The 115,343-nt window shown below is 45.8% G+C and carries 97 protein-coding genes and 2 pseudogenes (2 of these 99 cut by a window edge); 77 read left to right on the top strand and 22 right to left on the bottom strand.

Annotated features, from left to right (window positions below; all coding sequences use genetic code 11):
- The 4 genes from MKX68_RS06245 to MKX68_RS06230 all read left to right on the top strand — a co-directional run.
- On the top strand, positions 1-1,025 hold the final stretch of the coding sequence (locus MKX68_RS06245; RefSeq protein WP_340910066.1) for a beta-L-arabinofuranosidase domain-containing protein. Its footprint begins 1,297 nt before the window's first position; 1,025 of the gene's 2,322 nt are visible here — the last part of the coding sequence; its start codon lies off the left edge, out of view; its stop codon occupies positions 1,023-1,025.
- A gap of 652 nt (positions 1,026-1,677) precedes the next feature.
- Positions 1,678-2,409 carry a hypothetical protein gene (locus MKX68_RS06240; RefSeq protein WP_339790795.1) on the top strand — a complete coding sequence of 244 codons (732 nt, stop codon included), beginning with the start codon at positions 1,678-1,680 and terminating at the stop codon, positions 2,407-2,409.
- A 12-nt stretch (positions 2,410-2,421) separates the two neighbouring features.
- Entirely contained in the window at positions 2,422-4,110 is a 1,689-nt protein-coding gene (locus MKX68_RS06235; protein WP_340910063.1) for a vWA domain-containing protein, read from the top strand.
- A gap of 19 nt (positions 4,111-4,129) precedes the next feature.
- A complete protein-coding gene (locus tag MKX68_RS06230; RefSeq protein WP_017690481.1) occupies positions 4,130-5,269 on the top strand; it encodes a toxic anion resistance protein in 1,140 nt (379 codons plus the stop codon).
- 129 nt (positions 5,270-5,398) lie between these two features.
- Here MKX68_RS06230 and MKX68_RS06225 read toward each other — a convergent pair whose 3' ends face one another.
- Positions 5,399-6,007: a hypothetical protein gene (locus MKX68_RS06225; protein WP_340910061.1), complete on the bottom strand. Its 609-nt coding sequence runs from the start codon at positions 6,005-6,007 to the stop codon at positions 5,399-5,401.
- A gap of 158 nt (positions 6,008-6,165) precedes the next feature.
- A complete protein-coding gene (locus MKX68_RS06220) occupies positions 6,166-6,759 on the bottom strand; it encodes a TetR/AcrR family transcriptional regulator (RefSeq protein WP_340910058.1) in 594 nt (197 codons plus the stop codon).
- 421 nt (positions 6,760-7,180) lie between these two features.
- Here MKX68_RS06220 and MKX68_RS06215 point away from each other — a divergent pair, with 421 nt between their 5' ends.
- Entirely contained in the window at positions 7,181-7,939 is a 759-nt protein-coding gene (locus tag MKX68_RS06215) for an SDR family oxidoreductase (protein WP_340910055.1), read from the top strand.
- Between the two features lie 172 nt (positions 7,940-8,111).
- On the opposite strand, the gene MKX68_RS06210 is transcribed toward MKX68_RS06215, so the two are convergent.
- Complete coding sequence (locus MKX68_RS06210) at positions 8,112-9,146, bottom strand: LacI family DNA-binding transcriptional regulator (protein ID WP_340910052.1); 1,035 nt, start codon at positions 9,144-9,146, stop codon at positions 8,112-8,114.
- Between the two features lie 446 nt (positions 9,147-9,592).
- Between MKX68_RS06210 and MKX68_RS06205 the strand changes: the two genes are divergently transcribed.
- The 4 genes from MKX68_RS06205 (at position 9,593) to MKX68_RS06190 (ending at position 14,814) form a co-directional block, all read left to right on the top strand.
- A complete protein-coding gene (locus tag MKX68_RS06205) occupies positions 9,593-10,879 on the top strand; it encodes a sugar ABC transporter substrate-binding protein (RefSeq protein ID WP_340910049.1) in 1,287 nt (428 codons plus the stop codon).
- Between the two features lie 260 nt (positions 10,880-11,139).
- Positions 11,140-12,495, top strand: coding sequence for a sugar ABC transporter permease (locus tag MKX68_RS06200; RefSeq protein ID WP_340910046.1), 1,356 nt, complete (start codon positions 11,140-11,142; stop codon positions 12,493-12,495).
- On the top strand, positions 12,492-13,328 hold the full coding sequence (locus tag MKX68_RS06195) for a sugar ABC transporter permease (protein WP_017690474.1): 837 nt from the start codon (positions 12,492-12,494) through the stop codon (positions 13,326-13,328). Before MKX68_RS06200 ends, MKX68_RS06195 begins: the two co-directional genes overlap by 4 nt.
- Positions 13,329-13,527: 199 nt before the next feature.
- Positions 13,528-14,814 carry an MFS transporter gene (locus MKX68_RS06190; protein ID WP_340910044.1) on the top strand — a complete coding sequence of 429 codons (1,287 nt, stop codon included), beginning with the start codon at positions 13,528-13,530 and terminating at the stop codon, positions 14,812-14,814.
- Positions 14,815-14,970: 156 nt separating this feature from the next.
- On the opposite strand, the gene MKX68_RS06185 is transcribed toward MKX68_RS06190, so the two are convergent.
- On the bottom strand, positions 14,971-17,127 hold the full coding sequence (locus MKX68_RS06185; protein ID WP_340910041.1) for an alpha-amylase family glycosyl hydrolase: 2,157 nt from the start codon (positions 17,125-17,127) through the stop codon (positions 14,971-14,973).
- 447 nt (positions 17,128-17,574) lie between these two features.
- Between MKX68_RS06185 and MKX68_RS06180 the strand changes: the two genes are divergently transcribed.
- The 3 genes from MKX68_RS06180 to MKX68_RS06170 are packed head-to-tail and all read left to right on the top strand — an operon-like array spanning position 17,575 to position 21,742.
- Positions 17,575-18,954: an alpha/beta hydrolase gene (locus MKX68_RS06180; RefSeq protein ID WP_340910038.1), complete on the top strand. Its 1,380-nt coding sequence runs from the start codon at positions 17,575-17,577 to the stop codon at positions 18,952-18,954.
- On the top strand, positions 18,951-20,369 hold the full coding sequence (locus MKX68_RS06175) for a hypothetical protein (protein ID WP_340910036.1): 1,419 nt from the start codon (positions 18,951-18,953) through the stop codon (positions 20,367-20,369). Before MKX68_RS06180 ends, MKX68_RS06175 begins: the two co-directional genes overlap by 4 nt.
- Positions 20,363-21,742, top strand: coding sequence for an ANL family adenylate-forming protein (locus MKX68_RS06170; protein WP_340910034.1), 1,380 nt, complete (start codon positions 20,363-20,365; stop codon positions 21,740-21,742). The genes MKX68_RS06175 and MKX68_RS06170 overlap by 7 nt, the downstream gene beginning before the upstream one ends.
- 436 nt (positions 21,743-22,178) lie before the next feature.
- On the opposite strand, the gene MKX68_RS06165 is transcribed toward MKX68_RS06170, so the two are convergent.
- Together MKX68_RS06165 and MKX68_RS06160 are read right to left on the bottom strand one after the other, a co-directional pair.
- Complete coding sequence (locus tag MKX68_RS06165) at positions 22,179-23,951, bottom strand: alpha-glycosidase (RefSeq protein WP_340910031.1); 1,773 nt, start codon at positions 23,949-23,951, stop codon at positions 22,179-22,181.
- A 221-nt stretch (positions 23,952-24,172) separates the two neighbouring features.
- Positions 24,173-24,754: a hypothetical protein gene (locus MKX68_RS06160; RefSeq protein ID WP_340910028.1), complete on the bottom strand. Its 582-nt coding sequence runs from the start codon at positions 24,752-24,754 to the stop codon at positions 24,173-24,175.
- Between the two features lie 425 nt (positions 24,755-25,179).
- Here MKX68_RS06160 and MKX68_RS06155 point away from each other — a divergent pair, with 425 nt between their 5' ends.
- The 14 genes from MKX68_RS06155 (at position 25,180) to MKX68_RS06090 (ending at position 46,389) form a co-directional block, all read left to right on the top strand.
- Positions 25,180-26,193 carry an ABC transporter substrate-binding protein gene (locus MKX68_RS06155; protein WP_340910025.1) on the top strand — a complete coding sequence of 338 codons (1,014 nt, stop codon included), beginning with the start codon at positions 25,180-25,182 and terminating at the stop codon, positions 26,191-26,193.
- A gap of 97 nt (positions 26,194-26,290) precedes the next feature.
- The gene (locus MKX68_RS06150; protein WP_340910023.1) at positions 26,291-27,304 is read left to right on the top strand and encodes a FecCD family ABC transporter permease; all 1,014 of its coding nucleotides are present in this window, start codon (positions 26,291-26,293) and stop codon (positions 27,302-27,304) included.
- Positions 27,301-28,344 carry a FecCD family ABC transporter permease gene (locus MKX68_RS06145; RefSeq protein ID WP_340910020.1) on the top strand — a complete coding sequence of 348 codons (1,044 nt, stop codon included), beginning with the start codon at positions 27,301-27,303 and terminating at the stop codon, positions 28,342-28,344. The genes MKX68_RS06150 and MKX68_RS06145 overlap by 4 nt, the downstream gene beginning before the upstream one ends.
- 13 nt (positions 28,345-28,357) lie before the next feature.
- Positions 28,358-29,179: an ABC transporter ATP-binding protein gene (locus tag MKX68_RS06140; protein WP_340019347.1), complete on the top strand. Its 822-nt coding sequence runs from the start codon at positions 28,358-28,360 to the stop codon at positions 29,177-29,179.
- Positions 29,180-29,716: 537 nt separating this feature from the next.
- The gene (locus tag MKX68_RS06135; protein ID WP_340910017.1) at positions 29,717-30,742 is read left to right on the top strand and encodes a hypothetical protein; all 1,026 of its coding nucleotides are present in this window, start codon (positions 29,717-29,719) and stop codon (positions 30,740-30,742) included.
- Positions 30,743-30,900: 158 nt separating this feature from the next.
- Positions 30,901-32,256 (top strand): diaminobutyrate--2-oxoglutarate transaminase, encoded by a 1,356-nt coding sequence (locus MKX68_RS06130; RefSeq protein WP_340910013.1) that lies wholly within the window; start codon positions 30,901-30,903, stop codon positions 32,254-32,256.
- Positions 32,250-33,683: an MFS transporter gene (locus MKX68_RS06125; RefSeq protein ID WP_340910010.1), complete on the top strand. Its 1,434-nt coding sequence runs from the start codon at positions 32,250-32,252 to the stop codon at positions 33,681-33,683. The genes MKX68_RS06130 and MKX68_RS06125 overlap by 7 nt, the downstream gene beginning before the upstream one ends.
- On the top strand, positions 33,661-35,448 hold the full coding sequence (locus tag MKX68_RS06120; RefSeq protein WP_340910008.1) for an IucA/IucC family protein: 1,788 nt from the start codon (positions 33,661-33,663) through the stop codon (positions 35,446-35,448). Before MKX68_RS06125 ends, MKX68_RS06120 begins: the two co-directional genes overlap by 23 nt.
- Positions 35,423-37,435 carry an IucA/IucC family protein gene (locus tag MKX68_RS06115; RefSeq protein WP_340910005.1) on the top strand — a complete coding sequence of 671 codons (2,013 nt, stop codon included), beginning with the start codon at positions 35,423-35,425 and terminating at the stop codon, positions 37,433-37,435. Before MKX68_RS06120 ends, MKX68_RS06115 begins: the two co-directional genes overlap by 26 nt.
- Positions 37,432-38,208, top strand: a complete 777-nt coding sequence (locus tag MKX68_RS06110; protein WP_340910003.1) for an HpcH/HpaI aldolase family protein — start codon at positions 37,432-37,434, stop codon at positions 38,206-38,208. The genes MKX68_RS06115 and MKX68_RS06110 overlap by 4 nt, the downstream gene beginning before the upstream one ends.
- Positions 38,205-39,626, top strand: coding sequence for a type III PLP-dependent enzyme (locus MKX68_RS06105; RefSeq protein ID WP_340910001.1), 1,422 nt, complete (start codon positions 38,205-38,207; stop codon positions 39,624-39,626). The genes MKX68_RS06110 and MKX68_RS06105 overlap by 4 nt, the downstream gene beginning before the upstream one ends.
- On the top strand, positions 39,586-41,433 hold the full coding sequence (locus MKX68_RS06100; RefSeq protein ID WP_340909999.1) for an IucA/IucC family protein: 1,848 nt from the start codon (positions 39,586-39,588) through the stop codon (positions 41,431-41,433). Before MKX68_RS06105 ends, MKX68_RS06100 begins: the two co-directional genes overlap by 41 nt.
- A gap of 208 nt (positions 41,434-41,641) precedes the next feature.
- Positions 41,642-42,649 (top strand): restriction endonuclease, encoded by a 1,008-nt coding sequence (locus MKX68_RS06095; protein ID WP_340909997.1) that lies wholly within the window; start codon positions 41,642-41,644, stop codon positions 42,647-42,649.
- Positions 42,650-42,906: 257 nt separating this feature from the next.
- Positions 42,907-46,389 (top strand): glycoside hydrolase family 2 TIM barrel-domain containing protein, encoded by a 3,483-nt coding sequence (locus tag MKX68_RS06090; RefSeq protein WP_340909995.1) that lies wholly within the window; start codon positions 42,907-42,909, stop codon positions 46,387-46,389.
- 108 nt (positions 46,390-46,497) lie between these two features.
- Here the strand turns inward: MKX68_RS06090 and MKX68_RS06085 are convergent, their stop codons facing one another.
- On the bottom strand, positions 46,498-46,947 hold the full coding sequence (locus MKX68_RS06085; protein ID WP_340909994.1) for a hypothetical protein: 450 nt from the start codon (positions 46,945-46,947) through the stop codon (positions 46,498-46,500).
- Positions 46,948-47,116: 169 nt separating this feature from the next.
- Between MKX68_RS06085 and MKX68_RS06080 the strand changes: the two genes are divergently transcribed.
- From MKX68_RS06080 to MKX68_RS06005, 16 genes are all read left to right on the top strand, one after another.
- Positions 47,117-47,590: a DUF4362 domain-containing protein gene (locus tag MKX68_RS06080; protein ID WP_340909992.1), complete on the top strand. Its 474-nt coding sequence runs from the start codon at positions 47,117-47,119 to the stop codon at positions 47,588-47,590.
- Positions 47,591-47,695: 105 nt separating this feature from the next.
- Positions 47,696-47,893 (top strand): cation:dicarboxylate symporter family transporter, encoded by a 198-nt coding sequence (locus tag MKX68_RS06075; protein WP_397387064.1) that lies wholly within the window; start codon positions 47,696-47,698, stop codon positions 47,891-47,893.
- Positions 47,894-47,939: 46 nt separating this feature from the next.
- Positions 47,940-48,266 (top strand): PadR family transcriptional regulator, encoded by a 327-nt coding sequence (locus MKX68_RS06070; protein ID WP_340909989.1) that lies wholly within the window; start codon positions 47,940-47,942, stop codon positions 48,264-48,266.
- The gene (locus MKX68_RS06065) at positions 48,253-49,143 is read left to right on the top strand and encodes a permease prefix domain 1-containing protein (RefSeq protein ID WP_340909987.1); all 891 of its coding nucleotides are present in this window, start codon (positions 48,253-48,255) and stop codon (positions 49,141-49,143) included. Before MKX68_RS06070 ends, MKX68_RS06065 begins: the two co-directional genes overlap by 14 nt.
- A gap of 333 nt (positions 49,144-49,476) precedes the next feature.
- Positions 49,477-50,361 (top strand): DUF4183 domain-containing protein, encoded by an 885-nt coding sequence (locus MKX68_RS06060; RefSeq protein ID WP_340909985.1) that lies wholly within the window; start codon positions 49,477-49,479, stop codon positions 50,359-50,361.
- 82 nt (positions 50,362-50,443) lie between these two features.
- A complete protein-coding gene (locus MKX68_RS06055) occupies positions 50,444-50,728 on the top strand; it encodes a DUF4183 domain-containing protein (protein WP_091034485.1) in 285 nt (94 codons plus the stop codon).
- A gap of 254 nt (positions 50,729-50,982) precedes the next feature.
- Positions 50,983-52,152 (top strand): WXG100 family type VII secretion target, encoded by a 1,170-nt coding sequence (locus tag MKX68_RS06050; protein WP_340909981.1) that lies wholly within the window; start codon positions 50,983-50,985, stop codon positions 52,150-52,152.
- A 15-nt stretch (positions 52,153-52,167) separates the two neighbouring features.
- A complete protein-coding gene (locus MKX68_RS06045; RefSeq protein ID WP_340019361.1) occupies positions 52,168-52,647 on the top strand; it encodes a hypothetical protein in 480 nt (159 codons plus the stop codon).
- A gap of 262 nt (positions 52,648-52,909) precedes the next feature.
- On the top strand, positions 52,910-56,047 hold the full coding sequence (locus MKX68_RS06040) for a DUF3427 domain-containing protein (protein ID WP_340909978.1): 3,138 nt from the start codon (positions 52,910-52,912) through the stop codon (positions 56,045-56,047).
- Positions 56,048-56,771: 724 nt separating this feature from the next.
- Positions 56,772-57,686 (top strand): DNA-methyltransferase, encoded by a 915-nt coding sequence (locus MKX68_RS06035; RefSeq protein WP_340909975.1) that lies wholly within the window; start codon positions 56,772-56,774, stop codon positions 57,684-57,686.
- Positions 57,679-58,524, top strand: a complete 846-nt coding sequence (locus MKX68_RS06030) for a DNA-methyltransferase (protein ID WP_340909973.1) — start codon at positions 57,679-57,681, stop codon at positions 58,522-58,524. The genes MKX68_RS06035 and MKX68_RS06030 overlap by 8 nt, the downstream gene beginning before the upstream one ends.
- Before the next feature lie 2 nt (positions 58,525-58,526).
- Positions 58,527-59,075: a hypothetical protein gene (locus MKX68_RS06025; protein WP_340909971.1), complete on the top strand. Its 549-nt coding sequence runs from the start codon at positions 58,527-58,529 to the stop codon at positions 59,073-59,075.
- On the top strand, positions 59,065-61,182 hold the full coding sequence (locus tag MKX68_RS06020) for a DEAD/DEAH box helicase family protein (protein ID WP_340909968.1): 2,118 nt from the start codon (positions 59,065-59,067) through the stop codon (positions 61,180-61,182). Before MKX68_RS06025 ends, MKX68_RS06020 begins: the two co-directional genes overlap by 11 nt.
- Positions 61,169-61,375: a DNA modification system-associated small protein gene (locus MKX68_RS06015; RefSeq protein WP_340909965.1), complete on the top strand. Its 207-nt coding sequence runs from the start codon at positions 61,169-61,171 to the stop codon at positions 61,373-61,375. Before MKX68_RS06020 ends, MKX68_RS06015 begins: the two co-directional genes overlap by 14 nt.
- A gap of 12 nt (positions 61,376-61,387) precedes the next feature.
- Positions 61,388-63,379 carry an AAA family ATPase gene (locus MKX68_RS06010; RefSeq protein ID WP_340909963.1) on the top strand — a complete coding sequence of 664 codons (1,992 nt, stop codon included), beginning with the start codon at positions 61,388-61,390 and terminating at the stop codon, positions 63,377-63,379.
- Positions 63,380-63,395: 16 nt separating this feature from the next.
- Positions 63,396-63,758 carry a hypothetical protein gene (locus tag MKX68_RS06005; protein WP_340909960.1) on the top strand — a complete coding sequence of 121 codons (363 nt, stop codon included), beginning with the start codon at positions 63,396-63,398 and terminating at the stop codon, positions 63,756-63,758.
- A gap of 386 nt (positions 63,759-64,144) precedes the next feature.
- Here MKX68_RS06005 and MKX68_RS06000 read toward each other — a convergent pair.
- Together MKX68_RS06000 and MKX68_RS05995 are read right to left on the bottom strand one after the other, a co-directional pair.
- A pseudogene (locus MKX68_RS06000) lies at positions 64,145-65,293 on the bottom strand (IS3 family transposase).
- A 123-nt stretch (positions 65,294-65,416) separates the two neighbouring features.
- On the bottom strand, positions 65,417-65,728 hold the full coding sequence (locus MKX68_RS05995) for a helix-turn-helix domain-containing protein (RefSeq protein ID WP_445671107.1): 312 nt from the start codon (positions 65,726-65,728) through the stop codon (positions 65,417-65,419).
- A gap of 171 nt (positions 65,729-65,899) precedes the next feature.
- Here MKX68_RS05995 and MKX68_RS05990 point away from each other — a divergent pair, with 171 nt between their 5' ends.
- The 4 genes from MKX68_RS05990 (at position 65,900) to MKX68_RS05975 (ending at position 69,077) form a co-directional block, all read left to right on the top strand.
- Positions 65,900-66,421 carry a hypothetical protein gene (locus MKX68_RS05990; RefSeq protein WP_340909955.1) on the top strand — a complete coding sequence of 174 codons (522 nt, stop codon included), beginning with the start codon at positions 65,900-65,902 and terminating at the stop codon, positions 66,419-66,421.
- A 174-nt stretch (positions 66,422-66,595) separates the two neighbouring features.
- A complete protein-coding gene (locus MKX68_RS05985; protein ID WP_340909952.1) occupies positions 66,596-67,630 on the top strand; it encodes a WXG100 family type VII secretion target in 1,035 nt (344 codons plus the stop codon).
- Positions 67,631-67,638: 8 nt separating this feature from the next.
- Positions 67,639-68,142: a hypothetical protein gene (locus tag MKX68_RS05980; protein WP_340915308.1), complete on the top strand. Its 504-nt coding sequence runs from the start codon at positions 67,639-67,641 to the stop codon at positions 68,140-68,142.
- Between the two features lie 575 nt (positions 68,143-68,717).
- Positions 68,718-69,077 carry a hypothetical protein gene (locus MKX68_RS05975; RefSeq protein WP_017690437.1) on the top strand — a complete coding sequence of 120 codons (360 nt, stop codon included), beginning with the start codon at positions 68,718-68,720 and terminating at the stop codon, positions 69,075-69,077.
- A 24-nt stretch (positions 69,078-69,101) separates the two neighbouring features.
- Here MKX68_RS05975 and MKX68_RS05970 read toward each other — a convergent pair whose 3' ends face one another.
- A complete protein-coding gene (locus MKX68_RS05970) occupies positions 69,102-70,157 on the bottom strand; it encodes a matrixin family metalloprotease (RefSeq protein ID WP_340909950.1) in 1,056 nt (351 codons plus the stop codon).
- 781 nt (positions 70,158-70,938) lie between these two features.
- On the opposite strand from MKX68_RS05970, the gene MKX68_RS05965 reads away from it, so the two are divergent.
- The 3 genes from MKX68_RS05965 to MKX68_RS05955 all read left to right on the top strand — a co-directional run bounded on the left by MKX68_RS05965 (position 70,939) and on the right by MKX68_RS05955 (position 74,673).
- Positions 70,939-71,265, top strand: a complete 327-nt coding sequence (locus MKX68_RS05965; RefSeq protein ID WP_175383506.1) for a nucleoside triphosphate pyrophosphohydrolase — start codon at positions 70,939-70,941, stop codon at positions 71,263-71,265.
- Positions 71,249-73,693 carry a DEAD/DEAH box helicase family protein gene (locus tag MKX68_RS05960; protein ID WP_340909945.1) on the top strand — a complete coding sequence of 815 codons (2,445 nt, stop codon included), beginning with the start codon at positions 71,249-71,251 and terminating at the stop codon, positions 73,691-73,693. The genes MKX68_RS05965 and MKX68_RS05960 overlap by 17 nt, the downstream gene beginning before the upstream one ends.
- 380 nt (positions 73,694-74,073) lie before the next feature.
- The gene (locus MKX68_RS05955; RefSeq protein WP_307539568.1) at positions 74,074-74,673 is read left to right on the top strand and encodes a hypothetical protein; all 600 of its coding nucleotides are present in this window, start codon (positions 74,074-74,076) and stop codon (positions 74,671-74,673) included.
- A gap of 126 nt (positions 74,674-74,799) precedes the next feature.
- Here the strand turns inward: MKX68_RS05955 and MKX68_RS05950 are convergent, their stop codons facing one another.
- From MKX68_RS05950 to MKX68_RS05940, 3 genes and pseudogenes are all read right to left on the bottom strand, one after another.
- A complete protein-coding gene (locus tag MKX68_RS05950; RefSeq protein ID WP_340909941.1) occupies positions 74,800-75,588 on the bottom strand; it encodes a MerR family transcriptional regulator in 789 nt (262 codons plus the stop codon).
- Positions 75,563-76,489 (bottom strand): annotated as a pseudogene (locus MKX68_RS05945) (DUF2268 domain-containing protein). The gene MKX68_RS05950 and the pseudogene MKX68_RS05945 overlap by 26 nt, the downstream one beginning before the upstream one ends.
- 59 nt (positions 76,490-76,548) lie before the next feature.
- Positions 76,549-77,805: an MFS transporter gene (locus MKX68_RS05940; protein ID WP_340909938.1), complete on the bottom strand. Its 1,257-nt coding sequence runs from the start codon at positions 77,803-77,805 to the stop codon at positions 76,549-76,551.
- Between the two features lie 276 nt (positions 77,806-78,081).
- On the opposite strand from MKX68_RS05940, the gene MKX68_RS05935 reads away from it, so the two are divergent.
- The 3 genes from MKX68_RS05935 to MKX68_RS05925 all read left to right on the top strand — a co-directional run bounded on the left by MKX68_RS05935 (position 78,082) and on the right by MKX68_RS05925 (position 80,210).
- Entirely contained in the window at positions 78,082-79,380 is a 1,299-nt protein-coding gene (locus MKX68_RS05935; protein WP_340909936.1) for a galactokinase, read from the top strand.
- A 233-nt stretch (positions 79,381-79,613) separates the two neighbouring features.
- Positions 79,614-79,895, top strand: a complete 282-nt coding sequence (locus tag MKX68_RS05930; protein ID WP_340909933.1) for a hypothetical protein — start codon at positions 79,614-79,616, stop codon at positions 79,893-79,895.
- A 36-nt stretch (positions 79,896-79,931) separates the two neighbouring features.
- Entirely contained in the window at positions 79,932-80,210 is a 279-nt protein-coding gene (locus MKX68_RS05925) for a hypothetical protein (protein WP_340909930.1), read from the top strand.
- Between the two features lie 151 nt (positions 80,211-80,361).
- Here MKX68_RS05925 and MKX68_RS05920 read toward each other — a convergent pair whose 3' ends face one another.
- On the bottom strand, positions 80,362-80,895 hold the full coding sequence (locus MKX68_RS05920; RefSeq protein WP_340909928.1) for a hypothetical protein: 534 nt from the start codon (positions 80,893-80,895) through the stop codon (positions 80,362-80,364).
- A gap of 682 nt (positions 80,896-81,577) precedes the next feature.
- On the opposite strand from MKX68_RS05920, the gene MKX68_RS05915 reads away from it, so the two are divergent.
- Together MKX68_RS05915 and MKX68_RS05910 are read left to right on the top strand one after the other, a co-directional pair.
- A complete protein-coding gene (locus MKX68_RS05915; protein ID WP_152683003.1) occupies positions 81,578-81,883 on the top strand; it encodes a hypothetical protein in 306 nt (101 codons plus the stop codon).
- Positions 81,884-82,096: 213 nt separating this feature from the next.
- Positions 82,097-82,501, top strand: a complete 405-nt coding sequence (locus MKX68_RS05910; protein ID WP_340909923.1) for a hypothetical protein — start codon at positions 82,097-82,099, stop codon at positions 82,499-82,501.
- A 134-nt stretch (positions 82,502-82,635) separates the two neighbouring features.
- On the opposite strand, the gene MKX68_RS05905 is transcribed toward MKX68_RS05910, so the two are convergent.
- From MKX68_RS05905 to MKX68_RS05895, 3 genes are read right to left on the bottom strand one after another with little or no spacing between them, the layout of a single operon-like run.
- On the bottom strand, positions 82,636-83,799 hold the full coding sequence (locus MKX68_RS05905) for a Ger(x)C family spore germination protein (RefSeq protein ID WP_340909921.1): 1,164 nt from the start codon (positions 83,797-83,799) through the stop codon (positions 82,636-82,638).
- On the bottom strand, positions 83,796-85,298 hold the full coding sequence (locus MKX68_RS05900; RefSeq protein ID WP_340909918.1) for a spore germination protein: 1,503 nt from the start codon (positions 85,296-85,298) through the stop codon (positions 83,796-83,798). The genes MKX68_RS05905 and MKX68_RS05900 overlap by 4 nt, the downstream gene beginning before the upstream one ends.
- On the bottom strand, positions 85,270-86,391 hold the full coding sequence (locus MKX68_RS05895) for a GerAB/ArcD/ProY family transporter (protein WP_340909915.1): 1,122 nt from the start codon (positions 86,389-86,391) through the stop codon (positions 85,270-85,272). Before MKX68_RS05895 ends, MKX68_RS05900 begins: the two co-directional genes overlap by 29 nt.
- Before the next feature lie 204 nt (positions 86,392-86,595).
- On the opposite strand from MKX68_RS05895, the gene MKX68_RS05890 reads away from it, so the two are divergent.
- From MKX68_RS05890 to MKX68_RS05815, 16 genes are all read left to right on the top strand, one after another.
- Positions 86,596-87,489: an NAD(P)-dependent oxidoreductase gene (locus tag MKX68_RS05890; protein WP_340909913.1), complete on the top strand. Its 894-nt coding sequence runs from the start codon at positions 86,596-86,598 to the stop codon at positions 87,487-87,489.
- Between the two features lie 276 nt (positions 87,490-87,765).
- On the top strand, positions 87,766-88,497 hold the full coding sequence (locus tag MKX68_RS05885) for a nuclease-related domain-containing protein (protein ID WP_253430802.1): 732 nt from the start codon (positions 87,766-87,768) through the stop codon (positions 88,495-88,497).
- Positions 88,498-88,762: 265 nt separating this feature from the next.
- Complete coding sequence (locus tag MKX68_RS05880) at positions 88,763-89,656, top strand: hypothetical protein (RefSeq protein WP_340909910.1); 894 nt, start codon at positions 88,763-88,765, stop codon at positions 89,654-89,656.
- Positions 89,657-90,004: 348 nt separating this feature from the next.
- Positions 90,005-90,451 (top strand): tellurite resistance TerB family protein, encoded by a 447-nt coding sequence (locus MKX68_RS05875; RefSeq protein ID WP_036606259.1) that lies wholly within the window; start codon positions 90,005-90,007, stop codon positions 90,449-90,451.
- A gap of 35 nt (positions 90,452-90,486) precedes the next feature.
- Positions 90,487-91,080: a TerD family protein gene (locus MKX68_RS05870; protein ID WP_062837433.1), complete on the top strand. Its 594-nt coding sequence runs from the start codon at positions 90,487-90,489 to the stop codon at positions 91,078-91,080.
- A gap of 90 nt (positions 91,081-91,170) precedes the next feature.
- Positions 91,171-91,746, top strand: a complete 576-nt coding sequence (locus MKX68_RS05865; RefSeq protein WP_062837432.1) for a TerD family protein — start codon at positions 91,171-91,173, stop codon at positions 91,744-91,746.
- A 93-nt stretch (positions 91,747-91,839) separates the two neighbouring features.
- Positions 91,840-92,421, top strand: a complete 582-nt coding sequence (locus tag MKX68_RS05860; protein WP_036606267.1) for a TerD family protein — start codon at positions 91,840-91,842, stop codon at positions 92,419-92,421.
- 25 nt (positions 92,422-92,446) lie between these two features.
- Positions 92,447-93,703 (top strand): TerD family protein, encoded by a 1,257-nt coding sequence (locus MKX68_RS05855; RefSeq protein ID WP_340909905.1) that lies wholly within the window; start codon positions 92,447-92,449, stop codon positions 93,701-93,703.
- Positions 93,704-93,912: 209 nt separating this feature from the next.
- Positions 93,913-95,115, top strand: a complete 1,203-nt coding sequence (locus tag MKX68_RS05850) for an HpcH/HpaI aldolase/citrate lyase family protein (RefSeq protein WP_051449850.1) — start codon at positions 93,913-93,915, stop codon at positions 95,113-95,115.
- Entirely contained in the window at positions 95,045-96,478 is a 1,434-nt protein-coding gene (locus MKX68_RS05845) for a phosphoribosyltransferase family protein (protein ID WP_340909903.1), read from the top strand. The genes MKX68_RS05850 and MKX68_RS05845 overlap by 71 nt, the downstream gene beginning before the upstream one ends.
- Positions 96,475-97,626, top strand: a complete 1,152-nt coding sequence (locus MKX68_RS05840) for a cysteine protease StiP family protein (RefSeq protein ID WP_340019394.1) — start codon at positions 96,475-96,477, stop codon at positions 97,624-97,626. Before MKX68_RS05845 ends, MKX68_RS05840 begins: the two co-directional genes overlap by 4 nt.
- Positions 97,626-98,474, top strand: a complete 849-nt coding sequence (locus MKX68_RS05835) for a hydrolase (protein ID WP_340020446.1) — start codon at positions 97,626-97,628, stop codon at positions 98,472-98,474. Before MKX68_RS05840 ends, MKX68_RS05835 begins: the two co-directional genes overlap by 1 nt.
- Complete coding sequence (locus tag MKX68_RS05830) at positions 98,475-99,524, top strand: ATP-grasp domain-containing protein (RefSeq protein ID WP_124117250.1); 1,050 nt, start codon at positions 98,475-98,477, stop codon at positions 99,522-99,524.
- A gap of 147 nt (positions 99,525-99,671) precedes the next feature.
- Positions 99,672-100,424 carry a hypothetical protein gene (locus MKX68_RS05825; protein ID WP_340019395.1) on the top strand — a complete coding sequence of 251 codons (753 nt, stop codon included), beginning with the start codon at positions 99,672-99,674 and terminating at the stop codon, positions 100,422-100,424.
- Between the two features lie 11 nt (positions 100,425-100,435).
- Positions 100,436-101,539, top strand: a complete 1,104-nt coding sequence (locus MKX68_RS05820) for a toxic anion resistance protein (RefSeq protein ID WP_036606281.1) — start codon at positions 100,436-100,438, stop codon at positions 101,537-101,539.
- A 146-nt stretch (positions 101,540-101,685) separates the two neighbouring features.
- Positions 101,686-102,252, top strand: a complete 567-nt coding sequence (locus MKX68_RS05815; protein ID WP_340909898.1) for a hypothetical protein — start codon at positions 101,686-101,688, stop codon at positions 102,250-102,252.
- A gap of 64 nt (positions 102,253-102,316) precedes the next feature.
- Here the strand turns inward: MKX68_RS05815 and MKX68_RS05810 are convergent, their stop codons facing one another.
- From MKX68_RS05810 to MKX68_RS05795, 4 genes are read right to left on the bottom strand one after another with little or no spacing between them, the layout of a single operon-like run.
- A complete protein-coding gene (locus MKX68_RS05810) occupies positions 102,317-102,979 on the bottom strand; it encodes a DUF2642 domain-containing protein (RefSeq protein ID WP_338591410.1) in 663 nt (220 codons plus the stop codon).
- A gap of 13 nt (positions 102,980-102,992) precedes the next feature.
- Entirely contained in the window at positions 102,993-104,339 is a 1,347-nt protein-coding gene (locus tag MKX68_RS05805; RefSeq protein WP_253505941.1) for an arsenic transporter, read from the bottom strand.
- Positions 104,340-104,477 (bottom strand): hypothetical protein, encoded by a 138-nt coding sequence (locus tag MKX68_RS05800; RefSeq protein WP_161799422.1) that lies wholly within the window; start codon positions 104,475-104,477, stop codon positions 104,340-104,342.
- 52 nt (positions 104,478-104,529) lie between these two features.
- Complete coding sequence (locus MKX68_RS05795) at positions 104,530-105,219, bottom strand: hypothetical protein (RefSeq protein ID WP_340909895.1); 690 nt, start codon at positions 105,217-105,219, stop codon at positions 104,530-104,532.
- A gap of 366 nt (positions 105,220-105,585) precedes the next feature.
- Here MKX68_RS05795 and MKX68_RS05790 point away from each other — a divergent pair, with 366 nt between their 5' ends.
- The 4 genes from MKX68_RS05790 to MKX68_RS05775 all read left to right on the top strand — a co-directional run bounded on the left by MKX68_RS05790 (position 105,586) and on the right by MKX68_RS05775 (position 111,125).
- On the top strand, positions 105,586-106,638 hold the full coding sequence (locus MKX68_RS05790) for a CotH kinase family protein (protein WP_340909893.1): 1,053 nt from the start codon (positions 105,586-105,588) through the stop codon (positions 106,636-106,638).
- A gap of 245 nt (positions 106,639-106,883) precedes the next feature.
- Entirely contained in the window at positions 106,884-108,692 is a 1,809-nt protein-coding gene (locus tag MKX68_RS05785; RefSeq protein WP_340909891.1) for an ABC transporter ATP-binding protein, read from the top strand.
- The gene (locus MKX68_RS05780; RefSeq protein WP_315938018.1) at positions 108,673-110,511 is read left to right on the top strand and encodes an ABC transporter ATP-binding protein; all 1,839 of its coding nucleotides are present in this window, start codon (positions 108,673-108,675) and stop codon (positions 110,509-110,511) included. The genes MKX68_RS05785 and MKX68_RS05780 overlap by 20 nt, the downstream gene beginning before the upstream one ends.
- Positions 110,512-110,789: 278 nt before the next feature.
- Positions 110,790-111,125, top strand: coding sequence for a hypothetical protein (locus MKX68_RS05775; RefSeq protein ID WP_340909889.1), 336 nt, complete (start codon positions 110,790-110,792; stop codon positions 111,123-111,125).
- Between the two features lie 207 nt (positions 111,126-111,332).
- Here MKX68_RS05775 and MKX68_RS05770 read toward each other — a convergent pair whose 3' ends face one another.
- On the bottom strand, positions 111,333-112,937 hold the full coding sequence (locus MKX68_RS05770) for a bifunctional metallophosphatase/5'-nucleotidase (protein WP_340909887.1): 1,605 nt from the start codon (positions 112,935-112,937) through the stop codon (positions 111,333-111,335).
- A 258-nt stretch (positions 112,938-113,195) separates the two neighbouring features.
- On the opposite strand from MKX68_RS05770, the gene MKX68_RS05765 reads away from it, so the two are divergent.
- From MKX68_RS05765 to phnE, 3 genes are all read left to right on the top strand, one after another.
- Positions 113,196-114,194, top strand: a complete 999-nt coding sequence (locus MKX68_RS05765; RefSeq protein ID WP_445669427.1) for a phosphate/phosphite/phosphonate ABC transporter substrate-binding protein — start codon at positions 113,196-113,198, stop codon at positions 114,192-114,194.
- A gap of 177 nt (positions 114,195-114,371) precedes the next feature.
- Positions 114,372-115,169 (top strand): phosphonate ABC transporter ATP-binding protein, encoded by a 798-nt coding sequence (gene phnC / locus MKX68_RS05760; protein ID WP_062837418.1) that lies wholly within the window; start codon positions 114,372-114,374, stop codon positions 115,167-115,169.
- Positions 115,166-115,343, top strand: the beginning of a protein-coding gene (gene phnE, locus MKX68_RS05755; RefSeq protein ID WP_340909880.1) for a phosphonate ABC transporter, permease protein PhnE. The gene runs 674 nt beyond the window's last position; only the first 178 of its 852 coding nucleotides appear in the window; it begins with the start codon at positions 115,166-115,168; its stop codon lies beyond the right edge, outside the window. The genes phnC and phnE overlap by 4 nt, the downstream gene beginning before the upstream one ends.

The following is a 115,343-nucleotide window of genomic DNA, read 5'->3' as shown; positions in this document are numbered from 1 at the left end:
CGATCACCGGAGGCAACGCCTCGGCCCATCTAAGATTACGCGTGCCCTCGTGGCTGCAACAGCCAATGACGGCAACGGTTAATGGGGATACGGAACATCCGTATACACGGATGGAACCCGGCTATCTTTCCATCGACCGCACATGGACAACGGGCGATGTCATCACAATCACACTGCCGATGTCACTCCGCCAGTACACTTCCCGGGATGATGCCCACAAAGTAGCCTTCTTGTACGGCCCAATTGTACTCGCTGGTGCACTAGGAAACGAGGGTCTTCCCGAGGATACGATTGTGGACGAAACAGCGCTGAATCCCAAGACTGCACCTGTACCTGTAATCTGGACGGAGCAGGAGGATGTACGAGAGTGGATCAAGGTTGTGGATGCAGATACGTTAACATTTGAACTTAGCAAAGATGTTACTTCCACAGGCGAAGCCGTGAAACTCATTCCGTTCTATGATGTGCATCACGAATTTTATACCGTGTACTGGCCGTTTAACGATGAAGGGGATGCGCTGGAGAAAGAGTTGAACGATATCACGATCGACAGGGTTCAGGCTGACGGTCAGCAGGATGAGATTGGACATCAACTGGATAGCAACTGCCGTGGGGAGCACCACAACGGTTCAACCACAGATGGCCGTAAGAAGTTGCATATGTGGCGAGAGGCTTTTGGCGTCAGTGGGGCTTACTTCAGTTACCAATTGGCGGTAGATCGCGAGACAACCAATTATCTATGTGTGGCCTATTGGGGCGGAGATCATTCCCCGTTTGAACGGGAAGGTACGTTATATGACAGACAATTCATCATCTCTGTGGATGGTACCGTCATCGGAGAGCAGCGAATTCATATGAACAAAATCGGCGACGTGTTCTATGTGACCTATGATATTCCTGAGGCGGTTACATTAGGCAAAGACAGCGTTACGGTAATGTTCCAGGCGAAGGGCGACAATGGTTGTGCCGGAAAAGTTGTAGAGGTACGCACCACGCGAAGCAAACCGGAATCCATCTTTTCGTAATAAGAGGCATGGTCTGAAAAGGCGCAAAACACATCTAACGAACCACACACACCTTATATCGGGAATTGATGTGGTGGAAAATGTAACGAATCTCAGCGATGCTATTTCATTCGAAATAGGCGATAAACAACGTTTTTACACCTAATACGCGAATATAACGTGTCTCAGGTTCGTTACATTTTCAGATGAGCTGAAATGCACCGAATAGCGTCACTTCAGTTCGTTAGCTTTAGAATACGGCATCAAAATTTCAATAAGAACACCAAAAATGAAGAACCAATGCATAAGGGACGAAAGCGGATGATCTCCGATTTGTCCTTTTTGCATTGCTCCTTTTTCAGACAAGTCTTATATAAAAAATGACACGCATAGCTATTTTCCACGTATTACCTGATAACATTTCTTCTCCACAATCTGCTGTCTAGTAAAACTCACTTTTTATGGATTGACCACAAAATTTCCTGCCAAGTTCCACGTTGTCCCTGAAAATATGAAATGGGATAAGCCCAAACCACGTATATTATGAGTATCCAAATATCCAATCATATCCACCTGAGAGCGTTAACATCATGTACAATAAGAATAAGTTGAACAGGAAAATTACGACATGAAGCACCAATATATAACATGAAAGGAGGTCGGATGATTGAACATGATCAAGTACATAAAATTGTTGGGATTAATCCTCGGTATTGTGGCTGTGAATGTTCTCGCATTCTCACCCGGCTTTATCGGACTTAATTTCGGGGAGGGTGCATTCACAACTGCGCTATCCGTTACCCTTCTGTTCGGTAGTGCAATGGCGCTCCTATATGGGAGTTATACCCTGCTGTTCAGGCAACCGGTAGTCCTGCCCGTGAAGCATATTGAAACGCATGAAGATTATGTGGAGGCACTATCTTTTTATAGACGCATTAAAGTTCTCGAAGAAGATATTACGCTGGGGCTGTCCCAACTTAGCCGAATGAAAAAGAAGAAAGAAACACTCCTGAATGTGCTCCATCAACGATTTGATCCCGGGGAACTGAGCTACAAGAAATTTGCTTCGGTCACAATGGAAGTGGAGAAGCTGTTGTACCTGAACATCCGCAGTGTGCTGAACCGGTTGAATGTATTTGATGAAGCTGACTATGCCAACATGATGAAATCCAAATCCGAAAGCATTCCCCAGAAGCTTTTTCAGGAAAAAACCAAGGTATACAACGATTATCTGTCTTATGTGAAAAATGCATTACACACCAATGAGGAAGTTTTGCTCAAGCTCGATCAGTTGTTACTGGAGATCTCACGTCTCGACAGCTTTGAAGCCGGAGATATTGAACAGATGCCTTGTATGCAGGAGATTGATCAGTTAATCAAGCACACCAAATTATACAGACAGTGAGGGGTTGCTCGTATGGCGAAGAAAGGTAAGTTTTTTTTCATATCGATTGTAATGCTGGTGCTCGTATTTGGTCTGGTCTATGCAGGGATTACACTGACGTCGAATTTTGGCAAGTCAACCACACAGGTGAGCACAGAGAATGCAGGTAAGGAACTGGGGAAACTGTACGCGGACATTGCGCCAGCGACGGCGGAACCGGTCAAAGGACAGATTGATCTCGACCCGGTCGATGTGGCAGAATCACTGCCGGATATCTCCAAATTTGCGATTGCTGTAGAGAATACAACAAATGATTACGTCGAAATCTTCTCTTCCACAGAGAAGTCAGGCAGCGGGGTAGACGGCTGGTTAACTGAGGTGGGCGAGGAGTTCAACAAAGCAAACATTACCGTTGGAGGCCAACATGTATCGGTCAAAATCCGCAACATTGCCTCCGGTACGGCTACCGATTATATCAAGTCTGGTAAGTATATGCCGGATGCATTCACACCTTCCAATGAACTGTGGGGCGAGATGGTTGAGGCCAGTGGGGTGAAGACAGAGATGGTGTCCGAGCGACTGGTTGGGAATGTTCCGGGTATTGTCATCTCCAAAGCCAAATATGATGCACTGGTTGATACGTATGGCTCCGTTAATGTAAAAACCGTGACCGAAGCCATTGCCAACAATGAACTCGCGATGGGATATACCGATCCATTTGCCAGCTCCACAGGACTCAATTTCCTGGTGACCGCCCTGAATACGTATGACAGCGCCAATCCGCTTGGCGAGAAGGCTATTGAGGGATTCGAGAAATTCCAGACGAATGTGCCGTTTACCGCTTCAACAACGATTCAGATGCGGGAAGCTGCCAAGTCTGGCAGACTGGATGCCTTTGTACTCGAATATCAGACGTATGTGAATACCGCTGATCTGAAGAGCGGGTACGTCTTTACACCATTTGGCGTGAGACATGACAGTCCGTTGTATGCATTGGGACAATTGCCGCAGAACAAACAGGAAATCATCCAGAAGTTTGCGGAATTCGTAACCCAGGCGAAGTACCAACAATCGGCGGAGGAGTTTGGTTTCAACGGGTTGCAGGATTACAAATCCGAACTGGCTACCGTGGATGGCGGCACGTTGTTGTCTGCACAGAAAGTATGGAAAGAGAAGAAGAACGGCAGTAAACCAATTGCCGCCGTGTTCGTGACGGACGTGTCCGGAAGCATGGATGGCGAACCGCTCAACCGACTGAAGGAGTCCTTGCGCAAAGGGCAGAAGTACCTGGGTACAGAGAACAGTATTGGCTTGGTCTCTTACTCCAGCGGCGTAACCGTGAATCTGCCGATTGCCAAGTATGATACGAACCAGCAGTCCATGTTTGTTGGAACAGTAGATAGTCTGCAAGCTGGCGGTGGTACGGCGACCTTTGACGGGATCGTGGTGGCGATGAAGATGCTGGAAGATTATATGGTTGCTAATCCGAATGTGAAGCCGTTGATCTTTGTCCTGAGTGATGGCGAGACCAATGAAGGTCATACCCTGAAGGATATCCGTGATCTGGTCGAAACGTACAAAGTACCAATCTATACGATTGGGTACAACGCGGACATCAAGGCTTTGGAGAGCATCTCCAGCATTAACGAAGCCGCAAGCATCAATGCCGATACCGACGATGTCGTGTACAAGATCGGAAACCTGTTTAACGTACAGATGTAATCTAAAGGGGGAACTGTAGATGTCATTTTCAATGGAAATACCGAGCCAGAAGGAAATTCAGAAGGTGATTGAAGAAGAGGTAAAACCCGTGCCCGCCGAGGTTGCGGAGCTTCAACAAGTGGCAAATGCCAACGTAGAAATGATCATGACACTGGACCTCGAATCCCTGGAGAAGCGCAAAGAGATTTTGCAATCCATAGACGGTTTTGGCATGAACACGATGAGATCCTCTTCTGAGAAAAACGCCTTGCTTCAGGTCTCCGTTGGACATCTGTCCAAGACGGGAGACGAGGGCGGTCAGGTCGCCAAAGGCTTGACCGAGCTGCATATGCAATTGAAGGATCTCGACCCAAGCGTGGTCGACTTTGCGAAGACCGGTTTCCTCGGGAAATTGTTCAATCCGCTTCGCGCCTATTTCCTGAAATATCAGAAGGCTGACGCGGTCATTGCTGACATCGTAACCTCTTTGGATAAAGGCAGATCCACCCTGCGTAACGATAATACAACGCTGGAGATTGAACAGCAGAACTTGCGGGAACTCACCAAACGATTACAAAAGGAAATCCAGCTTGGCGTACTCATGGATGAGTCCATCGATGCGCAGATTGAAGCGGCCAAGGTTCGCAATGAGGACCCCGAGAAAGTCCGCTTTATTACGGAAGAAGTGTTGTTCCCACTCCGTCAACGGGTGATGGATCTGCAGCAGATGTTGGTCGTGAACCAGCAGGGTATCATGGCGATTGAAGTAGTCATCCGCAATAATAAGGAACTGATCCGAGGCGTAGACCGGGCGAAGAATGTAACGATCTCGGCATTGAAAATTGCCGTTACTGTCGCAAGTGCTTTGTATAACCAGAAAATTGTATTGCAGAAGATTGAATTGTTGAACCAGACAACCAATGATCTGATTGCTGGAACATCCAAGATGCTCAAGGATCAGGGGATTGCCATCCAGAAGCAGGCATATGAAGCCAGCATCTCCGTGGATACCATGAAACAGGCGTTCACCGATGTGTTGTCAGCGCTCGATTCAATTAGTCTTTATAAGCAGGAAGCCCTGCCAAGAATGCGCGAGACGATTAACCAGTTCCGTGAACTTGCGGATACCGGGGAGCAGCAAATTCAACGATTGGAGAAAGGGCAGAAGCTGGGGTTGTAATCAGAAGAGAGAGAGAGAAATAAAATTTTTACGTAATAGATTGTTATCTTATTTTATAATTAGAAAAGCGACCATTCCTCATTAAGTATGGGGAATGGTCGCTTTTTGGGCTTTTTATGAAGATAGATACTAAAAATCGTAACCCAAACTGTTTGCATAAGCGCGTAGCTGCTGCTCGGATTGCTCCATGAGATCGATAGCGGTTTTTATTTTGGTATTAGCCTGTTTCAGTATCCTTTGATTCACTTTGGTCTTGGATACTGCCTGCTTGTACAACAAGAGCCCTTCGAGCTGATTGTAGTTTCCTTTGACAAATGTGGCATGAATTTGCTTGAGTTTCGGATTGGCAGGCTTAATCTGTTTCAGTTTGGATACCAATTTCGTATAATTGGGGATTATCGTATTTGTAAGTTTAAGATATATGGACTTACGATTCGGTGAATTTGCTTGGGAGCCGATGCTTTCCATAGCGGTAGAAGCTTTGGCTAAATAAGTTTTCAGAGCTAGTATCTGATTAACATAATCGACAAGCTCCTGCTGGTCTGCGGTAAGTTCTGCCTCATCTAATTCTAACTCGTCCATAAGTTCTTCGTGCAAATAATCATCTTCACTATAACTCTGATCTGAATATGTAGAGGTTGCTACTTTGGCTGCATCAGCAGAAATGGCTGGAGAGAGAAGCACCCCGCCAAGCAAAACAAAACTGGTAATTAATGATATAATCCACGACTTCTTCAAATGTAATGTCATCCTCCTTTTGTTTGTATTCCATTGGATAACCTAACATATAAATACCAGAAATTACAGGAATACATTTACATAATTTTGGTGGTAAAGCTTTCTTGAAATTCCTCTCAATCTCACCCTACTAGATGCTAGTATGGCGATCTGGATTTTCAGTCTTTTAATACGACATTGTCAGGCTTGTAATGGATGATCTTGAACAATTCCTCGGCCATGTAGGCGGGGCTGTGCTTGAAATCTTGTCTGATCCACTCCATGATCATGCCAAATATCGCATGAGATTGGTAGCTTGCCAATATTTCATGGTTGATGTGCGGAGGGAAGATGTGGTTCAGATCCTGTAAGGCCAGATCCCGAAGAACATCACAGATCATGCGCTGAAAGTTGGAGGAAGCCTCGGATTTCACAACCAGTGTATAGAATTGTGCATGATGATGCACATGCTCAAATATAGTGATCGCCGAAGAGGGCATTAGATTGACTTCGAACTTTTCCTCATCCTGATAAGGTTTACGAAAAGAAGTTACCAGATCCTGAATCACATCATCGATAATCTCGTTGAACAGATCTTCTTTGTACTGATAATGCCTGTAGAAAGTTCCCCGATTCAGGTCGGCTCGCTGCACAATATCCGTAATCGATATTTCTTTAAAGGGATGTTTCTGCATCAGATGGATGAGTGCATCCTTCAGTGCAGCTTTTGATTTTTTAATTCTTCGGTCCATCGAATTCAGAGTTTCAGACATCTATTTTCCTCCTCGCTATATAAGTTGAACTAAAGAATATTTACACTGACCACTTCGATGACAGAACAACCTTCCAATCGCTGTTATCCCCAGATTTTTTTGATTCCTTTTATAAAATGATAAATCCGGGGATAGCATATGCTTCCGATGTAGCTTTCTTCCAGAAAGCTTTTAGGCGAACGCTCCCGCTTCGTCAGGTTATTTCTGTCCTCTCCGTTTTGTGTAAATGTTTAGTTCAATTTATATAGTTCACTTTATCAATTAAAGTACATTCGGGCTTATTAGTGTTGTTTAACGTACAACTGGACAAGCTTTTACTGATTGAAGAGAAACGCTATGACTTATTATACTAAGGATAAGAGTTAATGAACATTTGTTTGTTAACTTATTGTAAACGAATACACAAAGGAGGATACATGGAATGAAACTTCAAGATAAAGTTGCAGTTGTTACAGGTGCTGGTTCAGGTATGGGGAAAGCAATTGCCACGTTGTATGCTCAAGAAGGCGCGAAAGTCGTCGTATCGGATATTAACGAAGAATCCGCACAAGCGGTAGTGAATGATATTAAGGCCCAGGGCGGAGAAGCGATTGTCGTTCTGGCCAATGTAGCCAAAGAAGAAGATGTGCAAAATCTGATCGATACGACGGTGAGCACATACGGTACAGTAGATATTCTGGTTAACAATGCGGGAATTATGGATGGCATGGAGCCGGCAGCAGATGTAACGGATGAGAAGTGGGAGAGATTGTTTGCTGTGAACACAACCAGTGTGATGCGGACAACGCGTAAAGTATTGCCAATCTTCCTGGAAAAACAAAAAGGTGTTATCGTGAACATTGCTTCAGCGGGTGGATTGCATGGTGGACGTGCAGGCGCAGCCTATACAGCTTCCAAACATGCGGTCGTAGGATTCACCAAAAATACAGGATACATGTATGCTGAGCAAGGCATTCGCTGTAATGCGATCGCTCCAGGAGCCGTAGCAACCAACATCAGCGCATCTATGGCTGGTATTAGCCCATACGGTGCAGGTCGGCAACAGCTGGGCATGGCAATCAACCCACGCATCGGGACGAGCGAAGAGATCGCCAAAGTGGCCCTGTTCCTCGGATCTGACGAGTCCAGCTTCGTGAACGGAACTGTCGTTACAGCAGATGCTGGCTGGAGCTCTTACTAATCCACTCATGTGCAGTCGAGCATGGCGTACGGAAATATTGTGTGAATTAAGGAAGCCGCATAAGTATATGCGGCTTCTTTTTTTGCACCTATGCACCTACGTACGGTGGATAGCAGCATCATATTCCGTTTAGGACAAACGTTTGCATCACTACACGGATGCTCGAATTGAATCAATCTGAGGGTGGTTTTGGCTTGGAAAAGAGTGAGGATTCACGCACGATCAGACGATGGGGAATAATGACCGGATTATGAGGCTGTGCTTCCCCGCTTAGAATTTTTAACAATACCTGAACGGCTGTATAGCCCAGCTGATAGGTGCCAATGTCTATAGAGCTTAATGGTGGTGAAGCCAGTTCGGATAACGCAATATTGTTAAAACTGACCACGCTGATATCTTCTGGCACCCGATAATGAAGCTCGGCAAGAGCTCTCAGTACCCCGAAGGCCACATTGTCATCAATAACAACGATTGCGGTCGGTCTATCCGGTAAGGACATGAACAACGACATCGCCCTGAATCCACTTTCCTGAAGAAATTCACCTTCCACAATCCAGTCACTATTGGCATCCAGCCCGGCTTGGGCAAGCGCTTTTTGATATCCTAACATGCGATCATGCGATAACGTAATGTCTGGTGGTCCGCTGACAAATCCAATTCGCGTATGCCCTTGGGCGATCAAATGGTGCGTTGCATCATAAGCCGTCTGCACATTGTCGTTATCCACCATGGGTGCATTTGGATGAGCTTCACTGCGACCGATTAACACAAAAGGAAACTTTTCCGCTTCCAAAAATGAAATGATGGGATCATCCCGTTTGGACCCAAGCAACAGAATACCATCGACTCTGCGGCCATGAACAAGGCGGGATATCGCTTGCAGTTCATTGTCTGATGATGTTTCGGTTGTTAGCAGCAATTCATAATTCATTCGGGTGGCATGTGTAATAATACCTCGGAGCAGTTCCCCGAAAAAGTAATTTTGAAACAACTCTTCTGCAGGACGCGGGAGCATAATGCCAAGGGTGTGTGTTGTTTTGGAAACCAGGCTCTTCGCGATGATGTTGGGATGGTAGTTCAATTCTTTCATAATTTGTTTCACTTTGAGAGATGTCTTGGTGCTGATTCTGGGATGGTTGGAAATCACCCGTGACACTGTAGAAGGGGAAACACCCGCCAATTTGGCAATATCCTTGATCGTAATCATGTAAAAAATCCCTTCTGAACAATCGTATAAATATTCTCCTATGGTAATCCAAAGGATACGAGAAATCAATTGCTAACTGCCGATTAAGGGATGCACGTGAAGTAAAATTAAGGAAGAAAGAGTCAGAACAAGGAAACAGGAAATTACTGTAGGTAGAAGAAAGAAAATGGTTAAAATTGAGCGAATATGGCTTGTGCAAACGTTTGTGCAAATAAAGTTCGTTATTGTATGATTTGATTGTTATTGTAGCGCTTACATCTGTGGATTTACATACTTCTTGACTTGTTTACCCCTATATATTGAACGGAGAGGTCATCTTGTCTTCCATTTGAGCAAACGTTTGTACAAAAAGGGGATATGGGATGCAAAACCTGACAACATACGCAGACAAAAGGGTGAAAAGCGCGAACTTTGTTGGACCAAGCAGAGGGAAGGGGACATTTTACATGAGAAAATGGCAAGGGGCAACATTGTCCGTCATGATGGCTTTTACACTGGCTGCGTGCGGTGCTGGAGGCGGAAGTCCATCTCCAACTACGGCAGGTGAGAATCCGGAGGAAGTTGTAGAGCTGACAGCCGAGAATCTTCAACCGGAAGAAGGGGCGACCCTGGTGATCTGGGAGGACAAAAATCAAAGCAGTTTTATTGAGCAAAGAGCCAAAAAATTCGAAGAGAAGTATGGGGTAACGGTCAAAATGGAGGAATTACCTCCAACCGATCAGGTAACCAAGCTGACGACGGATGGCCCAGCGGGTCTGGCGGCAGATGTGGTTGTTTTCCCGCATGATAAGATTGGTAGCGCTTCAGAAGCGGGACTTATTCTGCCCAATGACATATTCGAAGCAGAGACCGTAGAGAACACCAGCGACAACGCGCTGAAAGCGGTGACATTCAAGGATATCTTGTACGGCTATCCGTACAGCGTGGAGACCTATGCTCTTTTTTACAACAAAGCATTGTATCCAGAAGCTCCGAAAAACTTTGATGAGATTATTAGTTTCGCCAAGACGTTTAATAACGTGAAATCCAATCAGTATGCGCTGATGTGGGAATTGCAGCAATTTTACTATAACTATGCATTCCTGGCTTCACAGGGCGGTTATATTTTTGGAGACAACGGGATGGATAGCACGGATCTTGGTCTGAATAACGAAGGAGCCCAGAAGGGTGGACAGTTCTTGCAGACGCTAAAGTCGGAGGTGCTGCCGCTTAAGATGGGTGACGTGAACTATGATATCAAAAAAGGATTATTCTCCAGCGGCAAACTGGCTATGGACATTAACGGTCCGTGGACCATTGCCGATTATCGCAATGCAGGTATTGATTTTGGCGTTGCTCCGCTTCCGGCAATCGATGGTAAACCGATGACCTCCTTCTCAGGTGTTAAAGCCTATTATGTAAATGCATTTACACAATACCCGAATGCGTCGAAGCTCTTGGCAGCTTTCCTTTCCAATGAAGAGGCCCAGATGGAGAACTTTGAACTAAACGGTACACTTCCTGCGAACAAAAACGTAGCTGCTGATTCGAAAGTGCAGGAGGACCCGATCAATAAAGCGTTCCTTGAACAGTTCAACAACTCAACACCAATGCCTTCGCTTCCTGCCATGGACAGCGTATGGGGACCCATCACGTCGGCCATTACGGATATATGGGATACCGATAAGGACGTGAAGGCGTCACTGGACAATGCTGTGAAACAGATCCAGGAAAGCCTTGCCACCGTCCAATGAGGACGAACGACGAATGCGAAGATATGCATAAGAACTGCATAAATTGAACTTCATATTTACACAAAAACGGAGAGGACAGAAGGAAGCTGAAAGAAGTAGAACGTGCGCCTTTATCACCGGATTTTCCCTTTTGGAAAAGGGATCGAAAAAAATCTGGGGATAACAGCGATCGGAAGCTTATTCTGTCATCGGAGTGGTCAGTGTAATTACACTTTTGTTCAATGTATGCAGGTTAGCAATAGGCGGGGAGGAGAGAGCGAATGCAACAGCAGCATGTCCCGGTGCCCGTTGGACCGAACAGGGAAAGGCAGCACCGGATGACAGCGGCTATATGTTCCATCATACTGCAAGGTCTTGGACAGCTGTACAATCGACAGTGGATTAAGGGAATTTGTCTACTGTTACTGGAGGGAGCAGGGCTTGCGTACCTGCTTCCTCGGCTGTCACAGGCCGTATGGGGCATATGGACACTGGGGGAAAATACACAGCGTTTTGTCAAAGTGAATGGGTCTACCGTACTTCAAAGGGGAGACCATTCCATCTTTTTGCTGCTTGATGGCATTATCGTATTGCTGGTGTTTTTTGTGTTTATTCTGATCTATATCCTGAATATCCGGGATGCGTACGTCACAGGACTTGCGAGGGAAGAAGGCAAGCTGACCCTGGGCGCAGCGGCATCGCTTCGGAACATGATGGACAAAAACTTTCCGTATCTGTTTCTGTCCATCCCGGCACTAGGCATACTTTTCTTCACCGTTATGCCCATTCTGTTTACGATCACGATTGCATTTACCAACTATTCGGCCCCGGATCATATTCCGCCAGCCAAACTCGTGGACTGGGTGGGCTTCAAGACGTTCAGTGATCTGATTCAGCTGAAATCCTGGAGCCAGACATTCTACGGCGTGCTCACTTGGACGGTCATCTGGGCCATCCTGGCTACAGTCACCACCTATTTTGGTGGCGTACTTGTGGCGCTGTTGATTGAACAGCGGGGCATACGCTTCAAGAAGCTGTGGCGGACGATTTTTATTCTGCCTTATGCCATCCCGCAGATTATTTCCTTGCTGCTCATGCGTAATCTGTTCAATGGTCAATTTGGTCCAATCAACACCTACATGAGAGCATTTGGGCTGGAGGGATTGCCCTGGCTTACAGATCCATTCTGGGCCAAAGTCACCGTCATTGTTGTCAACATGTGGATTGGTATTCCAGTCAGTATGGTGCTGATTCTGGGTGTATTGACAGCCATCCCTCGTGACCTCTATGAGGCTGCCGAAGTGGACGGAGCATCTGCGTTTCAGAAGTTCCGGATCATTACGATGCCGTTCATTCTTTTTGCCACGACCCCGGTACTCATCATGCAATTTGCCGGAAACTTCAACAACTTCAATGTCATCTTCCTGCTGACCAACGGAAATCCATTGCGGGGAGACTACCAGTACGCAGGGGCAACGGATCTGCTGGTAACCTGGCTCTACAAGCTCACACTCGACAATAACAAATTCAACATGGCTTCAGCGGTAGGTATTATCATCTTCCTCATTATCGCTTCATTCTCCATCTGGAACTTCCGCCGCTCCAAATCATTCAAGGAGGAGGACATGATTCAATGAAGACACGTAATAATCCGCTGCGTTTGGCCCTGAGTTATGTGCTGTTGCTGATCATCGCCGTTGTCTCCATCTACCCGGTACTCTGGATCTTTCTCTCTTCCTTGAGACCCGGCGCGGCATTGTTCAGTGAACGGTTGTGGCCGGAAGCTTTCACGCTGACCCATTACGGTGAGCTGTTCAATAACCCGTCCTTTATGTACGGCAGATGGTATATGAATACGCTGAAAATTGCCTTTTTCACGATGATCTTCTCCACATTGATGGTGACACTTGGGATGTATGCCTTGTCTCGCTTCCGCTTCCGTGGACGTAAAACCATTCTCTCCACCATGCTGATCCTTGGCATGTTCCCAAGCTTCATGAGCATGATTGCAATCTATATCATCTTGCTGCAAATTAAATTGCTCGACACCCACGCTGCGCTCATTCTGGTCTATTCATCAGGAGCGGTACTGGGCGGATTTATCGTCAAAGGTTTTTTTGACACCATCCCGCGCAGCCTGGACGAAGCGGCGCGTATGGATGGTGCGAGTCACCTGCGGGTATTCACCAGCATCATCCTGCCGTTATCCAAGCCGATGCTGACTTATGTGGCACTAACCAGCTTCACGGGTGCGTGGATGGACTTTATCTTCGCCCGGCTGGTGCTGCGGACGAAAGAGAACTGGACGCTTGCGGTGGGCATGTGGGATCTGGTCAACCGGTATCAGGACAGTAACTTTACGATGTTTGCTGCGGGGGCGGTATTGATTGCTATCCCAATTACCCTGCTGTTTGTTTTCCTGCAACGATTCCTTGTTCAAGGGCTGACGGCAGGAGCTTCGAAAGGGTAAACGCAGACTCCAGGAAGAAACATTATAGGACTAGGGACAATATCATCAGCTAAGCTAACGACCGCATAATTAGCCTCGCTAGCGTAACACTCACTTAACTCAGGCACTTCCGTAATGTCATGTCTTTGTCGACTGACAGAGCTGCGGAAGTGCCTGGTTCTGTATGGGCTCGAATCATGATTAGGGAGGAACGTGATGTATGGGCATGAACCCATCCAGTGAGCATGAGATTATGGGATACCAAGATGGACAAGCTGCATTGCATAATACTATAGCTCCGCCAACACTTTGGCGTAATGTTACCTTTCGAAGGGTTTTGTACGGCTACGGCATCTCGGTCTTCGGGGATTGCTTCAATGGGATTGCGATCAGTCTGTGGGTGTTACAGACCACAGGCAGTGCGAAGAGCATGGCGGCCGTACAGATCTGCAATATGGCCGTCAGTTTTTTATTTGGATCGGTGGCAGGTACGGTCGCAGATCGATTGGATCGCAGGAAGCTGATGTTGGCGTCTGATGTATTTCGCGGTGTGATGGCTGTGCTGATTGCGATTAGCTTATTCGGTTGGCATGCGCCGTTCCCGGTGGTGCTGTTGTTGCTCTCACTGTCCATGTTTTCAAGTTTGTTTCAGGCACCTGCATTCCACGCCTCTGTAGCAAGTATGGTAGGCAGGGAGCATATTCAACAAGCAACCGGTACCATTCATATGGTGGATAATCTTGCCCGAATCAGCGGACTAGCCGCGGCGGGAGTAGCTGTTGCTGCATTTGGAGGATTTGTCGCCATATTAATTACAGGGGCAACTTTCCTGTTGTCCGCAGTCTGTGTGCTGGTGGCAGGCCGCTTTCCTGAGGTACAGCGATCCATTAATCAGCAGACCACGTTTGCTCAGGAGTGGCGCAGTTCGTTTGGCTACATCTATCGGAATCCTTTGATCCGATCCATCGTATTGCTCAATCCGGTGCTGATTTTGTTTTTCATGTCAGCCATGATGCTGGTCCAAGTGATGGCGGTCAAGGTATGGGAGGCGAATCCGGTACAGTTTGGATTAATTGAAACCTGTATTCCACTTGGATATATGATTGGCTCTGCAATGCTGATTGCTTCGGGAAAACGATTGAAGCGAAGAGGGAGATGGGTATTTATCGGTCTGATTGTGTTGGGACCGATATATATTTTTTTATCGAACGTATCCTCGTCAATCATGGCACTGCCGTTAATCGTGGGCGGAGGTGCGATGTTTGCCTGCTGTACGATGCTCACTCAGATTATGCTGAGGACAGCCGTTCCGGACGAGCTGCAAGGAAGGGTCTATGGTGTGGTTGGAACAATCACCAGTACAGCGCCTATTCTGGGATTGACGGTTGTCTCCGTATTGGCAGATCAATGGGGGGCAGCTTCTGTGCTGCAAGGCGTGGGCATATTACTGCTGGCAACAGGTATTCTGGCCGCTACAACACTGAAGTCGATCCGAACCTATCAATGACATGTATGATACATCAAAATGAAATGAGTTGAACCCACATGTATACATTCAACAGAGAGAGGATAGAAGCAATCTAAGCAACCTCGCTAGGTACAGCAAAACCCGGAGCAAACGCTGCGTTAGCGTAACTCCGGGTTAGCTTGTGGACTGAATATTTTATTGCCAGTTTACATTTACAGTCGCTGTACCGCTGGTTGGTGTGGTGAACGTGTGGTTGGAACCACCTTCCCACGTAATGGTTGCACCATTCTTCTTGAAGAATTTGAACTCCAGTTGTTTCCCGGCTGGCACGTTCACATCATAGTACCAAGTTGGGTAGGCATGGATAACTTGATTGAAAGCAGGGCCAATAGCTGTTGTGCCCGTACTCCAGTTGCCGAGTTCTGCCACATTACCTGTCAGATAGATGTTCTGACCCAGTGTGGTGGAAGCATTGTTAATGACGAATCGTACAGTGACCTGATCACCCGTAAGGATGGTGAAGTTGTTATACGCATTGCTGTTGACGCCATTCGCAGCTACTTTTACAGCATAATTGCCTGCTGCAACTGCTGGGATCGTCACTTTGATCTGTGTATCTTCCCAGGATGTGATCGCAGCACCGGTAACGGCTGTTGTACCGAAGTATACTGTGCCTTTGGTGGCACCGAATCCACGTCCGCTAATTGTAACGACATTACCCGGTTTGCCCATGACCGGACCTACATGTCCGATCGTAGGTGTTGTTTCGCTTGTTGTATACTGCCAGACCGCGGTTGCTCCGGCTGCCAGTGTGAAGGAAGAGACGTTGCCATTGGTGGAAGTGATGTTATTACCATTCAGTGCGCCGCCCAGCACATCGGTGTAGTTGCCTGTTGGCAGTGAAGTGCTTAGATTTGCAATGCTTGCTGGTGTGGAGAGATTACGGTTCACCGCAACAACAGCTACACTTTTGCCGAATTTGCGTTCATAGATATACACATCATTATTGATCCAGCGTTGCTGAGTGGAGCCATAGGCGATTGCCGGATTGGATTTGCGCAGAGGTGCCAGCTTGCTGATCACGTTGAAAGCAGTGGTTGTTTTGGAGAAGGAAGGCATTTTGGCACGATTGTCAGGGTCCCCATTACCTGTCAGATACTGTTCAGTGCCATAATAGATGGCAGGTACGCCGCGTGAAGTCAGCGTGAAGGCCAGCGCTTGTTCCAGGCGACGATTGTTCACGGCACTTGTTTTGAACCGATCCATATCATGGTTGTCGATGAACGTAACTTGATCATTCACCTGATTGTAATCTGCCGCTGTGCCTGTAATCATCGAATCGAGGGCATACATGTTGGATGTGTTATCCCGGAAGACGTTACGTACGGCAGAGTTAAAGCGGAAATCAAGCAAGCTCATCCCGGATTCATTGGCAAATTCCGTGTTATCCGCATCGGATGCAGCAGATCCCAGGAACCATTCACCGAAGGTAAATACAGGTTTATGTGCATAGATGGAGGACATCCAGCTCTTTTGCCATCCGAGAGGCATATGTTTCACCGCATCAACGCGAATGCCATCCACGCCCATATCAAGCCATAGTTTGATTGCGTCTTTGAAATATTGGTCAATAGTATTGTTGTTGTGATTCAGGTCAGCGAGGTCATAGAGGTTTTTGTAGATACCATTCTCCAGGGAGGAAAAATCGGAGCCGCCGTTGTGATGGAAGTAACCATTTGTATCATTCGTGTATCCGCCAACAAGATTACCGTTATCGTACAACTTGCCATTCTCAGCAAAGGACGTATCGGTTTCCATGGCAGGAGACGTATGGTTTGGTGCAAAGTCAATTACGATCTTGATGCCTTTGGCATGAGCGGTGGAAATCAGATTTTGAAAGTCGGCCATCGTTCCGAAATACGGATTGGTCTTCTTGAAATCACGTGCCCAGTAGCCATGATACGCTGTGTTGATCACGCCGCCGTAGTTGATCGTGGCGAAGATATTTTCGACCGGCTGGGAGATCCACAATGCCGTAACGCCCAGATCGCTAAAATAGTTATCGTTGATTTTGTTGATCAAACCCTGCCAGTCGCCGCCACAATACAGCTTCAGGTTGCTACAAGTGGCATCGTAGGCAGCTCCGGTGGGATTGTTGGAAGGATTGCCGTCCAGGAAGCGGTCGGTAAAGATCTGATAGATGACGTCTGTACTGAAGTTCTGCTTGTTGGTAACGGCGGTATCCGCATCGGCATAGATCGCGGAAGCAGGCAGATAGGGAAGTGCGCCCCCTGCAAGTAAACTGAGTGTCAGTGTTGTGCTGAGGAGTACGCGTTTGGCCATTTGAAACATAGTAATCCACCCTTCTCGTGAATGTAGTAGTTTAGATAAACAACCAACCTGGCTCTTGAATAATAGCGCTTTCAATACAACGGAGTGTTACGCGGTGGATAGAAGACTTCCCTCCTTTTGACACGCTAACAACCCCGGCATCTCCTTCGGGAGTTACCGGGGTTGTCCTAAACCGCTCAGGTTTAAAAGCATGGCCCTCGAGTTATGATCACAACGTTATCGTAAGAAATATTGGATCTTATGTCAATAACTTTTTTGAGAGCATTTATTTTCTATTTTTATGTTTACAAAAGCATGTCCGGGGATTTAAACTATTCGCAGATTCACAATATAAGGGCTATGTATCCCGGAACACTTACGTGTGTTCTGGGACAACCCCGTCTCTTCTGAGGCGGGGTTATTTGTATTATGCAATCGAATCGGGAGAAGAGAGGCGGTTGATGATCGTTGAGTACCCATTCTGTCATTGAATGTTTGGAAGGCATTCAGGCATCGCGGCTGGGCAATATCCGCAACATTTATGTGTACCTCCCGCCTGGTTACCATGAGCAGTCAGCCCGGCATTACCCGGTTCTGTATGTTCATGCAGGGCAGCGGGCTTTTGGTCCATCCGGGCCAGGCAATGAAACATGGAATATGGACCAGGCAGCAGACGGTCTTATTTCCTCCGGGCAGATTGAATCCCTGATTATTGTCGGCATTACGCATGTCCGTCCAGTCACACACAACGAATTCTATCACTTCATCGCTCCGGAGAGAGAGGCCGTGAGTGTGGGTTGCTCAGGCATCGCCTATGAGCATTTCATCATTCATGAACTCAAGCCGATCATTGATCATCGTTATCGGACGCTGCCGGACAAGTCGAATACCGGGCTGTTGGGTTCATCTGCCGCAGCGCTTTGTACATTGCACATGGGGATGCGAAATCCGGATGTTTTCGGAAAACTGATCATGATGTCGCCATTCAATGTGGATGTGCAGCTGGACGACACATCGGAAAGTGGACTGTTGGAAGAGAACATGTATCGCTTGCCAGAAGAGGTACCCGACGTTCGAATGTGGATGGATATTGGAGATACGGAAGGTCTGTTTCTGCCTTCCCAGGTCAGAAGGGTAGCTCATCAATTACTTGAACGCGGAGTAGGATCGGATGAGGAATTGGCATTTCTGGAACAGCAGGATGCCTGTCATCAGGAAGGTGACTGGGGAGCACGCGTTCATCTCCCGTTACTATACATGTTCGGCCACGTGGGTAAGCCCTCCTCGCTCGAACTGCTTGGAAGGGATGTCATCGGACTACAAGGTGGAATGACCGTGTGTATCAATGCACAAATGCACTACGAGAGTGGATTGGTTCAGAGTCTGCTGCATGGCAATTATACTTCAAGTGACCCGGATGTCATCCAGGTTCGTTCGAGTGGAGAGCTGGTGCCTGTTGGTATTGGGAGTGCATCCATCACGCTAACTTTGGGGGAACTGTCTACTACACGCATCTACATGGTTGTTCCTGAATTGTCCACTCATGTGGAGGTCTGCATTCATGCAGAGGTAATCTCAGAGGAAGAGGCGGAGGAAACGATATATGGTGGGATGGGCATGAAGCTTGTCCGTTCCGATAAAGGTCGATATGAAGGTTGTTACCGAGTCCCGCGTGATAGTGGGTTCTCCTTCCGATTTACTCGCGGTTTCCGCCGTTTCGAGACCGATGTGGATGGCAAACCTATTGCCAATCGGGTATTTCGAGCGACAGATGATATGTCTGTGCATTACCTAATCCAATCCTGGGGCAGTACGTCAGCCAAAACGGGAACAGGAGGCCCAAAATGATCATTCCTTCATTTGCTCCAGTGCTGGACATTCCCTATTATTATCCCTGCAATTTCCCTCTGATTCATGAAGTGCTCCATCGACAAGGATCTATCACAAGTCTTGCACTGCTGGCGGCAAGTCGGTTGTACAGCCTTCCTTCGTGCGGGGATAACGGACTGGTGAAGCCTTATTTCCACAAACTGGATTATATAGAGCCGATCTGGGAGATGTATGGTCAGCGGCAGCTGGACAGCTTCGAGGAAGGCATGGCGGAGATCAGGCAGCATATCGGCGAAGGTAGGCTTTTTCTGGCTACAGGAACCAGTTATCATCTGCCTTATTGTGAGGATTATCAGAATCCCGAGTACATTCGCAAACACGTGAAGCAAGGCTCCCGACTGCATCTGGTAGATCATTGGATTGCCGTATATGGCTTGGAAGATGAGCATGTTCACGTCTATGATCCCGTGCCCTCCAAGTATAAGGGAAAGGTTACTCAAGCAGCCTTTCATGACTTCTGGAAAGGGAACCAAAGCATACCCGAGCTTGCTCAGGCCAAGCGCAAAGAAGAACTCCGAACGTATGGAACCATGGACATTCGGGCGACTGTAAAGCTTGACTCTGCCGGGTACCGAGACATGTTGACTCAGGCGTTAACAACGCAGATTGAAGAGTTTCTGACAGGCCGGACGATTACACAAGAAGAGCGGAATTTTCATTTTGGACATGCGGTGTCTCTGCGGCTCTTAGATGCATTGCATGGGGCGAATGATGAGGATCAAGCCAATGAAATGTTGATATCCGGTCTGCTGTTTGATATGCGATGGAGTCGGTATTTTCTTCGAGATCTTCTTCAGGAGTCTGCCTTATGGCTCGGTTCTCCACTTGATCAATATGCGAGAGAATTCAGCGACATCATTGCACGGTGGGAGAAGGCCTACAATATGCTGCAGGTCAGCCGGATGAAGCAGCGTGAGCACTGGAGAGTGCAGCTAACAGGTGTCATTAAAATGTTGGTCACGGATGAATGGCACTGGTATGAGTCACTTCGACAGTCCATGCCTCAGGCAGATTGCTTCCCACGCCAGACTGTGTCGATGATTGGACAAGAACACAGGGAGGATTTGCTCCGTATCGTCTTGGATAGTTGCCGGGAGTTAAATGCGTACCATAATACATCGATTCCACTTGGTGAGGGTGGTAACGCTCCACTGTACGGACGAAGTGGACAACTGGATTCGCTGGAACTCGTGTCATTACTTGCAGTGGTGGAGCAAGGAATCGAAGATCGATGGGGGACGGGAATGGGAGCTACTCTGTCGGAGATAGCTGCTGCTTCCATGCCGGAAAGTCCCTATCAGACTGTAGGCTCACTTGTTGAATATCTCGCACAGCAATGGACGCCTGCCCGAGAGGAGGATGCAAGATGTTGAACCAATTCTTGCTTGAGCGATTCGCGGAGCAGGGACAGCAACCTGCGCTGATCTGGAGGGAACAGGAGTACAGTTACCGTTGGCTGCTGGAACAGGTTGGCATCATGAGTGAGTGGATTACAGCAGAAGGGCTGGCTGGGCAACTTATAACGCTGGAGGAAGACTATTCTCCCTATGCAGCGGCAGCATTGATTGCTTTGCTCGGACAAGGCTGTATTGTGCTTCCCATGGATCGTTACCTGGTTGAAGCCAAACGAGAGGAATATATCCAACTGGCACAGGTGAAATGGCGTTTGGGCATTGAAGAAGGCCAGTTGTGCATTCGGCAAACGTGTGAATTATCTGGAGAGGTTCCTGTGTTGTTATCTTCGCTGGCAGAGGAGGGCGTAGGAGGACTGGTACTCTTTTCATCTGGATCAACCGGAGTGAGTAAAGCGACTGTGCATCGTGCAGATCGGCTGTTACATCGTTTTCGGCGGCAGGTTCGGCCTTTGCGAACGATTCCTTTCATGATGTTTGATCATATCGGCGGTGTGAATACAATGCTGCAATCCTTGTCCAGTGGGGGCTGTCTCTGTATCATTGCGGATCGATCTCCTGAAGAAGTATGCCGAACGATTGAGAAGTTTCGCGTGCAGGCACTGCCTGTCTCTCCAACATTCATGAATCTGTTGCTGCTGGGCAGAAATGATGAGGGGTATGATCTGTCGAGTCTCGAAGTTGTGTCATACGGATCGGAAGTGATGCCTGAATCCGTACTGGCAGCCTGGAACCGGAGATTTCCACAACTAAGGACGATACAAGCCTATGGCATGTCTGAACTTGGCATTCTGCCAACCCGCTCCAAAGAGCCAGGTTCTCTGCTGTTCTCCATTCAAGATGAAGGGGTCAAGTACCGGGTGGTGGAAGGAGAATTGCAGATTCACACGGAAACCGCGATGATTGGATATTTGAATGCACCATCACCCTTTACAGAGGATGGGTGGCTGCGAACTGGCGATGAAGCTGTGCTGGAGCAGGGGTACATTCGTATTCTGGGACGTCGTTCCGAGATCATTAACGTAGGGGGACGGAAAGTGTATCCTGCCGAGGTCGAGGGTGTTCTGGAAGAGATGGAATGTATTGAAGCGGCCGTAGTTTCGGGAGAACAGAGTGGTATCACGGGTCAGAGGGTGAAGGTGACTATCCGGCTGGCTACAGAATGTACTCTCACCGATCTGCGGCGATCCATCTGGGAATATTGTCAGGACAAGCTGCCTTCATACAAGATTCCGCAGAAAATCGTAATTACACAGGGAGCGCTCGTAAGTTCAAGAATGAAAAAAATACGAAAACCGATGACTTCGGCACCCTTCGCCTCGGCTAGGAAATAGGTCGCTGCCATCAATGAGTATCAGGCGGGAGAGTAGAGTAGTGAACTTTAACCTATCTGGAAACACAAAAGGGAACAGAAAAGGTGCTGCCTCGAAGAGTTTCACCTTGCTTGAATCGGTATCGCTAACGAACCTCAAACATCGTATTGAGTGGATAATCAAGAAAAGTAAAACCTAACGAATCTCAGTAACGTTATTGCTTCAAAAATACGGATTCTGGTCTCGAAAATAGACCTATTGGACGAAATAAGCTCTCTCTGATTCGTTAGACATTTAGCCCGCGTATAATAAAGCAAATAACGTGTGCTGGGTTCGTTAGGGTATGAAGTATAAGATGCACAAGACGTACAAGATGCAGAAGAGGCTGTCCTTGGTCGTCAATATGACCTGGAGGACAGCCTCTTTGAAGTTATTTTCCTTGTTAGCTGTATTTACCTCAAGCCTCAGCTGGTTGTTTCACCTCAAGTTGCATCAGGGAGAATCCGTATGCTTCCAGATCAAGGGTCAGTTTATTTTGCCGAGCTTCCACGGTGTTTGATGTAAACAGATTTCGCCAGACGTTACGATCTGCCAAAGGAAGTTCAAGGGTACACGGCTCATCACCCGCATTAAGAACAAGAAGCATACGCTCACCCGTATGCGAATCCAATCGTTCGATGGCAAGACAAGGGTCTCCGGCTTTTGCATATACAATCTTCAGTTCTGTGCTGCGCAGGGCAGGGTGCTGTTTGCGAAGGGCAATCGTACGGGTGAAGAAATCCAGAAGCTCGCGATTCTGCTTGGTCTCATCCCACTCCATACACTTGCGGCAACCCGGATCATATCCTCCATCAAGTCCCACTTCGTCTCCATAATAGATACATGGCACACCTGGATACGTAAGCAACAACGTAACGGCAAGTTTCATCTTGCGCTCGTCTCCATCACACAAAGTCAGCAGTCTGGGTGTATCATGACTTCCAAGCAGATTGAAGGCCGCTTCTGTTACAGGCTGTGAATAGGCTGCGAGCAGTTTACCGATCTCATTGGCAAATGCTAGGCCGTCGAGCTTGCCGTGCACCGTATAGTCCAATACCGAGTTGGTAAACGGATAATTCATCACGGCATCGAACTGGTCTCCCTGAAGCCACATGAGCGAATCATGCCAGATCTCACCAAGCAAATAGGCGTCAGGCTTGATGGCTTTTACCGTCTGACGGAATTCGCGCCAGAACTGATGATCCACCTCATTTGCCACATCGAGTCGCCATCCGTCAATGTCCATCTCCTCAATCCAGAAACGTCCTACCTCCAGCAAATATGCCTTCACTTCAGGGTGTTCCGTATTCAGCTTTGGCATAAGCGGTTCAAAGGCAAAGGTGTCATAAGTTGGTATACCATCCTCCACACGTGGCGGCCAGTCTTTGATATAGAACCAGTCTGCGTAGGGGGAAGCGGCTCCATTCTTCATGACATCGACAAAAGGAGGAAACTCTCTGCCGGAATGATTGAATACCGCATCCAGAACAACGCGTATGCCGCGCTGATGACAGGCATCCACAAACGCTTTGAACTGTTCATTGGTTCCAAAGTGAGGATCAACTTTCATATAATCGCCTGTATTGTATTTGTGATTCGTCGTGGCCTCAAACAGCGGACAGAAGTAGATGGCATTGATGCCAAGCTGGCTTATATGATCCAGATGATCAAGCACACCTTGGAGATCCCCACCGAAGAAGTTCACCGGTGTAGGTTCCCCTCCCCAGGGTTCAGCATTTTTGGGACTGATGGATGGATCGCCATTGGCATAACGTTCAGGGAAAATCTGATAAAACACAGCATCCTTAACCCAGGCAGGCGGCTCAAAAATGTCGACCGGGTTCATAAATGGAAAATCAAAGAATTCAAGTGGATGATCAGGCAGCGCCTGCTCGAATCCGCGCTCTGTCATCCAGACCGATTCCTCTCCCTGAATCAGTTGGAAACCATACCGTAATCTGCGATAGGGAGGTGAAGTCTCGGCTTCCCAATAATCGAACATTTCATCCCGGGCAAAGATGTGCATGGGAATGTGTGTAATCGTCCGATCCCAAGCATATTTGTCCCCGGTAATAGCGATCACTGCATCCAAATCACCGCGTTTTGAACGAAGTCGCAAATGCATGGTCGAGCGGTCATAAGCATAAGACCAATTGAGTTTGGGGCGATGGTAAACGGCTTCAAGAATCATGTGAATCACTCCTCGTCAGATGATGAAATTCAGATAAAAGTGGCCATTAAACGCAAAAAAGGCACAACCTCTATTGTTCACGAGGTTGTACCTTTCGGCAGCATAGCCTTTTGATTATAGTGCTATTATACGAACTAACTCAGCAAAAGAAAACACTTTTTTTCCTTAAATTTCAAATTTTTTATTCGAAATGTAGGACGCATATCTGCAATTACTGTTTTTTATAAATCAAATCCAAGTTTATTGGCATATGCAGAGAATTCTTTGTGAAACTTCTCGATATTTTTCTTGCCGGCAGCAATTTTGGCATTGGATTGTTTCAGGATAGCGCTGTTTACCGTTGTTTTGGAGACCGCTTTTTTAGCGAGTTGGAATCCTTCCAGCTGTGTATAGCTACCTTTAATCAGGTTGGCATGGATTTTTTGCAATTCTGTATTTTGCGGTTTAATCAGCTTCAGCTTGGAAACATATTTGGTGTAGTTAGGAATCGCTGTGTTGGTCAGTTTCAAGAAAACGGACTTGCGATTGGAGGATGTAATGTAGAATCCACCTCCCAAAGCATTGAAGGCTTTCTCCTCATATACCGATGCCTTATCCAACTGATCAAGGTAGCTCAGGAAATCTTCTTCTTCAACTGTAGGGATCGGTTCTTGTTCTGACGTGTCAACTTCTTCATAGTATTCGTCTTCCGAATATGTAGTGGTTGAGTCATCCGCAGCAGAGACGTAGGACCCTGCAGGTGCAAATACCCCGCCAAGCAAGACAAAACTCATAATAAATGATAAAATCCAAGATTTTTTCACGTTCCAATTTCCCCTATCTATAGATGTGATTTTATTCCAATGGATAATCTAACATAGTGCGACAAGAAATTACAGGAATTGTTTTACAGTAAATTCATCAGTCAAACGCATATGATTGAATAATGATCCACCAGCAAAAAGGGCATGTATTAGATGAAGCTAAAAGTAAGAAGAGAGATTTGTATATTTAGCAGGTAAGAAAAAAATTACATATATGGTTTATGTGTAGGCGTATTGTATCGATATATATTGTATTGATTTAGTTAATATATCTTTATTTAATGTTGTTTTACGAAGTTACAGAGTTCGACAGGGAGTGAGAAGTTTTTCCAAATAAAATGCTTGTATAATGATTTCATCTCCATTACAATACAATTGATAATGAGATTCAATATCATTTAGATAAAAAAGGGGAGACGGATTTCATGTATAAAGTAAAGAAAAAGCTATACATTTATGCAGCACTTATTCTGATGATTTCACTACTTGCTGGCTGTGCTTCGGGTGGAAGTGCTGAGACAACGAATACATCCAGCCAAGCTGCAAGCAGCAATGAGAGCAATAATGAAAGTGATACAAGTGCCAGTGCGACTGAAGATCAGACCCGAGTGATCAAGCATGCTATGGGCGAAACTACAATCAAGGGAACCCCGCAAAAGATAGTGACACTGTTCCAGGGAGCGAATGATGTCGTTGTTGCACTGGGCGTGAAACCGACAGGTGTGGTTGAATCATGGGTTCAGCAGCCAGTCTATGATTATCTGAGAGCAGATCTGGACGGAGTTCCACAAGTAGGACAGGAATCGCAGCCCAATCTGGAAGAGATCAACAAGTTGAAACCCGACTTGATCATTGCTACCAAGATCAGACATGAAGAGATTTATGAGCAATTGTCCCAGATCGCACCAACGGTAGTGACGGAGACCCTGTTTGACTGGAAAGAAACGGTGAAAACTGTTGGAGAAGCGATGAATATGGTTGAGCAATCGGATAAACTGTTGTCTGATTGGGATGGCCGTGTAGCAGATTTCAAAGAGAAAATGGGCGATCGTCTGCCAATTGAAGCAACCATCACGAACTTTAGAGCCGATCAGGTTCGTATTTTCTACATGGGTTATGCAGGTAAAATTCTGAATGAGCTCGGATTCACCAGACCCGAAGGACATGATGCAGATACATGGGGCGTTGAATTGACTTCCAAAGAGAACATTCCGGACATGAATGCAGACATGATCTTTAACTTTAACTCAGGCACAGAAACAGATGCCATTCAGAAAAATTATGATGATTGGACCAGCAGTCCACTGTGGAAAAACCTTGATGCAGTCAAGAACAACCAACTGGTTCAGGTCGATGAAGTGGCCTGGAACATGGCAGGTGGATACACATCGGCCAACATGATGCTGGACGATCTATATAAGCAGTTCAACCTGAACTAACTAACAGGAGCAGGACCTGCCATGCACCAGGACATTCGTTAACGAAGTGTATGGGCAGGCAGGTCCTATTTCATTTTACAGATGAGAGAGTGAGAGTATGTTTCCCCTTTTTACAAAGGCAAGCGCCAAGATCTATGGACTGGCTGGTTTATTCATATTACTTTTACTTGTTTGCCTAGCCAGTATGATTCTGGGACGTACGCATATCACGTTTCAGATGGCATGGGATGCACTGCAATTCTATGACGAGAGTTCTGTGGAACATGTGGTTCTGCTGACGGAACGGTTGCCACGTACGGTGATTGCTGCTGTTGTGGGAGCAAGTTTGGCCGTGGCGGGTGGACTGATGCAAGCATTGACACGTAACCCGCTGGCATCACCAAGTGTGTTCGGGATCAACGCAGGTGCGATCTTTTTTATTGTTATTGCCATTGTTGTATTGTCCGTATCCTCGCTAACCACCATGATGTGGTTTGGTTTTGCTGGAGCTGCGGTTGCCGCGGCGATTGTATATGGGCTAGGTTCCCTCGGTCGTGATGGCCTGACACCGATCAAAATTGTACTGGCGGGGACGGCCATCTCAGCATTGTTTGCCTCTTTCACACAAGCCATTCTGGTACTGGATGGAACCGGATTGCAGGATGTACTGTTTTGGCTTGCCGGTTCAGTAAGTGGTCGAACGTTGGATATGTTATATCCTGTTCTGCCGTATATGACAGCCGCAGCTATTATCTCTCTGTTCATGGGCAGAGCCATCAATCTGCTCTTGACGGGTGACGATATCGCCAAAGGCATGGGGCAGAATGTACTACTGGTCAAAGTACTCATGGGAATTGTTACTGTGTTGCTGGCGGGTGGTTCAGTTGCCGTAGCCGGCTCAATCGGTCTTGTTGGTCTGGTTGTCCCGCATATCATGCGTGCACTGGTAGGCAACGATTACCGCTGGCTCGTTCCTTATTCTATTGTAGGGGGAGCGATTCTGCTGCTGTCTGCGGATGTGGTTGCACGGCTGGTGATCATGCCGCAGGAAGTTCCACTTGGTGTCATGACTGCACTGATTGGCGGACCCTTCTTCGTGTACATTGCACGCAAGGGGGTGACGAAGATATGAGGAAGATGTTGACTTTCCGCAACAAAAAAGACACCGTCTCAGTACAAATGGAACAAAAATCACTGGTTGTCATCGGCATATGTATCCTCTTGTTCCTGATGGCAGGAGTGGTCGGTACCAGTGTAGGCAGTGACTTTATTTCTCCGCTGGATGTGCTTCGAACGATATTTGGTCTGAATGAAGGGGAGCATGACTTCGTCGTGCTGACCTTAAGACTGCCACGGGTGTTATTATCTCTGCTCGTAGGAGCAGCCCTCGGTATGTCAGGTGCGCTCCTGCAAGGTATTATCCGTAACCCGCTGGCATCACCGGATGTCATCGGTATTACTGGCGGTGCAGCTGTTGCGGCTGTAGGTTTTGTTACATTGCTGGGCGGAGCGGTGAGCATCAAGTTGTTACCACTGTTCGCCATCGCTGGCGCAATTGTGACGGCATTGATTATCTATATGCTTGCTTGGAAAAAGGGAGTCAGTCCGATCCGCCTGGTGCTGATCGGGATAGGAGTGTCAGCCATTACCGGAGCTGGAACAACCTTTATGTTGATCCTGAGTCCGTTCTACACGGCAGGTCAAGCCTATATCTGGCTGACTGGAAGTGTGTACGGAGCATCCTGGACCGATGTCCGAACCATTCTCCCGGTTATCATTATTGTTGTTCCTTTGGCGATCTGGTTCGCCCGCAGCCTGAATGCACAAGAATTCGGGGACGATCTGGCCACAGGGCTGGGTGTAACGGTACAGTGGCATCGTTCTGCATTGCTGTTATGCAGTGTACTGCTGGCAGGAATTGCCGTGGCGGTTGCCGGAACCATTGGTTTTGTTGGTCTAATCGCTCCACATATTGCCCGGAAGCTGGTTGGCCGGATGTTTGGCAGTATGCTGATCGTGTCCGGACTGGTTGGTGCTCTGCTTGTATTTGCCGCAGATCTCATAGCCCGTACGGCCTTTCTACCGCTTGACGTTCCCGCAGGGGTATTCACTGCAGGTGTAGGCGCACCATTGTTCCTGTATTTGTTATTCAAGAATCGAAATCAGTTTTGAGGAGGAGAGGGCTGTGAGTATTCTGGAAGCCAAGGAGCTTACGATCTCCTATGGAGCAGATCCCATTATTGAAAATTTGAACCTGACCATTCCCAAGGGACAGATTACCGTCCTGATTGGCAGCAACGGCTGTGGCAAATCTACGCTGCTGCGTACGATGGCCCGGTTGCTGAAATCCAGCTCCGGTTCGGTGCTGCTGGATGGCGAAGAGATTGCAAAGCTGCCAACCAAGGAAATTTCAAGACGCATGTCCATCCTGCCACAGGGCCCGACCGCTCCGGAGGGCCTGACGGTGAACCAACTGGTTAAGCAAGGACGTTATCCACATCAAACGTGGCTGAAGCAATGGTCCCGAGAGGATGAGCGTATGGTCAAGCTGGCACTTGAATCCACACATCTGACAGAACTCGCGGATCGACCTGTGGATGCATTGTCCGGTGGACAGCGTCAGCGTGCCTGGATTGCAATGACACTTGCGCAGGGTACTGAAACCTTGCTATTGGATGAACCTACAACCTATCTGGATATGACACATCAGATTGATATCCTCGATCTGTTGTTTGAGTTAAATGAACGAGAAGGACGCACGATTGTTATGGTACTTCATGATCTGAATCTGGCATGTCGTTATGCGCATCACATTGTGGCTGTTCACAACAAGTCCATCTACGCAGAAGGTAAACCGGAAGATATCGTTACACAGGACATGGTCCGGAAGGTTTTCCAGATGGAGTGTGAGATTGCAATCGATCCACTGTTCGGCACACCAACCTGTATCCCGCATGGACGGGGAAGGAAGCTGAATGGAGAACAGCGGTACACGCAGCTGGCTTGACGATCAAAAAGTCGGCTTTCGATTACTTCAATAATGATTCAAAACTCCACATCAACTGCATTGCATGAGCATGCAGATAATAAATTTAGGCAAGCCGTTGGTAAAACCATATCCCAGGCTTGCCCGGTTTGTTGTGCCTATTATTCGATAAAAACATACCTGCATTGACTCAAACCTACACTAAATTCAATCTTATTTTTCCTTAAAAGTTTATTATTGACAATATAGCTCGAATTGCCATAAAATAGATTTTATGTGATATTGATAATCATTATCAATATATAATTACAAAAAAATGATGAATGTATGAGCAATATAAGTTGAATTAATCATTTACATGCAACGGAGAGGGCAGGAAAAACCTGAAAAAGCGAAGCGTTCGCCTTTATCACCGGATTTCCCCTTTGTAAAGGGGTTCAAAAAATCTGGGGATAACAGCGATCGGAAGATGGTTCTGACCGCGCAGTGATTTCGTGTGAAAACTCTATTCAACTTATATAGGAGCGAGTACCTTCATTCGATCGAGGAGGATTTTCAGTGTTTCCGAAAGGGATTCATAATCTGCAAAACCGACTCATTATAAGCAAAGCGAGAGAAATGGGCATCACCTGTGAGCCACTTCTTGAGGGATGCGAAGATTTTCTGAAGCTGTCTGTAGGGGATAAGCAGATCATCATTAATAAAACCAGATCTCATCGTCTGCCGTTAATTGCCGGTTTGCTCGCGAAGAACAAGCAGGCATGTAATATGTTGTTGCATGAACAGGGAATGCCTGTGCCATCATTTATCGTGATCCCGGAGATGGGAAGCGAAGCAGCAGATTTTCTGGAAAGGCATGGCTCTATTGTAGTGAAACCGCTGGATGCGAGCAGCAGCATGGGGGTGACGCTGGATGTGCGTACCCCAGATGAACTGGAGGCAGCCATTCAACTTGCGAGTGTCCATGGCAGCAGCATCATGTTGCAGCAATATGTAACTGGGATCGATTACAGAGTGCTGATCATTAACGGTGAAGTGGTGGCTGTGAACCAGTATCGACCTGTCTATGTCGAGGGAGATGGAACTTCAACCGTTCGGGCATTAATCGAGCAGTTGAATCAGGATCGAATCGAGATGACGCACATAGGAGAGTATGAAGCTTTTCCTCAGGTTGATGCAGAAACGGAACGACTGCTGGAGGTATTGCGTGCACAAGGGACAACTCTGGATGAAGTTCCTGCCATCGGAAAAGAAATCGAGCTATACGATCTCCGCAATTCTGCCGCCGGAAAAATCAGTGAATTCTACAAGGATTGTACCGAAATTATTCATCCCGAAAATGCCCGAATGATCATTCAGGCGGCAAAGACTCTTCAGATCGATGTAGCAGGGGTCGATGTTCGTTGTTGTGATATCCGCACTCCGATCTCCAGAGAACAGGGAGGCATCCTGGAAGTGAACGCCCTGCCAGATCTGACACACCACGTCTTTCCCCATGGTGGAACAACTCGTGATGTGGTTCGGTTGTACCTGGAATACCTGTGCCAGGAACAACTTGAATATAAGACGTATAACAACGTATAGATGACAATGTATAACGGATAACAGATGACGGATACCATCATTTATAGTTCGGACCTTATCAATATTTTGAACCAGTACCATGTCATATGCAAAATGAAGAACAAGAATCACAGGCAGCAGGTTCAGCCTGAATCAATTATAAGGAGCGTTAGAGGGCTATGTCAGTAGAGGTGCAGACGGAATATCTGAAGATGCAAAATGAGAAGGAATCCAATGCAAGATCGTACCCCAGACATTTCCCACTTGTCATTAGCAAGGCACATGGGGTGAAGATTACTGATACGGAAGGCCGTGTATTTTACGACTGTCTGGCGGGTGCAGGAACATTGGCGCTGGGGCATAACCATGACACGGTGGTCAACGCCATTCGCGATGTTCTGGATCAGCAGATTCCGCTTCATACACTGGATTTGGCAACGCCGCTGAAACTTTCATATATGCAAGAACTGTTTTCCATTCTTCCGGCAGAGATGCGAGACAAAGCCAAAATCCAGTTCTGTGGTCCAACCGGAGCGGATGCAGTAGAAGCAGCCATTAAGCTGGTCAAACATGCAACGGGTGGCAAATCGATTCTTGCCTTTCAGGGAGGTTATCACGGTTCAACCCAAGCAACCATGTCGATGAGTGGCAACCTGAGTAAGAAACAACATCTGCAAAGCCTGCTGCCGGATGTGCATTTCCTGCCGTTTCCTTATGAGTACCGCTGCCCATTTGGTGTTGGTGAAGGCATGACGGCCCGATTAAGCGCACAGTATATCGAGAACTTGCTCGATGATTGCGAGAGTGGTATTGCCGCACCATGTGGGGTCATTGTGGAGACGGTACAGGGAGAGGGCGGAGCGATTCCGGCAGATATCGAATGGCTGAGGGAGCTGCGCCGAATTACGGCAGAGCGAAGCATTCCGCTTATTATCGACGAAGTGCAGACAGGCATTGGACGGACAGGACGAATGTTTTCGTTTGAACATGCCGGAATTGTACCCGATGTAATCATCTGCTCCAAAGCAGTTGGCGGAAGTCTGCCCATGTCTGTTGTCATCTACCGGGAAGAGCTGGACCAGTGGCAACCTGGTGCACACACAGGTACGTTCCGTGGCAATCAGCTGGCCATGGCAGCGGGACTTGCGACACTTCGTTATATTCGGGAACAGGATGTTCTACACAACGTACATCTGCGCAGTGAGCAGTTCATGAATCAACTGAATGCATTGAAAGAGCAGTATGCAGAGATTGGTGATGTGCGTGGCAGAGGGTTGATGATTGGTGTTGAGGTGGTTAATCCGGCAGGAAGCAAGGATCGTCTGGGACATTATCTGCCTAATGGTTCGCTGGCTGAGTCTATTCAGCGTGAATGTTTCAAGAATGGATTAATTGTGGAACTGGGCGGGCGTCATTCAGCGGTTGTTCGTTTTCTGCCGCCGCTGAATATTACGGAGCAAGAAACGATTGCAATCCTTGCGATCTTTGAGAAATCGGTAGCTGAAGCGATTGCCTTAGCAACGGCTGCATGTTGAAGCTATCCCTGATGAAAAGGCATGCAGTATTACTCGCGATTCTGATCGGTGCCTTTTCGCTGGTACTGACCAACAGTGCATTTAACCTGCTGCTGCCTTATTTTGTGCAATACTATCAGATCTCTACCACAGCAGGCGGATGGATCATTGCGCTGTACATGCTGGCTATGACGTTAACAATGCCGCTGGCTTCCCTGATCGTGGACCGACTGGGCCGTAAGCAGACGTATATGCTGGGCATCACCATCTATGGACTGTTCTCGGTGGCAGGTGCGTTGTTTTATCACTCCATCGAAGTACTGTTGCTGGTACGTTTCATGCATGGGGTTGCCGCGGGGCTGATGATTCCGTTATCACTTGTGCTGCTGTTTGATGTCTACGGACCGGAGGTAAGGGGACGAATTACCGGAGCGTGGGGCTTGCTGCTTATGCTGGCTCCGGCTGCTGGGCCAACGCTGGGTGGTTTCATCATACAGTATGGACGGCTTGAAATGTTGTTCTGGCTCAATGTGCCACTGGCTATATTCTCGTTGATCGGGTGCGGTCGAGTCATTCAGACCTATATCCCTGCCCGCAGGAAAAAATGGCATCCATCCAGTGTCATGCTGCTAATCTGCTCGGTAAGTGCCCTTAGTCTGGGGGTACAGTTGTACGCAAGTCCTGTCGTGGCAGGATGGGTACCTTGGATATTGATTGCGCTCGGTGTGGTGCTGCTCATTCGTTTTGTCCAGACCGAGAACAGTCGCAAGGAACCGCTGATCCGGTACCAGTTGCTGCGGCGTAATGTCGTCTTTCCGCTGACTGTACTGATCTCGACTATTCAGGATTGTGTCATGTTTGGGGTGATCTTTGCATTGCCACTATTGTTCCAGGACGTTTTCCACCTATCGCCGTCCCTGTCCGGTGCACTGTTCATTCCCTTATCGATCTGTACAAGTCTATTCATGTGGATTGGCGGCAGCTTGCTGGATCGCGGTCGGTCCATGCAATTTATCGCATGGGGGACGTTGCTGGTTTCGATATCGATCTTATCGTTTGCGGTTCTGCCCATGGGAGCATCAATCTGGATCATCGGTATGCTCATGGCGTGCCGTGGAATTGGTGTTGGTCTGTCAGGCATGAGTATCTCTGCGATTGGTCTGCAAGCATTACCGGAAGAAGACATGCACGAAGGGTCGGTGTTATCAACCACGATTGAGCGTCTGGCTTCTTCGTTTGCGGTGATGGGCATGACTCTATATTACGATATGCGTTGGCAATGGCTTGCCGGGGCAGGAACGTCCATGGAGATGGCAAAATGGGGAGCACTCAAAGAGATCTGTATCGGACTTGGCTGCGCCATACTGCTTACACTTCCCCTGGTCTTACTTATAACCCGAAAGAAGGTTGGCATCATTGTTCGAGATGGAAAACAAGCTCAGGTCTGAAGCTGAGCAGCAGGCGCATGAACATTCGTGCAAACTGCTGCTGAACTGTTACATCCGTGAGCTTGCGTTAGAGAAGGAAAGCGATATTCGTATCAATCCGAGTACGCTGACGTACGCTGTTAATTTTCAAGCCAGTAGGGTGAAGGTGACAGGACGCTTGTCTTATTACTCTGCCATGGGGGAGCATGAATACCTCAGCATGGAATCTGGCGGGGAAACAGTGCATTATGGCGACCTGGTTCGTTGGATCACATCTGAGCTAAGCGGGAATGGGGAACAGGGGGCGAGTTCGGATCAACATGGAATGAAGAAAAGTGTGATGGAAATGAAGAGTTCACTTGAGTTGGAGAATGTATATCCATTGGGTGAGAATACGAATCGTGTCGAGGCGGCGTATGCCAGAGATTTTGCACAAAAGGTAGATAACAGTGTGGGCAACCTTACATTGTATATCGAACAAGCAGCCGGTCTCGACATCCACGACTACTGTACATCGGAACAGTCATTGTTGTATGGTCATCCGTTCCATCCGTTCCCGAAGAATTCCAAAGGCTTCAGCAAGCAGGATGTACAGAAGTACAGCCCGGAGTTACGGACATCGTTTCAACTCTGTTATATCGCCGTGAGGCAGGATGTCTACGTGCAGGAATGGGTCGATGACGAGACGGCAATGGATTTGCAAGACTTACTGTGGAGCCATGTGGAGCCTATTTTAAAAGAAAAGAGTGAAATGTATGGGCTGCTGCCTGTCCACCCATGGCAATACGCATACATATCACGATTGTCCGAGGTACAGTCCTATTTTCGAGATGAAAAATTAATCCTACTTGGTAGTGCGGGGCCTACCGTCTATCCAACCTCTTCGGTCCGTACAGTTTATGTTCCCGAATGGAACTGCAATATCAAGCTGTCACTGAATATGCAGATCACCAACATGATTCGCACCAATAGTGCTGAGCAGATGCGCAGAACACTGGATGCCTCCAAGTACGTCAGGCACCATGACTGCTTCGGTGCTGAACCGAACACACATATTGCGTATGAGACAGGTGTAGCCACTTGTGCTTTTGAAGATGAAGAGTTAACCAGTCTGTTTACGATAGCGTATCGACCCATTGAGTTTGATGTTGAGAATACGTATGTCTTATCCAGTCTGGTTGAAGCACCGCTTCCTGGGATGCGCTCTAGGCTGATGACATTACTCGGTGGTGGACGTGACATAGCTGAGCGCTGGCTGGATCGATATCTGCAATGTTCTCTGCTGCCGATTGTACGAGCAGCGGGAGAGAGAGGCATTCACTTTGAAGCCCATTTGCAGAATACCCTTGTGACCTTAAAGGATGGGTTGCCTGTGGAGTTTATCGTCCGCGATCTGGAAGGGGTCAGTGTGGATGAACAACTTATAAGTGAGCAGGATCGTGCTGCGTCGGATTTATTATTTTATTCGCGAGAGAAAGCCTGGGCGCGGACATCGTACTATTTTATCGTCAATCATCTGGGGTCTCTAATTCATGTGATGGCGCGAGATGTGAACGTCCCCGAGGAGCATTTCTGGAAGCAGGTACGTGAGGCCCTTGTGGAGGAACTGGAACGAACTGGCAATGCATATGTGCAACATCTGCTGACAACGGATGCATTTCTGGCCAAACAAAACCTGGTGAGTTGTCTAAGAGGGATCAGCCAGACCCCGGCTTACGTGCCGGTGAGCAATGTAATGAAACGAATAGGGAGTGAAGTGCGTGGGAGTCGTGGGATACAGGGCTGAAGCAGGCGGCAGGACAGAAGCAGTATACGTGGGTGTACAGGAACGGATTATGCGGCAGACGTTGGAGGCGATGTGGTTCGAAGGCATTCTGGACAGTCATGTAAGTGGGAGCGAATGGCGAACCAGCGGCCTTACATCTTCCGGCGATTCTGTGGCGTACACGTGTGAAGCGGAGCGAAAGTTTTCATTTGGCCGGGTGAAGGTGAAGAAGGGTTCGATTCAAAGGGAAGGCGTACCTTGCACCGATCTGGATCTGTTTTTGGAGGAAATTGTGCTAAACGCTTTGAAGGGTGCAAATGTCACGGCTTTTATCCAGGAACTGCTCGAAACGATGGCAAAGGACAGTCAGTGCCAAACTATGTTGCCCTTGAACATTCCGAATGAAGATCGACATTATGATGCGCTCGAAAGTCATATGACTGACGGTCATCTGTACCACCCGAGTTATAAGTCGAGGTTGGGATTTTCTTTGAAAGATAATCTGGCCTATGGCCCTGAATTTAACTCGGAGGTTGCATTAGTCTGGGTTGCTGTGAAAAAAGAATTTGCTCAGACCGCTGTATCCGCAGGGTATAGCTCTGAAAAATTGGTGGGGCAACAACTGTCCGCAGAGGATATGCAGCGATTTGAACAGATCCTGCAACAACAAGGTCGTACGGACCCGGGTGAGAACGTCAACGCATATGCGGCGAGTACAGATCAGTTTGGGAGTAGTGCCGAGGTTGGTGAAAGCGTTGGAGAGACAATCCAAGCGAAGCTTCATGAGGCAGTTCGTGAAAAAGGCGAAACAGTCCGTAGCTCGGGTAGGGAAGACGGCAAGGTTGGTATAGAAATAGCTTCTGACGCAGGTGATCGATATGTATTCATTCCGGTTCATCCATGGCAGTGGGAGCATCAGTTGGAGTCGGTATATGCCCGTCAGCTGATGGATGGGGACATCGTGTACCTCGGCCCATCGTCTTCGCCCTATCGCGCGCAGCAGTCGATCCGTTCACTCTCGAACCGGATGAATCCGGAAGCCCCTTACATCAAACTGGCCCTCAGCATCACCAACACGTCGAGCACACGCATTCTGGCACAGCATACAACCCAGAACGCACCGCTGATCAGCGATTGGTTGGATAAACTCGTTCGTGATGATGAGCTGTTGCAGCAGGCGCAGTTTGGCATTTTAAAAGAAATTATGGGGCTGTCGTTCCGATATGAGCAGTTGCCTGCAACGCAGTATGGACGGGCCTACGGTACACTCGGAGCCATCTGGCGAGAGAATGTATCGGTTCATCTGAAGCAAGGTGAGACGGCGTGGCCGCTGAATGCACTGATGTTGGTGCAGCCGGATGGTGTTCCATTTATTCAGGATGCTGTAGAACGACATGGTGTGGAAAAGTGGAGCGAGGCCCTTGTTCGCACAGTTACCCTGCCGATTATTCATTTGCTCTATGCACACGGGATTGCGCTGGAATCTCATGCTCAAAATATTATTTTGGTACTGGAAGATGATCTGCCGAAACGAATCCTTATCAAGGATCTGCATGATGGTGTTCGCTATGTACCGGATCAACTGTTGCACCCGGAACGGGCACCGAAGCTGAACCCGGAGCCGGAAACCCACCGCAAGTTCAATCGGTATTCATTCATCTATGCCGGAGATGTGTCGGAAGTCCGTGACTATACGTATGACGCATTCTTCTTTATCTGCATGACGGATATTGGGCTGGCTTTGGAGAAGTTTGGTTTGTCAGAGGAAGCGTTCTGGCAGCTGTGCGCAGGTGTAATTGTAGATTATCAGCGAGAGCACCCGGAGTATACGAAACGGTTTGTGGCATTTGACCTTTTTGCCGAAGATGCACTGATCGAAGAGATGACCAAGCGCCGTCTGTATGGGGATGGAGAGTTATATTTCCGCAAAGCGAGCAATCCGCTCAAGATATCAAAGGATGCACTTGAATCAGTAAGAACACCCGAATTAAAGGGAATCGTCGAATGAGGATTAACACGCTGAAGGAAAAAATTGCACGCAAACAGCCTGTCTATGGCCTTTTTGTATCCATACCACACCCGGTCATCATTGAGATGATCGGACATGCGGAATATGATTTTGTCATTATTGACCTGGAACATGCCGCAACATCGATGGAATCGGTGGAAGAGTTGATCAGGGCGGCGGAACTCGTGGGCCTAACCCCGGTGGTTCGAATTTCTAAGGTGGAGCGAGCGGAGATTCTTAAGGTGCTGGACTGCGGCGCACAAGGTATTGTTATTCCGCATGTCGAGCGACTGGAGCAGGTGGAGGAAGCAGTTCGCCACGCCTACTATCATCCGTTTGGCATGCGTAGCTTGAATAGCGGTCGTCCCGGTGTATTCGGAAAATATCCGCTCACGGGATATATCGAGGAAGCGAATGAACAAGTGATGGTTGTACCCATGATCGAAAGTGTGGAGGGCGTTCGGCAAAGTGCACAGATCCTTTCTCATCCTCAGGTGAGTTTTGTATTGGAAGGTGCGGCTGATCTGTCGCAATCTCTCGGTGTGCCATGGCAGACAGAGCACCCGGATGTGAGACGTGTGCTGGATGAATTGCATGCTACTGCGCAACAGTGCGAAGTATCTTATGCAACGGTCATCAGAGGCGTGGAAGACATGTCGCTCTGGGCTGAGCGGGGAGTACATATATACGTGCTGGGTGATGATCGGAATACGGCTTTTCGGGCATATGCTCAGAAACGGAATGACTACAGGAATGCGGGTGGGCAGATATGAAACCTAGTGTATGGCAGGTGATCGATGAACTTCAACGGAGGAATGAAGACCCGGTATGTGCGTATGTCTATGATCTGGCTGGCATTCAGGAACAGGTACGTCAGATGCTGGGCAGCATGCCCGGCAACACACAGTTGTTCTACGCTATTAAGGCAAATCCAGATCCGCGGATTATTGAGGCATTGCTTCCAGTTGTGAAGGGCTTTGAAGTGGCTTCAATTGGAGAGTTGCTCAAGGTTAGAGCTGTAAGCCGTGAGGTTCCGATTCTGTTTGGAGGTCCGGGTAAAAAGGAGAGTGAGCTGCGTCTGGCGATCGAGCATGGCGTGAGCTACATCCATGTGGAGAGTCTGCTGGAGCTGCGGCGGATCATTGCGATTGCGAAAGAGAGGGCGATGGAGCAGGAGCAGGTGCAGGAGAGCAGGCAGAAGCAAGAATGGGAGCAGAACCCGGAGCAGAGATATGCGCAAGAGTATGGCGAGGAACTGATTCAAGAGCAGAAGCAGGATCAAGGACAGAAACGGGGACATGAGCCGAAACAAAAACAACAACAGAAGCAAGCGCAGGAAGTGCGCATTCTTCTCCGGATCAATCTGCGAGGCAGTACGTTACCCCGGACGAAGATTGTTATGGGCGGTGGGCCGAGTCCTTTTGGGATCGATGAAGAGGCAGTGGAAGAAGCCATTGAACTCATTCGTGTGGAAGGCGCGGGTGTGGTTCGGTTAAGCGGATTCCATTTTCACTCCTTGTCCAACAATATGGATGCAAGGCTGCACGCCGAGATGATCGAGTTGTATTTGCAAAAGGTGGAACAGTGGCAGCAGCAGTATGATCTTCCTGTGGAAGTGGTGAATGCAGGAGGTGGGTTCGGTGTTACGTATGATGGCAGCCCCGGATTCGACTGGCCATTGTTCACTTCCCTGCTGGAGCAAAGTGAAGCCAGAGAGCGGCTTGCTTCACACGGAGGTCAGCTGTATTTTGAATCGGGCCGACTGCTGGTGGCAGACCACGGGTATTACGCAGCAGAAGTTACGGATATCAAAACCTCTCATGATCAGTATTTTGCCGTGTTAAGGGGAGGTACGCACCACAATCGTCTGCCTGCTTCATGGGGGCATAACCAACCGTTTCAGATTATGGAGACGGACCGTTGGAAGTATTCATTTGCCCGTCCAGAGGTAAGAGATCGTCGAGTCCATATCGTAGGTGAGCTATGCACACCCAAGGATCGCATGCATTCCGATGCGGAGGTAGCACTGCTGCGCGTGGGAGATATTGTTTTGTTTGAAAAGTCTGGGGCTTATTGCTGGACCATCTCGCATCATGATTTTCTGGGGCATCCGCACCCGGCATTCCATTATCTAACGGAGGACAATAATCATGTCAACACTGATGAAGCGTTCCAGTCTGCAAGCCGCTGAACGCCGGATTATGGCGGATCTGATGAATTCATTTTTGTCGGAGCAATTACTCCCACTGGAGGATAACCCATTCATTGATTTTGCCGAAGCACCTGCACCGTTCCGTCGATTGTACAAGGGATATGACAGCGAAGAGACCAATCAGAATGTAGCGTCTCGCTATAGATTGCACACTCAAGGTGTACTGTGTCTGGTTGAGACAGGAGTGAGACAGGGGACTCAATGGGTTCAGGGTTCACCAATCTACGAGGAGAAAGCAGATGGAAGCTGGGTTCTACTTGATTCTCCGGCAGAGGTTGGACGTGCAGTGTTGCAGAGGGCTTTGTCAGATGAAGCCTATGCACAACCCGGAGTGGCGGAATTCCTGGTTAGTCTGGACATTGCTGTGGAGCAGTTTGCTTTGGGCTGGGAACAAGTCCAGTATCTGTCCGCCAACGTTCCGGCATCTGCTTATGAATGGTTTATCAAAGGTGAACGTGTTGCTGCATTGCGGGATCGTCCATTTCACCCATCATCCAAAGCCAAAGTGGGATTTAATGCAGAAGATGTCACACGGTATGCAGCGGAATTCGGGAAGGCGATTTCGCTACGCTGGGTGGCTATACGGCTGGATGCTGTGCAGCAAGGTTTCGAAGATGGACTGTCCATTTTGGACATGTTAGACGATGTTCAGCGCGGAGTGGTGGAAGCCGAGTTTGCCCGAAAAGGGATCACGTTGGATGAATATCTGCCCATGCCTGTTCATCCGTGGCAATTGGAACATGTGATACTGCCTCGCTTCACGGGGGAGATCGAAGAGGGCAGCATTGTCGTATTGGACATAGAAGTGGGCGACGTACAGGCCACATCCTCTCTGCGCTCGATGGCTCCGTCAACTGAATCCACCCTAATGCTCAAGCTACCGGTTAGTGTGCTGTCTCTTGGGGCTGCTCGTTATCTTCCGGTAGTCAAACTGTTGAATGGTCTTGCCGGAGAACGGATGTTAAGACAGGCCGTTGCCTGTGACGAGACGTTGAAGGACAAGGTGTATATGTGCGAAGAGCAGAACTGGTGGGGCTTGATGCCAGAATCCATGGGACTGTTCGATGATCATCCCCGGCATCTGGCTGCACAGATTCGTGTATATCCCGCTGAATTGCTTAATGAAGCCTACAAAGTAATCCCAATGGCCGCACTGGGTGTGAATCTGGAAGGGCATCATCTATTAACCGAGATTCTGGGGGGTAACCTGAGCAGCGCGGATGTCCTAGACTTTTATACGAGTATAGCTACTACGTTTTATGATATCGTGATGCGTCTGTTCAAGGTGGGCGTTGTACCCGAGATTCATGGTCAGAACTGCTGTCTGGTGTTGAAGGATAATGAGGTAAAAGGTCTCTTGTTCCGCGATCATGATTCCGTGCGTCTGCATCAGCCTTATCTGGACAAACATGGCATTGCAGACCCTGCCTATCATATTCGCCCAGGCTACTCGAACAGCCTGTATAATGAGACGGTTCAGAAGCTGATCTTCTATGTGCAGTCTTTGGGGACGCAGGTGAATCTGGCTGCGATCATGGGGGCACTCAGCGAGGTGTATCACATCCCGGAAACGAAGTTATGGGAGATCACCGAGCAGGCTTGGAAGGAAGCGCTGCAACAAGTGCAGCTTCCCGAATCCGACCGGGCCGCGCTCGCTCATGCGATATTCGAGAGTAAGGAGTGGCCCGTGAAGTTAGTTGTCCGTCCGCTGCTTGAAGCGGATGGGGTGCCTGGTGCGATGCCATCGGGCAAAGGCAAAGGGTGGAACCCTTTTTACAAGGGATAGAGGTTAGGTGAGTTTAAAGATGTATAAAACATATTCAAAGAAGAGGTGACTTGAGATAATTCAAGTCACCTTTTAGATTTGCTTAACAATAATCTTGCAGTTCGAAGTGTAATAAATACTGAACTATATACAGTCTTCATGCAGGGAATGTCATTTCGATGCCGAAACTTCTAATTAAGTTAGAAATAAGCAAGTTATGGAGGAACTTATGAGTAAAAATAATTGGTTTATTAGAGCCGGAGAGAATGCATACCTCTTTGAAGAGTTCAAAGAAACACAGATGATAGCCATTGGTTGGAATGAAGTAGGTTCATTGGCAAAAGTGAGACATATCGATGATGTGAAGAAGCGACTTCGTGACGAGTATCCTGACTATAAGGATGGCAAAGTAAATATAACAGCGGGTCAGTTAATCAGATTTGCTAATGAAATGAAAGTAGGAGATTTGGTTGTTACATATAATCCTCAAACACGCGAGTATCTGATTGGGGAAATTACTTCAGACTATGAATTTGGTGAAGGGGTTATTTCGGACAAAAATCACTATAGAAAGGTGTTGTGGAACGGGCTAGTTAATCGGGATGTTTTAACAGCGAACACACGTAATTCTCTAGGTTCGATAATGACTCTTTTTGCATTGCAAAATGAAACAGTGAAGGAACTGATCCATTTTTTGAAATCCAAAAGTGCTGAGTCTTTTGAATCACAACCGGAAGAAACTGAGAAAGAACAGGCAGAACTAGATACAATCAAGGAAGATGTAATTGAGAGAGCACATGAATTTATAAAGGACAAATTCAATCATTTAGATTGGGAAGAAATGCAGAGTCTGGTAGCTGGTGTCTTAAGAGGCATGGGATACAAAACAAGAATATCTGTAAAAGGACCTGATCGCGGTAGAGATATTATTGCATCACCAGATGGTTTGGGGCTGCAACAGCCTAGAATTATGGTGGAAGTTAAACATAGGAAAAACGCGATGGGATCCAATGAAATTCGAAGTTTTATCGGGGGGTTAAGACCCGGTGATCAAGGAGTTTATGTTTCAACTGGGGGATTCACCAGAGAGGCTAAGTATGAAGCAGAACGTTCTAACATTCCAGTTTCTTTGGTAGATGCAGATCTTCTGGTAGAGCTGATTAATCAGCATTATGATGCATTTGATTCAGAGGCTAAATCATTAATGCCACTAAAGAAGATATTTTGGCCTTTATAGAACAGAGAAGGTGACCCGGTTGAAGGGTTGCCTTTTTGGTATGTTGTCATCGAGATTTACAATGCTTGGAGGGAATAAAACGTTCATCATTATGGCTAAAAAATCTTATGAAAAGGAGTTACAGGAAAGAGACTGATGGTATAATCGGGTTATGTGTTATAGTCATACTTGTGTATTACCGAAAAGGTTTTCGGAAAAAGAGACATCTACTGTTGTAACCGCAATCATAATTTACTTCAAGAAAGTGAGAATCTACCATGAATCAGAAGAGGCTTTTTAATGATGGATGGCAATTTGCGAAAAGTAAGCTGGAAGTTACGGAACCTGCGGGTCTGGTATTCGAACCTGTGGAGCTTCCCCATGATTGGTTGATATATAACACGCTTGAACTGTACGAAAACAGCATTGGTTGGTACCGCAAGACGTTCCATTACACGAAGGATGAGCAGCAGCTTTTGCTTTGTTTTGATGGCGTTTACATGGATTCTTCGGTGTATGTGAATGGGCAGCTGGTTGGAGAGTGGAAGTATGGCTATTCTGCTTTTGAACATGAGATCACGAATGCACTGGTGGAAGGCGACAATGAGATTGTTGTCAAAGTGGTGCATCAGAGCCCGAACAGCAGATGGTATTCCGGGGCCGGAATCTATCGCCATGTGTGGCTGAAGACGAGAGACCGCAACCATATTGTTACGGATGGAATCTATGTATCCATCAAGCAACAGACGGATGGCTGGCAGGTGGAAGTGGATACGGAGCTGAACCTGGAACAGAATCAGAACGCAGAGTTGGTGCATACGATCCGGAATGAAGGTCAGGTGGTGGCATCGACGAAGACGAATGTTACGGCTTCGCTGGGTGAGAATGCGGTCGCATTGGCAGATAGCCAACAGATCATTGTGGAGAATCCAAACCTGTGGAGCCCGGATGCACCGCATCTGTATGAACTGGTGACAGAGCTGCGATTGATCTCGGATGATCAGGAAGATCGGACAGTTGAATCGGTATCACAGCGTATTGGATTCCGGGATATCAAGCTGGATGCCAATGAAGGGTTCCACCTGAACGGACTCAAGATGAAGCTGAACGGCGTGTGTGAACACCATGATCTCGGGGCACTGGGAGCTGCGTTTAACCTGACAGCATTGCGTAGAAGATTCGTTTTGCTCAAAGAAATGGGCGTTAACGCCATCCGTACCGCGCATAATATGCCTGCCAAAGAGTTCATGGAACTTGCAGATGAGATGGGTATGCTGGTTGTGTCTGAAGCCTTTGATATGTGGGAACGTGCCAAAACGCCATACGACTATGCGAGATTTTTCCCCGAGTGGGTGCATACCGATGTGAAGAGTTGGGTGAAGCGCGACCGTAACCATGCCAGCCTGATTATGTGGAGTATCGGGAACGAAATTTACGATACTCATGCAGATGAGCGTGGACAGGAAGTAACCCGGATGCTGATGGATTATGTGCTGGAATTTGATCCAAAAAGTAATGCGGGCGTGACGATTGGTTCGAACTACATGCCATGGGAAAATGCACAAAAATGCGCGGATATCGTGAAGCTGGCAGGTTACAACTACGCGGAAAAATATTACGACAAACATCATGAAGAACATCCGGACTGGATCATCTATGGTAGTGAGACGTCTTCTGTGGTGCAGAGTCGGGGCATTTATCACTTCCCGTTCGAACAGCCGATTCTGGCAGATGACGACGAGCAGTGCTCGGCTTTGGGTAACAGTACGACCAGCTGGGGCGCGAAGTCGGCAGAATACTGCATCTTGGCAGAACGGGATACACCGTATTCGCTGGGACAGTTCCTGTGGACTGGATTCGATTATATTGGAGAGCCGACACCGTATCATACGAAGAATTCGTATTTTGGACAACTGGATACCGCAACGTTCCCGAAAGACTCTTATTACATCTACCAAGCGGCATGGACCAATTATAAGAAAAGTCCGATGGTTCACCTGTTCCCTTATTGGGATTTCAGCCCGGGTCAGATTATTGATGTACGCGTGTGCAGCAACGCGCCGAAGATTGAGCTGCAACTCAACGGTAAAACCATTGGCACGTACGATATCGATCATGCCAATGGAACACAGTTGTCGGGCTGGTGGAAAGTGCCTTATGAAGAGGGCGAGCTGAAAGCGATCGCTTACGATGAGAACGGTGAGATCATTGCAACCGATGTGCAAAGATCCTATACGGATGCGAAGAAAATCCGTCTGCAAGCGGATCGGGAGCAGTTGCAAGCGAATGGCACAGACCTGATTTTTGTAGAAATTGATGTAGAAGATGAAGCGGGTAATCCGGTGCACAATGCGAACAACCGTGTGCAAGTTCAGGTGACGGGTGCAGGTCGATTGCTGGGTCTGGATAACGGGGACAGCACGGACTATGATCCATACAAAGGATTGAGCAGAAGACTATTCAGCGGCAAACTGATGGCGATCATCGGAGCAACAAATGAAGCTGGAACAGTACGGATTGAAGTTTCTTCTGTAGGGTTGGAAGGGGCTGTAGCTGAGTTTGAATCGCGTATTGTGGATGCGGAACTGGTTGATGAGAAACAAGTACAACCTGTCTTCATGAACAATGAAGAACGTCCGGTGCTTACGGGGAACGCTCAGGAGATTCCTTTGCGCAAAATCGAGATCATCAGTACTGCAGGACAGTTGCTCGATCCGTCCAACCCAGAGCTGACTGTAACCGCCAAACTGTATCCGGAGAACACTTCCTATCGCGATATTGAGTGGGCTGTTGTGAATGATGCGGGGATTGAGTCCAACATAGCCAAAGTAGAAGCCGTTCAAGCGGAAACGGGCGACAACGGCGAGCATCAACATGCGGTAAAGGTATCGGCTATAGGTGACGGGGAGTTCCGACTTCGCGCAACCAGTAAAAATGGTACGGATAAAACGAAACTGATCTCCCAGCTGGAATTCAAGGCGGACGGTCTCGGAACAGCTTACAAAGATCCATACGGCTTCATCACGGGCGGACTGTACGATTACACCAAAGGTGATGTAGGTAACGGCAACGAACGTGGGGTAGCGACAAGTCGCGACGGAGAGACGCATGTAGGCTTCCGTAATATTGACTTCGGACCGTATGGCTCCGATACCATAACGATTCCTATTTTCACGCTATCTAGTGAGGAGTACTTCATTCAGATCTGGGAAGGTATGCCGGATGAAGAGGGAAGCACGATGATCGCAGATGTGGTGTATGACAAAGAGTCCATCTGGAATGTGTACCAGGAAGAGACGTACCAATTGTCCAAACGCCTTAGCGGGATCACGTCGATCTGTTTTGTACTGAAACAGAAGATTCATATTAAAGGATTTTCCTTCGAACGTCAGAGTCGGGCCTTCGAACAGAATGCCGCTGCATCCTGTGACCATCTCTATGGAGATACTTTTAAAATTGAAGCTGATCGTGTTGAAGGCATCGGGAACAATGTATCGCTGGAGTTTGAAAACATGGACTTTACGGCAGAAGGTACATCCAAGCTCGTGATCTACGGTCATTCACCGATTGATAAAAATACGATTCATATTCGCTTCGCAGGCGCGGACGGACAGAGCAACCAGCTGGTTGAGTTCACCCAGTCGGGTGGATATGAGGAGCGGGTGTTTGAGCTTGAGCAGGTGACAGGTGTGCAGAAAGTAAGCTTTATCTTCCTGCCAGGCAGTCAGTTTGACTTTGGCTGGTTCCGATTCGAGAAATAAGTGTGATGGAAATATAGCTACCCTTCAAGTAGGCATCGGTTCATGAGAACGTGGATCTGAATCGCTTGCGTGAAGGGTTTTTCTTGTATGTAAGTGTGAGAGAAAACATCAATGAAACTGCTCAGCTTCAACTGAGAGATCTAAGTGATGACCTATTCTGCTATAAATGTACAACTTAATATCCGTGTCTTGTAATGCAAGCAGATTGATCGTTTTATCACTATTTCTGTGGATAGATGTTTCCATAGGTTCACTTACTTCATCTACATACATCTTCACATACACCGTGTGGTTGCTGTTGTTTCCAACTGATATGTTGGCATGTGTTCCGTTTGAAGCAACCATTGTGAAGCTGCCGTTGTATGCGGAACGACCTTCATGTTGAGTTGGGGCAATGAGCAGAACAGGTGTAGATGTTGGGAAGGATTGCTCCGTTTCATGGGCAAAACCGGTTGACTGCCGTTCGTGCGTTGAAGATAGAGTCGCTGTATTGGCCGAATGGGTGGATATGAGTACAGATAGAGACAGTGCTACACCTAGCATTGTTTTTAATGTCATTAAACTAACCCCCTGCTGAATGATAAATCACTAAAATTTTCGTTCCTGTTTATACATTTCTATGATTCTAAACGTTCGGGACAACGAGAGAGTTACAGATAAATTACAAATTAAGTATAATCATGCAACAAAGGATAGTATTGAACCGTTTCATAGATGAGGTGATGGAATGAGAAAAAGTATGCTTATCCTATCGTTAGCTTTAATGCTGTTAACTGCTTGTGAAGCAAATGATCCAACAACGAATGCTTCCGAAATTACGCAAGCTTTTCCAGAAATTATTGAGCCCCATAATCCAGAGCAAGCGGAGCAAAGCGGGGATGTGGTTGTGCTTCATGGAGGGATGCGGAACGGGGATAAGTGGAACATATTTATGAAGAATGTGGAGAAGAAACAGCAGGATCAGGTTCGTGTGACGATGTATACCATTGAAGGTGGGCCCATTATCCAGGAATTGATCTATGATGGTACAACTATTCAATCGACTTACGATAACTCAAGGGATGCCTATGGCTCCAAACAGGGAATGAAGACCGACACCTGCAAAGGGATCGGGGCAATGAAGAGTGAGCAGGGACATATTTTTTACGTGTTAACCGGGTGTGAGAAGGAAGAGAATCCCTTTTGGATGCCTAAGTTGTAAATGAACCTTCGGGGCTATGGTATATACGATTGGCAATTCCGGCGCAGGCTAACTGTTCTCCATCGGTAAAATGATGGGTTCGGTCTACCTGAGCCGGCGATGTTCATGGCTCAGGCATATGGGGTGGAGCTTGCCATTACCCAGGTGCTGGTACTGCTCGATGTACTGATGCTGACCTCCAAAGGCGCTGCCGGAGTTACCGATTCCGGCTTCGTATCGTTGCGTGCAACGTTGAATAAGATTTATTTTGAGACAGTTGGCTCCATAAGATTGCTTTTTACAATATTTGTTTGTTATGCTTAACTACATAGAAATGCATAGTAGGTGGTGTGTGAAGCTGAGAAACGAAATGATTAAAGGATACATCGATGGAATTGTACTGTCTGTACTGAATAAGCAGGATGCATATGGATACGAAATATCCAGAACGGTGAATGACGAGACCAATGGTCAGTTTGATCTAAAAGAAGGCACGTTGTATCCGGCACTGAAACGTATGGAGGCTAATGGATACATAGAGGGTTATTGGGGAGAGCAAATTAGTGGACCGCGGCGGCGATATTACCGGATCACCCCTGATGGCCAAACTCAGCTCAACACATTGAGGACATCATGGACGGAGAACATCAAGATTATTGATATATTCTTGGGAGGGGATCTGCATGGAAGTCATTGAACAGTATTTGGATCAAGTACTTCGATTTACATTTTTAAAGAAGAGGGAAAAGTCTGAGTGGAGAGAAGAAATGGCCGCTCACCTCTATTCCTCGGTGGATCATCTAAAGCGCCAGGGGTTGGGAGAGACGGAGGCCATCGAACGTTCCATTCAACAATTTGGCTCTATCTCAGAACTGCGCAAAACGGTAACCAAAGAAACGTATGGATTCAACATGAAAATGATTTTTGGCTGTGCCTTAGCAGGTTTGCTCCTATTCATTGTAACACTGGCGGGTGGACTAATCGCGAATCGATATGGTGTGCATAATCGGTATATCGAATTAATGCCTATTTTTTGGATTACGGTGTGTGCGTTAGGTGCCTGTCTTGTGTTTACGCGCAAACGTGTGGATCGTCTTTGCCTGTTATCTGCGCCCCTGTTATTCACTTTAGGGTATCTGCAAGCTTATTTTCAGGTGATGTATCATTATTGGGGTGAAGGACTTACGTTTAATATGTTTGAAAAGTTATTTTTTAGTGGCGTGCTTCATACGTCTGGTGGATTGGGGTCCACCTTGATCGCCTCTATCTTCTTGGGTGCACAGGCACTCATTATGTTCGTGATAAGTAAAAATAAGTATATATCCATTCTTCCCTTTGCCTTTTCCATCATGTATACCTTTGTTCATATGCTGATGTTTAGTCTCTATTATGTATTTTTTGCCTCAGAGCAGTTCAGTTCCGCGGTGACTCAGGGGTACAGCGTTTTCCTGAATGGGAATATGCAGCGAGTGGTGGAGATGGGGATGAGTCTGACCATGGCAGTAGCGTTATTTGTAGTATTCCAAGGTTGGAGCTATTGGACAGCAAAAAGGAAGTTAAGCTCCGCTTCATAATTAGACAGTGAAGGCATATGGGCAAGTCAAAGGACTAATGGGAGGGACCATTGTCTTTTGAGCTAATGGGCTTCCATCATAGTTATTCGCACACTCTCCGAATGTGCCACTGACATATACATAGGGCATACACACTATGTGCATCGGCCTAAGGAGATGACCATTTTGAAGTATCTGAACAAGAGGACAGCCACCCTCAACAAATTAAGGCCCAGTCGTTCTACGTCGAAATGCAGAAAAAAACACTTGGTAAAACGAAAGAAATGCCATATTATCCGTAGGTCTTATCGGAGAAAACGCTGCTCACTGAAGCGTCCATTAAGATCACAGAAAATGGCCCGTGACAAAAAAGTCATTTCATTACCGAGAGGGATGGGTAGCAACCCGGTATGTTGTGAGCCCGCCCCCCTGCTCGCTCCGTTGAGACAACATGAATTGGAGACGGTGAGTCTCCCTGGAACGCAAGGTGTGGCAGGTGCCCAAGGCCCCGCAGGCCCTCACGGCGGGCCGGGTCAACAAGAGGTTCCCGGAGCGCAGGGTCCCGCCGGATCTCACGGTGAGCCGGGTCAACCGGGGCTTCCCGGAGTGCAGGGTCCAGTTGGTCCTCAAGGAGGGCCGGGTCAACCGGGGCTCCCCGGAGCACAGGGGCCCGCTGGCCCTCAAGGTGAGCCGGGTCAATCGGGAGTTCCCGGAGCGCAGGGTCCCGCAGGCCCTCAAGGTGAGCCGGGTCAACCGGGGCTTCCCGGAGCGCAGGGTCCCGCAGGTCCTCAGGGTGAGCCGGGTCAACCGGGAGTTCCCGGAGCGCAGGGTCCCGCAGGTCCTCAGGGTGAACCGGGTCAACCGGGAACTCCCGGAGTCCAAGGACCAACGGGTCCCCCAGGTGAGCAAGGTCCGCCGGGCACCATACCCGGAATTGAAATCATTCCTACGGCAAACCGTTACTTCTATTTTCCGGACACCGATCTGGATTTGTCCGCATCGGTTGTAATTCCTGCCACAGCATTCACAAATGACGATGGCGGCAGCATAACCGAATTTGCCGGAATTGGACTTAACAGTTTTAATAATCTATATATCAACGGGATCGTCCAACAGGGAAACTCATACGATGTAAGTGCTGAGAGGTTGTTTTTTTCGATACAAAGCGGTGTGATCTTTGCAGGGACACCTATTACTATAGAGATAATTATAATAACAGCCAATATCATAAATGGTTAAAATTGGTTTTAGTTGCTGGTTCCTTTGCCTTCACTACTCCCAAACCTACCACATATACTATGTTAGGTAGGAGGTGAGAAACATGCCACTTGTGACACCATTTCAGAACAGTTTGAGATTTGCTGCAACCATTGGTGATGGGACCGGCACTGGGGCAACGTTTGCCATTGCTGCGACAGCCTTTACAAACGACGCTGGTGTAGCTGCAACCGCATTTCCAGGCACCTACAACTACTACAATCTTTATATTAATGGCCTTATGCAAACAGCAGATACATCCTCGGCTACGACGACTACAATTACAATTCCCGGTGGAGATGCATTAAATGATGGAACTCCAATTGTTGTACAATTTGTAGTGTCTTAAAAAGATTTAATCCTACTGTATCGTTATCTTGTGCGACTTCTATCTGTGATAGAAGTCGTTCTTTTTGTACAAGATTCCAGTCGACTCAACGGTATTCATTCGTGCATTAATATGCAAAAATGGTTACCCAAGGATGCTGCTCTACTACCGTATAACCTCTGAGGAAATGATCCTTCCGTTTGATTCCAATCCTCCTTCTCACTTGTTAAAATTTAGGGACATAAACTACGATCAGGTTGGCGGGTGATAAGGAAATGCAGCGAATTGAGGTACATCCCGATCTATTGGAGGAAAAGGCCCGGTTGGTCCAGCAGAAGAAACAGGAACTGGAGCGAATGGTCTGGGAACTGGAGAAATCAATTTATATGTTGCAATCCGAGTGGTCGGGTGTGACAGTAGAGCGTTTCTTCTGGGATTTTATGCAGGTGAAAGAAGTGTTCCCGACTACAATCGGGCTGTTGGACGAAATCCAGAAAGAGTTTACGTTTATCGCGAAGAACTTCAAAACAACGGACGGCTCAGGCGAGGTTGCGCTGTACATTCCAGAGGAACTAAAGCGAAATTTCGCTGTAGGGCTGCTTGATAAATCAGTAGGAGAAACAATAACGGGAATGGGCCAGACGGCAGAAGCTTTCTTCGAGAACCCGTTCAGTACATTAAGCAGTGTGGCATATGCCATGACAGTGGGCAAAGTTGTTGACGTTGGGCGTGGTATTCAATTTGCATGGGATACCGCCTGGGGCACTGGAACGGCGAGGTCGGATATAGAGCAATTTGTGGAAGAGCAGAAGAAGCAGATCGATGCGAATGGAGCAGGGTATTACGGTGGAGCGATGACGGGACAGGCCCTGGCATATGTTTTGTTTGGCAAAGCATTTCGTTCAAAGGACGACATTGGGGCGGGCGGAGGCAAGCCTGAGTCGGGGAAAGGAAATGAAAGGACAGGTAGAACTCATTATTTAGAATCAGTTAATAAGTTTGAGGATCAAATTCGAAATAAACCCTTGGAACACGGGCAATTTTTTGATAAGAATGGTAATTTAATAGGAGAAACGGTTGTTGGTACTGAAAAGTCTATAAATATAAGTAACCATAAAGATGTAGCTAAAGATACGGTATTTACTCATAACCATCCAACTAACGGGCCGTTCAGTCTTGAAGATATAGCCACTGCAATAGATTTTAATATGGCTGAGATAAGAGCTGTTTCTCCAAATGGTACTAATTTGAGTATGAAACGAGGGGCAGAAGGTTGGAAAGAAAATGCAGAAGACATAGGAATTATATTCGCTAATATTCAAAAAGAGCTAAGAAGTGATCTAAAAGCACAAGAATTTTTCAAAACTGGTAATAAAGATGCAGTGTGGGATATGCTATTTGACAGAGTTGCCAAAAAAATAGGTGGGGAATATACAAAACATTAAAAGGTAGGTTAAACAATGAATAAAGATTTTCTTTACACTAAGCCCTATGTTCCCGGGATAATAGATGATACACCAGTGGACCTCGAATCGTGGTTTCTAGATGATTCAAGAGAGAGGATGGAAGAGAAATTAAGAAATATTTCTCTGAATGACCTAATCATTGAGTTAATTAATATATTTAAAGACGGAGATCCGAATTATCAAGTTCTCTTAGGGTTATTAGGAGAAAAAGTGGGTAAGGAGGATAGAGAAGACAAGATTGTTTATTGTCTAGGTGATATTTTGCGTGCTGACGACGATATAAAGAGAATCGAGATTGAAATTGATGATGAGGGTCTGAATATAAAGAAAATGAACATTTTTGTTATTCCAGCCGCGCTTTTGGTACTTCAAAAGGAGATAACTAGCCTTTGTGCTGATATTCAAACTCAAAAAACAAGCGATTACTTATCAATCTTTATTAAAGATAAGATGATAACCTTATTTTCAATTTAAGAGAGAAGACCGTCATACTAACTTATAATTCTAAGTGATATAGTGAAAAGCTGATATGAGTTGCGCATATCTATGCACGATTTAAAGTCATATCATTAAGCACTTCTACCAAACCAAAAGTAGAGGTGCTTTTTCCTATGAAATCAAAACAACTAATGAAATCTTCCACAGGTTGGTCGATAATATAGAAGAAGTAATTTTTAGCTCACCATATACATAGAGAACTATCCACAACCATCCTACACCCACACGAGGTACATTCATGAAACAAGGCATATATGAACAGCTTATCAACACCATCACCAGGCAGGAGATTTCGGCGCTGGACCCGGATGTGTATAACATTGGGACTGAGAAGCTGGATGCAGAGGAAGCACGTAAACTGCTGTCCACGTATTTGGCGGCGGTGACCCGGCGAGCGCTCAAGATTGTACGGGAACAGACAGAAGATAAGACAGCAGTGTTGGCGCAGATCCGAACGTGTAATGAGATTATTGCTACGCTGAAAGGCACGCTTGGGGAAGAAGAATATAACGAATTACAACTGGATGAACAGGGGGAAGTGCTGATCCATGTGTATTCCAAGCTGAACAGCATTCGTGCGGTCCGGGATACCAAAATCGTTCGTCCAGATACGCCAATCTCCCAAAGCTCTTTATTTACAGGTGCAAAGTCCGAGCCGAGTATGTTATTGGAGCTGCAAAAGGAGATCGTGACCGCCGATCGGATCGATTGGCTGGTATCGTTTATCAAATTCAGCGGGCTTCGCCTGCTTCTGGAACAGCTTCAGCAATTTACAGCATGTGGCGGGAAGCTGCGTATCATCACAACTACATACATGGAAGCAACCGACCTTAAGGCCATCACTGAACTTAGCAAACTGCCCAACACGGAAATCCAGATTTCGTATGATACCAAAGTGACTCGGCTACACGCCAAAACGTACATTTTTCACCGCGATACTGGATTCACCACCGCTTATGTCGGCTCTTCCAACCTGTCCAACCCGGCACTGACCAGTGGTATGGAGTGGAACCTCAAGGTGACGGAGAAGGATTCACTCGACGTGCTGCGCAAGATTGAAGCGACCTTCGAGAGTTACTGGAATGACCGTGAATTTACGCGGTATGTGGCTGAGGATGAAGGCCATGAGGCACAGTTGAAAGCGGCTCTGAATCGCAAAAAAGATCAGTCTAACCACTTTCACCTCGACATCCAGCCTTACGATTATCAAAAGGAAGTGCTGGAACAGCTGGACGCCGAGCGTACGCTGTATGGACGAACCCGTAATCTGATCGTCGCCGCCACAGGTGTTGGCAAAACGGTCATCTCTGCCTTCGACTACAAACGATTCCGTGCAAGCCATGCGGGAGCAAAGCTGCTTTTTGTCGCCCATCGGGAAGAAATCTTGAAGCAAAGTCGGGATACGTTCCGGTATATCCTGAAGGATATGAACTTTGGCGAGCTGCATGTGGGGAATTACCGAGCAGAGGCGCTGGACCACTTGTTTGTTAGCATTCAGAGTCTTAACTCCATGAAGCTGACGGAGATCACTAGCCCAGACTATTACGATTACATCATTGTGGATGAATTCCATCATGCGGCTGCTCCTTCATACCAGAAGCTGTTGTCCCATTACGAACCGAAGATTTTGCTGGGACTCACTGCAACGCCTGAACGGATGGATGGTAAAGACATTACCGCCTACTTCGATCATACGATTGCCGCCGAGATCCGTCTGACTGATGCGATTGATCGGAAGCTGCTCAGCCCGTTTCAATATTTTGGCGTCACCGATACTGTCGATCTATCTCAGGTGAAGTGGTCGCGTAAAGGCTATGATCTGAACGAACTGGAGAAGCTCTATACCCATAACAAAATCCGTGCCAACCAGATCATCCAAAGTCTGAACAAATACCTAACCGATCTGGATGATGTGAAGGGGCTTGGTTTCTGTGTTGGGGTGGATCATGCGATGTATATGGCCAAAATATTTAACGAAGCCGGCATTCCATCCATGGCCCTTCATGGCGGGTCGAACGAACAGGAGCGTCATTCTGCGAAGGGACAACTGGTGAACGGGGAACTGCGCATGATCTTTGTCGTTGATCTGTACAATGAGGGCGTGGATATCCCTGAGGTGAACACCATCCTGTTCCTGCGTCCTACCGAGAGTCTGACCGTATTCCTGCAACAGTTGGGACGTGGACTGCGGATGGCGGAGGGCAAAGAGTGCCTGACCGTGCTCGACTTCATCGGGCAAGCGCACCAGGAGTACAGGTTCCAAGATAAATTCCGCGCCCTGATCGGAGCTACCAAACATTCCATCTCGCACTACGTTGAGAACGGCTTTTCGAACCTGCCACGCGGTACGTTCATTCAATTGGAGAAACAGGCGAAGGACTACATCATGCGTAACCTCAAGCAGATGAGTCGTAATCGTAGAGCGCTGATCCAGAAGCTGCAAACGTTCCAGCAAGACACCGGACTGCCGCTGATACTGGCTCATTTTGTGGAACATCACGGGATGACACTATATGAATTGTATGGTGGACGTACGGGCAAAAGATATTTCCGTGGCATGTTGGCCGAAGCTGGATTAACAGTACCCATTGAAGGTGAGCAAGAGGAATATATCCGCAGACTGCCGTCTGTGCTGACAATTAACTCTCGAAGCTGGCTGACGTTCCTGATCGACTTTATTGAAAAAGGCAAAGAACCGACGACCGCGGATAAACGGCGGATGTTGATCATGTTCTATTATACCTTCCACCGGGCTGCGCCTGAGAAATTAGGATTGAGCAGCATCGAGGAGGGAGTACAGCGTGTGCTGTCTTGTGAAGCATTACGAGCAGAGCTTGTGGATATTTTTCGATATAATCTGGCTCATCTACGATTTGTGGATAAAAGCAATTCGTTCCCGTACACTTGTCCACTAGATATCCACTGTATGTATTCCATCGACCAAGTGCTCGCCGCCTTCGGTTACTGGAATGCCCAGCAATCGCCCGCCTTCCGTGAAGGCGTAAAGTATTTTGCCGATGAGCAGACCGATATTTTCTTCATTACACTGAACAAATCGGACAAAGACTTTTCACCCTCCACGCTGTACGAGGACTATGCGATTAACGAGCGGCTATTCCATTGGCAGACTCAGAGCCGGGTGTCGGAGCATACGGCTACTGCGCATCGATATATTCATCATCGAGAGACGGGTAACCGAATCGTGCTGTTCGTAAGGGAGTATAAGGAGGAGCATGGCTATACGTCTCCGTTTGTGTTCCTGGGCGAAGCCGATTATGTGAGTCATGAAGGGAACAAACCGATGAGCTTTGTATGGCGACTGCGGGAAGAGATGCCCGCGAAGATGGTGGCGGTGGCGAATAAGTGTATTGTGTGAGAAAGCGAAGAAGCCTTATTTGAAAAGTCTCTTAATGAGACGAATTATAATATGAAGTGAGAACACCTGTTAGAAATTAATAAAAAAAGGAACTGGTCATAGAAGTGTACCCATAGTCTACCGTTTGACAACAAGTGGTTCTTAATAGGACAAGTATGAATTGAGGGATAGTCGCGATAGACTGTTTAAATGAGTGGTCATCATTGTGATTGTTTTTAGGGGCACAATCAATTTATCGATTTTATAACTCTTTACTATCATTAGTGATTTCTCAACAGGCCTAGGGTCAAATCTAGGTGAATTTATATATGTAAAAGGAAACGATTTAGGTATTAATCAAATCATACAAAGACAAAAGTGTTAGACAATTTTCATCTGCGTTCGTAAACATATATTGCAGAGATGAAAAGATAGGGGTAGACTTGTACATGGCTATTTACTTAGAGGTGATAGGTGTGGCCATTAGTTATAAGAAGTTATGAAGTTCTTGTTGATAGAGATATGAAGAAAAAGGATTAACGTTAGCACTTCTTATATGGAAAAAAATTGGTGTTGTTGAAAATGAAATAACAGATGTTCTTGTTAAGATCTGTAGATTATTAAATGCAATATCTCAGGAGATATATGGAATTAACTCCAGACAACACCGACTAAGTGAAATTCAACATGATCTTGAAATTGGGTAAGACCAATGGTTACCAAGGGGTCAAGACAGGGGTGCGATGTGAGAATTACAAAAAAACAAAAGTATTTACAAAATGCAATTAATTCCTTTGTTTATGGAAATTGTGAAGAAGTATTGAAACAGATCCCTAATGAAAGCGTGGATTTAGTTGTTACTTCTCCTCCCTATGCGGATCAAAGAGACTATGGATCGTTGGAGTCATCAATTTCGCCAGATCAATATGTGAAATGGTTCGCACCTAAGGCAAAAGAAATACATCGTGTACTTAAGAACAATGGCAGCTTTGTACTAAATATTAATGATAAAGTTGTAGGTGGTTATCAACATCTTTTCGTTTTTGAATTGGTATTACACCTGTGCAAAAAAACAGGGTTTAATCTTGTTCGCGATTATATTTGGTACAATCCAGCCACCCCCCCAAACGTTTTCTCTCGAGGCGGCTACGGCCGAACGAAGAAATCGCATGAGTACTGTTTTTGGTTTAGCAAAGGACCAGAATGGACATTTAATCTTGATCCAATCAGAAAACCGTATGGTAAGGATATGCTAAAGTTTCTTGAAGGAAAAGGTAAGGGTGATAGGAATCAAAACACACGCCCTAGCACACATAATTTTAACTGTGAGAAGGTTTGGACCAATAAGGGTGGTTCCGACCCGGGTTCTGTTATTGAACTAGGTAATACAAATAGTAATGACGTCTTTGCAAAGCTTTGTAAGGAACGCGGAATATCTCATCCAGCAAGATTCCCTGAAAAGTTAGTAGAGTTCTTTATTCTTTCAGGAACCAAAGTAGGCGATGTCGTACTTGATCCTTTCTCAGGTTCAGGAACAACAGCTATCTCTGCTGAACGTAACGGTAGGAAATGGATTGGTATTGATGGGAATGCAGATTACTGTGAATTAGCCGCGGCACGAATGGAAATTGAATTTGGAGGAGAGAGCCGCGGTGATTGAACGATTGGAGCATACAAAATATGCTGTGTCTTGTTGTGATGGTGCATCTGGTTTACTTCAGCTTCCAGATAGATCAATAAAACTATTATATGGATCTCCCCCCTACCCTAATGCAGAACGTGATTATGGGGTTTGGAAATCAGGTGAATATATTGAAAAAATATCTCCTTTTGTCGATGCTGCTGCAAAAAAACTTCGCGACGATGGATTCCTTGTGATAAACGTAAAAGCAACACGAGAAAAAGCAACCACACATACATCTACAAAGCGGTCATTGGTAGTCGAAAAATTAGCAATTATGCTTGAAGAGTATTGGGGTTTTCATTGTGTGGATATTGAAATTTGGGTAAAAGAGAATCCTGTTCCAACAGGACTTAGGGTGGCATGTCAGGATGCTTACGAGCAGAATTTATGGTTTTCTGTAGCACCAAAATGGAAAATAAATCTTGATGATATTCGTAGACCCTATGTGTCTCATAGCGTCAAAACATATGGTGAGTATGAATACAAGCCGCGATCCAACGGACTATCTTATGTTCGGAAAAATAAGCGAATTCAGCCCAATCCGCTTGGGGCACTACCTATAAATATTATCAGTGGCGGGGTATCCTCTCGTATTTTAGGGCACCAAGCAACACAGCCCTTATATCTACCGGAGAAATATATAAAGGCAACCACAGGGCCAGGTGATTTAGTTGTTGATCCATGGATGGGAAGTGGTACGACTGGTATAGCAGCGCTTGCTCTAGACCGAAGGTTCATTGGATTTGATCGTGTAGAATCTTACGTCCAGGATGCAGAAGAACGCTTTAAGGAAACCCTCAAGGGAGGGAAATAACAATGAGCACAAGGGTTTCCAAACTAAATAGGGCTAGGTTAAATTCTTTATTCGTGAATAGTCTTGGTAACGCTGTGCTCAAAGTGGAGAATTTAAATGAAAAGCCGTTATTGCTCGATCTAGGAAGGCCATATCCGTTGAGGCTACGAGTGTATTTATACAACTGTACGAATCCTCCTGGTGGTCGTGCACTTGATGAATACAAAATTCAACTAATTGTACCGAATCAAAAGCGTCGATCAAGAGCGAATTTTGATTATTCAGATGGTCGTATGGCCCTCTTGGGTGCTTATGTTCGGCTGTCTGAAGAAATCGAAAATGGTGTCTTTGTTCTATGGGATGCAACTAAACATAACGACTTTTCATATAGTGCGAATATTCAAGTGAAATCGGAAACCATAATTGAAGCTCTGTGCATCCCGGTAGCAATAGGATTAAGAGGAAATAATGAGGTAGTCGTAGCTTCACGGCCACAACATCTACTGTCTGCCATTGAGAAGCGAATGGATATAATGATCCGTAATATTCAGGAGGAATCGTATGAAGCTTGATAACTACGATTTTAAGGCAGTGTACAATAAAGCAGAGGATGACGTGGCCAGAGAGTTTTATCTTCCATGTATGAGAACTGCTTCTTTCTATGATCGTATTTCTGGATATTTCGGAAGCACGATCTACATAATTGCTTGGGACGCCTTAAAAAAATTCATTAATAACAAGGGGAAAATGCGGATTATTTGTTCTCCATATATTTCAGATGAGGATCAGACAGCCTTATCAGAGGGATATTCTGCACGCAACAGTTCACTAATTGCCAACTCAATTAGAGAAGAAGTAGAGAAGATGTTTGCTAATCCATATCTTTCTGCACCATCTCGCTTGTTAGCCTATTTAGTATCGACGGGTATTATTGATATAAAAATAGCTACTGTTGGAAATGAGTTGAACGCGAATGTAAAACGTTTATTTCATGATAAGGTAGGAGTATTCCATGACACCCTAGGAAATGCAGTTGGTTTTCGTGGATCAATGAATGAAACCTATAAAGGGCTCTCATCTGATGGTAATATAGAATCGATTGATGTGTTTCCTAGTTGGGTTGGAGATCGGGATAAAAGCAGAGTCACGGACGCTCAGATAATTTTTGAACGCCTGTGGACTAATGTAGTAAATGATGTAACAGTGTACGATTTTCCTGCAGCAGCAAAAGAAATCCTCAAAGAAAAGTCTAAGAACATTAACTGGGAGCAACTACTTGATGAAATAAAGGTAACCGAAATTGCATCTCAGAAGTGGAAACCTGATAAAAGAACTAGCAGTAAAGCACCACGTCCACACCAAATTGCGGCTCTCGAGGCATGGGTGAAAAACGGCCGTCGAGGTATTTTTGAACACGCTACTGGTAGCGGAAAGACATTTACGGCTATTTGTGCGATTCGTGATGCCTTAGATCAAAACGAGACAGTGTTGGTTCTGATCCCATCCAGAGATTTATTAAATCAGTGGTATTCCGAACTGAGGGCTACCCTTACTGATCATGATATTTTCTATCTACTTTGTGGGGATGGAAATAATGAATGGAAACAGGAAGGCACCCTAAAATTATGGTCATCATCAAGTGAAAAGCAAAGAAGAATTATTATTGCTACCATGGACACTGCCTGCTCAAAGTCCTTCCTTCGGGAGATTACGCCAGGGGAACATTTATTTATCGTTGTAGATGAAGTGCATAGATTAGGGAGCCAAAAACGCCAGCAAGTGCTCACGATTAATACGGGAGCCCGTCTAGGGTTGTCAGCTACTCCTTATCGATATGGCGATCCTACTGGTACAGCTATTTTATTCGACTATTTTAGTGGCATAATTCCACCACCATTTACGTTAGAAGATGCAATAAAAAGTGGCGTTCTTACTCGTTATTTTTATCATCCACAGAGACTTTCTCTCACTGAAGACGAACAGGTTAAATGGAATGAGATCACAGTAGAGATTGGCAAACTTGTAGCAAAAAATTATCTAGAGGGGACAGATTCGTTTGCTAACCCCACGCTCCAATTATTATTAATACAACGTGCTAGAATAGTTAAAAATGCATCCAACAAGGTTCCACTAGCGATAGACACTTTAAAAACACATTTTAAGAATGGACAGAAGTGGATTGTATACTGTGATAACATTAGACAGTTAAAAGCTGTACTAAATGGTGCAACAAATGCAGGATTCGATGCTTATGAGTATTATGCTGACATGCATGGTGATCGTACAATGACCTTAGCATATTTTGAGGCTAATGGAGGAGTATTAGTATCAATAAAGTGTTTAGATGAAGGTGTGGATATTCCATCTACAACTCATGCTCTAATCCTTGCTTCTTCACAAAATCCGCGTGAGTTTGTCCAACGTCGAGGCCGTATACTTAGAAAATCAACTAATAAGCATTTTGCTCATCTTTACGATGCAATTACTATTCCTGTAATGTCTGATTCGGAGACTGATAAAAGCCTTTCTATAATTATAGGTGAACTTTCTCGTGCAATTGAGTTTGGGAAAAGTGCAGAGAACCCAGCTTGCATAACAGATCTTAAGAATATAGCATTAGATTTTCAAGTGGACTATAGCAAGCTCAAGAATGGAGGGATGGAAGATGAACAGGAATGAAATTGAAGTAGAAGAGTTACTCCGTGCTTTGGAAACAATTCGGGATGAACAATACCCTGATATACCAGCAGAAATTATTCGAGAGATAGTCCTGACACAGTTTGAGAATCAGGATGATCGAACTGAAGCTCGACGGAATACAGTTAAGCTAATTGATAGCTATCTTAAAAATATTAATGTTATACCTGAGTAGGAGGTGAGGACCGTGCTTCGCTTTACTAGTTTAACAGTTGAAAATTTTGGACCTTTCAAAGGAACTCAGACAATCACCTTATCTCATCAAGATGGTGTGTGCATTGTTTGGGGAAATAATGGCCGCGGCAAAACAACCTTGCTAAACATATTCAGGTATGCTTTATTCGGTAAGATCCACAATCGAACAGGTGTAGTAAAAGATCTTATCAGTATCTCGAATCTTGAGAGCCGATCAGAAGGTAACTACGGATTTAAAGTCATTCTAAGAATGACTAGTGGCGGAAACAATTATGAACTTACTCGTCAATTTAAATTAAGGAGCGGTATAACTAGACCTACAAAGGATGATGATTACGAACAAACAGTATTCCTAAAAGAAAATGGCTCCATTCTTTCAATTGCTAGGTGTGACCATGTCCTTAATACAATTATGCCAGAGCAAGTATCTAGATTTTTTCTATTTGATGGCGAGTTATTGCAAGAGTACGAGGAACTGCTTATGAATGATTCCGATGCGGGTACAAAGATTAAAGAGTCAATTGAAAGAATACTTGGGGTACCGGTGCTTACTAATGGGGCTATAGATGTAGAAAGTATACTTGAGACTTATAAATCAGCTAAAACGCGTGCAGCGCAAAATAATCAGCGTACAATGAAAATTGGAGCGCAGATAGCGACTCTTGAGGCGAAGTTGCAGGAACACCGTAAGGAGTTTGAGCGTTTACGTGAGGAGCTAACAGCTGAGCTTAATAATCGTAATATCCTAGAGGATAAACTGACACAGAGTGAACGGATTCGAGGACTTTTATCTGATGCAAAAGCGCTAGAATCTTCCATTGAGGAGAAGCGGAGTAGGCAGGGGAGTCTGCTTTCTTCGATTCGTTCTGTTACTAAGGAGGCTTGGAGAGGCTTAACAAGCGAAAGGATCAAAACGGCATTATCTGCAATCGATGAACAAACAAGAGTCTTGGAGGAAAAGGAGCGAACCCAACACACAGCTGAGCAATTCCTTGAAGGTATGCGTCAAGCAATAAGCGAGAGTCATTGCCAGCTATGTGATCAAGATATAGAAGATGATGTCCTTTCCAAGATGAAAGAGCGTATAAGACACATTGAATCCGAATATGGGAGCTTAACCTTAGAAGAAAAGCAGATATTGTTAACATTACGAAACCGAAAACAAATCTTGGAGGCAATGATTTATCCAAGTAGTAAAGAAAAGTTAGAAATCTATGAAGAGCAGTTTGCGAATGTGACGGTCGAAATAAATCAAGCGGAGCGTCAATTAAAAACAGTACGTGAAGACATTGATCGTTATGGTGATATTGATGGCTTAACTGAATTAACACAGCAGCATTCACAGTGTCTTACGAAGATCAATAACCTTCAGGAAGGTAAGCGTGCGGAAAATATAATCATTTCAGAAACACAAAGTTCTCTTGCTACACTGGACACCCAGTTGAATCGTAATTCAAGTGGTACAGATATGTTGCTCGCGAAGCGAAAGGTTGAACTTTGTGAACAAATTTGCGGAATTTTTGAAAAAGGAATTGAGGCCTATAGGGAAAAACTTAAAATGGATGTTGAACGAGATGCAACTGCTCTCTTCCTCCAGATAAGTAATGACCCTGATTACACTATACTAGAAATTAACGAGAACTATGGTCTGTCGATGGTTCATGTTTCAGGTGAAAAGGTACCTTACAGATCAGCTGGCTTTGAACATATAGTTGCACTGGCTCTCATCAGCGCTCTACATAAGAATGCGCCTCTTAGAGGTCCAGTTATTATGGATTCCCCGTTTGGTAGATTGGATCCTATCCACAAGAATAAAATTACCAAGGCGTTACCTTCGATTTCCGAGCAAATTATTCTCTTAGCTTATACTCATGAAATAGATGAGCAAATTGCACGCTCAACGCTTGGAAATAATTTAAAAAAAGAATACCGCTTGACACGTCAATCATCGTTTTATACAAGAATCGAATCCCAAACTGAATGAGATAGGGTGGTTATAAGTGGCAGAGGATCTTGTCAACATACGTTTATCGTTGTATGCAAACCAAGTAGCTGAGAGACTAGTTGGAACAGGATATTTTGATTTCACAACAACAGCTGCAAAGTTTGCATTAGCTTATGCTTTAAAGAATCACTTTAATGAGATAAAGCCCATGGAATACGAGATCTCTGATACAGGTGGATCTAACTATAATGTAGGCAGTTTCGATAGTGATGGCCAACTCGCGTTACTTTTAAAATCATTATATCCTGAAACGACCACTCCCTATTTGTATGCGAGAGCTCTTATGGTTTTTGGTCTTACTAAGTTAGGTAAGCGGATTGACCAAGAAGGACTTCAGTCCATTAGCTCATTGCTATAAAAAAATTCATTGCCTTAGTGTTTATAAATAGATATAACTAGAAAAAAAAGCCCGCCTTGTCTTTGAGGTGGGCTTTGCCTTGTTAGATTCCATAAGTCTCTGATTGAATTGATGCGTTGTAATGTGGTTATTGCATATTAACTTGTTGTGCTACAGGAGACATGGTTTGTAGATAAATCCTATGAAGTCTCTTCGACCCATGCAAGAACTATAACTACTCTTACAAATAAGTCAGAAGCATGGCAGTATCTACGTATTTTCAAATAATGAGCCCAATAGAAAAGGGCTTAAAGTTTGATTGAATATCCATAGTTGGTCTCAAATGTTGTTTCAAATTCGGGTGGTGGTCATAGCCCCGTCAAGTAGACAATAAAAAAAGAGTTTTATTAAGCGGCGACTTTTTCCCGGAATTCAATCGGGGAGAGGTCGCCAAGTTTGTTTTGGAAACGTTCCTTGTTGTAAAACAAGATATACTCCATAATTTGGATTCTTGCTTGCTCCAGATTCTGAGGCTTCTCCAAATACAACTTCTCCGTCTTCAAATGGGAGAAGAACGACTCAATACAAGCATTGTCATAGCAGTTCCCACGCCGACAATGGCTTCCTGTGAACTTCTTCTCTTCAAGCAACTTGGCATAGCTTTGCGTTGTATACTGAAACCCCTGGTCCGAATGGAGCAAGGAAGGTCCACATTTCAGTTTCTTCACCGTGTCTGTAACAAGTTTTAAGTCATTTCGCTCGGAGAGTTCCCATGCCACAATTTCGTTGTTGTACAGATCCATCACCACCGAGAGATAAGCAAAATCATGCCCAATCCGGACATACGTAATATCCGTCACAAGCTTCTGCACGGGATCTGCCGCCGAAAATTCCCGATTTAAGACATTGCGGAACAGAACGGACGGTTTCCGGCCAGCAAATGGACGTTTCTTGCGAATCACGGAACGAATCTGAAGTTCTCTCATTAAGTGGCGTACCTTTTTGTGATTCACCACAAGGCCTTCCTTGCCTAAAGCGGTTCGCATACGTTTGTAGCCGAAATAAGGACAGCCGGTGGATACCTAAAATATGTGATTTTAAATCCGCATCCCGACCTGCTCGTTTCTCTCGAAGTGCAGCATTTTTCCTCCATTTGTAGTAGCCTACACGTGAAATTTCAGCCATTTTACACAGCCAGACCACAGGTGCCCACTTGCTTATTTCTCGAACGGACTGGCACCGGGCTTCGAAATCCAGCTTCCCTCTCCGTGCAAATTTGGATTGAGCTTTTTTAGATATTCTACCTGCGCTTTCAGATAAGCATTTTCTTCTTCTGCACTACTAAAATGTTTCTTCGTCCAACGTCCCCGGTAATCCTCAAAACTCTCCCCATTTTGGCTTTTACGAACCCATGTGATAATCTGGCTCTCACTCTTAATCCCAAACTTCTCCATGATCCGACTGTACGCTCAACCTTCTTCCATCCGCAGACGAACGGCTTCTTTCTTCGTTTCTTCGCTATATCGATTAAAGGTTTGGCCTTTCTTCGCTGACATAACAAAAATCCCCTCCGGTATCCAGTGTTTGAGTTCATTGAAACATGTCCTCTTTTTTCACTGTCTACCATGAGGGGATAATACCAGTGGCAACCTAGAGTACAAAATCTTTTTTTATTTTTATTACATTAATAGCCCTTTAATCACATTTTTAGCTACCCGGATGTCTTCTGATGAGGAATTTCTAAGTAGTTGAACGACCTCATAAATTTGTACATCATTTTCAGTTACCTCAAACTCTTCTTCCACATACGCAAATAATTGAATCAAATTAACATCCAGTGACTCAGCAATCTTTGCCAAGTTCACCAGAGAAACATTCTTTTCTCCACGTTCAATCTGCCCTATGTATGAAAAATGAAATCCACCTTTTTCTCCGAGGGATTCCTGTGAATACCCTCTTTCTTTGCGTAGTGCGCGGATTCTGGCTCCCACCAGCTTCAAAACTTCTCTGTCCTCGTTCACGGTATTCACCTCTCTATGTTCAAAAGTGTAGACAAGTTTCCTCAAGGTAAACACCAAACGAAGAATACAAATAATTTATTTGATTACTATAGGTATCATTTCATTGTATAATACTGGTATTAACTCTTTGGAGGGATGACAATGGCAAGAAATTGGTCCATAACCGAAGCACATTGTAATCACCAAGTAGATTTTACTCCACGTTCGCAAGACCATGATATCTCCATACAACCTAAGTCCAAACATACTCCTGCTTACCACAAGCTACATACTACAATCATGGAATATCACCAACATGCTAAGTATCATCTCAAACTTGCCGCCATCATGTGTAATCACAATCAGTTTAAAGCCTGCCTAATTCTATGTGATTGGGCTCTAGCCTCCATGATTAAGGCGCTTTATATCCATAAGTATCATTCAGTTCATCCACCCAAGGAACTCACCATGAACGAAATCTTGCCTTTAGTGCATACGGACACTGAACCGGGATTGGATATCGCTTTGTTCATCGGCACGATGCAACATATGTCATCTTTAGAGGAACGCCAAGAGGATCAATATTTAGACCTTGATAACATCGAAAAGCTTCTTCAACGAACGGAAGACATTTTGGAGGAGTTAGCCCCTCGAATGAATGATAATTCATCAAAATTTTTCTGATATAAGGCATGCCATGATGATCTGGAGGTTCCTTTCACAGGAATGGGACTGGAGGATTATAAGTACTGAAAGGTACTCATTTGAAGAAAGGGGAAATCAGGATAATAGGTGGATGTATTTGCAACAAACTTCTGCTAACATTGTAAAATCATAATTCTAACGGCGGAGAATGATATGAGTACAATTAAAGTAACACCAGAGCAACTGTTGCATGTATCTAAACAGATTGAGCAGGGCAGGCAGCAGTTGGAAGGTATACGTAATGACCTGACTGCTAGGATCGGATTCATCCAGTCTCAGTGGGCGGGAGCAACGCAGGAACGATTTTTCTATGATTTTCAGCAGTCACGTTCTGTACTGGATCGAGCACTGGAAAGTATGGTTAAGTCATCCCAAGATCTGTTCGCGATTGCCGAGAGATTCAAACAAGCGGATCAGGAACAGGTGAGCTTGGGAGCCGTTGCTGGACAGATTGCTGCCCATACAATGATGAACCATAATATAGGTAATACAGAAGAGCAACGACGAATGGTATATAATCCTTTGTTTGGAGTTAACATGCCTGCCAGTGAAGCAGAGGATGGGATGCCAGGGCAAAAAGAGTTTGTTAAGTATTGGGAACAGGGTGGTACCTATGAAGAAATGAGAGCTGGACCGAAGCAACCGGAGTCTGGTGGTGGGGATATATATGATGAACAGATTAGTGCGTTTAAAGAAGGTCGTCATCCCATAACTGGAGAATCCATACCAGCATGGCAAGCAGCAGTTTCTATAGGAGGTTTACAGACTGCTAAGCTCGTGTTGGCTTTTACAGGAACGTATAATAAGGGGTATAAGGTTCCGACTGGAGGATTGAAGTTTCCAAAGTCTAAGCTAGATAACTTGAATGGTGTAAACCCTGTGATATTTAACAGAGATACCGTTATTAGCTCTGCTACTGCTCCCAAAAAAGGTGGAGAAACCGTTGTAGGACATGCTTTGCAGAAACATGCAGGGCGAAACCCAGATATATGGGGAAGAGTTAGAGGTGGGCCTGAACAAATTAATCAAGTAGCTCAAAAGCATTTACAGGATATACTTGATGCTCCAGGTGAATTTAAGAAAATTACAAATAATAGAGGTATTACTTTCCTCGAAAAGAATTTACCTGATGGTCGCGGAGCAAGGCTTAACCAAGATGGTTCATTCAAAGGATTTATCGATCAATGATGGAGGTTGTGAATTTGGAAAGTTTAGAAATTATTTTGATTGATTTTAACAAAAATAATCTAGATCGATTCATTAAGAATGATTTGAACATTCAGGTGGATCGGATCAAAAGTTCTCACTTTTATGATAACCGTAGTGAAAACGATATTGAATTTCAGCAAATAGAGAGCCTTGAAGAGATTCTTTCTCCTAAGGGAACGGGGAATATATTATTATCTCAGCTTAACTTAGGCCATAGCTATAACGACGTGATGATTGTATTTTCATTCGATGAGGAATCTGGAGATATCGTTATGAATTTTCCTGAAGAGGAGTTGTTCAGCGGAGAAAATTCAGAGACAACGTTAAAAGCTCAGAAGTTAATAGAGTATATTCTTGATATTAAGAACAAGTATGCAATTGAGAAGGTTAGAATCGGTCATGAACCAGCTATGGATGATGACACTTGCTTGGTCGAGATTGAGAAAGAAATGATGGATACAAATGTTATTGTCTCGAAACTGTTGGCTTAGAATCCTTCTGAACCAGAGTTTGATGCAGAACAATTTGAAATTAATAATGGCAGAAAGCCCATTTCAACTCGAATCCGAGTAGTCATGGGTTATTTTTATCTCCTCAATCCAATCCAATCCAACCACTTTACAAAATCAACCGATCCCTTCAGTTGAAAGTATCCAAGCCGTGAAATCTATAATTTTGTTCCTGAAGTTGCAGATCTTTATTTATTCTATCGCATTTCAGCATAATCAAAGTATTCTGATGAATTCAGCAAATACTTTTTACATGTAGAGCTTATCGTAATCAAAGACAGAACGTTTTTTAGATGGATTTAGGTAAAGTATATGACATCTGGTTACGGGCTACCGCCGCTTCGCAGGCGCTTCTTCCAAGTTTTTTTAACTTACCTACGACCATACTTCTGACATAAATGATAATTTACAGAATTTCATGATGAATTACACAGCTTAGTGTGGACAATAAAAAACATTATTGGTAATATTATGTATATATTTGCGCTTTAAATTCTTGCTGTTCGAATTTTCCGGATTATGAGATAACAACATTTTGTAGTGGGAGGTTTTTTTTTATGAGAAGGACTTTTGTATTCATTCTGACTTCAATGTTGTTACTTGTGGCATGCTCAAACTCAGGTCATAATGAACTTCAAAGTTGGGCATTTGATGTCGTAACTTGGGAGAATGGGATTTACAAGGTGACAACTGAAACTGTTACTACAACTGATGTGGAAATCGAAATTGGAACAATTAAAAAATACTCTACAAATGAAAGTAATAAATTACCGAATCTGTTCTCCAACAAGTATAAAAAAGGGACAAAATTATTTAAAGTAAAAAATGTAGAGACAGACGATTATATTGCAGTAAAAGATAATGAGACTTACTATAGAGCAGTAAAGATGGATGGAATGAATACAGCGGCCAATTAAGACCGCTGTATTCATTCCATCATTTTAATGTGTAGATTCCTCTATAAGTGTCAATTCAGAGATGATCTTAAGACTTTGTAAATTTATAAGCTGCTCATTAGTTCCCACTTTAAAAATACTCACATCCTCATTGATTGGAATATACTCATTGTCGCCAATTTTCTTTAAATAGAGAATTACACTATCATTTTCAACAAGAGGAGTTGTTCCATGATATTTGACTACAACATTTTTATCTTCACCACCCATTTGATAGAGTGTGACTTTTTGGTTGAGTAAAGCAGAATCACCCTTTAGAACTTTTTGGATGTTTATTTCGGACTTTTGCTTATAATCATAAAAATTCTCACCCGTTACAACTGTACCGTTTTGGGCTGTTACTTTTGCCTTAACAACCAGATCAGCATCCCTTGTAAGATCTTTTAGATTGAGATACCACTTGCTCCACGATACATCAAGATTAACTAGTTCTTTGCCTTCTACAAAGTCATTTTCGTTCAAAATGGATTGTTCTGACGTTAAACTATTGTTGTTGTAAATACTGTTTACGGAGTTTTCATCTCCAATTCCAGGGAAATATTGAAGACGAGCAAACGTCCCATCTGATAAAAAAGTTGCTGGAACCATTACGGATAATGTTCTTTCTGGTGCATGTGCCAAACCTAAAGCATGACCTAATTCATGAGTTGCAATACTTTGAATTGCATTATCTGTACTGATGTACTCGAACTGTGAAGTATAGAAATCATTCACCCAAACTTTAACAGATTTAAAAGTCTTGTTAGCATTATAGACAGGTTCCATAATTCCATCCCATGTAGCATTAGCAACCGTCTTATTTCCTGCTGTAAAATTAGAATTGGTTCCAGACGAAAGGTTAACTACTGTGGAATCATTCCATTCTTTTGCTCCAGTAGTCCATAGACGTTTAAAGACTGTATTTGATCCATTATTCTGATACGTAATATTCTTACTGCTCCATTTATAACCTAACACTGGTGTATCTGCAGCAAACACTGAACTAGCAAATGACATAGTAAGAGATGTTACAAGTAATATTGATAAAATTTTTTTCTTCAAAAATAATTCCTCCTATAAAGTTGTATTAATTGTTTTTTTATTTCTTTTTCTAGAATATTACATCTTTCTGAAAAACCACCCTCCTTTTTTGTTCGTAAATCAACTATAATTGGATTATACTTGAAATTCAACTTAAATTATCCATAAAAATAAAAACGATCTTTTATATTATGTTTTTAGACAATATAAATCAAATATCGACAATATACTTCTTCTTTAATTTGTGGTTTTATAAGTTTTTTTAGATGAATCAAATTTTATTGACATATGAAGAGGAGAATAAAATGGATTAAAAGTTTTTTTAGTTATTTAATCACAAATTCAAAACATTACTAATTTATATTATCTAGTGCAAATGCTTGAGATGGCATATCGGACTGAACAAATGGAACGAGTGGTACATATATCTGACCACCTATATTCTTGCACAAATGAAGTATACAAGCTTGACTCAATTCCTAGAAGCCAAAAACAAGAAGCATCTGAAAATCAATAGGCCACTTGTTTATTAATTCGGAAAATCTCACTTTTGAAATGTCTAGCCCTGCAAAAGTTGAAAGGGTATAAAGGAATCACTAGAATGTATTGACAAATATCGGGAACTGGGTTGGGCTAATGGACTATGACCAAGTAGCTATATACTTTTTTTACTTTCAATCGCTCCCACCCACCACTTTACAGAATCAACCTATCCCTCTTCTTAGCAAATGGTATAATGGCAAAAAGGGAGATTCTGGCGCGAGGCTTGAAGGCTCTCACAGCAGAAAGGATGTTATACCACATGCCTACATACAACAAATTGGTGCGGGACAAGATTCCGCATATTATCACATCCAGCGGTAAGGAATGCCGCACACGCATTCTGGACCCGGAGGAGTATAAGCAAGAACTAAGAACAAAGCTGCAAGAAGAATCGAATGAGTACTTAAGTGCAAGAAGCGATCAGGAAGCGCTAGAAGAACTGGCCGACATGCTCGAAGTGATCCGGGCGCTGGCTGAGGTGCATGGAGCAAATGCGGCGCAATTGGATAAGCTACGGGCGGACAAGGCTGAGGCACGCGGTGGATTCCAGGAGAGAGTGTATCTGATCGATGTCGACGAAGCTTAACGTTAAACTCATTACAGATAACTTGGCAGACGAACTGATTGCCCGGATGCAGCATGCATCCGGGATTTATATTATGACGTCCTTTATTATGCAGTCCGGGGTGAGACTGCTGGCTCCACACTTAAAGCGGGCGGCGGAGCGTGGAGCAGAAGTACGGATGCTCGCAGGAGATTATCTGTATATCACACAGCCGGAAGGTTTGCGGGCGCTCTGTGAGGTTGATTCACGAATTGAGACACGTCTGTGGCGAAGTATGGGTACTTCTTTTCACCCAAAAGCGTATCTGTTCGATCATGACAACGGAGAAGGACTACTGATCGTCGGTTCATCGAACTTTTCGTTCACAGCGCTGAGGACGGGGTATGAATGGAATCTTGCGATGAATGCGGAAGCGGAGCCGTATACGTTCCAGATGGTTTTGGACAAGTTCATGCAGAGTTTCTACCATGAGACAACGCTGCCGGTGAACCCGGATTCAATTGAGCTGTATGAGGAAGAGTACCGAAAGTATCACCAGAAGAACCCGGAGATGATCCAGCGGATCACGGAGATGGAAGAAGCGGAATTTGGCACAGGTCTACCTGAGGACAAAGAGGAAGAAGCCGCCGAGCTGTCGCTTGTCCCGATCCAGCCGCGTTTGGCGCAGTTGGATGCGCTTGAAGCACTCCATGGCACGATGGAGGAGCAGTACGACAAGGCGATGGTCGTCATGGCGACCGGGCTTGGCAAAACGTATCTGGCGGGCTTCTTCGCGCAGCGGTTCAAGCGGGTGTTGTTTGTGGCGCATCGGGAAGAGATTTTGTTCCAAGCGAAAAAATCTTTTCAGCGGATCATGCCCGAGCGCAGTCATGGCATCTATAACGGACAGTACAAGGATGGGGCGGCGGATTGTGTGTATGCTTCAATCTTTACGCTGAGTATGCAGAAGCACCGGGATGGATTTGCGGTGGATGCCTTTGATCTGATTGTGGTGGACGAATTTCATCATGCGGCTGCGAAGACGTACATGTCGGTGATTGAACATTTTCAGCCGAAGTTCTTGCTGGGCATCACGGCGACTCCGGATCGACTGGATGGTAAGGATGTGTATGCGCTCTGTGATGGGAATGTGGCGTACCAGATGCATTTTATTGAAGCGATCCGGAGAGGTTGGCTGGCGCCATTTCAATATTACGGAGTATTCGACGATACGGACTATTCGCAGATCCGCTGGATCGGGACGAAGTATGATGAAGAACAGCTCATGGCTGTTCAGTTGCAAGAGGAGCATGTAGAGACGATCTATGCGGCCTGGGCCCGGCACAAGCAGACGAGAACGATTGGCTTTTGCTCCTCGATCCGGCAGGCGGACTATTTGGCTGCGTATTTTCGCAGTCAGGGGGTAAAGGTGCTCAGTTTGCATTCGCGCACATCGGAGATGTCGCGAGAGGAAGCCATTCGACAGCTTGAGGCAAGTGAGCTGGAGGTTGTGTTGACGGTGGATCTGTTCAATGAAGGAACGGATATACCGCGTGTGGACACGCTTCTCTTTGTGCGTCCAACGGAGTCACTCACCGTGTTCACCCAGCAGGTAGGGCGCGGTCTGCGGCTGGCTGAGGGCAAATCTCATTGTGTCATCATCGACCTGATCGGGAATTACCGCAATGCGGATGTGAAGCTGAGTTTGCTGGATGTGCGCGGAGAGCTGGAGGGAACCGCGAAAGTCCGAGATTCGGCTGTGCCGGAAGTTCCGGCTAACTGCGGGATTCATCTGGAGACCCGAGTGGTGAATCTGCTTCAGGAGCTAAGCCGCAAACGTTTGCCGCGCCGCGAGAAGTTACATCAGGATTTTCTGGATGTGAAACGAGAGTTGGGGCGTATTCCGACGTATCTGGAGCTGCATCTGATGGGACGTTCGAAGAGTATCGGGTACCGGAACGAATTTGGCTCCTATGTTGGATTTCTCTATTGGGCGGAGCTGCTGTCCCCGGCTGAGGGAGAGGTGTACATCCGGCATGAGGCGTGGCTGCGTGATGTGGAGAAGACACTCATGAACAAAAGCTACAAAATGATCGTGCTGCTGTACATGCTGGAGCGAGGCGAAGAGCGCTGGATAGGCCCGATCACACCGGGGGAGATGGCAAGGTTTTTCCATACGTACCTGACGGAGAAGGAGTACCGGAAACGGAAGGACTTTTCGGACAAAGGCAAACTTGCGATCTGGGAATGGAATGAGAAGACGGCAACACGGATTGAAAAACTGATAATCGACATGCCAATGTCTATGTGGAGCGGGGCGAAGGGTAGTATGACCCGTTTCGAGGATGGCATGTTTTCGCTGAATGTAAAAGTGCAGGATACGGAGGAAAAGGCGCTACTGTATCGTTGGACGAAGGAGATTTGTCAGTATCGTTTGCATGCGTATTTTGAGCGGGGGACAGGTAAGTAGAGAAGAAGCTCTTATACAGTCAGTCAAACTGAAATTTTACTTGAAATTAACTTTTTGTAGTTCACTTATATTATTCGAATAGGGGAACTGTCTAATAATTGCAGAGAGATCGAACAACAAATATATCAACTTAAAAAAGATTAGATATTATTAATATTAAAAGAGGGTTTTATTATAATTTATTGAATAATATATAATATATGGAAGTGGTATCGTCATAAGGAGGTGAACTATTTAGACCTATTTTTTATGAAAAAGTAGATTGTGCCAGAAACTAGTCCAGCTAAGATAAGAAGGCTAACAACGAGAATAAGTATATTATTCCACACAATGTGCATTGTCGAAACCCCTTTCATAATAATTTTTAGGAGGTATTTAAAGTGAAGAAGATCAGTATGTTATTGACATTATTCTTGGTTTCAATATCCATTTCCGTTCTTTTTACTAATTCAGCCCACGCCAGTACAGGTGAGGAAGATACAGCCTTAAAAATACAAAATATACTAGATAAGTATGAAGTGAACGAACCATTTTCTGACGAAGATACACAATATTTAAAAGAAAACTCAGCTTTAAACAATAATATAACATATATTCAAAATAAAGGGGACGTATCAGTCTTTTCGGTCTCAAAGAAATTTTTCACAGGTAACAATAAAACATTAGCTTTAACTGGTTATGTAGAATACGATAACGGATTCGGTAAAAATAGTTGGAATTTCTATATGGACGCATGGGACACAGCTGGCATAAAAAGAAACATCCGAGCAGAAGTTAAAATTGATTGTGTGGGTATTGTAAATTTTGAAACTGGAGCAATAGGTAAGATCTATAACAATACAGTGAGCCAGACATCGTCAGGCAAAGTGGATTTCCTTACCTTAAATAAGTCTGATTCATTCACAGGCCTACCTATGTTTGTTTATTATTATCCAAAGGCTACATTTGACGGAGTTGATCTAGCTGGTGAGTTCAGATAAAAACATTTCTAGAAATTAAAATATCCATCATCAAACCCATGGCTAAGGTGCTCTAGCCATGGGTTTATTAGGCGTTTAATTGATATTACCATTGTGCCGTATTTTTTCAGTGCGTTCTTTCGGAGGTCACCTAACATCTTTCACAGCTGATATGACCCCAACCTCCACATTGACCATAATCGCTTGATACAAAAACCTCAAAAAATCCTCATCACCAAACTGATCAAAATAACCCGCATAGCGGCGATCCGTCGTATAGGTCTCCGCGATACACCTCAGAATCTCATCATCACAGACCATAAACTGTTCCAGGCAACTCTTCCATTTACGCACTAACGCTTGAACCTCACCAGAAGCAGGACTCAGATCCTGATGTTTCGCCAATTCCCGAAATACCTGCTCCATGCTGACCGAGAACTGCTGGTAGGCTTTTTCTTGTTCTTCCGCAGAAAGTTGGTTCACATTGGCTTCAAATTCCTGATATTTCTTGGTATCTCCATATACAAACTTCGCCTCAGATTCATATTGTTCTTGGATGGAAAGGATGGAAGAGTCGTCAAACAGATGAAGATGAGAGATATCCGTTCCATCCACATACTCGTCCAATTGGTCGATGATGGTTTCGAGTTTTTGTTTGCGTTGAACGAGTGTACTGCGATGCTCTCTTAGGATATCTTTCTGTTCTTCTTTGGAGAGTTGCATCATGGCTGCAATGTCTTTCAATGGGAAATTCATTTCTTTGAACAAAAGAATCATCTGCAGATTCCCCAGTGCCTCTTGATCGTAATACCGATAGCCATTGTCCTCGACTTTGCTCGGTTTTAAGAGATCCGTTTTATCGTAATAATGTAATGCGCGTTTGGTGATGCCTGTAATCTGAATGATATCTTTAACGGTGAAATAAGGTGTCTTCATTCCAAAATTCCTTTGTTTCCGCAAGGATGACACTTGCCGGAGTGATGGTCGCTTCGGTAATCGATGTACCTGTTTTGTTCAGATAATATTGGATTAAGTGATAACCACAGGCATAGCCAGCCGCGTAGGGCATACCTACGGGCGTGAAGTTTTGCATGATGGCAAGTTCATCGCCGTATAGATACGGATTAATCTGGTCAAAACCGGTGACATGCAGCTAGTCTTTCATCTTTGGTTTGATTACGGTATTCAATGTCTCCATATCCGTTTTGGCTACCCAGGGGCCTAAAAATTCTTCTCCATATAGGGATGTCGCAAAGCTCTCAGCCAACCCCTCACTAACAACCATTTCCCCAAGCGTAATCTGTGGATTCCACTGAATATATTGATACCTCACGTTATGATTGCATTCATGGGCTAACACGGATTGCATACGAGGTAGAGTATATCTACTCGGGATCAGGTTCGCAATAATATAACCGGGGATTCCACCATCTCCGCTGATGCCTTCGTTCATCATGAGTGAGGGGCTATTTTTATCGCCTAATAAAATCGTATATAGATACTCGGAGACCGATAGCTTAATCCCGTGATCTGTAAAGGTGGATAGACTCGTACAAACAGCTTCATGAAACTGTTGCCAAAATGCTTCGGACGAAATCGCTGCTAACGATTTGTTAATCTCAGGTGTAATATCTGCTGGAGCGATATTCATAAAGTTATTCATCATAATCACATCGAAGCCGTGAGGCTCTTGAGAGCGAAACGGGATCTGTTGTATGTTCCATTTGTTCATGAATGGACTCATCATTCGCTCGCGGTATAACTCCAATTTCTCATCGGGTGCAGCCTGGATGATCTCCTCATAGATTTGATCTGAACGTAACGCGGTAATTTTCATCCTTAATTTCTCCTTCATGTAAGCTTGAGATCATTATCAAGTATGACCTAACGTTACAGTCAAGCGTTGATGTTACGCTGCTGGCTCTCTGAGTGATTCTTCATCTTCATTGCGAATATCAGACCAGACAGGATATAGATCAGGCTTAACAAGAGATAAGGGAGTTGCAGCGAGAATACGCGGTCAAAAGTCGTTTCACTAACCCGCACCAATAATCCGCCGAGAAGCGTACCAATAGCACTAATCCCAAAGGATAGAAAGCGAAACACACTTCCAACCCTGCCGAGCATCTCATTAGGAACGGAACGTTGCAGGATGGAGGAACGGGTAACATTATAGACAATAATGAAAAATGCAGCACAGAAGTACAGTCCGCCTACCATATACGCATTTGTAGTTAGACCCACCACACCGTAGATGATTCCCATGCACAGAATGGAGGAAATAATCAATTGTTTTGTATTCCATTTCTTGTGCATATATGCAACAGCCTGACTCCCTACAATGCTGCCGATTGTTGCAATGGAGATGAGAATACCAAATGCAAAAGCATCCAACTGAAGCACATCTCGTACAAAAAAGATCTGAGTAGCCAGGATGATCGAATACATCAGCGTAATGGTAACAGATAGAATGGCTAGTCCGCGGAGAAAACGATCACGATAGACATATTGAATACCGGACCACATCTCTCGTTTCCAATTTTTCATCGGGCGAACTTCCTTCTTGGTTGTTTCCGTATCCCCTGGATAGAAGTTTCCCTTCAAACTAATTAAAAAGAGCAGAGCAATAACAGCCGTTACAGCGTCTATGGCAAAAGGGAAAACAATATGCAGGGTGATGATGAACCCTCCCAGAGCAACGCCCAGAATATCACTTGTGATTAACTGTCCGGCGGTGAACTGCCCATTTGCTTTCTCCAACTTACTCTCATCTACCAGTTGTGGGATCACCGTCTGCACTGTACTGTCGAATACAACTCGGCTCAGGCCAATCCCAAACATGAACAGTGCCAGAATCGGAATGCTCACCCATCCTCCCCAGATACATAACGTCAGGACAAGCAGTAGGATCATTCGCGTAAAGCCTGCCCCAATCAGCATATGTTTGCGTGAGTAACGGTCGATGAGGACACCTACAGGCAGACTGAATAGTAGCCAGGGTAAACGAAGTGCCGTCATGGTGACAGAGGCATACAGCGTATCGCTCGTAAGTGTTGATATGAGCCAAGGAACCGCAGCAAGTGTAAGTCCATCACCCAAAAATGTAAGAGAAAATGCACCAAATAACTTGGTATAGTTCGACTTGATTTTCATCGTTCCCTCCATCAATAAGATGTTAAGCATAGCAACTTTGAGGTTGGAAAATAATGTGTTTTCACTTAAACCAAATTTAAGTTATTCTAAAATGGTTTTCAATCCTATTTTTACAACAAATAACTTCACAAAACGCTTACAAACTTTCAATTCTACCCTACCTTTTCCGCTACGAAGCTGAGATAATGGGAGAGGAATAAGGCATGAAACAGACGCGACAACCATGTTCACCAATAGTCTAAAAATAAAAGCTGCATATCCATAGGAGGATTATTAATGACGACACAACCATTGAATCTGATCCAATCCACGGAGGGCCAAGCGTTGCTTGCCCAAATGTATGGACAATCACAATTAGAGGAACAGACCGCACGTTACACGAAGCTGAACGCAACATTCGAAGAGTACTTTGGCGCACAAGAAGGAAGCAAGTTGTTCAGCGCGTCAGGACGCAGCGAGATTGGCGGTAATCACACGGATCATAACCATGGTAAAGTGCTGGCGGGCAGCATTACGCTGGATACGATTGCAGTGGCAGCACCAACTGCGGAGTCAGTTATTACGTTTTACTCAGAAGGTTATGACAAGAAATATGTAATCGATCTCACGGACCTCACGCCAAATACAGAAGACGATGGCACAACAGCATTGATTCGCGGTATGGCTGCGGGATTTGGAGAATTCGGATATAAGGTAGGCGGCTTCCAGGCGTATCTCTCCAGTAATGTGTTCTCGGCATCCGGGGTGAGTTCCTCAGCGTCATTTGAGATGCTGATCTGTACGATTTTGAATCATTTCTATAATGATGGAGCAATGGATGTTGTCACTTTGGCCAAAATTGGTCAGTATGCGGAGAACCATTATTGGAACAAACCTTCCGGTCTGCTGGATCAGATGGCTTGTGCGTACGGCGGACTTATTGCCATTGATTTTGAGAATCCTGCACAGCCGGTTATCGAGCCAGTTCACTGGGATTTCCAACAGAACGGTTACTCATTGGTCATTGTGAACACTGGTGGCAACCACGCCGATCTGACTGAAGATTACGCGGCTGTGCCCAATGAGATGAGAGCGGTTGCTCAGGCGCTGGGCAGTGAGTATGTTCGGGAAATTACGGCAGACGCAATCTACGCCAACCTCAAGAAGGTTCGTGAAGCGGCTGGAGATCGTGCCGTGCTGCGTGCGCTTCATTTCCTGGAGGAAAATAATCGTGTCGATGGTGAGGTTCAGGCGTTGCGTGATGGACGGTTTGCTGATTTCCTGAAACTGATTACGGCGTCCGGTAATTCGTCATGGAAGTGGCTGCAGAATGTATATCAGAGTGGTGCTGTGAAGGAACAGGAGATTGGCATCGCGCTGGCATTGACCGAGAATTATCTGCAAAACCTGGGTGATGGCGCTTGTCGGATTCATGGTGGTGGATTCGCAGGGGTTATTCTGACGATCCTTCCAAACGAAAAAGTAGAAGAGTATATGTCATGGATGCACGACATGCTGGAAACGCCAATCATTGTTGTTAATGTGCGCGCACAGGGTGCGGTATGCTTGAATGCATTGATCGCTAACGCGAGCTAAACGCAGTCAGATTAATAGTTCTAATATGATTCAACGAAGTCCGGGCTATGCTCGGGCTTTTTGGATTGTTCATTTTTTGAAAAAAATTCAAACTTTGAATGTGCGTAATGTGTTATTTAAGTAGTGTGGTAGCTTAGTGAGGTAGATAGTGACTAGAATACAAGGGTATTTGTAATGGTTCGATTAGGTGAGAGGCTGTATCTCAATAATGTTCTCATGGGAGGAAGGATCAGATGATGACATCTACAGTGGCTGGTCAGGAAGAGGCTCAATTATATGAGGAGTTGCAGCGTGCAATTGAAGATGTGGAAGAGGGCGAACAGCGGCAAATAGTTCTGAGTCGGATGATCAGACAGCTCAGGTTCGCCAAGTGGCGCAAAGATCGGATGAGCAAAGTTGATGCATACTGCCAAAGAATAAAGCCCGCGACACTTTGGATCATCTTAACCACAGGTGCTCTTGTGCCGGTCTTGTTATTTACGATGTTCATCTGGGTATCTCTATGGGTAGAGTAGCAGACAACTAGAGAGATAAGGAGAGATCTATTATATATGTTATTTATTGTGTTTTTGATTGCGATCGTATTTGGTACTTTGTTGATTCTTCGGATGGATGAGGATAGAAGGCTAAAAGCCGGAGCGCTGACCGTAGTCGTGTTCAGTATTCTGCTGTGTATGCTACTCATATTCCAAATGGGCAGTTACGGAAGCGATTCTTTTAGCTATTTGGGTTTTTTCAACATGTCATATGAAGCAGCCAACGTATGGATTCACATCTTTATTGTGACGACGCTGGTGGCGTTACTGACGTATCTGGGTGCGAGTGAGTAGCAGAGAAGAGAGGTTAGACAGTGAGGGGAGTTGGTCGGGATTACTCGTCACTGTCTAACCTTTGGCATGTAAAGAAGTGTAACTAATCTCACAAAAGGGCCATGCTTTTTTTACAAGGATGAGTCACTTGGGTAAACAGAACCAATACTATTTAGCGTGAATTGGGATTACTGCTGTTCAAATATTGTACTTTACCCTGGATGTATTGGTGGTAATCGCGGAAGCTGCTGATGTGATGCAAGGAATCAGAATTCTCGGACTGGATCTTAATTTTACCGTCCTGAGGCAATTTTTTCATCTCAGCAATGACGGATTTGGAACCTTGGATATCACCGGACATGTCTTGAATTCGCTGTAATAATGCCGGATGTCCTTCATGTTGGAGCATTTCGGCGAGTGGTCTCATTTCCTCCAACTTTTGGCTCGAACGTTCAAGTGTGGTCATCACTTTGTCTCCATCTGTACTTGCGCTAAGCGAAACCATTCGGTGGATGTGATCCTTCTCCATGCGCTCAAGTGCCTCAAGATGAGAAGCTTCCAGTCGTTTGGGATCGCTCCAACTCTCCGACCGAACGGTGTCAATCTGTTGTTTGGAAGCATTATTCGTAGTACCATTGCCACAGCCCCATAACAGAGTTGAGCAAGTTAACACAGCTCCAACGGCGATGAACCTTTTTAACCTCATGCTGTCACTCCTTCGATTATTTCCTGAAGGTAGTATGAGCTATAATATCCAAAATCATGCTTCATCTTTTCATTTCTTTCCAATAAAAATGGAGCGTACATACTTTTGGCTACGGATAATCAAAGTGATAGTAATGTAGCAAATGACCCCAATAAGTGAAGTTACAATTGCAACGTTATGTAATGAGGTGAGAAGCTTTATGAATCTTTATACTAATAACATATGGCGCTGGACCATCAATCTTTTGTATCCTGCCATTATCTTTGTCTTTCAGAGCTGGGGACCGATATTGGATTCTTGGATAGGTCCTATTTTGTTCGTCGCGGTGTTCTGCTTTCTATGGAGCGATGTGAAAGACTTGTTCGTCTCGACGGGATTGACATGGTTTATTGCCATCCCGTGTTGGTGGTATTGGATTGAACGTCCAAAACCATCATTTGGTGCAGAAAATCTTGCCGCACATTTGTGGTTAATTGTACTGATGTATATTGTCTTCGTGCTCATTCCTCAGACTTTAATCCTAACTACTCGGTTGCGGGTAATGCATTATTATAAGAAGTGAAAGTTAGTTGAGAGTAAGCGCCTGTTGGCCGTCTTTTTAAACAAAATGAACGCATGGGAGAGAGTACGCTTGTTAAGCAAAGATATAACGAGAAGTAAAGAAAGAAGTTTTTTGTACATTATGATTTTCACCTTAATATATGGTCTGACATTACTGATCTGGCCGTTGATCGCATTTGCCATGGGAATGTCGCTCGCTGCACCCACTCCATCTGAGTATCAGGTGGCAAGTCGTTTGGAAGGCAATATACTGATGTCATACCCACTCTGTGTTATTGCGGCCTTGGTTTCGGGATGGGTTTCTTACCATGAGAAAAGATACATCTTTCCTTACTGGATCATGCAGTTACCATTGTTATGGATCGCTGCATGGATGCTGGTAAATTACTTCGGGGCAGCACTATCTGCCATACCATTTCTACGATAATTAATTGTTTATAGAGATTCAATTTTAAGGAGAGGTTAATCTATGCCCAAGACAAGCAACCGTAAACGCGTAGCGTACGTGTTGTTCTTTGTATTGGTCACTCTGTTTTTGATACGCTCTTGTGGTCCGCAAGACATCGACATAATCTTAAGCGAAAAAGGTATTCCCCCAGAACAGGTAAAGCTAGTTACAACTATTGAACCGCGAATACAATTGGTTTTATATCAAGATCTCACTACGAATAACCTGACTCCTGCTCTGATCCAGCAAAAGATGTGGTTCCCCCAACTGGCCAGAATAGGCGGTGGTTTGCAAGATAATCCGGTCGAGCCGCTTTCTTCTCATATATCAGGATACGAGGAGTCTAAAGGCAAAATGATCTATATTATATACGGGTATCTCCACGATGCTGACATTACCCAGGTGCATATTCGCTACGAACCAAATCTGGCATCTTCACGGTTGGAAGCAGAAATCGTGAAATCGTCTTCCAATCAATCCAGCGGCAGGTTGTGGTATGCGGTAATCCAGCAGCCGATTCACGAGATGATATGGGACATAAAAGGACTGAACGACGAAGGTCACGTCATCTACTCATCTCTCGATAGTGAGGATTAGGAAGCAGGCTGGCTAAAGGAATGGAGACTTCGCAGTCATAGATCCGCATGACCCGAACTGCAAACGAACTACATCCATCTACACAAACACCCCTTATCCGGTTTCAGACGGACAAGGGGTGTTTTACGCGTTTCCTACACTTTCCTCTTATATTTCCCTGTATACGGGATGGTGAGGTGGATTTTCAGATCTTGAATCGAGTCTTCGGTAAGCATCATCTTGCTGCCATTGTTGGATAACTTACGCCAGAGCTTTGGATTTTTGCGATACAGCTTCTCCTGAAGACCGTAAATATCTACACCACGCTCAAGGCCGTGACGATAGGTCTGCATGATCTGCTCCCGTAACTTCACTTCACTAATCTGGATCATCTCTTCATAAGAAGTGGGCACCAGGTATTCGTACAGGGCAGTTAGGTAGTGGGCATCAATGTTGAACGTAACGTCTTCACCCTGAATGACAGGTTTAATTTTGATCTTTGGCAACCCTACACTGAGCGCCCCGTAGATCGTTCCATCTTTCTGGACTAGTAAGGGGGCCCGTCGCATGTCCTTGATCAGCCAGTGATAACCGGGAAGCTGACTGCGTGGAAAGTATTCAAAGTCATAGCCAGTCTTCTCGAAAAAGGCCCCTTCCACCAGAAACAAATCATGTTTCTTCTCATTCTCAGCCCACTGGGTATCGTTCAATGCAAGACTCGGCAGATACGTCGTGGTAGCGGGATCATTATGTGTTGCAATGAGTTTAAAGCTGAGCACAGGCGGGTACAACGATTCTTCCATGTATGTGGGGAGCGGATTGTGAAGAATGCTGTCCAGTGGCGACATATTATAGATGGACGTTGCACTCAGGATTTTCTCCAGAGGCTCTCGTGTTCCATACACCCAGGTTGTATAACGGGATTCTGGAAATCGTCCCAGCATGTCGAACACTTCTTTGATGTGTTTGCTGGTGAGCACACCTTCGGCCATAACGATGGCTGTCACATGCCCCCAAGCCATGTGTAATTGAGCCGTACGGAACAGTTCGTTCAGCGCCAGACTCATCGTTTTCCCTTCGGCATGTCCGACCCATACAGGCGGTGTATCTGCACTTTTAGTTGAACTTTCACTTTTGGCGACACTGGCAAAATCCAGTGTTTGAACATACAGGTGATACATGCCGTCCTTATAATCAATCCCAAATGCTTTGGCGTAGTCCACCTGTTGGATTTCAAAGGCACTCCAGCATCCACTCGTCATCACGCACATCAATAGGCTTAACAGACCCAGCAAACATCGCTGTAACAAGTGTTTCATCGTCCGTTTCCTTTCTTACGCGGTTCTTGAGTCTCAAGATAGACGGGTCTTCGTTTACCTAACCCCTTTGGCAGTTTGAATAATGAAGCTATCGCTTGTTTGAAATGAAGCGGTGTTAACGGCGTGAGATACGGAATGCCAAATGATTTGAGATCGGTCAGGTAGATGAGGAACAGAATCAACGACAGGATGAACCCATAGATGCCGAGGGATGCCCCCAGGACAAAACAAAGGAACCGCAGGATCAGCACAGAACTGGTCATGACCTGATTCACAATGGTTGCACCAGCTACGACGGTAACTGCAATGATGACAATCATGAGGGGAGAGACCATGCCGGCTCGAATGGCGGAATCCCCGATGATCAAACCGCCAACGACCGTTAATGTCTGGCCGATGGCACTTGGTAAACGTACCCCCGCCTCTCGGAACAGCTCCATTAGCAGCATAATGAGAAACATCTCCACTCCCGATTCCATTGGAAGTCCCATGCGTCCAACTGATATCGTTGCGACTAGAGGAAAGGGGATCTGATCCATATGAAAGGATGTCAGCGCAATATAAAAGCCAGGCAGGAACACGGTGATCATCAGGCCAAGAAAGCGCAGCATCCGTCCTACGTTCACAGGCAAGAAGGGAAAGCTGGCATCCTCCGGTGATTTAAGCAAAAGAAACAGATTGACTGGCCCAATAATGGCGCTTGGATTGCCGTCTACAATGAGGATAAAACGTCCGTTAAGGAGACATTCTGCAGCAAAGTCAGGCCTGCCCGTATAATGGGTAACGGGAAATAAAGTAATCTTCGAAGGCGACAGCAATTCTTCCAGTTCATTGGCGGTCAAGATGCGTTCGGTCTCAATCTTACGCAACCGATCCTGAACGTCTTCGATCAGCTCCGGATTGGCGATATTTTTGATATACATCAATGCCACCTTGGTTGCAGAACGTGTACCGATCAGTTCGATATTGCAGGCCAGTTGGTTCGTACGCAGACGGGTGCGTATCAAGGCAACATTGACGGCAAGGGGTTCAATGAACCCATCTCTTGCCCCACGGATCGAAACTTCGGTGGTTGATTCCTCCGGTGTTCGAGTAGGCATGTTAGATATATCAATACTCCACATGGTTTGCAGGGAAGGAATACAGATCAACATATGGCCTTCAAAAACACGGAGAGACATCAGTTCAGTTCCAAATGCCGGATCTTGCAGATCCATTCGGGTCCAATCCAGGCTGATGCACTTTTCAATGTCGGATGTACGGATAAAGTGTGTATTTTCATATGTTCGTTTGAGTTCCGGGAGAATAATATCGTAGATCGCTTCACTATCTACCATACCGCTGCAATAGGTCATAAGAAGTTGCATCGGAGGTTCTCCGATCATATGACTATTGATGATGACATCATCAGATCCGGCAAAAAAGGTATTCAGGTTATGCTCGTTCATTCGGAACGGTTCAACGTCAGGATTATTCTTGGGCTGGGTTGAGATCGGCATGATCGGGAGCCTCCTTGTCCTTTTTATGGATTAATGCAGCAATGGTTAATATCACGGTAACGATTGAGACATAAGCGAGCATGACGGGGAACTGAATATGATCCACATAATAATCCACGTAATCAATGCGCCACCATTGCATCGCCATGAAGCTCATGATGACGGTAATGGTGAGAATCGCGATATATCGTTTCTTCGGTCTGCGGAAATTCAGCAGATCCACGATGAGATACATGGATATGGCGACCCTTGCAAAGGAACCACTGAGCCACTGATAGATGGACAAAAAATCAACGTGTTGCAACAGTTTACCTATATTCACAAGTTTCCATTGCTCATAGGGACTGTTTCGTTGTTTTGCTGCTTCTTCGGGACCAAATTCCACGATGGCTCCGATCGTTGGTCCTATCGCCATACTGAGCATAAACACGCCTAGGATCAGAACATACCACCAACGAATTTTGCCTTTGACTTCATGTTGGAATAACATAAGAATCCAGATTTCCATAAGACCGGCTAAGGAGTAGATCATGCCCCTCCACACGGGACCCATGCCGTTCTCCATAATCGGGAACAATAGACTGTAGTCTTTATATTTCATATTGGCGGACATTACAAAATAACCGAGCAGTATCACAAAAGGCAGCAGCAAACTGGAAGTCATCGCAATGGAGCGTATGCCCTTGGCCGCTGCCCAGGCAGCAACCAGTGCTCCGCCACCTGCCAGAACATAGGGAGGTGTGAATTGAAGATAAGTGGAAACCGTCCAGTTGGTTGTCTCATACAGCGTATGTGTACCAAGCGTGAACAGCAGAATGGAAGCGGAGATTCGGAAGATCCAGGAAGGAATCGGTCCGAATTCTCGCGTAATCCAATCTGTTAATCGCTGTCCACGTACTCGCCGAATGATGATATACATCATACATAGAAACAACATGAAAAAAGGGCCAGCCGCCACGACAGACAACCATCCGTCTCTGCCCGCAGCTTCCAGAATTGCTGGAATGGACAAGACATGGCAGACCAGTCCGGCACTTAATAAAATGATGGAAAAGGACAACCAGATGGTAATTTGACCTTTTTCACGACTCATGCGAATCCTCCTTTCCAATGAAGGAAGTTTCCGTTAGGTTGTACAGCATATAGGAAGTTGATTCCTTTTTCAGATTTTTTCACAGAAAGCTGCAAGCAATATGGACGGACTACGCAGAAAGCTTTAACATACAGATATAGCAATGTCGAAGACAAGCACTGAGCGAAGCATAGAGAAATAGGGAAAATAGGGAGGAAACCTACGATGACAAATACAACGAAGGCACCTGGAGAGACAAAAGTTGGCTTTATTGGTACAGGCGTGATGGGTAAAAGCATGGCTGGGCACATCCAGAGAGCGGGATATCCGCTGCATGTGTACACGCGAACTGCTGCCAAAGCGGAAGCATTGGTGAAAGAAGGTGCCGTATGGCATGACACACCAGGCAAACTGGCTGCTGCGTGTGATGTCATCATCACAATGGTAGGGTATCCGAAGGATGTGGAGGAGATTTATCTCGGTGAGGATGGACTCGTAGCGAATGCCAAACCGGGTTCATATCTGATTGATATGACAACATCCAGTCCGTTACTGGCTGCACGAATCTTTGAAGCTGCGGAAGCCAAAGGGCTGCATGCACTGGATGCACCTGTGTCGGGCGGTGATATCGGAGCGCGCGATGGGAAATTGTCCATTATGGTTGGTGGTAGTTCGGAGGCCTTTGAAGCCGTGCGTCCGCTGTTTGAGCAGATGGGCACCAACATTGTGCTGCAAGGCAAGGCGGGAGCCGGGCAGCATACCAAAATGTGCAACCAGATTGCTATTGCCTCCGGCATGATGGGCGTATGCGAAGCACTCGCCTATGCCAAGACGTCTGGTCTGGACGCGGAGACCGTGCTGAAGAGTATTGCTACCGGTGCAGCCGGAAGCTGGTCGCTCAGCAATCTCGGTCCGCGCATGATCGCAGGCGATTATGAGCCTGGATTCTATGTGAAACATTTTATCAAAGACATGGGAATTGCACTGGAGTCTGCCAAAGCGATGGGCATGAAAACGCCTGGGCTGGCTCTGGCCGAATCTCTGTATCAGGAAATAGCGAATAACGGTCTGGAAGAGAAGGGTACTCAGGTGCTCTACACCTATTATCTTCAGGCTTAACATCCAAGAGAACAGCAGCGTATTCTTTTTCTATTCAGGAAAGGGTTGCGCTGTTTTTTTCAATTTTGCGGTTTGTTTATGCGTCTAAAGTCACGGAATTGGTTAAATGTTCATATGTGCTATGCGTATTGGAGAGATTTGATCGTTTACCCTTTATTTTTACCCCGCTTTATCCGACATAAGTAATAGAAGTTTACATAATGAATGTGTCAAAGGATGTTATTCCTCCTGTAATGGTCACCCGTAACCCACACTATAATAGAACGGAGCTTGCCCATGTTCAAGAAAATCCTGTCTCTGTTCAAGACACAACCAGAGCTTGCGAACCAGATTACAGCCTCCGCTTCAGCGTTACCAGCGACGACAACCATTCCCCCGCGTATGGTCCGAAGTAAGCGCAAGAAAAAAGCAGAAGGGGATTGGACACGCCAGCCGGAGGAGCCTAGTACAGCAGATCAGCTGATAGGTCTTCCAAGTCAATATAAAGTGCTGAACGACCTGCTCGTTACCAATCCGAAGTCACGCTCCGGTTATTCGCAGATTGATCATGTCGTGATCGGCCCTCGGGCAATCTTTGTGATCGAAACCAGAAATCTGACGACAGGTGAGATTCGCGGTGGAAGAAGAGAGGCCAATTGGTCGGTCAGCAGCAGCCGGGTCAAAATGTACAATCCACTCATGCAGCATCGTGCCCATGTGGAAGCTATCCATGCACACCTCGGAGACTACAAAAGAGTACGCCTCGTCTCCATGGTGACCTTTACCAACCGTTGCCGCATCAGTGTTGATCCTGCTGTGAGGTATGTGAATTCGGACGAACTGATCATCTACGATCATGAATTGGTGGAAACGATTCAGCGCAAGACAGAACGACTTGAGACAGAGGTTCCCGAAACCGTATTTCAAGAGAAGGATATCCAGGCGATCTACGCTCTGTTATCTTCGGTCAATTCCACCGATCCTCAGATTCGGTCAGAGCATATGGAGAAGGCTAAAGGGATCAAATAATTACGCTTCACGAACACTGTTGTCCATATGGACGGCAGTGTTTTTGTGTTGCGGTGGTAGTTAATGCGCGCATAGTAAAAGGCTTTAGACACAGGTATATCGTCGTATACAACCGATTTTTAACTTATGATAGAATGTAGACCATGTCCAATTGTGTGAATCAAGTATGTTATATGAAAGGATATTTTTGTAAGTGAGTGTTCAAGTCTTGGAGCAGAGGTTAATGGTTCTCAGGAATATACATACGATAGGGGAAGATTATACGATGAAATGGAATTATACGATAAAGACGTTCACAGTGATGCTTGGTTTGGCAGCGATTCTGACAGCTTGTGGTGGCGGAGCGAAAGACACGTCTTCGCCGGAGTCTGCTTCCGGTACAGAAGTTGCTTCATCAGAAACAAGCAGCACGAATGCTGCCGTAACAGAAACCGCAGCAACCGGTTCGAATTGGAGTGAGGAGACAGGTTCAACTACAGAAGAATCTTCTTCAGCTGACGACGGCAAGATTGGAAAGGACTCCACACTGGAAGAGTTGAAGCAGCAGTATGCGGATAAACTTGGTTATATCCGTGTCCCTCTGAATGATTATCCGGTGCGTCGGGTCAGTGAGGCAGGTTCCAAAAATATTAATGTAGCCAATTATAGCGATGCCGTTGTGGACATGAATGCAGGGGTGCCGATTCATTCCGATTCGCAGCGGTTGATTGATGATGCCTTTCCATTTTTCACAACCGTACAAGCACCTGACGAATCTTATATAACTTGGGAAGAAGCAACCAATCTGGAGCGTGCCATGGTGAAAACACTGTTTATCGCCCGTGAAGGCCTGCTGATTACCGAGGATGCGATGAAAAATAAGGATTATAGTAGTGCATCGTTCCAGGATTCGATGGATTTCTTCAGAGTCACAGCGAAATTTGAATCCATGGCACCTGTTGCACAACATCCGCGTGATATTACGTTGAGTACGTTATACGACAAAGCCCGCACGTCATGGGGCAAGCTTGCTGCGATGGACCCGGAGCAGGATGAAGCGGCGTTTACCGAGATGTATAAGACGACGAGAACCGATGCCAATAATGCCATGGGGTTGCTTAATGTTCTGTTGTCTACCAATGAGGAAGAACGTGTAGAGGAGATTTACGGAAAGGAATAGTAGTATTGAATAAAATTTGAATGAGTTGAACGAAATATATATATGCTGAGGTATTTCATAGAACCTTGACTGCCGAGACGATCGGTGGTCAGGGTTCTATGTGTTGTGTGTGAGAGTGGAAATAAGAAAAGAGGTGTCGAGCAATTTTTTGAAATCCGCTTGAAACTATATCCAGAACGATGCGTATCATAAGGTATTAATTGTTTTTTAATGTAGAATATTGCCGTATTTCAGAGTATAGTTAAGGAATAATTTAACTTATATTCAACATGATGTAGACATGAAAGTTACTGAAAAATCTTGAAAAGAATGTACGGAACACCAGGTTGAAACTATTGGAGGTTGAGTATGAGTTCATTTAAAAGCTGGTTAAATTCAACAAAACAAGGACTTGAAGAGCAAGTCAAAAAGTTTAAAAATAAAGATTTTATGGATGCCGTGGTTGCAGGGTGTGCACTGGTTGCTTTTGCAGATGGTTCCATTGACGAAGCGGAAAAGAACAAGATGGCCGGTTATATCAACCTGAGTCAGGAATTGAAAGTATTCGATATGGCTGAAGTGATTACACGTTTTAATCATTATGTCGCGAACTTTGAGTTCTCTCCAGAGATCGGGAAGCAGGAAGCGCTGAAAGCCATTGGGAAATTCAAAGCCAAGCCGGATGTAGGACGCGTTATTGTGGGCGTATGCAGTGCGATTGGTTCAGCTGATGGCAACTTTGATGATCAGGAGAAAAGAGTCGTTGCAGAGATATGTATCGTACTTGGACTGAACCCGAGTGAATTCAATCTCTAAGTAGCTATTTTACATATGAAGGGAGGTGAAAATCAGTGGCAAGCATTAATTTGGTCAAAGGACAGAAAATTGATTTAACCAAAGGCAATGCAGGACTTACTGAGGTGATTGCTGGTCTCGGTTGGGACCCGGTAACTGCCAAAGGTTTCTTTGGAAGAAAAAAACAAGCGGATATCGATTGTGATGCATCGGCGATCATGTTGAATGAGGAAGGCAAGTTGGTCAAGGATTCCAACCTGGTTTGCTTCCACAACAAGCAAAGTGCATGTCGTTCGGTTATCCATTCAGGTGACAATTTAACAGGACAGGGAGACGGTGACGACGAACAGATCAAAATGGATCTGTCCCGTATTCCTGCTGATGTTCATAAAGTATTAATCGTTGTTAATATCTACGATTGTGTCAATCGCAAGCAAGATTTTGGCATGATTGAGAAGGCTTATATTCGTATTCTGGATGGTAAAAATTCCAGTGAGCTCGTGAAGTTCAATCTATCCGATAACTACACAGGTTCAACAGCGTTGATCTGTGGTGAATTGTATCGTCATGGAGGCGAATGGAAATTCTCGGCAATTGGAGAGGGTTCCCATGCGGTACATATCAACGAACTCGCTCGCAGGTACTCCTAAGTACAAGATTTAACCTAAATCGACAATAATCCTGATATTCATATGTCACGATAACTACAATACACTTAAATAAGCGAGGATGATTATACGATGGCAATTAATCTTTCTAAAGGTCAAAAAATCGATCTGACTAAAACGAACCCAGGTTTGACAAAAATCACAGTAGGTTTGGGCTGGGATACCAATAAGTATGATGGCGGAAAAGATTTTGACCTGGATGTATCGGTATTCTGTGCCAATGCAAACGGTAAAGTAGAAGGCGAGAAAAACTTCATCTTCTTCAACAATCCACAAAATGAAAATGGTTCTGTTGTTCACACCGGTGACAACCGTACAGGAGATGGCGATGGTGATGACGAGCAGATCAATATCGACCTGCCTAACGTACCCGCAAATGTAGAGAAAATTGCATTCTCCATTACGATCTACGAAGCTACAGAACGTAGCCAGAACTTCGGACAAGTCTCCCGTGCTTATGTGCGAATCGTCAACGAAGCAAACAGCGAAGAACTGATTCGTTTTGACCTGGGAGAAGACTTCTCCATTGAAACGGGTGTAGTTGTTGGTGAATTGTATCGCCATAACGGCGAGTGGAAGTTCAGTGCCATCGGTAGTGGTTACCAGGATGGATTGGTTGGATTGACACGCGATTACGGTTTGCAATAGGACGTACAGAACGACTTACAGGATGGGAAGAACCGTCTCCTGGACGGTTCTCCTTTTCATTTAATCACATATCTTGGAAAGGTGGAAAAACAAATGACGATCAGTCTTGCCAAAGGACAACGTATCGACCTGACCAAAACGAATCCGGGCCTTACCCGTGTGGTAGTTGGTTTAGGTTGGGACACAAACAAATATAGTGGTGGAGTCGATTTTGACCTGGACGCTTCGGCTTTTTTGTTGTACGAAGATGGAAAAGCCAAAGGTACGGATGACTTTGTTTTTTACAACAATCCAAGCGGCGGTGCGGGTTCAGTGACACATACCGGTGATAATCGTACGGGTGAGGGTGATGGCGATGATGAGCAAGTTGTCGTTGACTTCAGCAAAATCCCTGCGCACATTCACCGAATCGGTATTACAGTAACCATCTACGATGGAGATGGACGAGGGCAGAATTTTGGACAAGTCTCCAATGCTTTTGTTCGTGTTGTAGATGCTGCAAGTGATCGGGAAGTGCTTCGGTTCGACCTCGGAGAAGACTACTCTACAGAAACAGCTGTGGTATTCTGTGAGTTTTACCGTGCAGGTGCGGACTGGAAATTCCAGGCGGTAGGCAGCGGCTTCACAGGTGGACTATCTGCTTTATGCAAAAATTACGGACTGGATGCACAATAACTTGGCATAGAAAGGTGATTCTGCTATGGCGATTTCTGTCGTGAAAGGCCAGAAGAGTGATCTGACCAAAACCAATCCGGGCTTGTCCCGTCTAACGGTAGGCATTGGTTGGGAGGCAGCCTCGGGTGTAGAGCTGGACACATCAGCATTCCTTCTGGGTTCAGACAATAAAGTGGCTGGAGATGAGGATTTTATCTTTTATAATCAGCCCTCTACCTCGTTCATCACGTATATGGATGGTGGACAGATTGGTGGCGAGAAGAAACAATTCGCCATTGATCTTGGCAAAATCCCTGCCCGAATTGAGAAAATCGCCTTTAGCCTGACGATTCATGACGGTGAAGCACGACGCCATCATTTTGGACAGGTTCAGCATGGTTTTCTACGGTTTGCCAATGCAGCTACAGGTCAGGAAGTAATGAGATATGATCTGGGAAGCGGTTTTACAGTGGAGACCGCGATTGTCATCGGTGAATTGTATCGTCATAACGGAGAATGGAAGTTCAATGCAATAGGGTCGGGTTTTGCAGGTGGTTTGAATGCACTCTGCGCTAACTTTGGTGTGGATGTGGATGGTGGATCAGACCCTGCAACAACGACTTCAACCGTTCCTCCGACAGCTGTACCGACTCCGCCACCCTCGGCACCCGCACCAGAGCCGACGCCTGCTCCTGTGAATTCGATCAATTTCAACAAAATTGAATTGAAGAAGAAGGGTGACACCATTAACCTCAAGAAAAATGCGGGGGGACTTGGTGAAATCCTGATTAACCTCAACTGGAATCAACAGGGTAGCAAAGGGTTATTTGGTCGCAGCAAGAGTGTGGATCTGGACTTGGGCTGCCTGTTCGAGATGAAAGATGGTACACGAGATGTGATTCAGGCCTTGGGACAGACGTTTGGTTCACTCAACCGTTTCCCTTATATTGCCCTGGATGGGGATGACCGGACGGGATCGGTTAAGACGGGAGAGAATCTGCGGATTAATGGTGCCCGTATCTCGGAAATTGAGCGCATCTTGGTATTCACCTATATTTATGGTGGTGTGGCCAACTGGTCTCAAGTAGACGGTGTGGTAACCATTCAGCAGAAGGACGGTCCCGATATCATTGTTCGAATGAATGAATACGGGAGCCCGCTTGGCATGTGTGGCATCGCGATGTTACGCAATGTGAACAATGAGACATTCAGTATTGAACGAATCGTGCAGTTCTATAATGGGCATCAGGCGTTGGACGAGGCTCATGATTGGGGAATGCAGTGGGTTGCGGGAAGAAAGTAATCATTTGTATTTTATTCAATATATAAACGCTGTATCGGTCAGCACCATTGCAAGGATACTGTTGACCAACGTTATCCTCGATAATAGACCATCAATCCCTCCAGATTAGGAGGGATTGGTTTTTATGCCCCGACAGCTGGAATCAACTATTGCAGATTGGCTATTGCCAAAGGTGCGAGGAGGAGACACCCCTGAAATATTTTAACTTTTTGAGTCTGGAAGAAGAAGATACTTTATTTTTCTCTTCACCCGTCTCGTTCAATCACCGGACTTCCAAAGATCTACTGGCATATGCTGTTGGGGCTGCTTTATATATGCCCGCGACGCGCACACATATCGCGGACGACATTATGAATGGTAAACATGAAGGTCTGACGACCATTATTATTGATCTGGAGGACGCTGTGGGTGACGACCAAGTAGAGTTTGCCGAGCAGTGTCTGGTACAGCATCTAACTCAACTGATGACTTATATGGAGACAGGTATGCTGAGTCAGGATCAAATGCCTCTTCTGTTTGCTCGTGTACGTTCACCACAACAGTTGGAACGTCTCATTGATACGTTGGGAGAATTGGTATCCATGCTAACAGGCGTGGCTTTGCCTAAGTTTTGTGTGGGCAATGGAAGAGCCTATTTTGACCAAATCCGCAAGTATAATCAACGGAAACCGGATCATTATCCCGTTCTCTATGGAATGCCTATATTGGAAACGGCTTCAATTATATATCGGGAGACACGTTGGGAGACCTTACTGGGCCTTCGAAACATCCTCGATGAAAATGTTGAATATGTGCTCAATGTACGCATAGGTGCGACCGATTTCTCCAGCTTGTTTGGACTACGCCGAAGCCCGGAATTGACCATATACGATATCGCCACGATCCGTGACTGCATCTCGGATATTATCAATCTGTTTGGACGGATGGACAAGCCGTATGTGATCTCAGGTCCTGTGTGGGAATATTTCAGTCAGCGGGAGCGCGTGTTCAAACCTCAATTACGACAGACTCCATTCGAAGAAACCCTGGGCAAATCAGGGCTACATCTGAGAATGAAATATATTACGAACACAATGGATGGATTGATGCGTGAAGTCATGATGGACAAGGAAAATGGAATTGTAGGCAAAACGATCATTCATCCTTCTCATATTAAGCCTGTACAAGCGATGTACGTTGTTACACATGAGGAATATTCCGATGCACAAGACATCATCGCCCGTAATGATGGTAGCCTGGGTGTGTTCAAAAGTAATTACTATAACAAAATGAATGAGATTAAACCACACTTGAGCTGGGCGAATCGAATTCTTATCCGATCACAAATATATGGGGTGTTACATGAACAGCAGCATTTTGTCGGGCTCTTGCCCAAGCATGAGCAACAACACAACTACGTTCCCAATTCTTGATCAATTCAGTCTAAACGTTCAGGTTACACATAACCCGCTGCAACTTCCACTAGAATCTCTATTTTCCATGGCTGCACGAATCAATAAGAAACGTTCATTTCTGTTTGTAAGCAGACTGCTGGGGAAGCACATCCCGGTTAACCCGTATACCTCGCTTCTGAGTGGCGCGGCATTGGCTATTCTGTTATATGAGCACCTGACTGAAAAGACGGAAGAGATCAAAGATCAAATCACCGAGTGGAAACGGGAAATGGTCGAAGGTTTGATTGATCCCAAGCGAGCTCGGCAAGTGTACGGCATGTTGTTGCAAGAGAAATTGAGTTTGCCGGAAACGATTCGTTTTGTTGGTTTTGCGGAGACAGCAACAGCGCTGGGCCACAGCATGTACGAGATGTTTGCTGATCAAGCTTCCTATATTCACACCACTCGCGAATATGTTCCAGCGATGCATCCAGATATTCAATTTGAAGAAGAACATTCCCATGCGATGGCTCATCGTTGTTACGCGTTGGATCATGAAGCCTTTGCAGGAGAGGGTCCGATTGTTCTGGTGGACGACGAGATTACGACGGGCAAAACGACGTTGAATATCATTCGGGATATTCAGGTTAGATACCCCCGGAAGCAGTATGTGATTGCTTCGCTGTTGGACTGGCGTACGGAAGCGGACGAGAATCGATTTGCCGAGTTGGAAGCTGAATTGGGAATTACCATTACACCGTTAAGCCTGTTGAAGGGCCGTATTGAAGTGGTGGGTACTCCACAGTTGGAAGCAACACAGCAAGATGAGCAGCTATCCTATCCTGCCGTGACGATTCAGACCTCTACCGTTGCAGATGCCTTCCATCAGCTGCACGCTACTTCCGAGGATGGTGAAGGTAAACGTAGCACAGCGAGCTACGTCCAGCATACGGGCAGGTTTGGTATACAATCTCGTCATAATGGCGTATTGCGTCAGGAGATTAGCCGGATTGCAGAACGACTTCAGTCGCAGTGTAAGGGAGAACGGACGTTGGTGATGGGAACAGGGGAGTTCATGTACATTCCAATGCGTATTGCTGCCGAGATGGGAGAAGGCGTGTTGTATCAATCGACTACCCGCAGTCCAATCCATACACATCCGGCTCCAGGATATGCTGTTCGTAGTGGTGCCGGATATGCCTCACCGGAAGACGCATCCGTTCGTAACTTTATCTATAACATCGCCCCGGGACAATATGATGAGATTTTTGTTCTGCTGGAGAGACAGATGTCCGAAGAACGAATGGAACCGATGGTGAAGGCACTGGAGCAGTTGGGATGCGGACACATTCATATTGTGTATTGCGGCTTGCCAGAGAAGACAGGGGACAACGAGCAATGAACTTAACTACACTGGAGCTAATCAGACAACGTGAGATTCAGTCTCCCGAACCGATGGGCAGTTATGCTGCATCGGACGTTGTTTTCTTACTGAAGGATATCAGCCATGTGGATCTGGAAAAGGGAACGGGTGAACGGGAGCAAGCGATCCAATCCGGGGTTCATTATTCGGAGATGCTACCCGTGGAATATCAGCCCACAAAAGAATACATCGAGCTGTTCCATCAGACGCTGGAACAATCCGCTGCAAGAATCGCTCGTCATACCGCCATTGTGGCTGAGAAGATTGTAGAGCGCAGGGGACTTAATCTGGTGCTGGTATCTCTGGCTCGAGCCGGAACGCCTATAGGCATCCTGATCAAGCGTTATATTGAATTGAAATACAAAGTGACGATTCCGCATTATAGCATTTCAATTATTCGTGGCAAGGGTATGGACGAGAACGCAATTTTATATATTTTACAGCAGCATGGGCTGGAAACAGCCATTCAGTTTGTAGACGGTTGGACAGGCAAAGGGGCTATTCGCAAAGTGCTGAAAGAGTCCTGTGACCAAATGGAACGGACTTATGGTGTAAGTCTTGATGATGATCTTGCTGTATTGGCCGATCCGGGTCAATGCTCAGGCACCTTTGGGACAAGGGAAGATTATCTTATTCCTAGTGCTTGTCTGAATTCCACGGTATCGGGACTGGTGAGCCGTACCGTACTACGCGATGATCTGATCGGGCCGGCAGATTTTCACGGAGCCAAATGGTATCGTGAATGGTCTTCTGCGGATGTGTCGACCCAATACGTGGATACTATTGCTCAGCATTTTCCGCAAATGATGGACCAAGTGGAGATTCGCTCGGACGACAATGCTACCGATACTTCGGAAATCACCTGGAAAGGCTGGCAGGATATCGAGGCCATCCAGCAATCTTTTGGCATTACGAACATTAATCTGATCAAACCTGGAATCGGAGAAACAACCCGGGTGTTACTGCGCCGTGTCCCTTGGAAGATTCTTGTGGACCGTCTGGATAATCCGGATTTGCAACATATTATGATGCTCGCCAGAGACAGAAATGTGCCGGTTGAGGTATATCCCGGACTAACCTATTCCTGTTGCGGCATTATTCAATTCCTGGGAGGTGGAGGAGAATGATGATCTACGCAAGTGATCTGGACCAGACGCTGGTGTACTCCCGTCGTGCGCTCCGTATTCCCGAAGATACACCGGGACTTGTTCCCGCAGAGTGGATTAACGGCAAGTTGTCCGCTTTTATGTCAGCATATGCACTGGAGCGGTTGCAGTCTTTGCCACAAGACATTGTATTTATGCCTGTGACGACACGTACCGTGGAGCAGTACCGGCGCATTCATATTTTTCAGACCGAATGTATTCCGAAATATGCGGTGACGAGTAATGGTGGCAACATCATTGTTGACGGTCAGGTAGACGATGAATGGAACCTGCATATTCGTTCTTTGCTTCGTCAGCAGGCAGCTACTCCTGAAGAGATCCTGGATTTGTTTGACGATGTACTGAGCCCGGAATGGGTGATTAATCAGCGATTGTGTGATGAGCTGTTCTTTGCATTGCTGATCGAACGTGACAAGCTTCCTATGGAGCGCATTACGGACAAGATTCGGGTGTTAGAGACGCTTGGATGGGAGAGTTCGATTCAGGGTCGGAAGCTCTATCTGGTGCCTTCGGCCGTGAACAAACGAGCTGCAGTGGAGCACATTAGGCAACGCATTGGCGATGTGCCTGTAATTGCTTCGGGCGATTCCTTGCTGGATCGCTGTTTGCTGGACTTTGCGCAGCATGCCATTGCTCCATCTCACGGAGAGCTGCATGTGGAGAGACAGCGTGCACCTGAGCTGGTGCCGTATCAATTTACGAAACAATTCGGTGCTTTTGCAGCAGATGAGATTCTCGATTACGTCCACCGTATTCATAACGATCAACAGACCCAGATAGACCATGCCGAGATAAGGGAGACCGTATAAATGAAAAAAATGAAGATTTACTTCAACCGTTGGTTCTCTGTAACGTATCATTATATGAATGCAATTCGGGACAATGAGGACGGCATGGAATTTGAGATCTACGGTACTCATCCTGATCCGGGACACATGGCATTACAGGGCTGTGATGTTGCAGAAGTTGAACCGCGTGTAACGGGCCGGGAATATGTTGATTTTTGCCTCGACTTTTGCCGTCGTCATCAGATTGATGTGTTTATTCCACGCTGGAACATGCTGGACATCAGCAGACATATCTCCCTGTTCGAAGAGATCGGTACACGGGTTATCGTATGCTCGGACACGGAATTGTTGGAACAATTGATGGAGAAAGACCGCTTCTATGAATCGGTGCGTGAGAAGGGCATTATGGAGATTCCGGATTATTTCACGGTCAGTAATGCTGCACAATTCCAGCAGGCCTATGAGGCGTTGCGTGCACGTGGACATGATGTATGCTTCAAACCATGTAATGGTGAGGGCGGCATGGGATTCCGGGTGATCAACAATGAGCGTGATCCTTTGCAGGAGTTGTTCGGATATGCGCTTAACTCCATTTCGTATGAAGATGCCCTGCGCGCTTTCTCTTCTGCTCCGTCCTTTCCCAACGTCATGGTGATGGAGGTACTGGAAGGATATGAATACAGCATTGATTGTCTTTCGGACCGCAATGGGAAACTATTAACGGCTATTCCGCGTAGAAAAGAAAGAGGACGTTTGCGTTTGCTTGAAGAAAACGAGGAATTGCTGGCGATTGCCCGCAATGTGGCAGAGGTATATCGGATTCCTTATAATTTTAATATACAGATGAAATATCGCAAGGATACACCGAAGCTGCTGGAGATCAATCCGCGTATGTCGGGTGGGTTGCACATGTCCTGTCTGTCGGGCGTGAACTTCCCGTATCTGGCGGTCAAGTCTGCACTTGGCCATGATATTGGACCACTTCATCCGAAGTTTGGCATACTGGGAAGTCATATCGAACAGCCATTTATAATCGACGTTCAGAAGGTAAGCGGAGTACACCACGTCTAGCTGAGAATTTTCCTCAACATTGACACCTTCTGGATGGTTTTTTTACAATACGGATGAGAGGTTATTCAAAAAGTCCATCTTCTCGGTACTGAAAATCAGACTTTTTGAATATGCACTTTATGTGTTGTTAAGGCAGGAGGACAAGTAATGTTACGGAAAACGAAGATAGGTATAGGCGCATTGGTCGGTTATGGTCTCGCGGCAATCTCGAGTCCTTTTCTACCGGATGTCATCACGTGGGCAATTCCGGCACTGGCAACTGTGGTCGGGGGATTGATTCCTTCACGTTCCACACCACGCACACAGGTGGATGGTTCGTCATCTGCCCCTGTACCAATCACAGATATCGGGAATGAACCATCTCGCTTGAATGGGGGACAAGCGTCGAGCGCAGTGCCAACAGGGGCAAGAGATGCTTCTCCAGCACAGCCCCATTCGAGTTCTACTCCCGCACAACATGCGGGCTCAGAACAAGCGAAGTCTTCCCGGACTGAACCAGATCCTGTATTTGATCCGGTGATTGAATACCTGGAAGTTCTGGAGGACATGATCATCTCCGAAGGTCAGAAGAACGAGCTTGATAATGAGATCGTGGAGAAATCATTGGCGTTGTTTGCCCGTTTGCAGCGTGTGATTCCTTCCCTTCAGGAGCTAAACAACGGGGATATCAACCATACGGTGCGCAGACTGATTTTGAAAGACCTGAACGGTTTTATTAATCCATTTCTGCGTTTAAGCGGAGAAGCCAAACGCAATAATCGGCGTATGCTGCTGAATGGTCTTCGCGACGTAGATTCCAAGATATCGGATATTGTATCAACGATTGAACATAAAGACTTAATGGAGCTTCAGAACAAAGCGGAACTAATACATCAACGGTATAATAGCTCTGAATTATAGGAGGGATTGGCATGGCAACGGAATGGGCTCAGTTGAAGCAGGAAGATGAGCAACGGATTAACCAGGAAGCAACGCAGCTTATTCAGAAAGTGTCCCAAAGTGATCCGGCTCACCTGGATACCTTAATGGATGATATCGGCAAGTTGGGCGTGAAAACACAAGAGAGAGCAGGACAGACCCTCAAGCTGCTTGATCGTCCAGTCAATGAACTGATGTCCGGGAATCGGGCAGAGGTATCCAACATGATCCTGAAGCTCCGTGATGAATGTGAGAGTTTGCAGCAGAGTAAAAATGTGAGTTTTGTCGGGAAGTTGTTACGTAAAAGCCCGCTGAAAAACTATGTATACCGTTATCAATCCGTTCGCACGAACATTGATGCCATCATTAACGGGTTGCGGGACGGCAAGGACAACCTGGAAGAAAGCATCGTGAATATGCGCCAATTGAAACGTTCTTCCATTCAGGAGATCTACAATCTGCAGACCAAAATTTCCTTCGGTAATCAATTGAAAGCATTGTTTGAAACCGAGATCGCCAAGCCTGAGAACGAGAATCGCAAAGCACATCTGGAGCGTGGGTTGCGCAAAGTGGTAACACGTACCCAATCCATGACAGAGATGATCATGCTTTACAATCAGGCAATCGCAGCTACCGACATCATTAATGATAACAATGACAAGCTGATTGATTCCGTTAATAACGCTATTGATAAAACAGCGAATCTGATCACCGTTTCGGCCATGATTGCTATGGCTCTTAATGATCAGGAGAAGGTCATTTCCGCTGTGGAAGCTACGAATAAGACGATTGAAGATCAATTCAAGGAGAACGCCAGATTGTTGAAGACAACAACAGAGAAAACGAATGAACTGTTGTCCAAACCGGCTATGTCCCTTGAAGCGGTCAATCAAGCGATGGGTGATCTGATGTCTGCGCTGGATCTGTCCGAGCAGTCCAATCGCCGGATCATCGAGAGCTGTAACGACTATACCAACAAGATGACAACACTTAACGCCAAAATGAGTGATCGATTGGGTCTGGAAGGGCCGAAGGCTGCTGCCATTCCGGAGAAAAACAAACCGGATTCCAGCGCATTAGGATCTTTCTTGGATTAGGGTAATAGGGTAAGACTCGCTGTATATCGTATCAAGATTGCTACATGTATTTATTTTTTACGAGGGACGCTGAGTGCGTCTCTTTGTTTCATTTATTTGATAGAATATAGCTAAAATCTGGGGTTGTGCGAAGGAGCTTGCTGAACATGCTGGACTTTTCATTTGAGATTATTGATGAGACCAAGATTAATATTCAATACAAATATGGCAGTGAGTTCTTTAACTTTAACCTGTATTATGCGAACGGGAATTGGACACTACATCCTTTTGACGGCATACTGATCCAAAATCGTGAAATGTGCAGTCTGATTGTATCGGAGCTGCTCCGTAACAAAGATTTTCATGTCATGTTGGCCAAAGAGAAAATTATCCTATCACAATTGCGCACCAGTGTTAACCTCCAGTCCAATGAGCCGGATGAATGGGTAGCAGATCGAAGAAATACAGATTATTCCAATCATGATGATGAGTTGATGGATTACATAGGGAACCACAGTTTCGAAGACATATTACAGCTTGAGCAAGAACAGATTGAGGCCAGAGTGCAGTTCTTCCAACAGATTATTCAGAGAATGTTTATGGAGGGACTTGGACCTGAGGATGCTGATTTTATCAAAGTTCAGGCCGTGATTCGGATATATAAGGAGACGTACGATCGCCTGGGCGAGTTGAATGATGACTACCGGGGTGACCGTGGAGGCAGAAGATGGTAGGAAGTAAACTTGAAAAAAAGGTTCATCAGCCATAGGCAGATGAACCTTTGTGTTCTTCTGATACTCAAGGGAGATGAATGGTTTGGATATGATCGGTATGCATAATTAAAGAAGTCCCATCCGCTTCTACCAACGCAAGCAAGTGGCTGTCTGCATTTTTCAATAACCCTGCTCGGTAAGGCTTGCAACCGAGGTTGAGTACAACAAGTTCACCTATCATTTTATGAAGTTGCTGATCGAGTGTACGGGAGAGTGACATGGACGAAGGTTGCATAGGGAAATGTTGCTTACTAAGGGAGTAGGGTGTGCTGTTAGTAGGGGAAGGAATAATATACTTCAGATGATTAATGGAAACATAGATAGAATGATATAACGGAGAGTAGAACATGAAGTAGTCATTCATAATATTTGTAATATAACCATGCAATGTTTTCCCTCCGATGGAGATTTCACTGAAACGTCCACGGGCGTTCATCAGCATTTTGCGGTAAGAGATGTTGGTGTGATCCATCTCGGGGTCAGGTGTTGGCACAATCATACTTGAATCATCTGCTGTGCCGACATGCATGGATTGAACATGATGAAGTGGAATATAGACAAATCGCTGGTTTCCGTAGACTACAATCAGATCCTGGCCTACATCAATGATCTCACCCTGGATCGGTAGTTTACAGCCAGATAGCTCCAATTCGACGGATTTACCCAGCCAATGCGTAAGAAGTTCCACAGTATTCCTCCTCTCAATAGAGAATAGATGTCCAAATATATAGTGAAATTAGGCTAACAATTAGACTGATTGGTATCACAATAAAGGTAACTTTCATATACTGTTTCCAGGAGATTCGAATATGATGGGTCTTTAATATATACATCCAAATTAACGTTGCCAAGGTGCCAATAGGCGTCAGCAAGGCTCCGATATCACTTCCCAGAATGTTCGCAAGATATGCAAGATGCAGTTGAGATTCACTTAGTGGAAGATCTGTAACAGCAAAGGTCCCAATCATGACGGAGGGCAAATTATTGAATAGATTGGAAAGCAGAGTGAGCATTAACCCCGACACAGCAATGATGCTGGCATTTCCTCCTTCTATTATAGGTTTCATCCACTGAATGATCCAAGCGGTCATGCCTGCGCGGTGAAGACTATCCACAATAACATAAATGCTGAAGGCAAAGAGTAGAATGTGCCAAGGCGTTTGTGTTATCACATCTTTGAGTCCAGTCCGGGTGCGATACCAACGCACAGCGAGCATGAGAATAACACCAGTGATTGCAACTACCTCCATGCGTATACCGACTTGCTCAGCTAGAAAATATCCTGCACGGATAAATACAACGATACCTATACAGACACGGAACAGCCACCAGTCTACTTTATTCTCGGATTCAGTTGTCTGCAGCGGATGATATCCTGAACCTGATGAAGACTGCAGGGATATAGGGAAATGATGAATAACTTTGGGAATACTTCTGCGAAAATAATAGAACAGCAGTACAGTCATCACCATGATCGCAAGCATGGATGGCACAAACATCATCTGAGTATAAGTATTCAGATTTAAGCCAACCATTTGCAGAGCAATCAGATTAGCCAGATTACTAAGTCCAATTGGCGCACTGGAAGCCGTAGCGATTAGAGCACCGGAGATCAGGTAGGGTAACTGTTGATGCATTTTCAGACGAAGGATAGAACAGATTCGAATAATGATCGGAGTTGTGATCAGAATACTGCCATCATTGTTGAAGAAGATGGTCATGAGAAAACAAAGTAATAGAATTAGCCAGAACAATCGAAAGCCGGAACCTCTCGCTTTCTCAATCATATTCAAAGCGATCCAGCGAAAAAAACCGATGCTATCTAAAATAATCGACATGACAATGGTAGAGAGAATCGTTACGGCTGCACCAGATACGATCCCGAAGATTCCAACAATGTGAGCATAGCTGCTCACTCCAGTTAAAATAAGAAGAAGGGCGCCAAGCGAGGTGGGTATAGATTCATTCAATCCGCCAGGACGCCACATCAGGAAAATGACAGTGATGATAAAGACCCCGAAGGTTAACCACAACTGGTAGTCAGGCATTTACTGTGATTCACCTCCCAGGGGGAGAAGTCCTGACGAAGCCTGAAGCAGATGTTCATGGGATGGAGTGGGCCTTCCGGGTGCAACGATCCAGTAAAAAGGCACACCAATCAAGACTAATGCGACGAAGATCAACATGATGATTCCCCCCTTTAAGCTGGTAAATAACTTAGTTGTCAGTTTATTTCAGTTACTTCTTTTTACCGCCGGATTTGTTGCCACGGGATTGATTGCCTTGGCAACTTTGGCAACCTTGATTGCCTCGCGACTTGTTGCCACCTGATTTATTGCCTTGGGATTGGTTGCCTTGAACTCGTTGCCCCTGAGAACGATTGCCTTGATTGCTCCGCGACTTGTTGCCGCCGGACTTATTACCCTGGGATTGGTTCCCTTGAGAACGGTTGCCTTGAGCCGCCTGATTCCCTTGGGCTGCTTGGTTGCCTTGACTTGTATTATTACTGTTGTTGTTGTTGTTGTTCCCACCACCACGTACGAGGGATACAGATTTCACATGTTGCATCGGAATACGAACAATCTCCTGATTTTTCAAAGTCATAATCAATTGGTTCTGGTTGGCATCGGCCAGGATGCCTTCCACTTTTTCAGGTCCTCCCCGGTTAATCTGAACACGGCGGAAGCGGAGTGCTTGCATAACGCCCAGAAACGTGTTGGAAGGAATAGGATTCCCCATGGCTGCATTTCGGTTACCACCGGAACGGCCTGTATCTGTTATGCTTTTTACATGTGATTCATTAACGTAGACAATCCCTTCTTTGCAGTTCATCGCCATGTAGTCCCAGCGTACGTCCGTAAGTGTACCTTGTACTGAATCAGGTCCTCCCCGGTTAATCTTAATCTCTCTTCCCAACAAACTTCTCATTCCTTGACCATTCATAGACATTGTGTTTGACCCCTTCCATGATATAAGTTCAGATGGACAAAAATGGTGGATGTAATTATGATCCCTTCCATTCGTCATTCGTGTCTGTCTGTAGTTTAAGCATATGTGACATGCCTCTTGGAGGGACTAGCCAGTCAACTATATTTATACTATTTTGGCTATAATCTATTAGAATTTATGTATATTTATAGATTAATAACTCGATTATTCCGCATAATGACAAGTGAATTTGAATGTGATATGTATCAGCACTGTGCATTCGCCCGTACGACTTTCTGTGCATCTGCATAGGATGATGTAAGAGCCTACGGGCGAATCTTACAGGTATTCGAAAGGCGGATGGAAATGGCTCTACCTGTCTACCATATCAGCTTGTCTCCAACCGAATATCAACAGTTAACGTCCAATATATGGTCAGAGACGTTTGTGAACAGCACGATGCAGATGGACGGCAAGCCGTTTCCGATCCGGCTTCGATACCGGGGAGGACATACACGCGGTTATCCCAAAAAATCATTTGAGGTTCGTACATCCAGCCGTACGTATCATTTTAATGCGGAGTATGATGATCCTTCGTTGCTTCGCAATGCACTTTCTTTTCGTTTTTTTGAGTCGATTCGTGTACCCGCACCGTCTACACAACACTGCGTACTCTATCTGAACGGGCAGCTTTTGGGTGTATACCTGCGGATTGAAGGGGTGAAATCCTTCTTTTTTCGTCAAAGGAAAATCCCTGTACGCAGTATCTTCTATGCGGTGAATGATCATGCTGGTTTTACGATAAATTCGGATACCTCTTCAACAAGTACGGATATATTGTCCGGTTACAGCTTAATTCGGGGCAAAAATGTGGATCGCACAAGGTTGCGTAACTTTATTCAGCAGTTGAACACCAAGTCCAGGCTGGAATTGTTTCGTTTTTTACAGTCGAGGGTGGATACGGACAATTATTTACGCTGGTTAAGTGGAGCTGTGCTCACAGGGAACTTTGATGGATTTCATCAGAATTACACATGGTATGAGAAAATCAAAAGTGGGAAATACGGTATCCTGCCTTGGGATTATGAGGGTACTTGGGGGAGAAACTGTTATGGAACACGAGTTGACCCCAATCTTGTTCGTATTCAGGGGTATAACAGACTTACCGGACGATTGCTGGCATTCCGCAGTTTCCGTCAACAATATAAGAAGCTGATGCGCCAGCATCTGATGAATGCTTTTACAGAGAAGCGAATTATGCCTCTAGTCCATCTATTGCACAATGAGATTCGTGAAGATGTCTACAAAGACCCTTACATGAAATGGCCCATGGATGTATTTGCAGGTGAACCGGAAAGAATTCGCGAATATGTGGTGAAACGTCGGGAGCATCTAAGTGAAAAACTACGTCAGCTGTAAGCACTTAACTAGCTTGGGGAAGGGAGACCTTCCTTTTTTTACTGCCAAAATGAAGAGAAGTTTATTGTATTGGGAAAAGTAGGGTAATAAGAATAGAAGCGGCATTGTAAAATACGCTATAATAACCATATGTGTACATAGAAATGATTACATATTGGACGCTGTGGAGAAAACAACATGTCTAATGGAGGCTCTGAGCTGGAACGTGTTATCGGTTTAGGGTGCTCCGAGCCGGAGGAATGCTTATGATCAAGCTGTTGTACTACTTGAAGAAGTACCGAGTTGCCGCGATTGCAGCCCTGGTCATGATGTTAATTGAGCTTGCGGTGGAGCTGGCTCAGCCTTATCTGATCTCCAAGATCATTGATAACGGCATTCAACAGGGAGACTTGTCTGTCGTCTGGTTATGGGGTGGCGTGCTGGTCGGCAGTGCTGTTGTGGCTTTTGCTGCCGGAATTGCGAGTTCGTTCTTTGCATCCCATGCGAGCTTGGGGTTCGGATACGATCTGCGGGAGAAGTTGTATGAGAAAGTGCAAACGTTCTCTTATGCTGTCTTTAACCGGTTCGCGACATCGTCCCTGATTACCCGATTAACGGGGGACGTGACCCAGGTTCAGGACACCGTCTTCATGAGTCTGCGATTCATGACACGTGTGCCCCTGGTGGTGATTGGTAGCATGATTATGGCAGTGATCGTGAACCCGAGGTTGGGTCTGCTGTTGGTTGTCATGGTGCCTGTACTGCTCATTGTTGTAGTGTGGATGATCAAAAAGGCAGCGCTGCTGTTCCGCAATGTGCAGCGCAGACTGGATGCCGTCAATGGAGTCATCCAGGAGAATCTGACAGGCATTCGGCTGATCCGTGTCTTCGTACGGATGGGCCATGAGATTGAACGCTTTGCCGGATTCAGCGGCAAGCTGATGAAAGGCACAATCTCCGCGCTGCGCCTGACGGAGACGACAATGCCGTTCATGCTGCTGATGATGAACGTTTGTATCATCGCCGTGTTATGGTTTGGACGAGTCGACATTGCCTCCGGTAATGCAACCGTGGGTGAAGTGGTCGCCGTCATTAACTACCTGCTTCGCACAATTGGTGCCATGTCTGCGTTGTCATGGATCCTGGTAACCTTCTCAAGAGCAAGCGCTTCGGCGCAACGACTGAATGAAGTGTTTAATACGGAGGATACATCGGAGACTGAACAGAATAATGCAGTATCCGCGTCTGTACCATCTGCTGGATCTGTGAATTCTTCGCATTTTCCGCAATCTGTATACTCTTCGAAGAAACAGCGCGCTGTGCAGGGAGCGGTTGAATTCCGCAGTGTAGGTTTCAGTTATCCGAATAGTGAAATTACAGTACTGGATAACATCACATTCACGGCAAAAGCGGGGGAGCGTATTGCCATTATGGGAGCAACAGGCTCAGGCAAATCTTCGCTGGTACAGCTTATTCCGCGTTTATACACAGAGGATCAAGGAAAGGTACGGATTGATGGTGCCGATGCATCAGAGCTGGATCTGTCCATGCTGCGTGGTGCGATTGGTTATGTGCCTCAGGAGGTTGTCCTGTTTACCGGTTCCATCCGGGAGAATATTGCCTGGGGTCAGGAAGATGCTACCTTGGAGGAGATCGTGGAAGCCGCAAAGCGCGCGCAAATCCATGAAACGATTGAGAATTTACCAAACGGTTATGATACATTGCTGGGTCAACGGGGAGTGAATCTCTCCGGTGGACAGAAGCAGCGACTTTCCATTGCACGAGCACTGGTACGTAGACCAAGAATTCTGATTCTGGACGATAGTACAAGTGCGCTGGATGTGGCTACAGAAGGCAGACTGCTCGATGCGCTGGAAGAATTATCGTGTACCACGTTTATCATCACCCAGAAGATCAGTTCGACCACTTCGGCAGACCTGATTCTGCTGCTTGATGATGGACAACTCATTGGACAGGGAAAACATGAAGACCTGATGGAATCGTCAGAGCTGTATCGTCGAATCCATGAATCACAATACGGGGAGGGTGCACAGCATGTTCAAAGCATTCATTGAGCCTTTCCGTCAGCCGCCGCCACCGATTGATCCGGAGACGTTACGATCAGGTGGTGGTCGCAAACCCAAGGCACGGGCGAAGAACTGGTCAGGTACACTAGGTCGTATCTGGACCTATCTGGCACGTCGCAAGGTTAAGCTGTCCATGGTACTGTTGATGGTGTTTGCCAGCTCCGCGCTCGCATTGCTTGGCCCTTACATGGTAGGGGTGGCCGTGGATGATTTCATCGCGGGAGAAGGCGGGGCAAGCTGGACTCGGTTTCTGATTGGATTAACCGCAGTGTATGTCTTGTTCTCTCTTACATCCTGGTTACAAAATATATGGATGATCGAAATTGCACAGGAAACCGTGTTCCGCATGCGGTATGATCTGTTCTCCCATCTGCACAAGCTGCCGATTCCATTCTTCGGTAAACGCCAGCAGGGGGAGATTATGAGCCGGGTGACCAATGATATCGAGAATGTCAGCGGTACGTTGAACAGCTCGGCGATCCAGATTTTCTCAAGTGTATTAACGCTGCTCGGCACGTTTGGGGTTATGCTCTGGCTCAGTCCGCTACTGACCCTGCTTACCTTTATCGTTGTGCCTTTGATGGCCATTGGTATGCGCTGGATTACGCGCAGAACGGGACCGCTCTTCAAGGAGCGGCAGCGCAATCTCGGTGAACTTAACGGTTACATCGAAGAGACATTATCCGGTCAGCGGATCATTAAGGCATTCTCCCAAGAGGAGCGGGTGATTCGCGGTTTTGAGGAACGGAATACCCGCATCCGGATTTCCGGTTTCTGGGCACAGACGATCTCTGGTTTTATCCCGAAACTGATGAATGGTTTGAACAACCTGAGCTTTGCGATTGTTGCGGGCATCGGTGGTATTCTGGCGATTCAGGGTTCGGTTACAGTCGGGGTGATTATTATTTTTGTAGAATATGCTCGTCAATTCACCCGTCCGCTGAATGATCTGGCGAATCAGTGGAATACGTTATTGTCCGCAATTGCGGGGGCTGAGCGCGTATTCGAGGTGCTGGACGAAGATGAGGAAGCGAAGGATGAAGGGGCAGCGGTATCTCTGGACAAGGTGGAGGGAGCCGTTCGTTTCGACAAAGTATCCTTTGGATACGATGAAGGACGTAACATTTTGCATGACATCAGCTTTGAAGCCAAACCGGGGGAGATGATTGCCCTTGTGGGTCCGACCGGAGCGGGGAAAACAACATTAATTCAGCTATTATCCCGTTTCTATGATCCGACAGGTGGCACATTAACGGTAGATGGTCGCGATATGACCACCATTCGACGTGAGAATCTGCGGTCACATATGGCATTTGTACTACAAGATTCATTTCTGTTTCAGGGCACGATTCGGGAAAATATTCGATTTGGCCGTCTCGATGCGACGGATGAAGAGGTGGAAGCAGCCTCCCGGCTGGCGAATGCCCATTCCTTCATTGTGCGAATGAAGGACGGGTACGACAAAGTGCTCCAAGCCGACGGGAGCGGCATTAGTCAGGGGCAGAAGCAACTACTCGCCATTGCCCGGGCAATCTTGGCAGATCCATCGATACTCGTACTGGACGAAGCGACGAGCAGTATTGATACTGTTACGGAGATTAAAATCCAGGAAGGGTTGCAACGCCTGATGCAAGGTCGTACTAGCTTTGTTATTGCCCACAGGCTGAACACGATCCGTCAGGCCGACCGGATTCTGGTGCTGAAGGATGGGCATCTGTTGGAGCAAGGATCGCATGATGCGTTGCTGGAACAAGGCGGTTTCTACAGCGAGCTGTATTACAGTCAGCTGCGTAAAAAGGCGCAATAGTCATTTTGGATAATATGGGACATGTATTAGAAAAAAAACTTGTAGGTATGTAAAAAGAGCAGGGATGAGGGCACGATGCTCCTCACTTCTGCTCTTTTTGCATATTTTATTGAATAAACGTGGGAAATGGAACTGTGATTGTATGTTAAAATAAGGATATATTGGAATAGGTCCGTTTTTGGAAGGTTGCCAGCGGTTTTGAAGCATGAGAATGAATTTTTACACGTATGCCTGTAGTCAGTCATGTGATGCATTAAAAGAGAGGAGGGCAATGTGGAATGGAATTCAAATTTGGGAATGCTGCTCTTCTTTTTCCCCCTTTACACATTACGATTATCGCAATCATTATTATTTTCATTCTAGTAAGGTGGAGCAAGCAGTTAGAAACAAGACGTTTTACGGTTTTCTTTTACTTTTTGATTAGTACGTTCATTACGCCAATTTATTCTCAAAGTACAACAAATGGTGTCTTTGAGCTATGGATCCCCGCAGGGTTTATTGTGGTTTTCTTATATTTGATTCGCAGCGAAAGAAATCATCCATCTAAAATGAAAGCGAGTATCTTAGGATTTTCAATAGCGTTATATCAGTTAATCCTTCAATATATCGGATAACGGGACAGTACAGGATAGGATAATTCAACAAGAACAAGTAAGCAGCTGTTCAACCAACTGGTTGTTTTTTCTTTAAGCTAATGGTCAGTTCAGTTCCAATATGTATTAAAATTATGAGGCTGAAATCAACTACATTACGTTTCTATACGAAGTTATAGGTAGAAAACAAAAGAGCAGATCCTGATCACAGGACCTGCTCTTTTTCATTTAACTTCCAATAACTTTCCAGTTATCCGCTTGCTCCACCGTTAACGGCTGATGTCTGCGGATGTAATCTTCCACCAGTGCGGCCATGTCCGTGGCACCCTCGTGCAGTACCTTTTTGCCCGGGTACATTGCATAATCCCCGCCGCCAGCAGCGCGGTAGCTGTTCATCACCACAGAGTACATGCCATTCATGTCCATTGGCTTGCCTTCACGTTCCAATTTCACAACTCGACTGCCCACAGGTTGGGAGATATCCAACTCGTATTCCATGCCAGCCCACATATCGTAATTATAATGTTGGGGTTTGGGCTCCATATAAGCCGGATTGACTGCCACCTCGCCAGAAGCATTCACTTCAAAGTAACGAGCCGTTTGTTCCAGTGCCTCCCGGATATCCTGACCACTCAACTCCAGTACCGTCAGTGTATTAGGATAGATAAAGTTGGATAACACGTCCCGAACGGTGATGTGACTCCCGAAACCGCGAGCTTCTTCACTCAGCATGGCGGTATTGGAGAGCTGCGCTCCAGTCGCTTCCATCTGCACTTGATGTACAAAAGCAATGAATGGATGTGCCTTGAGTCGCAGAGCCGTAGCGTTGGTGATGGATAAATCCCCAGTCACTTCGCCAATGGGTTGATCAAGCCATGCTTGAGCCTCAGTTTCCAGCTCTTCTGTCAGTTGCATGACGTTTGCATCTGGCTCAACTTCACTATGTTCTTCCAGAAGTAACAACCGAGCCTGCTTATCTGTAATCTGCCATTTCCCGTCCGATGATTGTTCCAACTGAACGGTTACATGCCCCGAACCATTCCCACTGAATCCCGGCTGAACGACGGTTACACCATGAATATTAGCGGTAAGCTGACGATGCTGATGTCCGGTAAGCAACACATCGATGCCTTCGATGTCCCGGCAGATGGCATAACCTTGATTTTCTCCAGTTAACCGTTCGGTGGGCTCGCCTGTCTCCAGATCACTCTCAAATCCGCCATGATAACTGACAACCATTACATCTGGTTGTTCATGCTGATGGATATAGCTAACCCATGTACGAATGGTCTCCAAGGCATCCAGGAACTGTAACCCCTCAATATTTTTCGGGTGCTCCCAGTTCGGTATGTAGTGCGTAGTTGCGCCCAACAGGGCTACTTTGATGCCTGAAGACAAGGTTTTGATTAGATACGGAGGGCCGTACGCAGGTACGTCCGTTTGCTCATCTTTTACAATATTGGCAGACAGCCAAGGGAAGTTGGAAGCTTCAACTGCTCCGCGCAACAGATTCTGACCATAGTTAAACTCGTGATTGCCCATCACCGCAGCATCATAACCGAGTTCATTCAATACTGTTATGAATGGATGCATTTCGTTTTTGGAAACCTGTGAAGCTGCATAAGAGGCCAAGGGTGATCCTTGCAGCAGATCCCCGTTATCCACCAGCATCAATTCAGGTGAACGTTCACGTTCCTTACGAATCAGGGAAGCCAGCAGGGCAAGCCCAGCCGGGCAGTAGGCATTGGTATTGTAATGAATGGGACGGATCGCACCGTGCAGATCACTGGTATACAGAATATCGAAGCTTGCCGTATGGTTTGTGGATGTCATTTTACAATCTCCTCTAATATATAAGTTCAGATATATGGAATTACCATAAAACGGAGAAGAATGAATAGCCTGAAGAACCGAAGTATACGCCGTTATCTCCGATGTTCTTCTTATATCTTCAACCATAATGAGCCTATTCTAACAGATACAAGTCGCGCTGACAGCCTGACAGGAAACTTTACAAAACTCCAAATTTCGTTTCACATCGCGCTAATATTTGGCAACTATAGTAGATAAGTACTGAAAAATAGAAACTCTTTGGAGGGTGTTCGTTTGAAGAAGTCTGCTTTATTTTTACCATTGTTGATTTTGGTTCTGTTTCTGAGTGCTTGTGGGTCTAGCAGTAGTACAACAGGTTCGGCTAACGGGGATAATACGAGTTCCAATGCATCCGGTACGTCTACGGCAGAGACAGAGAAAGCTGTCGAAGGTTATGTGCCAACTGAACTGACGGTTCAATTTGTTCCTTCCCAGAACGCAGATACGCTTGAAGCCAAAGCGAAACCGCTGGAGAAGTTGCTTGGTGACAAACTGGGCATTCCGGTAAAAGTCAGCGTATCCACCGACTACAACACAATTATTGAAGCAATGGCTTCCAACAAAGTAGACGTAGGTTTCTTGCCTCCGACAGCTTATGTACTGGCTAAAGAAAAAGGCGCTGCGCAGGTTATTTTGCAAGCACAACGTTTCGGTGTAAATGATGAGACAGGTGCTCCAACCGAAGAGTTGGCGGATTCCTATAAATCCATGTTCATTGTAAAAAAAGATTCTCCGATTCAATCCATCGAGGACCTTAAAGGTAAAAAAGTTGCTTACCAAAACGTAACGTCTTCCGCAGGTTATGTATGGCCAGCAGGTCTGTTGCTGGACAGAGGCATTGATCCATTAAAAGATGTAACACCTGTAACGTTGAAAGGTCATGACCAAGGTGTTATCGCTGTATTGAACGGTGACGTTGATGCAGCAGCTATTTTCCAAGATGCCCGCAACACGGTAGCTAAAGACTATCCGACTGTATTTGAAGATACACGTGTACTGGCGTTCACTGAGCCTATTCCTAACGATACCATTGCCGTTCGTACAGACATGAATGCAGATTGGACTGCGAAGATCAAACAAGCCTTCATCGATATCGGTAAAGATACTGAAGGTCACCAGATCATCAAAGAAATCTATACGCATGAAGGTTATGTAGAGTCCGATGATAGCAAGTTTGAGATCGTTCGCCAGTATGGCGAAAAAGTGAAAGGTGAATAATTCTGATCCAAAAGTAATTCGGGATCTGTTCACTTTGTAGTAGCTTTCTAGGATGGGAACAGCTTAATCGTAGCAATGGACAGGCCAGTTCAGCGTAATCTACGCTGCGCTGGCTTGTGCCATTATAGCAAGGACTCATGTATGGTTGATCATTATGAATGAAAGAAGGATATTGTCATGATTGAGCTTCATAACGTTACCAAAACTTACGCTAACGGCACCAAGGGCCTGGATAATATTAATCTGAAATTTGAGCAGGGTGAATTCATTGCTGTAGTGGGTCTGTCCGGTGCAGGTAAATCAACACTCTTACGCTCCATTAACCGACTGCACGACATTAGTGAGGGCGAGATTCTGATTAACGGAAGTTCCATCACGAAGGCACAAGGCAAACGGCTGCGCATGATCAGACGTGACATCGGCATGATCTTCCAAAGTTTCAATCTGGTGAAACGGTCCAGTGTACTACGTAATGTACTCGCTGGACGCGTTGGATACCATTCCACCATGCGTACCATTCTCGGACGTTTTCCAAAAGAGGATATTGAACTGGCATTCACTGCGCTGGATCGTGTGAATATTTCGGAGAAAGCTTATTCCCGTGCAGATCAGTTGTCTGGTGGACAACAACAGCGTGTGGCTATTGCCCGTGTACTGGCACAGGAAGCAAAAATCATTCTGGCCGACGAACCAGTTGCTTCACTTGACCCGCTTACAACAAAGCAGGTTATGGATGACCTGAAACGCATCAATCAGGACCTTGGGATTACGACCATCGTCAACCTTCACTTTATTGATCTGGCGAGAGAGTATGCGACCCGTATTGTCGGATTGCGAGCAGGCGAGGTCGTATTCGACGGTCCGGTGGAAGAGGCAACGGATGAGCGCTTTGCAGAAATTTACGGCAGACCAATTCTGGCTGACGAATTGCTGGACAAGCAGGCTGTACATGAGCAGGGAGAAGTTGTGGTATGAAGGGGCAGTCCAACGTTCCACTTCAGAATTCAGGCGGAGTAGGGAAGGGACCTGGTTCCAGCGCGGCTCAGGTTGTAAATCGCCCAAAACCACCTGGGCGTACGAAACATTTGCTCACTTTAGTGATCATTCTGCTCCTTCTATGGGCCAGTGCCAAACAGACGGATGCCAGCT

It is taken from the genome of Paenibacillus sp. FSL M8-0212, assembly GCF_038004645.1.
GTDB lineage: Bacteria > Bacillota > Bacilli > Paenibacillales > Paenibacillaceae > Paenibacillus.
Note: the sequence above shows the minus strand (reverse complement) of the source record. Positions and strands in the feature narration are given on the sequence as shown.

Excerpts from the sequence above, each read along its gene's own strand:
- MKX68_RS06240 (WP_339790795.1), top strand. The coding sequence starts at position 1,678 with ATGATCAAGTACATAAAATTGTTGGGATTAATCCTCGGTATTGTGGCT.
- MKX68_RS06235 (WP_340910063.1), top strand. The coding sequence starts at position 2,422 with ATGGCGAAGAAAGGTAAGTTTTTTTTCATATCGATTGTAATGCTGGTG.
- MKX68_RS06230 (WP_017690481.1), top strand. The coding sequence starts at position 4,130 with ATGTCATTTTCAATGGAAATACCGAGCCAGAAGGAAATTCAGAAGGTG.
- MKX68_RS06220 (WP_340910058.1), bottom strand. The coding sequence starts at position 6,759 with ATGTCTGAAACTCTGAATTCGATGGACCGAAGAATTAAAAAATCAAAA.
- MKX68_RS06215 (WP_340910055.1), top strand. The coding sequence starts at position 7,181 with ATGAAACTTCAAGATAAAGTTGCAGTTGTTACAGGTGCTGGTTCAGGT.
- MKX68_RS06210 (WP_340910052.1), bottom strand. The coding sequence starts at position 9,146 with ATGATTACGATCAAGGATATTGCCAAATTGGCGGGTGTTTCCCCTTCT.
- MKX68_RS06205 (WP_340910049.1), top strand. The coding sequence starts at position 9,593 with ATGAGAAAATGGCAAGGGGCAACATTGTCCGTCATGATGGCTTTTACA.
- MKX68_RS06200 (WP_340910046.1), top strand. The coding sequence starts at position 11,140 with ATGCAACAGCAGCATGTCCCGGTGCCCGTTGGACCGAACAGGGAAAGG.
- MKX68_RS06195 (WP_017690474.1), top strand. The coding sequence starts at position 12,492 with ATGAAGACACGTAATAATCCGCTGCGTTTGGCCCTGAGTTATGTGCTG.
- MKX68_RS06190 (WP_340910044.1), top strand. The coding sequence starts at position 13,528 with ATGGGCATGAACCCATCCAGTGAGCATGAGATTATGGGATACCAAGAT.
- MKX68_RS06185 (WP_340910041.1), bottom strand. The coding sequence starts at position 17,127 with ATGTTTCAAATGGCCAAACGCGTACTCCTCAGCACAACACTGACACTC.
- MKX68_RS06175 (WP_340910036.1), top strand. The coding sequence starts at position 18,951 with ATGATCATTCCTTCATTTGCTCCAGTGCTGGACATTCCCTATTATTAT.
- MKX68_RS06170 (WP_340910034.1), top strand. The coding sequence starts at position 20,363 with ATGTTGAACCAATTCTTGCTTGAGCGATTCGCGGAGCAGGGACAGCAA.
- MKX68_RS06165 (WP_340910031.1), bottom strand. The coding sequence starts at position 23,951 with ATGATTCTTGAAGCCGTTTACCATCGCCCCAAACTCAATTGGTCTTAT.
- MKX68_RS06155 (WP_340910025.1), top strand. The coding sequence starts at position 25,180 with ATGTATAAAGTAAAGAAAAAGCTATACATTTATGCAGCACTTATTCTG.
- MKX68_RS06150 (WP_340910023.1), top strand. The coding sequence starts at position 26,291 with ATGTTTCCCCTTTTTACAAAGGCAAGCGCCAAGATCTATGGACTGGCT.
- MKX68_RS06145 (WP_340910020.1), top strand. The coding sequence starts at position 27,301 with ATGAGGAAGATGTTGACTTTCCGCAACAAAAAAGACACCGTCTCAGTA.
- MKX68_RS06130 (WP_340910013.1), top strand. The coding sequence starts at position 30,901 with ATGTCAGTAGAGGTGCAGACGGAATATCTGAAGATGCAAAATGAGAAG.
- MKX68_RS06125 (WP_340910010.1), top strand. The coding sequence starts at position 32,250 with ATGTTGAAGCTATCCCTGATGAAAAGGCATGCAGTATTACTCGCGATT.
- MKX68_RS06120 (WP_340910008.1), top strand. The coding sequence starts at position 33,661 with ATGGAAAACAAGCTCAGGTCTGAAGCTGAGCAGCAGGCGCATGAACAT.
- MKX68_RS06110 (WP_340910003.1), top strand. The coding sequence starts at position 37,432 with ATGAGGATTAACACGCTGAAGGAAAAAATTGCACGCAAACAGCCTGTC.
- MKX68_RS06105 (WP_340910001.1), top strand. The coding sequence starts at position 38,205 with ATGAAACCTAGTGTATGGCAGGTGATCGATGAACTTCAACGGAGGAAT.
- MKX68_RS06100 (WP_340909999.1), top strand. The coding sequence starts at position 39,586 with ATGTCAACACTGATGAAGCGTTCCAGTCTGCAAGCCGCTGAACGCCGG.
- MKX68_RS06095 (WP_340909997.1), top strand. The coding sequence starts at position 41,642 with ATGAGTAAAAATAATTGGTTTATTAGAGCCGGAGAGAATGCATACCTC.
- MKX68_RS06090 (WP_340909995.1), top strand. The coding sequence starts at position 42,907 with ATGAATCAGAAGAGGCTTTTTAATGATGGATGGCAATTTGCGAAAAGT.
- MKX68_RS06085 (WP_340909994.1), bottom strand. The coding sequence starts at position 46,947 with ATGACATTAAAAACAATGCTAGGTGTAGCACTGTCTCTATCTGTACTC.
- MKX68_RS06080 (WP_340909992.1), top strand. The coding sequence starts at position 47,117 with ATGAGAAAAAGTATGCTTATCCTATCGTTAGCTTTAATGCTGTTAACT.
- MKX68_RS06075 (WP_397387064.1), top strand. The coding sequence starts at position 47,696 with ATGGCTCAGGCATATGGGGTGGAGCTTGCCATTACCCAGGTGCTGGTA.
- MKX68_RS06070 (WP_340909989.1), top strand. The coding sequence starts at position 47,940 with ATGATTAAAGGATACATCGATGGAATTGTACTGTCTGTACTGAATAAG.
- MKX68_RS06065 (WP_340909987.1), top strand. The coding sequence starts at position 48,253 with ATGGAAGTCATTGAACAGTATTTGGATCAAGTACTTCGATTTACATTT.
- MKX68_RS06060 (WP_340909985.1), top strand. The coding sequence starts at position 49,477 with ATGGCCCGTGACAAAAAAGTCATTTCATTACCGAGAGGGATGGGTAGC.
- MKX68_RS06055 (WP_091034485.1), top strand. The coding sequence starts at position 50,444 with ATGCCACTTGTGACACCATTTCAGAACAGTTTGAGATTTGCTGCAACC.
- MKX68_RS06050 (WP_340909981.1), top strand. The coding sequence starts at position 50,983 with ATGCAGCGAATTGAGGTACATCCCGATCTATTGGAGGAAAAGGCCCGG.
- MKX68_RS06045 (WP_340019361.1), top strand. The coding sequence starts at position 52,168 with ATGAATAAAGATTTTCTTTACACTAAGCCCTATGTTCCCGGGATAATA.
- MKX68_RS06040 (WP_340909978.1), top strand. The coding sequence starts at position 52,910 with ATGAAACAAGGCATATATGAACAGCTTATCAACACCATCACCAGGCAG.
- MKX68_RS06025 (WP_340909971.1), top strand. The coding sequence starts at position 58,527 with ATGAGCACAAGGGTTTCCAAACTAAATAGGGCTAGGTTAAATTCTTTA.
- MKX68_RS06020 (WP_340909968.1), top strand. The coding sequence starts at position 59,065 with ATGAAGCTTGATAACTACGATTTTAAGGCAGTGTACAATAAAGCAGAG.
- MKX68_RS06015 (WP_340909965.1), top strand. The coding sequence starts at position 61,169 with ATGAACAGGAATGAAATTGAAGTAGAAGAGTTACTCCGTGCTTTGGAA.
- MKX68_RS05990 (WP_340909955.1), top strand. The coding sequence starts at position 65,900 with ATGGCAAGAAATTGGTCCATAACCGAAGCACATTGTAATCACCAAGTA.
- MKX68_RS05985 (WP_340909952.1), top strand. The coding sequence starts at position 66,596 with ATGAGTACAATTAAAGTAACACCAGAGCAACTGTTGCATGTATCTAAA.
- MKX68_RS05975 (WP_017690437.1), top strand. The coding sequence starts at position 68,718 with ATGAGAAGGACTTTTGTATTCATTCTGACTTCAATGTTGTTACTTGTG.
- MKX68_RS05965 (WP_175383506.1), top strand. The coding sequence starts at position 70,939 with ATGCCTACATACAACAAATTGGTGCGGGACAAGATTCCGCATATTATC.
- MKX68_RS05960 (WP_340909945.1), top strand. The coding sequence starts at position 71,249 with ATGTCGACGAAGCTTAACGTTAAACTCATTACAGATAACTTGGCAGAC.
- MKX68_RS05950 (WP_340909941.1), bottom strand. The coding sequence starts at position 75,588 with ATGAAGACACCTTATTTCACCGTTAAAGATATCATTCAGATTACAGGC.
- MKX68_RS05940 (WP_340909938.1), bottom strand. The coding sequence starts at position 77,805 with ATGAAAATCAAGTCGAACTATACCAAGTTATTTGGTGCATTTTCTCTT.
- MKX68_RS05935 (WP_340909936.1), top strand. The coding sequence starts at position 78,082 with ATGACGACACAACCATTGAATCTGATCCAATCCACGGAGGGCCAAGCG.
- MKX68_RS05930 (WP_340909933.1), top strand. The coding sequence starts at position 79,614 with ATGATGACATCTACAGTGGCTGGTCAGGAAGAGGCTCAATTATATGAG.
- MKX68_RS05925 (WP_340909930.1), top strand. The coding sequence starts at position 79,932 with ATGTTATTTATTGTGTTTTTGATTGCGATCGTATTTGGTACTTTGTTG.
- MKX68_RS05920 (WP_340909928.1), bottom strand. The coding sequence starts at position 80,895 with ATGAGGTTAAAAAGGTTCATCGCCGTTGGAGCTGTGTTAACTTGCTCA.
- MKX68_RS05915 (WP_152683003.1), top strand. The coding sequence starts at position 81,578 with ATGATTTTCACCTTAATATATGGTCTGACATTACTGATCTGGCCGTTG.
- MKX68_RS05905 (WP_340909921.1), bottom strand. The coding sequence starts at position 83,799 with ATGAAACACTTGTTACAGCGATGTTTGCTGGGTCTGTTAAGCCTATTG.
- MKX68_RS05900 (WP_340909918.1), bottom strand. The coding sequence starts at position 85,298 with ATGCCGATCTCAACCCAGCCCAAGAATAATCCTGACGTTGAACCGTTC.
- MKX68_RS05895 (WP_340909915.1), bottom strand. The coding sequence starts at position 86,391 with ATGAGTCGTGAAAAAGGTCAAATTACCATCTGGTTGTCCTTTTCCATC.
- MKX68_RS05890 (WP_340909913.1), top strand. The coding sequence starts at position 86,596 with ATGACAAATACAACGAAGGCACCTGGAGAGACAAAAGTTGGCTTTATT.
- MKX68_RS05885 (WP_253430802.1), top strand. The coding sequence starts at position 87,766 with ATGTTCAAGAAAATCCTGTCTCTGTTCAAGACACAACCAGAGCTTGCG.
- MKX68_RS05880 (WP_340909910.1), top strand. The coding sequence starts at position 88,763 with ATGAAATGGAATTATACGATAAAGACGTTCACAGTGATGCTTGGTTTG.
- MKX68_RS05875 (WP_036606259.1), top strand. The coding sequence starts at position 90,005 with ATGAGTTCATTTAAAAGCTGGTTAAATTCAACAAAACAAGGACTTGAA.
- MKX68_RS05865 (WP_062837432.1), top strand. The coding sequence starts at position 91,171 with ATGGCAATTAATCTTTCTAAAGGTCAAAAAATCGATCTGACTAAAACG.
- MKX68_RS05860 (WP_036606267.1), top strand. The coding sequence starts at position 91,840 with ATGACGATCAGTCTTGCCAAAGGACAACGTATCGACCTGACCAAAACG.
- MKX68_RS05855 (WP_340909905.1), top strand. The coding sequence starts at position 92,447 with ATGGCGATTTCTGTCGTGAAAGGCCAGAAGAGTGATCTGACCAAAACC.
- MKX68_RS05845 (WP_340909903.1), top strand. The coding sequence starts at position 95,045 with ATGAACAGCAGCATTTTGTCGGGCTCTTGCCCAAGCATGAGCAACAAC.
- MKX68_RS05840 (WP_340019394.1), top strand. The coding sequence starts at position 96,475 with ATGAACTTAACTACACTGGAGCTAATCAGACAACGTGAGATTCAGTCT.
- MKX68_RS05835 (WP_340020446.1), top strand. The coding sequence starts at position 97,626 with ATGATCTACGCAAGTGATCTGGACCAGACGCTGGTGTACTCCCGTCGT.
- MKX68_RS05830 (WP_124117250.1), top strand. The coding sequence starts at position 98,475 with ATGAAAAAAATGAAGATTTACTTCAACCGTTGGTTCTCTGTAACGTAT.
- MKX68_RS05825 (WP_340019395.1), top strand. The coding sequence starts at position 99,672 with ATGTTACGGAAAACGAAGATAGGTATAGGCGCATTGGTCGGTTATGGT.
- MKX68_RS05820 (WP_036606281.1), top strand. The coding sequence starts at position 100,436 with ATGGCAACGGAATGGGCTCAGTTGAAGCAGGAAGATGAGCAACGGATT.
- MKX68_RS05815 (WP_340909898.1), top strand. The coding sequence starts at position 101,686 with ATGCTGGACTTTTCATTTGAGATTATTGATGAGACCAAGATTAATATT.
- MKX68_RS05805 (WP_253505941.1), bottom strand. The coding sequence starts at position 104,339 with ATGCCTGACTACCAGTTGTGGTTAACCTTCGGGGTCTTTATCATCACT.
- MKX68_RS05800 (WP_161799422.1), bottom strand. The coding sequence starts at position 104,477 with ATGTTGATCTTCGTCGCATTAGTCTTGATTGGTGTGCCTTTTTACTGG.
- MKX68_RS05795 (WP_340909895.1), bottom strand. The coding sequence starts at position 105,219 with ATGAGAAGTTTGTTGGGAAGAGAGATTAAGATTAACCGGGGAGGACCT.
- MKX68_RS05790 (WP_340909893.1), top strand. The coding sequence starts at position 105,586 with ATGGCTCTACCTGTCTACCATATCAGCTTGTCTCCAACCGAATATCAA.
- MKX68_RS05785 (WP_340909891.1), top strand. The coding sequence starts at position 106,884 with ATGATCAAGCTGTTGTACTACTTGAAGAAGTACCGAGTTGCCGCGATT.
- MKX68_RS05780 (WP_315938018.1), top strand. The coding sequence starts at position 108,673 with ATGTTCAAAGCATTCATTGAGCCTTTCCGTCAGCCGCCGCCACCGATT.
- MKX68_RS05775 (WP_340909889.1), top strand. The coding sequence starts at position 110,790 with ATGGAATTCAAATTTGGGAATGCTGCTCTTCTTTTTCCCCCTTTACAC.
- MKX68_RS05770 (WP_340909887.1), bottom strand. The coding sequence starts at position 112,937 with ATGACATCCACAAACCATACGGCAAGCTTCGATATTCTGTATACCAGT.
- phnC (WP_062837418.1), top strand. The coding sequence starts at position 114,372 with ATGATTGAGCTTCATAACGTTACCAAAACTTACGCTAACGGCACCAAG.